The sequence below is a fragment of the Serratia sp. JKS000199 genome (assembly GCF_900215455.1).
In the GTDB taxonomy this organism is placed as follows: Bacteria; Pseudomonadota; Gammaproteobacteria; order Enterobacterales; family Enterobacteriaceae; genus Serratia; species Serratia ureilytica.
Map to the genome: position 1 here is coordinate 566,325 of NZ_LT907843.1, position 113,478 is coordinate 679,802.

The following is a 113,478-nucleotide window of genomic DNA, read 5'->3' on the forward strand; positions in this document are numbered from 1 at the left end:
GCGCCGGCGGTGCGCGGCATGAAGCGCAACCGCCTGAAAACGCTGTTGACCCACGACATCAATCTGTACGGCTACCACTTGCCGCTGGACGCGCATCCGGTGCTGGGCAACAACGCGCAGCTGGCGCAGGCGCTGGGCATTCGGGTGATTGGCGACGTCGAGCCGCTGGTGCCGCACGGGGAATTCGAACAGCCGCTGACCGGCGAAGCGCTGCAACAGCGCATCGAAAGCCGACTGGGGCGCGCGGTGCTGCACTGCGGCGATAACGCGCCTGAGCATATTCGCCGAGTGGCCTGGTGCACCGGCGGCGGCCAGGGCTTTATCGACAGCGCGGCGCGCTTCGGCGTCGATGCTTTCATCAGCGGTGAAGTGTCTGAGCAGACCATTCACAGCGCGCGCGAAATGGGCGTGCATTTCTTTGCCGCCGGCCACCACGCGACCGAGCGCGGCGGCGTGAAAGCGCTGGGGGAATGGCTGGCTCAGCACCACGGTTTTGATGTGACCTTTATCGATATCCCGAATCCCGCCTGATTTTTTTCTACGTCGGATCCAGCCCGGCCTGCGCGCCGGCTGAATCCTTTTACCGCGCTATTTCCTTATTTTCCTTATGGTTGCGTTCTATTGACAGCCGGGGCTGCGTCACGCATAACTGGTGTGTTTTTCAGCGCGATAATAATAAGGAGAATAAGGGTGCAACAAGCGCGTTATTACCTTTTAGGTGAAAGAGCGGTAGTGCTTGAACTGTCACCGCCGGTGACGTTGCCGAGCCAGCAGCGCATCTGGGCGCTGGCGGAAAAGCTGAATCATCATCCTGACGTGCGGGAAGTGGTGCCGGGAATGAACAACCTGACGCTGCTGTTGCATACGCCGCAGGCCGACGCCGAAGCGATGCTCGCGTTACTGCAGCAGGGGTGGGAAAGCAAAGAGCGCCTGACGCCGGAGTCGCGTCAGGTGGATATTCCGGTGGTCTACGGCGGGGAGCAAGGCCCCGATCTGGATGACGTGGCGCGCCATACCGGCATGACGCCGCGGCAGGTGGTGGAATGCCACGCGGCGGCGGCTTACGTGGTCTATTTTCTCGGCTTTCAGCCGGGCTTCTCCTATTTGGGCGGCATGCCGGAAAAACTGGCGACGCCGCGCCGCGCCGAACCGCGTCTGGCTGTGGCGGCCGGCTCTGTCGGTATCGGCGGCGGCCAGACCGGCATCTATCCGCTAGCGACGCCCGGCGGCTGGCAACTGATCGGCCGCACGCCGCTGGCGTTGTTCAATCCCCATGAAATGCCGCCGACGCTGCTGCGCCCGGGCGATAGCGTACGCTTTGTGCCGCAGAAGGAGGGCGTATGCTGATTATTCTGCGCGCCGGCATCTATACCACGGTGCAGGATTTGGGCCGTGAAGGATTTCGCCGTCTGGGCATCAGTACCGGCGGCGCGTTGGATCAACCGGCGCTGAAGATCGCCAACCTGCTGGTGGGCAACGCGCCGGAGGCCGCCGGGCTGGAGATCACGCTCGGCCAGTTCAGCGCCGAGTTTACCCGTCCCGGCTGGATCGCCCTGACCGGCGCCGGCTGCGACGCGCAGCTGGACGGTAAGCCGCTGTGGACCGGCTGGCGCTACCCGGTGAAAAAGGGGCAGCGGCTGGTGCTGGGCACGCCGAAGCGCGGCATGCGCAGTTATCTCGCGATCGCCGGCGGTATCGCCGTGCCGGAAATGCTGGGCTCGCGCAGCACCGACATGAAAGCCGCTTTTGGCGGGTGCGAGGGGCGTAATCTGAAGGACGGCGATCGGTTGCCGCTGGGCAAATCCACCGCGCTGCCGCAAACCCGCTGTGGCGTGAAGCAGTTGCTGTTCACCAATCGCATCCGTGCGTTGCCGGGGCCGGAGTACGCCGAATTCAGCGAAGAGGCGCAAGATGCGTTTTGGCGCGCCGCCTGGCAGCTCAGCCCGCAGAGCAACCGCATGGGCTACCGTCTGCACGGCGGCACGCCGCTGGCACGCACCACCGACAGAGAGATGCTGTCGCACGGCCTGATGCCCGGCGTGGTGCAGGTGCCGCACAACGGCCAGCCGATCGTGCTGATGGCCGATGCGCAAACCACCGGCGGTTACCCGCGCATCGCCTGCGTGATCGAAGCCGATCTTTACCATTTGGCGCAGATCCGTCTCGGCGAACCGATCCATTTCGTTCTCTGTTCACTGGCCGAGGCGCAGCGCGCCAAGGCCGAGCAGGATCTTTTCCTTCGACAGATTGCCTGGGGGTTACATGATCGTTGATTTGAACGCCGATCTCGGCGAAGGCTGCGCCAACGACCAGGCGCTGTTGCAATTGGTGAGCTCGGCCAACATCGCCTGCGGCTTCCACGCCGGCGATGCGCAGACCATGCGTCAGTCGGTGCGCTGGGCATTGCAGTACGGCGTGGCGATCGGCGCCCACCCGAGTTTTCCCGACCGGGAGAATTTCGGCCGCACTCGCATGCAGCTGCCGCCGGAAACGGTGTACGCGCAGGTGGTGTATCAGCTCGGGGCGCTGGCGGCCATCGCCCGCGCCGAGGGCGGGGTGATGGTGCACGTTAAGCCGCACGGCATGCTGTACAACCAGGCGGCGGTTGAGCCGGCGCTGGCGGAAGCCATCGCCCGGGCGGTGCAGGCGGTTGATCCGGCGCTGCGGCTGGTGGGGCTGGCCGGCAGCGAGCTGATCCGCGCCGGGCAACGGCTCGGTCTGACCACCCGGCAGGAGGTGTTCGCCGATCGCGGTTATCAGGCCGACGGCACGCTGGTGCCGCGCGGTTTGCCGGGGGCATTGATCGAGGATGACGAACAGGCGCTGGCGCAAACCCTGGAGATGGTGCGCCATCACCGGGTGCGCAGCGTCGATGGCGTTTGGACCGCCGTACAGGCGGAGACCGTCTGCCTGCACGGGGACGGCGAGCATGCGCTGGCGTATGCGCGCAAGCTGCGGGACAGTTTTGTTCAACAGGGCATCCGCGTCAGCGCAGAGCAGTAAAGCAAGACACAACATCACAAACAAAAAATTATTAGAAAATATCGAGGGAAGACTATGGAACAGGCCGTGAATCTCTGGCCACTGATCGGCATCGCCGCGATCGTGGTCGGGTTTGTATTGCGTTTCAATCCGGTGCTGGTGGTGATCGCCGCCGGCATCATCACCGGTCTGGCGGCGCTGATGCCGCTGGACGTCATTCTGGAAAAGCTCGGCGAGGGCTTTCTCAATACCCGAAACCTGCCGCTGATCCTGCTGCTGCCGCTGGCGGTGATCGGCCTGCTGGAACGTCACGGGCTGAAAGAGCGGGCGCAGGCGTGGATCGCCAAGATCAAAAGCGCCACCGCCGGCCGTTTGCTGATCGTGTACCTGTTCGTGCGCGAGATCACCGCGGCGATGGGGCTGACCAGCCTGGGCGGGCATCCGCAGATGGTGCGGCCGCTGCTGGCGCCGATGGCGGAAGGGGCGACGGAAAACCGCTACGGCGAGCTGCCGGAGCGTACCCGCCACCGCCTGCGCGCCATGTCGGCCGCTACCGACAACGTCGGGCTGTTCTTCGGCGAGGATATCTTCGTGGCCTTCGGTGCGATCATCTTCATGCATAACTTTATGCTGGAGTCCGGCGGCATTCAGACCGAGCCGCTGCATATCGCGCTGTGGGGCATTCCGACCGCCATTTTCGCTTTCCTGATCCACGCGTTCCGGCTGTATCGGATGGATAAACAGCTGAGCGCCGAGCTGGCGCAGCTGAATCAGGCGGCGCTGCAGGCGAAGGGGGAAGCGCGATGAACTTCCAGCAACAATACCTTTACTGGCTGGCCGGCGCGGTGCTGCTGATTGTGGCGGTGATGTCCTTGCGCGATCGCGCCAACCCGCGCCGCATCACCACCGGGCTGTTTTGGGGGCTGTACGGCCTGGTATTCCTGGTCGGCGACTGGACTTATCGCCTGCTGGGCGATGTACTGGGCGAGGGCAGTAACGAAAAACGCATGCTGCATATCATCGTTGGCGCGGTGGTGGTGGTGATGGCCCTGATTGCCGGCTTCGGCGGCGTGCGCCTCGGCAGCTATCACCAGCGGACGCCGCAGGAGCGCGAGGCGAGCGCCAAGCGCCTGGGCAACAAGCTGTTCATTCCCGCGCTGGCGATCCCGGTGGTGACGGTGGTCGGCGTGCTGCTGTTCAACAACGTGCCGGCGTTGCAAAACGCGGTATTCGGCAGCGGTAACCACGCGACGCTAATTACCCTGTTCTCGATGACCGTCGGCTGCCTGATCGGGTTGGCGATCGCGGTGACAATGACCCATGAGAAGGCGCTGCAGCCGATACAGGAAGCGCGGCGCCTGCTGGATTCGATCGGCTGGGCGTTCATTCTGCCGCAGATCCTCGCCACGCTGGGGCTGCTGTTTACCGTCGCCGGCGTCGGCACCGCGATCTCGCATTTGACCCAGGAATATCTGGCGGTCGATAACCGTTTTATCGCCGTGGCGGTCTACGCTATCGGTATGGCGGTGCTGACCATGGTGATGGGCAACGCCTTCGCCGCTTTCCCGATCGTTACCGCCGGCATCGGCATTCCGATCCTGGTGTTGCAGCACGGCGGCAACCCGGCGGTGATGGCGGCGATCGGCATGTTCTCCGGCTATTGCGGCACCCTGATGACGCCGATGGCGGCGAACTTCAACATTGTGCCGGCGGCGCTGCTGGAGTTGCCGGACAAGAATGCGGTGATCAAGGCGCAGGTGCCGACCGGCGTGCTGCTGCTGTTGGTTAACGTGTTCCTGCTGTATTTCCTGATGTTCCTGTAGGAGTAAGGATGCAAAAAGTATTGATTACCGGCTTCGAGCCGTTTGGCGGCGAGCGCCTCAATCCCTCCTGGGAAGTGGTGAAGCAGCTCAACGATATGGAACTGGTGGGCACGCGTATCGTGGCGCGCCAGTTGCCGTGCGTGTTCGGCGCCGCGCTGGAGGCGCTCAATGCGGCGATCGACGAGGTGCAGCCGGTGATGGTGCTGGCTATCGGCCAGGCCGGCGGCCGCACCGACATCACGATTGAACGGGTGGCGATCAACGTCGACGACGCGCGTATTCCCGACAATCAGGGGCAGCAGCCGGTGGATGAGCCGATCGTCGCCGGCGGTCCGGCGGCCTATTTCAGCACTTTGCCGATCAAAGCGATGGTGAGTTCGATGCGCGAGGCCGGCATTCCGGCCGCCGTTTCGCAGACTGCCGGCACCTACGTGTGCAACCATGTGATGTATGGGCTGCTGCACCGTTTGAGCGGCCAGCGCGAGGTGAAGGGCGGTTTTATCCATATCCCGTATCTGCCTGAGCAGGCGGCGGCGCACCCCGGCGCGCCGAGCATGGCGGCTTCGACGGTGCTGTTTGCGCTGGAGCTGGCCGTTTCCATCGCTTTGCAGGTGGAACACGATCTGAAAGTGGTGGGCGGCGCGACGCATTAATCAAGAGAATCCCCGGCGCATCGGGCTGCGCCGGGTCTACGCAAGGAGTGGTCTATGCCGGAAGGACCGGAGATCCGCCGGGCGGCGGACAAACTGGCGGCGGCGGTGATCGATCAGCCGCTGACCGCCGTCGATTTCGCTTTTCCCCAGTTGAAGCACTACCGCCAGCATTTGCTCGGCGAGCGCATCGTCGCCATCGAGCCGCGCGGCAAGGCGCTGTTGACCCACTTTTCCAATGGGCTGACGATGTACAGCCATAACCAGCTGTACGGCGTATGGAAAGTGGCGGCGGCAGGAGAGACGCCGGAGACCAAGCGCGATCTGCGGGTGCGGCTGGAAACCGCTCGCAGCGCAATATTGCTCTACAGCGCGTCCGACATCACCGTCGGGCCGCGCGAGGAGATAGAACAGCACCCGTTCCTGCAACGCATCGGCCCCGACGTGCTGGACATGTCGTTGACGGTGGATGAGGTGCAGGAGCGTTTGCTGACGCCGCGTTTTCGCCGCAGGCAGCTGGGCGGCATGCTGCTCGACCAGGCGTTTCTCGCCGGATTGGGCAATTATCTGCGCGCCGAAATTCTGTGGCAGGCCGAACTGGCGCCGCAGCACAAACCGCAGGATCTGGCGCCGGAAGCGCTTTGGCGTCTGGCGGAGGCGCTGCTGGCGGTGCCGCGTCTTTCCTATCAGACGCGCGGGCAGGCGGATGAGAACCGCCATCACGGCGCGCTGTTTCGCTTCAAGGTGTTTCATCGCAGCGGCGAGCCCTGTGAACGCTGCGGCGCGATGATTGTGCGCACCGACCTGTCGTCGCGGCCGTTTTATTGGTGCCCGGGCTGCCAGAAATAAGCAAAAAAAACGCCGCCCGAAGGGGCGGCGCTGTGCGGTTTCAGCCGGGGAAGCGGCTTACTTGGTTTTCAGCTGGGATTTGAAATCACGCTCGGCATAGCCGGTGTACAGCTGACGCGGACGGGCAATTTTGATGCCTTCGTCGTGCATTTCGTTCCAGTGCGCGATCCAGCCGATGGTGCGCGCGATGGCGAAGATCACGGTGAACATGGAAGAAGGAATGCCCATCGCCTTCAGGATGATGCCGGAGTAGAAGTCGACGTTCGGGTACAGTTTCTTCTCGATGAAGTACGGGTCGTTCAGCGCGATGTGCTCCAGCTCCATCGCCACCTGCAGCAGGTTGTCGTCCTTCTTGTTCAGCTCTTTCAGCACTTCGTGACAGGTCTCGCGCATCACGGTGGCGCGCGGATCGTAGTTCTTGTACACGCGGTGGCCGAAGCCCATCAGGCGGAAGGAGTCGTTCTTGTCCTTGGCGCGCTTGATGAATTCCGGAATGTGATCGACGGTCTTGATCTCTTCCAGCATTTTTAGCGCCGCTTCGTTGGCGCCGCCGTGCGCCGGCCCCCACAGGGAGGCGATGCCGGCCGCGATGCAGGCGAACGGGTTGGCGCCGGAAGAGCCGGCGGTGCGCACGGTCGAGGTAGAGGCGTTCTGCTCATGGTCGGCGTGCAGGATCAGGATGCGATCCATGGCGCGTTCCAATACCGGGTTCACCACGTACTCTTCGCACGGGGTGGCGAACATCATGTGCAGGAAGTTGCCGGCATAGGACAGATCGTTGCGCGGATAAACGAACGGCTGGCCCAGGGAGTATTTGTAGCACATCGCGGCCACGGTCGGCATTTTGGACAGCAGACGGAACGCGGTGATTTCACGGTGACGCTCGTTGTTGACGTCCAGCGCATCGTGGTAGAACGCCGCCAGCGCGCCGGTCACGCCGCACAGCACCGCCATCGGGTGCGAGTCGCGACGGAAGCCACGGAACAGATGGGTGATCTGGTCGTGGATCATGGTGTGACGGGTTACGGTCGTTTTGAAGGTCTCGAACTCTTCCGGCGTCGGGGTCTCGCCGTACAGCAGGATGTAGCACACTTCCAGGTAGGAAGATTCTTTCGCCAGCTGTTCGATAGGGAAGCCGCGGTGCAGCAGCACGCCTTTGTCGCCGTCGATGAAGGTAATCTTGGATTCGCAAGAAGCGGTGGAGGTAAAGCCGGGATCAAATGTGAAATAACCTTTGGAACCCAGAGCGCGGACATCGAGGACATCAGGGCCCAGTGTCGGTGTCAATACGCCCAGTTCGATCGGAGCTTCGCTGTCGTTAATGGTTAGCGTCGCTTTCTTATCAGTCATTTACTGTCTCCTTAGCGCCTTATTTTAAAAACCACTAACAACTGAAATACCTTAAATCTCTGCAGGTTGCCCGCAAAAAAATGGTGCGGACGCTAACTCTGTGAGCGACTGCGCAACTGTGCGCGGGTAGGGTACAGAGTGCTGACCAGGCGAACGAGACGGGTGACCAGTTGTTAACGATTCAGAGTAATTCGTTATAGTCTGTTAATCTTACCTATGAGCTGTTCGAAGAGATGTGAACCTATCCCAATAATCTGTTTTTATTTGCTTTATTTGCTTTTTGACGCCGGCAAAATCGAGCGGGAAACAACGGCTATTGGGATAGGTTCGTCAAATACACTGTTGCATAACTCGAACCCGGGGGGAAGTGTATCTGCTGACCCATAGCGCATCATAGGACCGTTTGTGCCCCTATATGTAATGGAAATGTTGATCTCTTGTCAAATCAGATAATTAATTTTGCACTAATTGTGAAATCCGTGATCTGAATCACTGTTCGGGGGAAATGTTATCAAAGCGGTTGTATGAGAATTGTAATCAGAATGTGATCCTCCTATACTGCCGCCAGGTCTCCGGATTACCCTGAAGTAGGAGCACCCAGCGTTATAAATGCGCGCCGTTTGAGCACAGAGGATGTTGATGTTTGAGCGCGTGACGTGTAAGGGTTTTAGGCTCTTAACGCTGTCTGATCCCCGCCCAGGCCCGGAGGAAGGAAAATAATAAGAGCTGTGTGGGCAAATACGTGAAAAAACAACGACCTGTCAACTTGGATCTGCAAACGATCCGGTTCCCCGTAACTGCGATAGCGTCTATCTTACACCGAGTCTCTGGCGTAATTACCTTCGTTGCCGTGGGTATCCTCCTCTGGCTGCTGGGCCTGTCACTCTCTTCCCAAGAGGGGTTCCTGCAGGCGGCCGCCATCATGAATAGCTTCATCGTCAAATTCATATTCTGGGGCATCCTCACGGCGCTGGCCTATCACATTTGCGGTGGCATCCGTCACTTGTTAATGGATTTTGGCTACATCGAAGAGAGTTTGGCCGCCGGTACCCGTTCCGCCCAGGTGGCGATCGGTCTGACCGTCGTGCTGTCAGTTCTGGCTGGAGTCCTCGTATGGTAAACAACGTTTCTGCATTAGGGCGCAACGGCGTGCACGATTGGCTGCTGCTGCGCGCTTCCGCTATCATCATCACCCTGTACGTCCTGTATATCCTGGGCTTCTTCGTCACGGCTCCGGAACTGACTTATGACATCTGGCGCGGTTTCTTCGCCACTTCCATTACGAAAGTGTTCACTCTGCTGACCTTGCTGTCGATTCTGGTGCACGCCTGGATCGGGCTGTGGCAGGTGCTGACGGACTACGTCAAGCCGCTGGCGGTTCGCCTGGTGTTGCAGCTGGCTGTCGTGGTCGCGTTGCTGGTCTATTTACTGTACGGAACAATCGTAGTGTGGGGTGCTTAAATGAAACTGCCAGTCAGAGAGTTTGATGCCGTCGTAATCGGCGCCGGCGGTGCGGGCATGCGTGCCGCGCTGCAAATTTCCCAAGCGGGCTCGACCTGTGCCCTGCTGTCCAAAGTTTTCCCGACCCGTTCCCATACCGTGTCCGCACAGGGCGGCATCACCGTCGCGCTGGGCAACAGCCACGAGGACAACTGGGAATGGCATATGTACGACACGGTGAAAGGTTCCGACTATATCGGTGACCAGGACGCCATCGAATATATGTGTAAAACCGGCCCGGAAGCGATTCTGGAACTGGAACACATGGGCCTGCCGTTCTCTCGTCTGGATGACGGCCGCATCTACCAGCGCCCGTTCGGCGGCCAGTCGCTGAACTTCGGCGGCGAGCAGGCGGCGCGTACCGCAGCCGCAGCCGACCGTACCGGCCACGCGCTGCTGCACACCCTGTACCAACAGAACCTGAAAAACCACACCACCATCTTCTCCGAGTGGTATGCGCTTGATCTGGTGAAAAACCAGGACGGCGCGGTGGTCGGCACCACGGCTATCTGCATCGAAACCGGTGAAGTGGTTTACTTCAAAGCCAAGGCCACCGTGCTGGCGACCGGCGGCGCAGGCCGTATTTATCAGTCCACCACCAACGCCCACATCAACACCGGCGACGGTGTCGGCATGGCGCTGCGCGCCGGCGTGCCGGTGCAGGACATGGAAATGTGGCAGTTCCACCCGACCGGCATCGCCGGCGCGGGCGTGCTGGTGACCGAAGGCTGCCGCGGCGAAGGCGGTTACCTGCTGAACAAGCACGGCGAGCGCTTCATGGAGCGTTATGCGCCGAACGCCAAAGATCTGGCGGGGCGCGACGTGGTTGCCCGTTCGATCATGATCGAAATCCGCGAAGGCCGCGGCTGCGACGGTCCTTGGGGCCCGCACGCCAAGCTGAAGCTGGATCACCTGGGCAAAGAGGTGCTGGAATCCCGTCTGCCGGGCATTCTGGAGCTGTCCCGCACCTTCGCGCACGTCGATCCGGTGAAAGAGCCGATCCCGGTTATCCCAACCTGTCACTATATGATGGGCGGCATTCCGACCAAGGTGACCGGTCAGGCGCTGACCGTGAACGAGAAAGGCGAAGACGTGATGATCCCGGGGCTGTTCGCCGTGGGCGAAATCGCCTGCGTATCGGTGCACGGCGCCAACCGTCTGGGCGGCAACTCGCTGCTGGACCTGGTGGTATTCGGCCGTTCCGCCGGCATGCACCTGCAGGAATCGTTGGAAGAGCAGGGCGTGAGCCGTGACGCCAGCGACTCCGACGTGGAAGCTTCGCTTGATCGTCTGAACCGTTGGAACAATACCCGTTCTGGCGAAGACCCGGTCGAGATTCGCAAAGCGCTGCAGTCTTGCATGCAGCACAACTTCTCGGTATTCCGCGAAGGCGATGCGATGGCCAAGGGCCTGGAAGAACTGAAAGTGATCCGTGAACGTCTGAAGAACGCACGCCTGGACGATACCTCCAGCGAGTTCAACACCCAGCGCATCGAGTGCCTGGAGTTGGATAACCTGATGGAGACCGCGTATTCCACCGCCGTGTCGGCCAACTTCCGTACCGAGAGCCGTGGCGCACACAGCCGCTTCGACTACCCGGAACGCGATGACGCCAACTGGCTGTGCCATTCGCTGTATCTGCCGCAATCGGAAAGCATGACGCGTCGTGAAGTGAACATGCAACCGAAGCTGCGCCCGGCATTCCCGCCGAAAGTGCGTTCTTACTAATTGCGGAGATCGACAGATGAAACTCGAATTTTCCATTTATCGCTACAATCCGGATGTCGACGACGCGCCGCACATGCAGGACTACACCCTGGAAGCGGAAGAAGGCCGTGACATGATGCTGCTGGATGCGTTGATCCAGCTGAAAGAAAAAGATCCGACCCTGTCGTTCCGTCGCTCATGCCGCGAAGGCGTGTGCGGTTCCGACGGCCTGAACATGAACGGTAAAAACGGCCTGGCGTGCATCACCCCGGTTTCGTCGCTGCGCAAAGGCAACGGCAAGATCGTGATCCGTCCGCTGCCGGGGCTGCCGGTGGTGCGCGATCTGGTGGTGGATATGGGGCAGTTCTACACCCAGTATGAAAAGATCAAGCCATACCTGCTGAACGACGGCAAGAATCCGCCGGCGCGTGAGCACCTGCAGTCGCCGGAACAGCGCGCCAAGCTGGACGGTCTGTACGAGTGCATCCTGTGCGCCTGCTGCTCGACTTCTTGCCCATCGTTCTGGTGGAACCCGGACAAGTTCATCGGGCCTGCCGGTCTGTTGGCGGCGTATCGCTTCCTGATCGACAGCCGTGACACGGAAACGCAAGAACGTTTAGATGATCTGGACGATGCTTTTAGTGTTTTCCGCTGCCATAGCATTATGAATTGTGTCAGTGTATGTCCTAAAGGCTTGAACCCGACGCGTGCGATCGGGCATATCAAGTCCATGCTGCTGCAACGCGGCGCATAAACGGAATGAGATGCTGCGCCGGGCTCTTTTCCGGCGCACATCCCATAGGGGAGGGAACCTCTAAAAACTGACCCGCGGCTGCGGCGCTATGCAGCCTGGTTCTTCCGCCGGTTTTTAGAGGTTCCTTGTAAGGGACCGCAAGGTCCATAACAGAACGTATCGGGCCGTCATGGCCGCAAGTACGTCGAGTGAACCGTTTTACGGCAAACCGTATTCATCACGGTAATTATGTTAACCACGGCGAAAACTAAAGCTTCAAAGCTTAAGGGATCATGATGCAGAACGGCGCAATGAAGGCCTGGCTGGATTCCTCCTATCTGGCGGGCGCGAACCAGTCTTACATAGAGCAGCTCTATGAAGATTTCTTAACCGATCCGGGTTCCGTTGAAGATAGCTGGCGTTCCATTTTTCAACAGCTACCAACCGCGGGTGTCAAACCCGATCAGCTCCACTCTCAAACGCGCGACTACTTCCGCCGCTTGGCGAAAGACTCCGCGCGCTACAACACCACCATCACCGATCCGGCAACCGATGCCAAACAGGTCAAGGTACTGCAGCTGATCAACGCCTTCCGCTTCCGCGGACATCAGCATGCCAACCTCGATCCGCTCGGCCTGTGGCAGCGTGAGCAAGTTCCTGACCTTGAGCCCGCTTACCACAACCTGACCGAAGCCGATTTCCAGGAAACCTTCAACGTGGGCTCTTTCGCCATCGGCAAAGAAACCATGAAGCTGGGCGATCTGTACGCCGCGCTGAAGCAGACCTACTGCGGTTCGATCGGCGCTGAATACATGCACATCACCAACACCGAAGAGAAACGCTGGATCCAGCAGCGCATCGAGTCGGTGGTGGGGCGCGCCAGCTTTACCGCCGACGAAAAACGCCGTTTCCTGAACGAGCTGACCGCTGCGGAAGGCCTGGAACGCTACCTGGGCGCCAAATTCCCGGGCGCCAAACGCTTCTCGCTGGAAGGCGGCGACGCGCTGGTGCCGATGCTGAAAGAGATGGTGCGCCACGCCGGCAAGAACGGCACGCGTGAAGTGGTGTTGGGCATGGCCCACCGCGGCCGTCTGAACGTGCTGATCAACGTGCTGGGCAAAAAACCGGCCGACCTGTTCGACGAATTCGCCGGCAAGCATAAAGAACACCTCGGCACCGGTGACGTGAAATATCACCAGGGCTTCTCCTCCGACGTGGAAACCGAAGGCGGCATGGTTCACCTGGCGCTGGCGTTCAACCCGTCGCACCTGGAGATCGTCAGCCCGGTGGTCATGGGGTCGGTTCGCGCCCGTCGCGATCGTCTGGACGAAGCGCGCAGCAACATGGTGCTGCCGATCACTATCCACGGCGACGCCGCCATTACCGGCCAGGGCGTGGTTCAGGAAACCCTGAACATGTCTCAGGCTCGCGGCTACGAAGTGGGCGGCACCGTGCGCATCGTCATCAACAACCAGGTTGGCTTCACCACCTCCAACCCGCTGGATGCGCGCTCTACCGAATATTGCACCGACATCGCCAAAATGGTTCAGGCGCCGATCTTCCACGTTAACGCGGACGATCCGGAAGCCGTGGCCTTCGTCACTCGCCTGGCGTTGGATTTCCGTAACACCTTTAAGCGTGACGTGATGATCGATCTGGTCTGCTACCGTCGCCATGGGCACAACGAGGCCGATGAGCCGAGCGCCACCCAGCCGGTGATGTATCAGAAGATCAAGAAACATCCTACGCCGCGCAAAATCTACGCTGACATTCTGACCGAACAGAAAGTGGCCAGCCTGGAAGATGCCACGGAAATGGTCAACCTGTATCGTGATGCGCTCGACCGCGGCGATTGTGTGGTTGAAGAATGGCGTCCGATGAATCTGCACTCCTTCACCTGGTCGCCGTACCTGAACCACGAGTGGGACGAAGAGTACCCGAGCAAGGTTGAGATGAAGCGTCTGCAGGAACTGGGCCGCCGCATCAGCACCGTGCCGGAAGCGATCGAAATGCAGTCGCGCGTGGCGAAAATCTACGCTGACCGCGCCGAGATGGCGGCGGGCAACAAGCCGTTCGACTGGGGCGCCGCCGAAACGCTGGCCTACGCCACCATGGCGGATGAAGGCATTCCAATCCGCATCTCCGGCGAAGACGCCGGCCGCGGCACCTTCTTCCACCGTCACGCGGTGGTGCACAACCAGAAAAACGGTTCGGTCTATGTTCCGCTGGCGAATATCCACAGCGGCCAGGGCGAATTCAAGGTCTGGGACTCCGTGCTGTCTGAAGAGGCGGTGCTGGCGTTCGAATACGGCTACGCCACGGCGGAACCGCGCACGCTGACCATCTGGGAAGCGCAGTTCGGCGACTTCGCCAACGGCGCGCAGGTTGTTATCGATCAGTTCATCAGCTCCGGCGAGCAAAAATGGGGCCGTATGTGCGGCCTGGTGATGCTGCTGCCGCACGGCTATGAAGGCCAGGGCCCAGAGCACTCCTCCGCGCGTCTGGAACGTTATCTGCAGCTGTGCGCTGAGCAGAACATGCAGGTGTGCGTCCCGTCCACGCCGGCGCAGGTTTACCACATGCTGCGTCGTCAGGCGCTGCGCGGTATGCGTCGTCCGCTGGTGGTGATGTCGCCGAAGTCGCTGCTGCGTCATCCGCTGGCGGTCTCTTCGCTGGACGAGCTGGCCAACGGCACCTTCCTGCCGGCGATCGGCGAGATCGACGATTTGGATCCGAAAGCGGTCAAGCGCGTCGTGTTGTGCTCCGGTAAGGTTTACTACGACCTGCTGGAACAGCGTCGCAAGAACGAGCAGAAAGACGTGGCCATCGTGCGCATCGAGCAGCTGTATCCGTTCCCGCATCAGGCCGTGCAGGCCGTGCTGGAGCAATACTCGCACGTGCATGACTTCGTCTGGTGTCAGGAAGAGCCGCTGAACCAGGGCGCCTGGTACTGCAGCCAACACAACTTCCGTGAAGTGGTGCCGTTCGGGGCTTCTTTACGTTACGCAGGACGTCCGGCCTCCGCCTCTCCGGCGGTGGGTTATATGTCCGTACACCAGAAGCAGCAGCAGGCTCTGGTGAATGATGCGCTGAATATTGACTAATGTTCGCTCGCTTGCCGGCCGAGGGGCCGGCAAGCAGATGATAAAAAACTTAAGGGAAAGCTAAATGAGTAGCGTAGATATTCTGGTTCCTGACCTTCCTGAATCGGTTGCCGATGCGACCGTAGCCACCTGGCACAAGAAACCGGGCGACAGCGTTCAGCGTGACGAAGTCCTGGTTGAAATCGAAACCGACAAAGTGGTGTTGGAAGTGCCGGCCAGTGAAGCGGGTATTCTCGATGCTATCGTGGAAGAAGAGGGCGCGACCGTACTGTCTCGCCAGCTGCTCGGCCGCATCCGTCCGGGCGACAGCTCCGGCAAGCCGACCGCTGAGAAGAGCCAGGAGAAAGAAGCCACGCCTGCACAGCGCGCGACCGCGAGCCTGGAAGAAGAAAGCAATGACGCGCTCAGCCCGGCGATTCGCCGCCTGATTGCTGAACACGATCTCGATGCCGGCGCCATCAAAGGCACCGGCGTGGGTGGCCGCATTACGCGTGAAGACGTGGAAGCGCACCTGGCTAAAGGCGGCGCCGCTGCCAAACCAGCCGCCGCTGAAGCCGCGCCGCAGCCTGCTCTGGCCGGCCGCAGCGAAAAACGCGTGCCGATGACCCGCCTGCGCAAACGCGTCGCCGAGCGTCTGCTGGAAGCGAAAAACAGCACCGCGATGTTGACCACCTTCAACGAAATCAACATGCAGCCGATCATGGATCTGCGCAAGCAGTACGGCGAAGCCTTCGAGAAACGCCACGGCGTGCGTCTGGGCTTCATGTCCTTCTACATCAAGGCGGTGGTTGAAGCGCTGAAGCGTTTCCCGGAAGTGAACGCGTCGATCGACGGTTCCGACGTGGTTTACCACAACTACTTCGACATCAGCATCGCGGTTTCTACTCCGCGCGGCCTGGTGACGCCGGTACTGCGCGATGTGGACGCCATGAGCATGGCTGACATCGAGAAGAAAATCAAAGAGCTGGCCGTTAAGGGCCGCGACGGCAAACTGACCGTGGAAGAGCTGACCGGCGGTAACTTCACCATTACCAACGGCGGCGTATTCGGCTCCCTGATGTCCACCCCGATCATCAACCCGCCGCAGAGCGCCATCCTGGGCATGCACGCCATCAAAGATCGCCCAATGGCGGTCAATGGTCAGGTGGTGATCCAGCCGATGATGTATCTGGCGCTGTCTTATGACCACCGCCTGATCGACGGTAAAGAATCCGTCGGTTATCTGGTGACGGTCAAAGAGATGCTGGAAGATCCGGCTCGTCTGCTGCTGGACGTCTAGTAACCCTTGCCGGGCGCGGCATGCCGCGCCCGCACTCTGTGCTATGTGGCCGGAAAACCATGCGGTTTACCGCGTAATAATGGTCCGGCTAAAAACCTTCAGAACTGAATGGATAGAACATCATGAATTTACACGAATATCAGGCAAAACAGCTGTTTGCTCGGTATGGCATGCCGGCACCAACCGGTTACGCCTGTACCACTCCGCGTGAAGCAGAAGAAGCCGCATCCAAAATCGGCTCCGGCCCGTGGGTGGTGAAATGTCAGGTTCATGCTGGCGGCCGCGGTAAAGCGGGCGGCGTTAAAGTCGTCAACAGCAAAGAAGATATCCGTGCCTTCGCGGAAGCCTGGTTGGGCAAACGTCTGGTGACTTACCAGACTGACGCGCTGGGCCAGCCGGTTAACCAGATCCTGGTAGAAGCGGCGACCGACATCGATAAAGAGCTGTACCTGGGCGCCGTTGTAGACCGCGCGACCCGTCGCATCGTATTCATGGCGTCTACCGAAGGCGGCGTGGAAATCGAGAAAGTGGCGGAAGAAACCCCGGAACTGATCCACAAAATAACCATCGATCCGCTGGCGGGTCCACAGCCTTATCAGGGCCGTGAGCTGGCCTTCAAACTGGGCCTGACCGGCAAGCAAGTCAGCCAGTTCGCCAAGATCTTCATGGGTCTGGCGACGCTGTTCCTGGAGCGCGACCTGGCGATGGTTGAGATCAACCCGCTGGTGATCACCAAGCAGGGCGATCTGGTGTGCCTGGACGGCAAACTGGGCGCCGACGGCAACGCCCTGTTCCGTCAGCCTGAACTGCGTGAAATGCGTGACCCTTCGCAGGAAGACGAGCGTGAATCCCGTGCGGCTCAGTGGGAGCTGAACTACGTTGCCCTCGACGGCAACATCGGCTGCATGGTGAACGGCGCCGGTCTGGCGATGGGCACCATGGACATCGTTAAACTGCACGGCGGCGAACCGGCCAACTTCCTGGACGTTGGCGGCGGCGCGACCAAAGAGCGCGTGACCGAAGCGTTCAAAATCATCCTGTCCGACGACAAGGTGAAAGCGGTTCTGGTTAACATCTTCGGTGGTATCGTACGTTGCGATCTGATCGCCGACGGCATCATCGGCGCAGTGGCTGAAGTGGGCGTTAACGTCCCGGTCGTTGTGCGCCTGGAAGGGAACAATGCCGAACTGGGCGCCAAGAAACTGGCGGACAGCGGCCTGAATATCATTGCTGCGACCAGCCTGACTGATGCGGCTCAGCAAGTTGTTGCAGCAGTGGAGGGTAAATAATGTCCATCTTAATCGATAAAAACACCAAAGTAATTTGCCAGGGCTTCACCGGTAGCCAGGGGACTTTCCACTCCGAACAAGCTATCGCTTACGGCACCAAAATGGTTGGCGGCGTCACCCCGGGCAAAGGCGGCACTCAGCACCTGGGTCTGCCGGTGTTCAACACCGTGCGTGAAGCGGTTGAAGCGACCGGCGCGACGGCCTCTGTCATCTACGTTCCAGCGCCGTTCTGCAAAGACTCCATTCTGGAAGCGATCGATGCCGGCATCAAATTGATCATCACCATCACCGAAGGCATCCCGACTCTGGACATGCTGACCGTGAAAGTGAAACTGGACGAAGCCGGCGTGCGCATGATCGGGCCGAACTGCCCAGGCGTGATCACCCCGGGCGAGTGCAAAATCGGCATCATGCCTGGCCATATCCACCTGCCGGGCAAAGTGGGCATCGTTTCCCGCTCCGGTACCCTGACCTATGAAGCGGTGAAACAAACCACCGATGCCGGTCTGGGCCAGTCCACCTGCGTGGGCATCGGCGGCGACCCGATCCCGGGCTCCAACTTCATCGATATCCTGAAGATGTTCCAGCAGGATCCGCAGACCGAAGCGATCGTGATGATCGGTGAGATCGGCGGCAGCGCTGAAGAAGAAGCGGCAGCTTACATCAAAGAACACGTCACCAAACCGGTCGTGGGTTACATCGCCGGCGTGACCGCGCCGAAAGGCAAGCGTATGGGCCACGCGGGCGCCATCATCGCAGGCGGCAAGGGCACGGCGGACGAGAAGTTTGCTGCGCTGGAAGCGGCGGGCGTGAAAACCGTTCGCAGCCTGGCGGACATCGGCGACGCGGTAAAAGCGGTGCTGAAGCGCTAAGCATTGAGTACGAAATAACACTATCTCGACATGTTTGGCCACCCATTGGGTGGCCTTTTTTATGGGTGAAGATCAGAAGTCGTTGAGCGCCTTGATCAGCGCGATCCGATCCTGCAGGCGGCTCTGCCGCACCGGATCCGCGGCGGTTTGCCGCTGTTGCTCCAGCGAGGTGAGGGCGGTGCGGTAATCGTCGGCATTGTTGAACAGCGCGTCTTTGACGTTGATCGAGGCGACGTTGGTATAGCGCCCGTCGTCGGTGGTCGGCACCTGGATAACGCCTTCATTGAGCAGCCGTTTGACGATCGCCCGCTGCGGTTCGTATCCCGCCATGCCGGCCAGCTTCCAGCGCTGCGGCGGCACGCTCTGATACTGGCCGTGTTTCACTTCCGTCAGGTAGCGCAGAGTCAGGTTGCGAATGGTGCCTTCTTCTTCACCGTATTGCGCTTTGCTGTCGAACAGCACCGGGAAGGATTGCCCCTCCAGCGCGCCGCCCTTCTGCGTCAGATGGCCCATACGGTAACTGTTCATGCCCAGGCGGATCGGCATGTCATCGGTGACCGGCGTGCCGTCTGCCAGGCGCAGACTGACGATGCGTGAACCGGCCGGTTGACGCAGATCGATAGTGTAAGTGACGCCGTCGAAGAAATCGTTGGTGGAATATTTGGACGAGCGCCGCGCCGGGTTAAAGCTGTAGGTGACGTCGCCCGGCTGCAGCTGATTGAAATAATCGGCAGACCACTCCATGTAGCGTTTAAGCGCTTTGCCGTTGAGCTGATAAACGGTGATCTCGCCGCCGGCGTATTGGTAGTTAAAGGCGATATCCTTGGCCTTGATGTCGCCGACATCCAGTTTGGCGCGATCGTTGTCGATCTGCAGGGCGATCACCTGCGCCAGCGGTGCATAGTGACGGGCGGCCTGCTGAAATAACTCACTGATGCCGGTATCCTGAACGTGTACCTGAGGAATGCCGCGGAACTCGTCGGCAGGCACCAGATCGCTGCCGCTCAGCTTCGCCACGACTCGGTTGGCGTTGGCGCGCAAAATGTCATGATACGGCTGGTAGAGAGCCTGCATGGCGCTGTCCGGCGCCAGCCCCTTGATGGAATAGGTGTAGCTGTTTTTGTCGATCAGCGTGAATTTGCCATCGCGGCGTTCAAATTGCAGGTCAATGCGTGACAGCGCGCGACCGTACTTATCCGGCTCCGTGATGATGACGCCGTTCACCACCGCTTTGTCGATTTTCACATGCATGTGGCCGGCGACGATCGCCGCCAGCTCCGGGTTGGCGTTGGCGATGTCCGCCACGCCGGTGCCGGGGCGCTGGTTCTCGTTGTCGATGCCCATATGCGCGACCAGCACGATCGCGTCGACCTGGCCGTCGATCTGCCTGATGACCTGTTTCACCGCCTGTACCGGATCGGTGAAGTTCAGCCCTTTGATGCGATCGGTGCCCTTGGCGAATTCCGCAGTCATCGGCGTGTCCATGCCGATGATGCCGATCTTCACGCCCTGGCGTTCGAGGATGGTATAGGCCGGCAGATAAGGTTTGCCGCTGTCCCAGACGATGTTGCCCGCCAGCGCCGCGCCTTTAAACTGTTTGAGCGGCGTGGCCAGCGCCGGCAGACCGAAGTCGAATTCGTGGTTGCCCATCACCCAAACGTCGTAGTCAAGCGCGTTGAGGCCCAGCATCATCGGGCTGACGGCCTCCTGTTTGAAGGTTTCGACGAAGTTGCCCTGGATGGTGTCGCCGGCGTCCACCAGAATCAGGTTGGGCTGTTCGGCGCGCACCTTTTTGACCTGGGTGGCTATCTGGCTCAGGCTGCCCGCCAGGTTTTCCGTGTCGCTGGCGTAGTCCCAGGGCACGAAAGTGCCGTGCAGATCGGAGGTGCCCAACAGGGTGATATTTACCGTTTCGGCGGCCATGGCGTTTCCCGAGAGTCCCAAGACAGAGGCAAAGATGATTTTTTTCATAAGTTATTGTCACTCAATGCAATTTTAACATAAGTGGTCATTTTGCTACAAAATCGCAACCTTTACGATCCCATTGCGAGAAATAGACTAATATTGGAGAGAGATTTGTTGTTTTGTGACTGCTATCACTGTCACGGCTTATTGGAAATAAAAGGTTAATTATGTCGCATAATAAGTGCGTAATAATACAATGGCGGCTCTTTTGAATTACATTTATTTAACACAAAAATATCATTAAAAAACAATTAAACCATTGCGCAACATGACCCTAAGAAAATTATGCGAAATGTGCTGATGAATATGGAAATAATATGCGGATAGGCTTAAATTGTCTCAGATCAAATTAGGCCGAAGTACCTCTTTCGGCTAAGATTTGACCTGTAACCAAAAGTCCAACCCACGTCACGTAAAAACCTATTTATTGTGTGGGATTGGGCGAGTATCATCCATGTTGTGATTATGGATGGTTGATCTTGTTGCATTTGTTACCCGTTGTCGGTTTTCAGTGGCGTGCTTGTCGACGGCCCGTGTGGGCTATTGGCCGAGTGTGCGGTTGAAAGCGGAGAAGCTGGATCAAATTTGTTGTGTTTAAGGGCATTCACTGCGGGGCGTTACTGGCGGCTTTGAAAGAAGCGTGCCGATAACCGCGTGTCGGAGTCTTCCTGCGAGGAGCAAGGAGTCAAGATGTTTGATATTGTCGAACTGTCGCGCTTACAGTTTGCTTTAACGGCGATGTACCATTTCTTATTTGTCCCATTAACGCTCGGTATGGCGTTCTTGCTGGCAATTATGGAAACGGTATATGTCCTGTCTGGCAAACAAATCTATAAAGACATGACCAAATTCTGGGGAAAGTTATTTGCGATTAACTTTGCTCTGGGTGTGGCCACCGGTTTGACCATGGAGTTCCAGTTCGGGACTAACTGGTCATATTTCTCTCATTACGTCGGCGATATCTTCGGGGCCCCTCTGGCTATCGAAGGTCTGATGGCGTTCTTCCTTGAATCGACGCTGGTCGGCCTGTTCTTCTTCGGCTGGGATCGTCTGAGCAAGGTGCAGCACATGGCGGTAACCTGGTTCGTGGCCCTCGGCTCCAACCTGTCCGCGCTGTGGATCCTGGTCGCCAACGGCTGGATGCAGAACCCGATCGCGTCGGATTTCAACTTCGAAACCATGCGCATGGAGATGGTCAGCTTCTCCGAGTTGGTGCTTAACCCGGTTGCGCAGGTGAAATTCGTTCACACCGTGGCTGCAGGCTACACCACCGGCGCCATGTTCGTGCTGGGCATCAGCGCTTACTACCTGCTGAAGGGCCGCGACATCGCTTTCGCCAAACGCTCCTTCGCCATCGCCGCCAGCTTCGGCATGGCAGCGGTGCTGTCGGTGATCGTGCTGGGTGACGAATCCGGTTACGAAATGGGCGACGTACAGAAAACCAAACTGGCCGCCATCGAAGCGGAGTGGGATACCCAGCCGGCGCCGGCGTCCTTCACCCTGTTCGGCATCCCCGATCAGGACAAGATGGAAAACTCCTTCTCTATTCAGATCCCGTATGCGCTTGGCCTGATCGCCACGCGTTCCACCGACACTCAGGTCACCGGCCTGAAAGATCTGCTGGCGCAACATGAAGTGCGCATCCGCAACGGCATGAAAGCCTACCAGCTGCTGGAAGAGCTGCGCGGCGGCAATACCGATCCTGCGGTGCGTGCGGAATTCAACAAAACCAAGCAAGACCTGGGCTACGGCATGCTGCTGAAGCGTTATACCCCGAACGTCAGCGACGCGACGGAAGCGCAGATCCAGCAGGCGACCAAGGACTCCATTCCACGCGTGGCGCCGCTGTACTTCGCCTTCCGCATCATGGTGGCCTGTGGCGTGCTGATGCTGCTGATTATCGGCCTGTCCTTCCTGAGCGTGGTGCGCGGCCGCATCGGCCAGAAAAAATGGCTGTTGCGTGCGGCGCTGTATGGCTTGCCGCTGCCGTGGATCGCGGTGGAAGCCGGCTGGTTCGTGGCGGAATACGGCCGTCAACCGTGGGCGATTGGTGAGGTGCTGCCGACCGCAGTCGCCAACTCTTCGCTGACCGCGGGCGACATTCTGTTCTCGATGGGGCTGATTTGCGGCTTGTACACCCTGTTCCTGGTGGCTGAAATGTACCTGATGTTCAAGTTTGCGCGTCTGGGGCCAAGCAGCCTGAAAACCGGCCGCTACCACTTTGAACAACCGACTGCCGCCGTGCAGGAAGCGCGCTAAACAGGAGTCCACGTATGTTTGACTATGAAGTACTGCGATTTATCTGGTGGGTGCTGGTTGGCGTACTGCTGATCGGCTTCGCCGTCACCGACGGTTTCGACATGGGCGTCGGCATCCTGGTGCGCATCATCGGTAAAACCGATACCGAGCGCCGGGTGATGATCAACTCCATCGCCCCTCACTGGGACGGTAACCAGGTGTGGCTGATCACCGCCGGCGGCGCGCTGTTCGCCGCCTGGCCGATGGTCTACGCAGCGGCCTTCTCGGGCTTCTACGTCGCCATGATCCTGGTGCTGGCGGCGTTGTTCTTCCGCCCGGTCGGTTTTGACTACCGTTCCAAGCTGGAGAGCAGCCGCTGGCGCAACATGTGGGACTGGGGCATCTTCATCGGTTCCTTCGTGCCTGCGTTGGTGTTCGGCGTGGCGTTCGGCAACCTGCTGCAGGGCGTGCCGTTCCATGTGGACGAGTACCTGCGTCTGTTCTACACCGGCAACTTCTTCCAACTGCTGAATCCGTTCGGTCTGTTGGCAGGCGTGGTCAGTCTGACCATGCTGGTCACTCAGGGCGCGACCTACCTGCAGATGCGCACCACCGGCGAGATCCACCTGCGGTCACGCGCCGCAGCGCAGATCGCGACGCTGATCATGGCGGTATGCTTCCTGCTGGCGGGTGTGTGGCTGGTTAAAGGCATCGACGGCTACGTGATCACTTCGGCGCTGGACACCATGGCGGAATCCAACCCGCTGCGTAAAGAAGTGGCGCATCAGGCCGGCGCATGGCTGATCAACTTCAACAAGTATCCGCTGCTGTGGGCCTTGCCTGCACTGGGCGTAGTGCTGCCGTTGTTCACAATCCTGTTCTCGCGTCTGGAGAAAGGCGCGCTGGCGTTCGTCACCTCGTCGCTGACCATCGCCTGCGTCATCCTCACTGCCGGGGTCACCATGTTCCCGTTCGTGATGCCGTCCAGCACCGTGCCTAACGTCAGCCTGACCATGTGGGACGCGACGTCGAGCCTGTTGACGCTGAAAGTGATGACCGTCGTGGCGGCGATCTTCGTGCCTATCGTTTTGGCGTACACCAGCTGGTCGTACTACAAAATGTTCGGTCGTCTCGACAAGAACTACATCGAAAACAACAAGCATTCGCTGTACTAAGGATAAGGAGCTAAACCATGTGGTATTTTGCCTGGATTCTCGGAACGCTTCTTGCCTGCGCCTTCGGCATCATCACGGCGCTGGCGCTTGAGCAGAGCGAAGCGACCAAAGCTCAGCAAGACGGTAAGTAATGAGCTCGTCCGTGATTGACAAGCTGTACGCTGTCACCGACAAGGGCCCGGTTCGGGCCCTTTCCCTGGTGCTGGCGTTGATTTTGGCGGGGTGCGTGTTCTGGGATCCGACGCGTTTCGCCGCCAAAACCAGCTCGCTGGAGATTTGGGAAGGGCTGTTGCTGATTTGGGCCGTATGCGCCGGAGTGATCCACGGCTTCGGATTCCGCCCGCAGCGCAGCGTCTGGCGCGCTTTTTTCGCGCCGCTTCCTGCAATTGTGATCTTGTGCGCAGGATTACTTTACGTTTCTTTATAATCTCCCCGATGTCCCCACGTTATGGGCCCTCACGGCCCATAATTATTTTCATTCCCATCTTGTAACCCATTCCCAACCCGATCTGTCTTGCGTATAGTAGCAGCGTTAAATTGCATTGCTGGGAAGTAGAGTGAGTAATACGTTGTTTCGATGGCCGGTTCGCGTTTACTACGAGGATACCGATGCCAGTGGTGTGGTCTATCACGCCCGCTACGTCGCCTTTTTTGAAAGAGCGCGCACAGAGATGCTGCGTCAGCACAACTTTCATCAACAGCAGCTGCTCAGTGAACAAGTCGCTTTTGTCGTCCGGCGCATGACGGTGGATTATCTGGCTCCGGCTCGTCTCGACGAGCAACTGGAGGTCCAGAGTGAAATCACCTCTCTGCGCGGGGCTTCTCTCACGTTTGCTCAACGCATTGTCAATTCTGACGGGGCCCTACTGAGCCAGGCAGATGTCCTGATTGCCTGTATTGATCCACACCAAATGAAGCCAAGAGCGCTTCCTAAGTCTATTGTCGCGGAGTTTAAGCAGTGACTGACATGAACATCCTAGATTTATTCTTGAAGGCGAGCCTGCTGGTTAAGCTTATCATGTTGATTTTGATATGCTTCTCGGTAGCCTCTTGGGCGATCATCATTCAGCGCACCCGCATCCTCAATGCGGCGACGCGTGACGCCGAAGCCTTTGAAGACAAATTCTGGTCCGGTATCGAGCTTTCCCGTCTGTACCAGGAAAGTCAGGCGCGTCGCGATAGCCTGACCGGTTCCGAGCAGATCTTCCATTCCGGCTTCAAAGAGTTCGCCCGCCTGCACCGCGCCAACAACCATGCGCCGGAGTCGGTGATCGAAGGAGCGTCGCGCGCGATGCGCATTTCGATGAACCGCGAGCTGGAAACGCTGGAAACCCATATTCCGTTCCTCGGCACCGTCGGTTCGATCAGCCCGTATATCGGCCTGTTCGGCACCGTGTGGGGGATCATGCACGCCTTTATCGCGCTGGGCGCGGTGAAGCAAGCCACGCTGCAGATGGTGGCGCCGGGTATCGCCGAAGCGCTGATCGCCACCGCGATCGGTCTGTTCGCCGCTATCCCGGCGGTAATGGCCTACAACCGTCTCAACCAGCGCGTCAACAAGCTTGAGCAGAATTACGACAACTTTATGGAAGAGTTCACCGCTATTCTGCATCGTCAGGCCTTCTCCAGCGACAGCAAATAAGTAGGAGGTAGCATGGCGAGAGTACGTGGACGTAGTCGGCGCGAGCTGAAGTCCGAAATTAACATCGTTCCGCTGCTCGACGTGTTGCTGGTGCTGCTGCTGATCTTTATGGCAACCGCGCCAATCATCACGCAGAGCGTGGAGGTTGACCTGCCGGACGCCACCGATTCCAAGACGGTGTCCAGCGATGACAATCCGCCGGTGATCCTCGAGGTTTCCGGCGTAGGTCAATACACCCTGGTGGTGGATCACAACCGTATGGAGCTGCTGCCGCCTGAACAAGTCGCGGCCGAAGCCAAGTCGCGTTTGGCGGCTAACCCGAAAACGGTCTTTTTGATCGGCGGTGCGAAGGAAGTCCCTTACGATGAGATTATCAAGGCATTGAATATTCTCCATCAGGCGGGCGTGGCTTCCGTGGGGCTGATGACCCAGCCGATCTGACCGTAAGGCCAACGGCAACCCGGTTCCTGCGCTGCGGCTCAGGAACCCCGTATAAGCAACACCAGTTTTTGGGAATCTATTTTGGTAAAGGCAACTGAGCAAAACGATAAGCTGAACCGCGCCGTTATTGTTTCGGTCGTTCTGCACTTCATATTGATTGCCCTGCTGATTTGGGGATCGCTGCAGGAAAAGGTCGACATGGGCGCCGGCGGTGGCGGTGATGGTACCGTGGTGGGCGCGGTGATGGTCGATCCCGGCGCGGTGGTGGAGCAGTACAACCGCCAGCAGCAGCAGAGCAACGATGCGCAGCGTGCCGAGAAGCAGCGCCAGAAAAAAGCGGAGCAACAGGCCGAAGAGCTTCAGCAGAAGCAGGCGGAGCAACAGCAGCGCCTGAAAGAGCTGGAGAAAGAGCGTTTGGCGGCGCAGGAGAAAGCCGCGCAGAACGCCAAGGCGCAGGCTGAGCAACAGCAGAAGGCGGCGGAGCAGCAGAAACAGGCCGCCGAGCAGCAAAAAGCGGCGGAAGCCGCCGCTGCGAAGGCCCAAGAGCAACAGAAGGTCGCCGAAGCCGCCGCCGCCAAGGCGAAGGCCGAAGCGGACAAGGTCGCCAAGGCGCAGGCGGACGCGCAGAAGAAAGCCGAAGCGGAAGCCAAGAAAGAAGCGGCCGCTGCCGCCGCCGCCAAGAAACAGGCGGAAGAGGCGAAGAAAGCCGCCGCCGCCGCGGCAGAAAAGAAAGCTGCAGAGGCCGCGGAGAAGAAAGCGGCTGCTGAAGCCGAGAAAAAAGCCGCAGCGGAAGCCGAGAAGAAGGCTGCTGCCGAGGCAGAGAAGAAAGCGGCGGCCGAGAAAGCCGCTGCCGCCAAAAAAGCCGCTGCGGACGCCAAGAAGAAGGCCGCCGCCGAGGCTGCGAAACAATCGGAGGAAGTTAGCGATCTGTTTGGCGGCCTGGCGGATGGCAAGAACGCGCCGAAAGGCGGCGGTGCCAAATCGAAGGGCGACGGTAAACCGGCCGGGCAGGGCAATGCCAAGACGGCTGGCGCCAGCGGGGCGGATATCAGCGGTTATATGGGGCAGATTCAAGGGGCGATTCAGAGCAAGTTCTATGACGCCAGTTCGTTCGCCGGCAAAACCTGCGACCTGCGTATCAAGCTGGCGCCGGACGGCCTGCTGATAAGCGTACAAGCAGCGGGGGGCGATCCTGCTCTGTGTCAAGCTGCGGTGTCTGCCGCCAAGTTGGCGCATATACCGAAGCCGCCGAGCGATGCCGTTTATCAGCACTTTAAGAATTCTATACTTGAATTCAAGCCGCAATAACGGTTGATTGAGTGAGTGTTATCACAGGGATGTACTAAGGTAACCAACAGGGATTATGTAGTTTTACGTAAGTTGGTTTGTTAAAATTCTGCTAATTTATCGCAGGCATCCCGCCTGGATAAGGGAGATGAGATGAAGCAGGCATTTCGAGTAGCGCTAGGTTTTTTAATTCTGTGGGCGTCCGTGTTGCACGCGGAAGTTCGCATTGAAATCACCCAAGGGGTCGACTCCGCTCGTCCGATTGGCGTGGTGCCGTTTAAATGGGCGGGCCCAGGCACGCCGCCGGAAGATATCGGCAAGATTGTCGGCGCGGATCTGCGCAACAGCGGCAAATTCAACCCGATCGACGTGGCGCGCATGCCGCAGCAACCTACCTCCGCGTCTGAAGTGACGCCGGCGGCCTGGACTGCATTGGGCATCGACGCCGTAGTGGTCGGTCAGGTTCAACCTGGCGCCGACGGCAGCTACCTGATTTCCTACCAGCTGGTGGACACCTCGGGTTCGCCGGGCACCGTATTGGCGCAGAACCAGTATAAAGTGACCAAACAATGGTTGCGTTATTCTGCCCATACCGCCAGCGACGAAGTGTTCGAGAAGCTGACCGGCATCAAGGGCGCGTTCCGTACCCGTATCGCCTACGTCGTGCAGACCAACGGCGGGAAATTCCCGTATGAGCTGCGCGTAGCGGATTACGACGGTTACAACCAGTTCACGGTGCACCGTTCGCCTGAGCCGCTGATGTCGCCGGCCTGGTCGCCGGACGGCAGCAAATTGGCTTACGTGACCTTCGAGAGCGGCCGTTCCGCGCTGGTGGTACAGACCCTGGCTAACGGCGCAATCCGCCAGATCGCCTCGTTCCCGCGCCACAACGGTGCGCCGGCGTTCTCGCCGGACGGCAGCAAGCTGGCCTTCGCGCTGTCCAAGAGCGGCAGCCTGAACCTGTACGTGATGAACCTCGGCTCCGGCCAGATCACGCAGCTGACCGATGGCCGCAACAACAACACCGAACCGACCTGGTTCCCGGATGGCCAGTCGCTGGCGTTTACCTCCGACCAGGGCGGGCGTCCGCAGATTTATAAAATCAGCGCCAGCGGCGGTGCCGCACAGCGTCTGACGTGGGAAGGATCTCAGAACCAGGATTCTGAAGTCAGCTCCGACGGTAAATTCCTGGTGATGGTGAGCACCAACAGTGGTGCACAACACATCGCCAAACAAGATCTTGGATCGGGCGCCGTTCAGGTTTTGACCGGCACCTTCCTGGATGAAACGCCTAGTATTGCGCCAAACGGCACCATGGTGATCTATAGCTCCACGCAAGGTATGGGCTCCGTGTTGCAGTTGGTGTCAACTGATGGGCGTTTCAAAGCGCGTCTTCCGGCAACTGATGGACAGGTCAAATTCCCTGCCTGGTCGCCGTATCTGTGATGCATGTGTAAATATGTATGGCAAACTATAAAAGGATCAAAGAAATGCAACTGAACAAAGTGCTGAAAGGGCTTCTGCTGGCACTGCCAGTTCTGGCTGTAGCAGCTTGTAGTTCTAACAAAAGCGCGAACAACGACCAATCTGGTATGGGCGCTGGCGCCGGCACTGGTATGGAAAACGGCAGCAGCAACCTGTCTTCCGAAGAACAAGCTCGTCTGCAGATGCAAGAACTGCAGAAGAACAACATCGTTTACTTCGGCCTGGACAAGTATGACGTAAGCTCCGAATTCGCTCAGATGCTGGACGCGCACGCTGCATTCCTGCGTAACAACCCGTCTTACAAAGTGACCGTTGAAGGCCACGCTGACGAACGCGGCACGCCGGAATACAACATCGCTCTGGGTGAGCGTCGTGCTAACGCCGTTAAAATGTACCTGCAGGGTAAAGGCGTTTCCGCTGACCAGATCTCTATCGTTTCTTACGGTAAAGAAAAACCAGCAGTACTGGGCCACGACGAAGCGGCTTATGCTAAAAACCGTCGTGCCGTTCTGGTTTACTAAGAGAATCGCATGAACAGTAACTTCAGACGTCACCTGTTGAGTCTGTCGTTACTGGTTGGCGTAGCGGCCCCTTGGGCCGCTACTGCCCAAGCGCCAATCAGTAATGTCGGCTCCGGCTCGGTCGAAGACCGCGTCACCTCGCTTGAGCGCATCAGCAATGCTCAAGGCCAGCTTTTAAACCAACTCCAGCAGCAACTCTCTGACAATCAACGCGACATTGATTCTCTCCGTGGACAAATCCAGGAAAGCCAGTATCAGTTGAATCAGGTCGTTGAACGCCAGAAGCAAATCTATCAACAGATGGATAGCCTCAGCCAGGGCGGCGCTCAGAGCGCCTCTGCGGCAGCAGGCGCTGCCGGCGGGGCAGCCGCAGGCGCATCTTCCGATGCGGGCAGCAGCGCGCCTGCAGCCGCTTCTGCAACGCCGAGCGGCGGTGATGAGAACAGCGACTACAACGCCGCTGTTTCTCTGGCGCTGGAAAAAAAACAGTATGACCAGGCGATTTCCGCCTTTCAGTCCTTCGTAAAACAGTACCCGAAGTCTACTTACCAGCCCAACGCCAACTATTGGCTGGGCCAGTTGTTCTACAACAAGGGTAAAAAAGACGATGCGGCCTATTATTTTGCGGTGGTGGTGAAGAATTACGCTAAATCACCGAAGGCGCCGGACGCCATGTACAAGGTGGGTATCATCATGCAGGAAAAAGGGCAGGCCGATAAAGCCAAGGCCGTGTTCCAGCAGGTGATTAAACAATACCCAACCAGTGCGGCGGCCAAGCAGGCGAAAAGTCGCGTAGGCGGTTAACGGTTAGAAAAATGAGCCCAGAAGTTAGTCGATTTGACCGATTTCTGGGCTCATTCGCGTGAAGAACAAGCAGTTGAACGCATCGGTAAAAAATTTAGGTTGCGCTGCCAAGATAAATTAGTAATATATGCCGCCGTTGCCAAGACATCTTGCAAGATGTTAAAGCGGCAGGGAAATTGGGTCGTTAGCTCAGTTGGTAGAGCAGTTGACTTTTAATCAATTGGTCGCAGGTTCGAATCCTGCACGACCCACCAATTTCTGAAGTAGCAGTAACCACAACAGTGGGTGATTAGCTCAGTTGGTAGAGCATCTCCTTTACACGGAGGGGGTCGGCGGTTCGAGCCCGTCATCACCCACCACTGTTATGGGTCGTTAGCTCAGTTGGTAGAGCAGTTGACTTTTAATCAATTGGTCGCAGGTTCGAATCCTGCACGACCCACCATTCTTTAAGAATGGCTGCGATAGAGAATCGTAAAGGATGAGAACCGTAAAGGTTCGAGTCTCGCGAAGCGAGACAACATCACTCCGGTGATGGCCCGCAAGGGCGAGGCCAAAGGCCGAGTTATCCTGCACGACCCACCATTCTTTAAGAATGGCAGCTTCAGAATCGGTTTGATGTGGCAAAGTAAAGGTCCGAGTCGAGTACCCGTCGAGTTGTCCTGAACATCCCCATCCTTGTTTTCCGCGAGTCGGTTCCAATAACCTATTCGCCATCAGCAGTAAACCACATCAGTGGGTCGTTAGCTCAGTTGGTAGAGCAGTTGACTTTTAATCAATTGGTCGCAGGTTCGAATCCTGCACGACCCACCACTCTTTAATAGAGCAAGGTGTTAAATCGTCAGGATGAGAACCGTAAAGGTTCGAGTCTCGCGAAGCGAGACAACATCACTCCGGTGGTGGCCCGAAGGGCGAGTTATCCTACACGACCCACCATTCTTTGAGTGGACAAGATGTGAAAAATAGCAGTACCACAGCAGTGGGTGATTAGCTCAGTTGGTAGAGCATCTCCTTTACACGGAGGGGGTCGGCGGTTCGAGCCCGTCATCACCCACCACACTGCGGGTCGTTAGCTCAGTTGGTAGAGCAGTTGACTTTTAATCAATTGGTCGCAGGTTCGAATCCTGCACGACCCACCAATTCAGAAAAAAGCGCCTTTTGGCGCTTTTTTCGTTTCTGTAACACCCAAACCTGACTTATCCTCTTGCCAACAGAGTTTACCGAGTTGTGCAGGATGAGAACCGTAGAGGTTCGAGCATCGCGCAGCGATACGACAACGCGCAGCGTTGCCCGCAGGGTGAGGCCACAGGCCGAATCAATCCTGCACGACCCACCCATTCAGAAAAAAGCGCCTTTTGGCGCTTTTTTCGCCTCTGCAGCACCCCAACCTGAATCCCTGCTTTCTCGTTTCAACTCTGCGCCAATCGGCATCCGGGTCTTCCCTGGGCGTTATGCGTCTTCGCCAGGCCATTATCCGCTGTGTTCTGCGCGGCTCACTCCAGTGTTTTTAATCTATTAAACACTAAGTGCGCAAATTTGAAAATATCAGCGGACTTTTCGCGCAATTTTAGGTATTTTGTTTAGTATATAAAACGAAGGGCGTTGCGGCAGGCGATATTCAAATGGCAGGCGCCCAGCCTAGCATGAGATTGCAGCGATGAGTGAAATGTTTGATGTCAACGCGGCGGTGTATCCTTTCCCGCCCAAACCGGTACCGCTGGACGTAGCGGAAAAAGCCTTTTATCGCGAAAAGATCAAAACCTTGCTCAAGCAGCGCAATGCGGTGATGGTCGCCCACTACTATACCGATCCGGAAATCCAGGCGCTGGCGGAAGAAACCGGTGGCTGCGTGGCGGATTCGCTGGAAATGGCGCGCTTCGGCAGCGCCCATCCGGCTTCCACGTTGTTGGTGGCCGGCGTGCGCTTCATGGGGGAGACCGCCAAGATCCTCAGCCCGGAAAAACAGGTGCTGATGCCGACGCTGTTTGCCGAATGTTCGCTGGATCTGGGCTGCCCGGAAGAGGAATTTCATGCGTTTTGCGACAGCCATCCCGATCGCACCGTGGTGGTCTATGCGAATACCTCGGCGGCGGTCAAAGCGCGCGCTGACTGGGTGGTGACCTCCAGCATCGCCGTCGAACTGATCGAGCATCTGGATAGCCTGGGCGAGAAAATTATCTGGGCGCCGGATCGTCATCTCGGCAGCTACGTGCAGAAGCAGACCGGCGCTGACGTGTTGTGTTGGCAAGGCGCCTGCATTGTCCATGACGAGTTTAAGACCCAGGCGCTGCGGCGCATGAAGGCGCTCTATCCGCAGGCGGCCATCCTGGTGCATCCCGAATCGCCTCAGGCGGTGGTCGAGTTGGCGGATGCGGTGGGATCGACCAGCCAACTGATTCAGGCGGCGAAAACATTGCCGCATCAACAGCTGATCGTCGCCACCGATCGCGGTATCTTTTACAAGATGCAGCAGGCTTGTCCGGACAAGGAGCTGTTCGAAGCGCCGACCGCCGGGGAAGGCGCGACCTGCCGCAGCTGCGCGCATTGCCCGTGGATGGCGATGAATGGCCTGAAGGCGATTGCCGAAGGGCTGGAGCAGGGGGGCGCGCAGCATGAGATCCACGTGGACGCCGCGCTGCGTGAAAAGGCGCTGGTGCCGCTGAACCGCATGCTGGATTTCGCCGCTCAGCTTAAGATGCAGGTTAAAGGCAACGCTTAACCGTTTAAAAGGATGACCTCATGAGCTTCTTCAGTACCAGCAATATTCTGGTGCATATTCCGCTTGGCGCGGGCGGTTACGATCTGTCGTGGATCGAAGCCATCGGCACACTGTTCGGGTTGCTGTGCATCTGGTACGCCAGCAAGGAAAAAATCATCAACTACCTGTTCGGCCTGATCAACGTCACGCTGTTCGCGGTGATTTTCTTCCAGATCCAGCTGTACGCCAGCCTGCTGCTGCAGCTGTTCTTCTTCGGCGCCAATATTTACGGTTGGTATGCCTGGAGCCGCCAGACCCAGGATAATCAGGCTGAGCTGCAGATCCGCTGGCTGCCGCTGCCGAAAGCGCTGGCTTGGGCGGCGGTGTGCGTCATCGGCATTGGCCTGATGACCTTTAACATCGACCGCGTGTTCGCCTGGCTGACGCAGATTGCGGTGGCGGTGATGCAAGGGCTGGGGCTGAACGTACAGATGCCGACGCTGCAGCCGGACGCCTTCCCGTTCTGGGATTCGGCGATGATGGTGCTGTCCATCGTGGCGATGATCCTGATGACGCGCAAGTACGTGGAAAACTGGCTGCTGTGGGTGGTGATCGATGTCATCAGCGTGGCGATCTTCGCTTACCAGGGCGTTTACGCGATGGCGCTGGAGTACGTCATTCTGACGTTGATCGCGCTGAACGGCTCCTGGCTGTGGATCAAGAGCGCCGGGCGCAACCATTCCAATCCGTTATCTTCCGCTCCGTAACAACGTAGAGGGCGCCGTGATGGCGCCCTCCTGGCTTAGTGGCGATGCCCCAGGTGCGAATGCGCTTCGGCATGTGAGTGTTCACTCGGCTCCGGCGCCCGATTGATACCGCAGTCCGGCGTCTCGCAGTGCCGGTACTCCATCTGAATGGTCACGTGGCCGATCTTGTAGTGTTGCAATAGATAAGCCTGGATGCGTTGCAACAGCCCATCGTGGTCATGTGGCGGGATCACCTGCGCATGCAGCGTCATCAGCTTCTGTTCGCCGATCTGCCAGACGTGTACGTGGTGGATATTGCGCACTTCCGGGATGTTCAGGCACAGGTCTTTTTGCAGCTTGGCGATATCGACCTCCTGCGGCGTGCCTTCCAGCAGCTCGTGGAAGCTCTCCTTCAGCAGCCGCCAGGCGCTGCGCAGCACCAGACAGGAGACCAGTACCGACAGGATCGGGTCAATCGGCGTCCAGCCGGTGGCGAGAATAACGATGGCCGCGACGATAGCGCCCACCGAGCCGAGCAGGTCGCCCAGCACATGCAGCGCGGCGGCGCGCACGTTGATATTTTTCTCTTCGCTGCCGCGATGCAGCAGCCAGAAGGCGAACAGGTTCGCCAGCAGCCCCGCTATGGCGATGATCAGCATCGGGGTACCCATCACCGGCTGCGGTTCGAAGAAACGCCGTATCGCCTCCCACAGGATGAATACCACGATCACCAGCAGCGCCGCGGCGTTGAGGAAGGCCGCCAGCGTGGTCAGGCGCAGGTAGCCGAAGGTGTGGCGCGCGTTGGGTTTGCGCTGGGAGAAGTGCACCGCCATCAGCGCCACCAGCAGCGCGGCGGCGTCGGTCAACATATGGCCGGCGTCGGCCAACAGTGCCAGCGAGCCGGACAACAGGCCGCCGACCACCTCGGCCACCATAAAGACGGCGGTGACTAAAAAAGCGGTCAGTAGGCGTTTACTATTACTGTCTTTCGGCAGGTGTACGTGTGGAGTGTCCGACATTATTCATCCTTATGCATAGCGAAAGAGGGGGCGGCGGCGAGCAGAGCGTCCAGCTCCGGTTCTATCTGCGCCACTAACGCCTTTAATTTAGTATAAGCGGCGGCGGCAAGCTCGCCCCGACGTGCGGTATCCACCAGCTGTTGGCATAGCTGTGCGGCTTCCGGCAACTGCAGCATCAGCAGGCTGCCCTTGATGCGGTGTGCCGCCTGCTCCAGGCGAGGCCAGTCGTTCGCGGCGACGGCGTCCGCGAGCCGCTGCCGGTCTTGCCGCAGCGTATCGCCGAGCGTCTGCGCCAGCCGCTGCAGCATGGCGCGATCGCCGCCCGCCATTTCGGCCAGCGTTTGCCGTAGGTCAGTAAGGACTGACTTTTCTTCCTGAGCCTGCGGTTGCTGAGCCAATACCTGGCCGATCGCCGTCAGCGAAATCGGCTTGGTCAGGAAGTGATCGATCGCCACCAGCCCCGGCGGGATGCGGGTAAACTCCTGCACGTCCGCCGAACAGAGCACGATGCGGCAAGGCGGGCGCTGCAGCCGCTGTTCGTCGCGCCGGATCAGCCTGGCCAGCGTCAGGCCGTCCGGGCGCGGCATGTTATAGTCGATAAACAGCAGGTCAAACGGCTGCCGTCGCTGGGCCTTCAGCAGCGCATAGCCTTGTTCGAAGCGGGCGGGTTGCTGCCCGAAGTGGCGCAGTTGGCGTTCCAGCAGCAACAAATTGGTGGGATGATCGTCGATCAGCGCGGTACGCAAGGCGGAAGACGGCAGAGCGAAGGTGTGCTCCTCCTGGGCGTCAGCCGGCGCGTCGCCGCTCAGCTCGACCGGTATCACTACCTCGACGCGGGTGCCGACGCCCGGCTGCGAGTGCAGCTCTATGCGGCCGCCCATCTGTTCGACGATTTCTTTGCAGATAGACAGGCCCAAACCGGTACCTTGCACCGAGATGCGTTGCGCGCCGCGCGCGCGGTAAAACGGTTGAAACAGCTTGCCCACCTCATCGGCGGCGATGCCGCAGCCGCTGTCGTTCACCGTCAGATGCAATTCCCCCTGCCGCTCATCCTGCGCGCGCCAGCCGACTTCGACCTGAATGGCGCCGCGCGGCGTGAACTTTATCGCGTTGTTTATCAAGTTGTTAGCCACCTGAAGTAAACGCTCACCATCAATGACCACCGCCTCCGGCAGCGCCGGATCTGCCGCCACTTTCAACGTCAACGGCCGTTCGCCGATAAGCGGCCGGTAAAGGGCGTCAATACGCGCGACCCAGGGGCGCAGCGCCACCGGTTTTGGCGCCAACGTCAACGACCCGGTTTCCAGTCGGGCGTGATCCTGCAGGTCGTTGAGCAGGTTGAGCAGCGATGAGGCCGAACTGTAAATCACCGGCAGGCCTTCCGGCGCCGGTTGGCGTTTGAGCTCCAGTTCCAGCAGGCCGAGGATGGCGTGCATCGGCGTGCGCAGTTCATGGCTGACGGTGGCGAGGAATTTGCTCTTCATGCGGTTTTCCGCTTCGGCGCGGCGGCGCGCCTGCTCGAGCTCCTCGCGTTCGCGTTTTTCACGGCGCTGCAGCATGAAACGGCGCAGCGTCAGCGCCAACAGCAACACGGTGGCGGCGGCCAACAGCGCCAGCAGCCAGGTGGTCTGCGGCGGCATGCGGTTGTCGTTCACCGCGTCGATAAGGTTGCTGCGGTCGACGATCCACTCGTCGCGCAGCGATTGCAGGGTATCCGCCGGGATCTGCATCAGGTTCTTATCGAGGATCGCCAGCAGCAGCGGCTGATCGCGGCGTACGCCGAACGCTACCGGATAGGGGATGTTGTTGGCGGCGAAGGCCAGTTTGATGGCGCCGGAATAGCGCGACAGCGCCAAAAAGTTGGCGGAAATGACGTTATCCACCAGCGCATCCAACTGGCCGTTGGCCAGCGCGTCGTACATCGACTTGCTGTCGGCGAAGCTGACGGTCTGTTCCTGTTCCGGCACCAGCCCCTGCGCCAAATCGCCCTGCAGCACGCCGATGCGCTTGCCGGCCAGATCGCTCCAGGTCGAGACGCCGTTGGCATACTGGCCGACGTAAACGCCCCACAGCGAACGGTGGATCGGCATGCTGGCGCCATAGCGCGCCTTGACGCCGCGCGCCAGCGGCAGGGCGGCGCGGAAGCTGGCCTGGCCGGATTGCACCAGCTGATCGGCCTGCTCGGCGTTGCGCGCCCACAGCGGCGCGAAACGCAGCCCGGTGTTTTGCGCGATGATGTTGAGAATATCGATGGCGTAGCCGCGCGGCTGGCCGTCGGAACCGCGGTAGGCGAACGGGAAGTTGTTCTCGATGGCGGCGTAGTAAACCACGCGGTGGCTCGCCACCCAATTCTTCTCCATCGTCGTCAGATCGGCATTGCCGGTATCGAGGTAGCTGGGGATCTTTTTGCTCCAGCGGCTCTGCAGGGCATTCATCAGTTCCATCGGCGCGTCGGCGATGGCGGTGTCCAGTGTGTCTATCAGGCGCGGATCGGCGGCGGCGAACACGAAGGACAGGTTGCCCAGGTTCTCGTTGCTTTCAATTTGATAGAGCTGGCCGAGCTGCAGCTGGTCGATGATAAAGCTGGCGCTGGCCTCGTCGGCGATAAAGTAGTCGCTGCTGCCGTTGAGCAGCGAATAGACCGCCTGCAGGTTGTTGTCGTAGCGCTGGATCTGCGACGCCACCGCCTGCAGGGCGCCGCCGGACTGCATGTCGGTCAGCGCGCCGATCGCGACGCGGGCGTTGGCGGAATTGAGCATCACCGGCCTATCGTTGCTGCGATCGCGCAATACGCGCAGGTTGCTGATGTAGTAAGGCTGGGAGATCTCCAGCCCGTGCAGCGCTTCGCTCTGCGGGATGCCGTACAGCAGGTCGACCTTGCCGTCGTGCAGCGCCTGTTCCAGCTGGGTCAGATCGGCGAAGCCGTAAATGGCGAAGCGGATGCCGGTCACCTGCTGGATATAGCCGAGGTAGTCGGCGTTCAGCCCATACAGATCGTCGTCCACGATGATGTTGTACGGGCTGGTGTTCTCACTGATGATACCGACGCGCAGCGTGCGATCGCGCCAGGGATTTTTCTCGCCGACGATCAGCATATTCTCGGGGGTATTCAGGTTGCTGACCAGCTGATAGCGCACCGGCTCCGCCGCCTGCGCCAGGCCGCACCACAGGATCAGCAGCAGCAGGGCGCGGCGCATCATGGCGCCAGCTCTTTAAACACCGCCACCAGTTCCAGCAGGTTGCCGGCGCCGGTTTTGCGCTGGATGTTTTTTTTGTGCGTGCTGACAGTCTTGTTGCTGATGTGCAGCCGGTCGGCGATCTGCAGGTTGGACAGCCCCTGGCTCAGCAAGCCCAGCACCTCGAGCTCCTTAGGGGTGAGCAGCCCGCCGTCCGCCGTCGGCGCCTCTTCGGCCAGCGCGGCGGCGGGGAAGCTGATTTCACCGTCCAGCACCTGTTCGATCGCCTGCACCAACTCCGCCAGCGAGCTGCCTTTATTGACGAAACCGTCGGCGCCGGCGGCATGCGCCATGCGCGCATAGACATCGGCTTCCTGCGCGGTATAGATCAGGATCTTTTGTTGCGGATAGCGGCGGCGGATTTTTTTCAACAGCTGCAGCCCGTCGACCTGCGGCAGGCCGATATCCAGGATCACCAGGCCGAAAGCGGCCTCGGCCAGCAGGGCCAGCGCCTGTACGTCATCCTGCGCCGCCTGCAGGCGGTAGGGGCGGGATGATTTCATTAGCGCCGCTTCCAGTGCGACATGAACCACCGGGTGGTCATCAACTAATAGCAGAGAGGGCATGTTCAACTCGGGTCACTTTATATTCTGATCGCTAGCATAGCGAAAAAGGAGGCTCTGCGCTCGCCAGATGAAACAGCACAATCTGCTGTTAATTTGGCGGTTCCAGCGGCGGGGGGCAAAGGTGATTTACAGCGCCATTCTCACAGGCTAGATTGTTGGGATCTACACCGTTACGCACTGCGAAATACCCCACGATACCGAATGGAAAAGCTATGAATTACCAAAACGACGATTTACGCATTAATGATATTAAGGAACTCCTGCCGCCGGTGGCTTTGCTGGAGAAATTCCCGGCCACTGAACGCGCGGCAAAGACGGTGTCCCAGGCCCGCAGCGCAATTCACAATATCCTCCGCGGCAGCGACGATCGCCTGCTGGTGGTGATTGGCCCTTGCTCCATCCATGATACCCAAGCCGCCAAAGAGTACGCGGGGCGCCTGCTGGCGCTGCGTGAAGAACTGAGCGGCGAGCTGGAAGTGGTGATGCGCGTGTACTTCGAAAAACCGCGCACCACCGTGGGCTGGAAAGGCCTGATCAACGATCCGCAAATGGACAACAGCTTCAACATCAACGACGGCCTGCGCCTGGCGCGCAAGCTGCTGGTGGAGATCAACGACAGCGGGTTGCCGGCCGCCGGCGAATTCCTCGACATGATCACGCCGCAGTACCTGGCGGATTTGATGAGCTGGGGCGCCATCGGCGCGCGCACCACGGAATCGCAGGTGCACCGTGAACTGGCCTCTGGTCTCTCGTGCCCGGTCGGCTTCAAGAACGGCACCGACGGCACCATCAAGGTGGCGATCGACGCCATCAACGCCGCCGGCGCGCCGCACTGCTTCCTGTCGGTGACCAAATGGGGCCACTCGGCGATCGTTAACACCAGCGGCAACGGTGACTGCCACATTATCCTGCGCGGCGGCAAAGAGCCAAACTACAGCGCGGCGCATGTGAAGGACGTCAAAGCTGGTCTGAGCAAAGCGGGGCTGCCGGCGCAGGTGATGATCGACTTCAGCCATGCCAACAGCAGCAAACAGTTCAAAAAACAGATGGACGTGAGCGCCGATGTTTGCGGGCAAATTGGCGGCGGTGAAAAAGCGATTATCGGTGTAATGATCGAAAGCCACCTGGTGGAAGGCAACCAGAGCCTCGAAAGCGGCGAGCCGCTGGTTTACGGCAAGAGCGTCACCGACGGCTGCATCGGCTGGCAGGATACCGAAACCGTGCTGCGCGATCTGGCGGCGGCGGTGAAAGCGCGCCGCGGTTAATCGCGTAAAGAGGGGCTCGCCAGCGGGCCCTTTTTCTATTTACCTTAAAATTTTATATCTCCTGTCAATTTAAGGCCTACAGTCAATAGGCTTATTAAATCTTTAAGCGGCCGTATTCGCATTATTCCTATTTAATAAAAGAATAATTGTCACCGCTCTCGGCATTGTGCTTATATAAGACGCTTTTTTATTCCATAAACCCCGCAGGCCTAATAAGTGGGGAGTGGTATGACCTTATTCCTTTCAGGATGAAAGAATTATGACAAACAATACCTCGCAGCCGCTGGGGCTGCACCGGATTAAATTCCATGGGAAAGGTGGTGAGTACTTCGCTATTTGGTTAGTCAACGCGTTATTGACCGCTCTGACCCTGGGCATCTATTCCGCCTGGGCGACGGTGCGTCGTCGTCGCTATTTTTACGGCAACACGGAATTGGACGGCGATCGTTTCGATTATCATGCGCAGCCGCTGCAAATTCTGAAAGGACGGCTGTTGGTGATCGGCGGCATCATCGTATTTTATTTCCTGCTGGCGGTGACGCCATTGCTGGGGCTGTTGGCGCTGCTGGTATTGCTTGCCCTGTTGCCGTGGATCGTTATCCGCAGCTGGCGCTACAATGCGATTATGTCGAGCTATCGCGGCGTGCGCTTTAATTATGTCTGCCGCACCGGGCGCGCCTATTGGGCTTTGCTATTCTGCCCGTTATTGCTGATTATCGGACTGTATGTCGGTCTGATCGTCTTGCTCGGCATTGGCAGCGGTCTTGGCAGCATCAACGCCATCGCATTTATGCTGGTGCTGACGCTGATTTTGGCCGTGCCGGCATTTGCGGCGGTAAACGGCATTATTAGCGCACTGCAGCATGATTTGTACGTTAATAACCTGTTTTTCGGGAACACGCCGTTTATTGCCGAACTGAAGAAATCGGCCTTTATCAAATTTGCCTTGATCGGCCTGCTCATATTCCTGCCGTTCATGTTGGTCGCGCTGGTGTGCATCGGTTCGTTCTTCTTTACCCTCTATCAGATGGTATTGATGGGCATGTTGACCAACGAAGCCATCGATGTGCTGGTGCTGGACAATATCAGCAGCCTTCTGCTGATGATGGTGGTGCTGCTGATCGGCGCCCTGGTGGCCAGCAGCTACCAGGTTGTCGCCCAACGCAACTACCTGTTTAACCAGGCAAGGCTGAACGGCGACATCAAGCTGCATTCCTCAATGAAAACGCTGCCGTACATGGGATTGTTGATCACCAATACCCTGATTACCCTGTTCTCGCTCGGTTTGGCGGCGCCGGTGGCGGAAGTGCGTCATGCCCGTTATCTGGCGGCGTGCACTGCGGTTGAAGGCGATCTGGCGCTGCTGGACATTACGGCGCATCAGGAAACCGCCAACAGCGCGGTGGCCGAAGAAGCGGTGCAGGCGCTGGATCTGGGCGGCAGCTTCTGAGGCGCCGATGATCCTTGAAGGCGCTTATCAGTTGCCGGGGCGGGCCGCACGTGAGGCGGCTCGTCTGCTGGTGAACGAAAGCGGCGAAGGCGTGACGTTGCAGCGGCAGGATGAACAGCGTTACATCCCGCTGACGGACATCACCGTTTCTGCCGCGCTGGGCAATATTCCGCTGACGCTTACCTTCAAGGGCGGCGGGCGTTTTGTGCCCGATGACGACGCGGCCTTTCGCCGCTGGTTCTATCAGCGCCGTTCGCCGGGTTGGGTGCATCGCCTGGAACGCCATAAACGCGGCGTCGCCCTGGCGCTGCTGATGACGCTGCTGGCGGTAGTGACTTACGTTTACGTGGTGCTGCCGTGGGCGAGCAGCGAGATCGCCATGCGCATCCCCACCTCGGTGGAACAGAAGCTGGGCGAACATACGCAGACGTTCTTGGAGCAGAGTGGCTTCGCGCCCTCGGCACTGCCGGCCGAACGGCAACGGGCGCTGCAGCAGCTGTTCCGGCAGGTGATGCCGGCCGACATGCGCCAAGAGCGCACGCCGCTCTCGCTGAAGTTGATGGCGGCGCCCGGCGCGCCGAACGCCTTTATGTTGCCGGACGGCACGCTGGTGCTCAGCGATAGCCTGGTCACCTTGTCGAAAAACGACGATGGCTTGGCGGCGGTGATGCTGCACGAAATGGGGCATCACGCTTATCGCCATCCGATGAGCATGTTGGTGCGCTCGTCACTGGTGGCATTGACGCTGATGTGGATGACGGGTGACGTCAGCGGCATCGGCGACACGTTGCTGCAGTCCGCATCCTTCGTAAATGAGATGCAGTTTTCTCGCGGGATGGAGCGTGAGGCGGATGCGTTTGCGATAGCGGAAATGCAGCGCCAGGGGCGTTCGCTGGCGGAAATGGCGGCGATCTACCGCGCGTTGGCGCAGGCGCCTGAACGAGAAAAGACCGATGACTGGGCGCTGCCTGCCTGGCTCAGCACTCATCCGGCGATGCAGGAACGGCTGGATGCGGTAAATGAGGCGATGGCGCAGCAGAAATAAAAAAGCCCCCGGTGAAAACCGGGGGCTTTTTCGTGAACCGGCGAAATTACTTCGCTTTACCCTGGTTCGCCACGGCCGCCGCTTTTGCAGCGATCTCATCGGCGTTACCCAGGTAGTAACGTTTGGTTGGCTTGAAGTTCTCGTCGAACTCATACACCAACGGCACGCCGGTTGGGATGTTCAGCTCGAGGATTTCGTCTTCGCTCAGGTTATCCAGGTATTTCACCAGCGCGCGCAGCGAGTTGCCGTGCGCCGCAACGATCACGCGTTCGCCGCTCTTGATGCGTGGCAGGATCTCTTCGTCCCAGTAAGGGATAACGCGATCGATGGTCAGCGCCAGGCTTTCGGTCAGCGGCAGCTCTTGCTCGCTCAGCGAGGCGTAGCGCGGATCGTGGCCAGGGTAACGTTCGTCTTCTTTGGTCAGCTCCGGCGGGGTCACCGCGAAGCCGCGACGCCATTGTTTCACTTGCTCGTCGCCGTATTTTTCAGCGGTTTCGGCTTTGTTCAGACCCTGCAGCGCGCCGTAGTGACGTTCGTTCAGCTTCCAGGATTTTTCGGTTGGCAACCAGGCCTGATCCAGCTCGTCGAGGATGTTCCACAGGGTGTGGATCGCGCGCTTCAGTACGGAGGTGTAAGCGAAGTCGAAAGTGAAACCTTCTTCTTTCAACAGCTTGCCTGCTGCTTTCGCTTCGGTGCGGCCCTTGTCGGACAGATCAACATCATACCAACCGGTGAAGCGGTTTTCTTGGTTCCACTGGCTTTCGCCGTGACGCACCAGAACCAGCTTAGTTACAGCCATAGCTTAACTCCTTAATAATCTGACATTTCAATGATAACGAAAATCATTATATTGCCGCGGGCCGGGGCTCGGCAATCGATAGTGTCTAACCATAGCCAATTTCTTGCCGCAAAGTAAGGGCTGGAGAAAGGAAAAAGCTGAATCGTTCAGGCTGGGGCGGAAGGGGGAGAAACGGCGCGTCGGAATCGCTTCGGACGCGCCGTGGCAGAGGGAAAATCAGGCCGATTTTTTCAGGCAGTTGCTCATGAAGGTTTTACGCGCGTCGCCCTTCAGATCCTTGGTTTTGGCGTCGGCGTTGCAGCTTTTCATCTTCTGCTGCTGCGGCGTCAGGGTTTTGCCCGTTGCAGCGGCGCCTTCGGATTTCAGACAGGTGCTCATAAAGGTGGAGCGGTCCGCGCCTTTCAGCGACTTGGTGGATGCCTGCTGGTTGCAATCGGTCATGCGTTTCTGTTGGGCCGCCTGCGCCGGCGAAGGCGTTTTCGTCGCCGTCGTCGCGTCGGCCGCCATCAGATTGGTGCTCAGCATTAAGCCCGCCAGCAATGGAAGTGCAGTAATCAGACGCATAGGTGTTCCTTCAGCTATTGATTGGCCGCCATCGGCCGAAAATGGTGACGTTGCACAAGGCGTTGTGCTTATCACGGTAGCCTGAGTGTAGTGCGCGTTTTGGAATAAGGGAAGGTGGGCGCCGGCGGGGGGATAGGGCTAAAAGGTAAGCATTTATAACAAATCGCCCCCGGCCTTACGGCGAGGGGCATGGCGGGTTAGATAGGATAAAACTGATAATGCGTGGCGCTGCGGTAGCGGCTCCCCGGCTGCAGCCAGCAATCCGGCTGCGGCCACTCGGGATGGTGCGGGCTGTCCGGCAAAAACTCGCTTTCCAGCGCCACGCCGGCATGGTTGGCATAGCTGCCGCCGTCGCGCGCCGGCGTGCCGGCCAGAAAATTGCCGCTGTAGAGTTGCAGCGCAGGTGCGTCGGTGAACACGCTCATTTGCACCTGCCCGTCGGCGGACCATAAATGGGCCGCCGGGCTTTCCAGCGCGCCGCAGATGCGGTGCAACAGAAAGGCGTGATCGTAGCCGTTGACCCGCTGTTGGTCGCGATCGCGCAGGAAATCCTGCAGCAGCGTTTTCGGTTGACGAAAATCCATACCGCTGCCGTCCACCGGCGTCAGCTCGGCGCAGGGAATGCCCTCGGCGTCGACGGGCAGATAGCGATCGGCGAACAGCTGCAGCCGTTGGGCGCGGGCGTCGGTGCCGGGGCCGTCCAGATTGAAATAGGCGTGGTTGGTCAGGTTGACCGGGCAGGGGCGATCGACCTGCGCCAGATAGCTGATTTCCAGACGATTATCGAGGGTCAGGCGGTAGCAAACCTGCACGTCGAGATTGCCGGGGAAGCCCTGATCGCCATCCGCTGAATGCAGCGCATAGCAGACCTGGTGCGCATCCTGCTGTACCCGGCGCCAGCGGCGGGCATGAAAACCGTCGGGGCCGCCGTGCAACTGGTGCGCGCCCTGATTGGCGAGCAGCGCATGGGATTTACCGTCGATAGGCAGGCTGGCATTGGCGATGCGGTTGGCGTAACGGCCAACGGTGGCGCCCAGATAGGCGCCCTGACGTTGATAGTCCGCCGGGCTGCGGCAGCCGAGCAGCAGCTCGCGTTTTTCGCCGGATGTGAGCGGCAATACCGCGGACAACCAGGTGGCGCCCCAGTCCATCAGGGTGACGGTCATGCCGCCGGCGTTTTGCAGCCGCGTCAGCTGGTAAGGCTGCCCATCGGGCGCCGCTTCCGTGCTCACCGTCAGCATGTGCCGGCCCCCTGCGAAGCCTGGCAGACGTAAAACGTTTCCCGCAATCCGCCGGTTTGCAGCGGATACTCGTGCGCCACGGCGGCGCGCACCGTTTCCACGAGGTCCTGCGGCATCAGCGCGACGATGCAGCCGCCAAAGCCGCCTCCGGTCATGCGCACGCCGCCGCGCGGGCCGAGGGTCGCTTTGACAATCTCGACCAACCGATCGATTGGCGGTACGGTGATTTCAAAGTCGTCACGCATCGAGGCGTGAGACTCCGCCATCAGCCGGCCCATGCGTTGCAGATTGCCGGCCGCCAGCGCATCGGCCGCCGCCAGCGTGCGGGCATTCTCGCTGATGACATGGCGCGCGCGTTTGGCCACCAACGGATCCAACTCATGTTGACGCGCTGCAAACTGTTCGGGGCTGACGTCGCGCAGCGCCTTGACGCCGAAGAAACGCGCCGCTTCTTCGCACTGTTTGCGGCGGGTGTTGTATTCGCTGTCCACCAGCCCGCGTTGCACATTGGAGTTGATGATCACCACCGCCACGTTGTCCGGCATCGGCACCGCGCGGGTCTCCAGCGAGCGGCAGTCGATCAGCAGAGCGCTGTCGCGCCGGCCGAGCGCGGAGATCAGCTGGTCCATGATGCCGCAGTTGCAACCGACGAATTGGTTCTCCGCCTCCTGGCCGTTCAGCGCCAGCGCCACGCCGTCCAGCGGCAGCTGATAGAGCGCCTGCAGCGCCTGGCCCACCGCCACTTCCAGCGCGGCGGAGGAGCTGAGCCCCGCGCCCTGCGGCACATTGCCGGCGATCACCAGATCCGCGCCGCCGAAATCGGCGTTACGGCGCTGAAGGTGCTTCACCACGCCGCGGACATAGTCGGACCAGCGCTGGTCGGGATGGCTGACGATCGGATCGTCGAGCGAGAATTGATCCTGCTGATTCTGATAATCGGCGGCCAGCACGCGGATCTGACGGTCGTCGCGCTTGGCGCAGGCGATAACGGTTTGGTAATCAATGGCGCAGGGCAGCACGAAGCCGTCATTGTAATCGGTATGCTCGCCGATCAGGTTCACCCGCCCCGGCGCCTGGATGGTCAACGCCGGCGCATAGCCGAAGTGTTCGGTAAACAGGGAATGGGTAAGCGGTTTCAGGCTCATGCTTGGGCTCCGGCTTCACGGTAATGAATATCGCTGACGGCGCGCAGACGCTCTGCGGCCTGTTCGGCGGTCAGGTCACGCTGGGTTTCCGCCAGCATCTCGTAACCGACCATAAATTTGCGCACGCTGGCTGAACGCAGCAGCGGCGGATAGAAATGGGCGTGCAGCTGCCAGTGCCGGTTGTCGGCGCCATTGAACGGCGCGCCGTGCCATCCCATCGAATAGGGGAACGAGCACTGGAACAGGTTGTCGTAGCGGCTGGTCAGCTTCTTCAGCGCCAGCGCCAGATCGCGGCTTTGCGCCGCGCTGAGATCGGTGATGCGCTGCACCGCCGTTTTCGGCAGCAGCAGCGTTTCAAACGGCCAGGCGGCCCAGTAGGGCACCACCGCCAGCCAGTGTTCGGTGTTCACCACGATGCGTTCGCCTGCGGCCAGCTCGCGCTGCGCATAGTCCAGCAGCAGCGGGGAGGCATGTTCCCGGAAATAGTCGTGTTGCAGGCGATCTTCGCGTTCGGCCTCGTTCGGCAGAAAACTGTTGGCCCAGACCTGCCCGTGCGGGTGCGGGTTGGAGCAGCCCATCGCCGCGCCTTTGTTTTCGAACAGTTGCACCCAGGGGTAGTGCTTGCCCAGCTCCTCGGTTTGCGCCTGCCAGGCGGTGACCACCTGCTCCAGCGCCGGCAGCGTCAGTTCGGGCAGGGTCTTGCTGTGATCGGGAGAGAAACAGATAACCCGGCTGACGCCGCGCGCGCTCTGGCTGCGCATCAGCGGATCGTGGCTGTCGGGCGCCGGCGGCGTATCGCTCATCAGCGCGGCGAAATCGTTGGTAAAGACATAGGTGCCGCGATATTCCGGATTGCGATCGCCGGTGACGCGCGCATTGCCCGGGCACAGGAAACAGTCGGGATCGTGCGCCGGCAGCGTTTCCGTGGGGACGGCCTCTTGTTGGCCCTGCCAGGGGCGCTTGGCGCGGTGCGGTGAGACCAGCACCCATTGGCCGCTCAGCGGGTTATAGCGGCGGTGTGGATGATCGATAGGGTTAAATGCCGTCATACGGTTCCTTTCTTGGCGTCGACGAGGTGTAATCGCTTTCAGCCGCCGTCTTGATACGCCCGTTGCTGAAAAGGGAGAGTACATTGCGCAAAAAGATAGCATGCCCGCGGCGATAAAAAGGTGATCTAACGCGAAAAATGGAATCGTTTACACTTGATTGAAAAGCGCCGGATGGGCGGAGATGAGCCGGTGGCTACGTGATTGAGGGGATTGCGGTGAGCTGCCGGTGATAGCGTTTTCACCTGGTCAACCGGCAGAGAGAGGCTCTCTGCCGGCGTCAGCCGTCAGGGGTGCTGATACAGCGGGTAGGTGAAGAACAGCAGATGGGTCAGATTAAGCCCGAAATGGAACAGAATCGGCACCCACAGACGGCCGCTCCACATCCACGCCAGGCCGTAGATCACCCCGGCGAGGGTCGCGAAGATCACCATCAGCGTACCGCCCGCCAGATGCGCGGCGCCGAACACCAGGGAGGCGACGATCAGCGCCGGCCAGGCCCCCAGCCACTGGCTGAGGCGCTGCTGCAGGTAGCCGCGAAACAGCGCTTCTTCGGCCATGCAGACGAAGAACAGGTTCGCCATAACGAAGGGCAGGATCCAGGCGGGCGCATGCAGCTCGATTTTTAAGCCGCCCAGCGACACCGCCAGCAGCAACAGCGCCGGCACGGCCAGCAGCAGCGCAATCCAGCCCGCCTTGCCGCCGTTGCCGCCGCGTTCGGCGGAAAACAATGTGGGCAAGCAGGCGAACAGCAGGAACGGCACCATCGACTTGTCGAAGTTGTAATACATGGTGAACGGCGCGCTGAGCGGGCCGGCCTTTTCGCCGTCGATCATCAGCTGGTTGTGGATGCCAGGCACCAGATGCAAGAACAGCGCCACGCAGCCGGCGATCACCAACCCTTCGAGCGCGATCGCCAGATTACGCTGCGCGCGAAAATAATGACGTAGACCCGCCAGCGCCACGATGGCCAACAGGCAACCCAGGCTGAGTGGCGTCAGCACCCCATGATAAAGCCCCATGCCCGCCGAGGCGGCCAGGATCACCCAGGCTATCAGCCGGTTAAACGGCAAGAAAAATAACGAAGCAGCCAGTACGCCCCACATAATATGTCCCTTTAAAATATGTACACGGCGCTCAGCGCCTTTGCGGCGTGCGATGATGGCGAAATTGAGCGCTAAAGCGGATAGTAGCACACCAGAATGACGCTAAAGGTCGGGGCAGTGATGCATTCGTGCATTATGCCGGCCGACACAACCGGCGGCGATGCAGGTTAACCTCTCATCCAGGCCTGCGAACGGGTGATTTCGGCCAGATTTTGCAGGGTATCCAGACTCTGCTGGTGGATCTCCTGCGTAGGGGCTGCGCACAGATCGTGCAATACGGTCACCTGAAAGCCGGCGTCGTGCGCCTGACGCGCGGTGCTTTCGATGGCGAGCGGCGTGCTGATGCCCGCCAGCAGCAAATGGTGGCACCGATGTTGCCGCAGCCAGGCTAACAAATTGTTACCGGAGAAGGCGCTAACCGCCGTTTTTTCAAACTGCAGATCGGTCTCTTCCCGGTGCAGTTCGGGCACCCAGCGGCATCCCGGGCCATTTAGCCGCAGCGCGCCGATCTGCTTGAGATGGTTGAACAGCGGCGAGTGAGGCGGGATGTCATGATAATCGTCGGCGAATCCCACCCGCACCCAAATTACCGGGATTTTTCGCACCCGCGCATAGGCCGCGGCGGCATTGACGTTGGCGAGCAGGTGGGTCGCCGCCACCTGTTCACGGCAGTGGTTGGCGCGGCCTTTGGGCCCGATAAGATCCTCGATCAGGTCGATGATAATCAACGCAGCGGACATGGCGTCTCCAGAAAATGGCTTTCTTTCTATGATAAAAGGCCAAATGTGATGTGCTGCGGTGAAGTGTTGCCGGATATGTTTACGCCGCGTTTCAGACGGAGGCCGCCTCCAGCCGCTGGTGTTGATAGCCGTAGCCGCCCTCGCCGTCGGGCACGAAGCTGAGGCGGTGGGTGATGCACTGCGGCGCATCTTCGGCATGGTGCGAAACGAACAGCAACTGCGTGGCGCCCTGGCCGATCAGCACGTCGATGAAGCGGCGCACCAACTGGCGATTGAGCGGATCCAACCCTTGCAGCGGCTCGTCGAGGATCAGCAGCGCCGGGTGCTTCACCAGCGCGCGGGCGATCAGCGCCAGCCGCTGTTGGCCCCAGGAAAGGCTGTGGAACGGGGCGTCACCGCGCGCGCCGTCGAGCCCGAGCAGCGCCAGCCATTGCTCGGTCAGCTGCCGCTGGCGATCCGAGACCGCCTGATAAATGCCGATCGAATCGAAGAACCCCGACAGCACCACGTTGCGCACGCTGGTGTTGACGCGATAATCCAGATGCAGGCTGCTGCTGACGTAGCCGATATGGCGTTTGATTTCCCAGATGGTTTCCCCGCTGCCGCGGCGGCGGCCGAACAGCGTCAGATCGTTGCTGTAGCCCTGCGGGTGATCGCCGGTGATTAAACTGAGCAGGGTGGATTTGCCGGCGCCGTTCGGACCGACGATCTGCCAGTGTTCACCGGGGTTAACCTGCCAGTCGAGATGATTGAGGATCGGCCGATCGTTATAACTGACCACGCCGTCACGCAGGACGATCAGCGGACGATCCGCCGGCAGGGCCTCTTTTTGCGTCGGATCCTCCGTTTCCGGCAGCGCCAGCCCGCTGAGATTTTCGCTGTGCGCCAGCTGCGCCACCAGCGCGTCCGCCATCACCTGGCTGCGCGGCCCGCGGTTGGTCAGGGTGCAGTCCGCCAGCACGCCCACCTGCCGGACAAAATCCGGTATTTCGTCGAAACGGTTGAGCACCAGCACCACGGTCTGCCCCTGGGCGGAAAGCTCGCTCAGCAGCGCGGCGAGCTGCGCGCGCGAGTGCACGTCCAGCCCGTCGAAAGGTTCATCGAGGATCAGCAGGTCGGGCTGCGGCATCAGCGCGCGGCACAGCAGGGTTTTGCGCGTTTCGCCGGTGGAGAGGTATTTGAAGCGGCGCGTCAGCAGGGCGGTAATGCCGAACTGCGCGGCCAGTCGCTCACAGCGCGCGGCGTCTTTCACCTCTTCCTGAATGATCTCCGCCGCGGTACGGCCGGTGTCGTCTTCGTCCGCGCTGAGCAGATCGGTATTGTTGCGTTGCCACTCGTCGCTGACCATCTTTTGCAACTGTTCGAAGGAGATGCGCACCGCATGCTGAAAGTCGCTGCGGCGTTCGCCGCGCAGCAGAACCAGTTCGTCGGCCAGCGCGCGCGCCAGGGCGGATTTGCCGCTGCCGTTGGCGCCGACGAAGGCCCAGCTTTCACCGGCCTGGATCGCCAGCGCTTCCAGCGTCAGGGTGCGGGTATCGCTCAAGCGGAATGAACCTTGCGAAATGTGCAACGACGACATCACCTGTTCCTTTTTTTGCAATTATTTTCCTTAGAAATAGGCGCATTGCAGGGTGATGTCAATCAACAAAAACGCAACATCACGTTGCGCTTAACACAACGTGGCGACAATCACCCGATCGGCGTTGAACAGGGCGTGTACGGCGGCGCCGACGCTCAGCTGCAGGCGCTGCAGCTCCGCCGTCGTCAGGGTGGCGCACAGGGTTTCGCCGCCCGCCAGCGTCACCAGCACCTCGCTGTGTTCGGCGCCCGGCTGAATGCCGGCCACCACGCCCGCCAGCGCATTCTCCGCGTCGGCGTTATCGGCCGCATCGACGCTCAGACGCACCCAGGGCGCCTTGATCAGCGCCAGCACCTCTTTGCCGGGCGTCAGCTGCAGCCGATCGGCGCTTTGCTGGGTAATGGCCGCCGTCAGGCGAGTGCTGCCGTCGTTCAGCAGGATCGCCAGATGCTGCTGTACCTGCTGGTGGTCGCGTTCGATCACGGTGCCGAAAAACTGATTGCGCGCGCTGGTTTGCAGCGAGAAGCGCGAGATGGCCGCCAGCAGGCTGTCGAGCGGCAGATCGTCCTGCTGCAGCACGTCGAAGGCTTTTTGCTGCACCTGGCCCAGCAGATCGTACAGCTGGATCAGCCGTTGGCCGTAGTGCGTCAAATGCGCGCCCCCGCCGCCTTTGCCGCCGGTGGCGCGTTCCACCACCGTTTGTTCCGCCAGTTGGTTCATCTCATTGATGGCGTCCCAGGCGCTTTTGTAGCTGATGCCCGCCAGTTTGGCGCCCTGGCTGATGGAGCCGGTGTGCTGCACCTGTTTCAGCAGCGCGATGCGGCGCGGATCGGCGAACAGCTTTTGCTGGAGTTTGAGAGTCAGAAGAATTTCGGCCTGCATAGCGCATCCTGTCGGCGGCAAAAATCGTATTGTCGCCGATTTGGCGGCAAAGCGCCAAACGCCGCGCGTGGGAGAGTGGGGCAATAAAGACTGGCATTGCAATATTGTAATAATATAACATAACAAAAACGATAAAGCTTTATTCCGGCTGCGGCCGATTTTTATTTCACCACAGGGATGCTCCACATGAGTACGACACGCCGGCGTCTTGTCACGCCCAGAAAATCTTTATGCCTTGCCGCTTGGGTCGGCGGCGCACTGACGGCGCCGCTGGCTTTCGCTGCCGACTGCGATAAAGCCCGCAATGCCACGGGGTGCGAAGAACAGCTCACCGTGGAGGCGGCGGCCCCCGCCGGGCGCTACGATGCGTTGAGCGCCGTGAGCCGCAGCGCTTCGCAGCTCGGGCTGACCGCTCGGGAAACGCCGCGCAGCGTCGATATCATCAGCGCAAGAGCGATCCAACAGCGGGGCGACCGCTCGCTGGCCGCCGCCGTCGAGCATGCCACCGGTCTGTCCGGCGTCGCTTCGCCAACGTTGTCCAATAACTTTTCCGCGCGCGGTTTCCGGCCTATCGCCTGGTTGTATAACGGCGTGGAGATGCCCGGCAGCACGCTGCAGCTGGGCGATCCGGCGCATTACGACAGCATCGAGGTACTGCGCGGGCCGGGATCGGCCTTGAACGGCCTGAGCGCCGCGGGCGGCAGCGTCAACCTGATCTCGCGGCGGCCGACCTTCAGCCGCCAGCCGCTCGAGCTCGATTATGGCTTCGGCAGCTACCGCAGCCAGCGTCTGCATCTGGGGGCCGGCGGCGCGCTGGTGGACGATGCGGTGGCGTACCGGTTGGACGTCAGCGGCAACGACAGCGGCAGCAACGTGCAGTATGAACGCGATCGGCAGAAGCGGGTTTCCGGCTCGCTGCTGTTTAAGCTGACGGACGATGCGCTGTTGACGCTTAGCCTGGACCGCATGCTCAACCGCACCAACAACCCTTACTACGGCACGCCGCTGCTGGACGGGCGCATTGCCGGCGAGCTGCGCGACATCAATTACAACAACCTGACCGACAGCCGCATCCAGAGCAACGCCACCGCATTTCAGGCCAGCCTGGACTGGTTTATGACGCCCGAAGTGGAATGGCATAACCAATTCTATTACTACAGCGGCTTTCGCGAATGGCGCAACGTCGAGCGCTTCCGCGTCGCGGCGGCGGCCCGGCCCGGCGACGTCAACCGCGACTCCTTCGGCGCCCTGGCGCACGACGACGATCTGATCGGCAACCGCAGTTCGCTGGTATTCGACCGCGCCATCGCCGGTTTTGATAACCGGTTGCTGGTCGGCCTCGATCTGAGCAAGCGGCATTTTCAGTATTATTCCAACGGTTTCCCCGGCTCGGAAGACGTACCGCTTGTCGCGCCGCCCAGAGAGCCGTTCGCCCAGGGTACCGACCGCCAACGCGCGCCGGTGCGCCACGTTACCCAGAACCAGTACGCCGCCTTTCTCGAGGATCGCTTCAGCCTGACCGAGCGTTTAGCGTTGCTGGGCCAGCTGCGCTACAACCATATGAACATGGACTGGCGCTTCCAGGGGCCGCAGGAAGAGAGCCGCGCGCACACCTACGTTTTCAGCACCTGGAGCCTGGGCCCCAGCTATGCATTGACCGACAACCTCACGCTCTACGCCAACTACACCACCGGCCAGGAGCCGGGCAACGATCTGTTCTTCCTCAGCCCAACGCAGACCGATCTGCCGCTGACGCGAGCGCGCCAGTGGGAGGCCGGCGCCAAAGGGCAGTTCTGGGGGAACAAGGGCGAGGCGACGCTGGCGCTGTACGAACTGCGCAAGGACAACCTGTTTGTGCCCGACGCGCAGCGGCCGGATGCGTTGAACGCGGTAGGCAGGCAGACGTCGCGCGGCATTGAGCTTGGCGTGGTGCTGCGTCCCGACGAACGCTGGGAGCTGGCCGGCAACGCCGCTTACACGCATGCCCGCTACGACGACTATCGCGGCGGTAGCCCGCTGCGCAGCTACAACGGCAATCGCCCGGCCTATATCCCGGACTGGACCGCCAACCTCAGCGTGCATTATCAGGCGACGGAGCGCCTGGGGCTGGCTTCTTCGCTGCGCTACGTCGGCAGCAGCTACAACGACGACGCCAACCGGCGCAAGATGCGCGCGTACACCACGCTCGATCTGGCGGCAGACTATCAGCTGACGCCGATCGTCGATGTTGGTTTTCGCATTCGCAACGCCACCAACCAGCTGTACGCCTATCAGCGTACTTACCCGGACCAGGCGCTGATCGCGCTGCCGCGCAGCTATGAAACCTTCGTGTCGGTCAGGTTCTGACGGCGTGAAAGGCTGGCTTGCCCTGCTGTTGTGCGCCCTGGAATTGGGCGGCAGCGCGCCGCTGCGTGCCGATGCCGTCAGCCTGCAAAATTGCGGGGTAACGCGCGATTACCCGCAGCCGCCGCAGCGGGTGCTGGTTTACGCCAACCCGGCGCTGGAAAACCTGATGGCGCTGGGGCTGGCTGGCCGCGCGATCGGCGTGGTCGGGTATGACCGCACGCGCGATCCCGTGCCAACGGCGTCGGCCGAGACATTGCAGGCGCCCACCAGCCCGGCGCCGCCCACGGCGGAAGCGTTGCTGCTGATGCGGCCGGATTTTGTCTATTCGGCTAGCTATTACTGGCTGCACAGCCCGGAAACGCCCGATCGGGCGCGGCTGGCAGAATGGGGCATCGGCACTTATCTCTCTCCCGGCGCCTGCAGCGGCCAGCAAAGCGCGATCGCCGCCGCGCTGACGTTCGAAGACATTTTCACCGAGCTGCGGGAGCTGGCGCGCATTTTCAACGTCAGCAGCGCCGGTGAAGCGCTGGTCGCGCGGCTGCGCGGGCAGCTGAGGGCGTTTGAGGCGCAGCGCGCGCCGCTGCCGCATTTACGTCTGCTGTGGTGGTATGCCGGCGCGCAAACGCCCTACGTGGCGGGCTGCTGCGGCGCGCCAGGTTTGCTGAGCCGCAGCGTCGGTAGCGAGAACCTGTTCGGCGATCGGCCCGAGCTGTGGCCGACGGTGTCTTGGGAGGTTATCGCCGCCCGCGATCCGGATGCGATCGTGCTTGGCGATCTGCCGCGCGGCGGCCTCGGCGACAGCGCGGCCGACAAAATCGCCTTTCTGGAACATCACCCGCTGACCGCGACGCTGTGCGCCGTGCGTCAGCGGCGCTACGTGATCCTCCCCGGTTACGACATGGACCCTTCCGCCCGCACCGTGGCGGCGCTGGGCCGTTTGATTCGGGGCCTGGCGGCCTTGCCGCCGCAGGCGCCGACTTTTTCCAACAAGGAACCTTGATATGACTGCCGTTTCATTCTCTTCGCTGCTGGACTCCTGGGATCGCCAGCAGGCGGCCTACATCGCCGAACGGGAAGCGCGTTTTAACGCCCAGCTGGAGGTGCTGGCGCTGGCCGCCGGCCAGGATTTTCACGTGGTGGATCTGGCCTGCGGCCCGGGATCGCTGAGCCTGCGCATTTTGCAGCGCTTTCCGCAGGCCAGGGTGACCGCCATCGATCTCGATCCGCTGTTGCTGGCGGTGGCGCGCGGTGCGCTGGCGGAGTACGGCGATCGGATCCGCATTCTGCAGGCCGATCTGGCGGATCCGGCCTGTTTTGCCGCGCTGTCCGGCCCCGCGCCGCAGGCGGCGGTGTCCAGCACGGCGCTGCACTGGCTGATGCCCGAGCAGCAGCTGGCGCTGTACCGCAACGTTGCCGGGCTGCTGGCCGACGGCGGCGTGTTCCTGAACGCCGATCATCAGCGCTATGACCAGCGTCAGCCGCGGCTGAAAGCGTTGGCGGAGCGGCACGACGAGCAGACCCAACAGCGCGCCTGGGACAACGGCGTCGAGGATTGGGATCGCTGGTTTGCGGGCGCGCTGCAATCGCCGGCGCTGGCCGCTTATCAGGCCGAGCGTGAAGCGCTGTTCGCCGGCCGCCCGGTGCCGCCGCCGACGCCGGTGGATTTCCAGCTCGCGGCGCTTAGACAAGCCGGTTTCAGCGAGGCGGGGACGGTGTGGCAGCTGTTGGACGACTATGTGATCGCAGGCTGGAAATAGCATGATCCGGGGGTTACTGCCCGGCCGTAAGGCCGGTTGGCTGCTGTTGCTGGCGGCGGCGCTGCCGCTGGCCCTGCTGGGCGCCACCCTGTCGGGGCCTGCGCCGATCGCGTGGCACGACGCCTGGCGCATCGTGTTCGGCGTCAGCGGCAGTGCGGCGACCGACGCCGAGGTGTATCAGCGCATCATCTGGTCGCTGCGGATGCCGCGCGCGCTGTTGGCGGCGCTGGCCGGCGCCGGGCTGGCGTTGGCGGGCACCGTGCTGCAGTCGCTGACCCGCAACCCGCTGGCCGATCCCTGGGTGCTGGGCATCTCCTCCGGCGCCGGCGTGGGGGCGGTAACGGTATTGGTATTGGGGCTGGGGGGCGGCCTGCTGTCGGTGTCCGGCGGCGCGTTTATCGGCGCGCTGGGAGCATTTGCGTTGGTGATGCTGCTGGCCGGGCGTTCGCTGCAGGGGGAGTCCACGCTGTTTATTCTGGCCGGGGTGGCGGTGACGCAGCTGCTTTCTGCGTTGACTTCGCTGATCACCCTCTGGCAGGCGGACGCCAACGTCACGCGCGGCGTGATGTTCTGGCTGCTGGGATCGTTCAGCGACGCGCGCTGGCCGCAGGTCGGGCTGTGCGGGCTGGCGCTGGCGGCGGCGCTGCTGCTTTGTTGGCTGCGGGCGGGTGAGCTGGACGCGCTGGCGTTCGGCGGCGTGACCGCCGCTTCGTTGGGGGTGGCGGTGGCTCCGCTGAAGCTGCTGCTGTATGTGGTGACTACCGCGCTGACGGCGGCGATCGTCGCGTTCAGCGGCGCGGTGGGATTTATCGGGCTGACGGTGCCGCATGTCGCCCGGCGGCTGGTCGGCTCGCGGCATCGGCTGCTGTTGCCGGCCAGCGCGCTGTGCGGCGCGCTGTTCGCCGTGGCGGCGGACACGCTGGCCAGAACGCTGTTTGCCCCGCGCGAGCTGCCGGTCGGCGTGCTGACGGCGCTGTTGGGGGTGCCGGTATTCCTGCTGTTGCTGTATCGGAAGGTCAATGCATGACGATTGAAAAAGCGCGATCCGGCCTGCGCGCCGAAGCGGTGAGCTGGCGAGCGGGCGAACGCACGGTGCTGGAAAATCTGGATTTCTGCGCCTTGCCCGGTGAGGTCACCGGCGTGCTCGGCGTCAACGGCAGCGGTAAATCCACGTTGCTCAAGCTGCTGGCCGGGTTGCAGCCTGCCGCCGGGGGCCACGTTTGGCTGGAAGGGCGCGAAATTACTGCGTTTTCCGGGCGGGAGCGCGCCAGGCGCATCGCCTTTCTCGAGCAATCCGCCCCCGGCGCCTTCGCGCTGCCGGTGAAGGAGGCGGTGCTGCTGGGGCGCCTGGCCCATATCGGCCGCTGGCGCGGTTTCGGCCCCGAAGATCGCCGCCTCGCCGGGCAGGCGATGGAGCAAGTGGGCATCAGCCACCTGGCCGATCGCGATTGGCAGCGGCTGTCCGGCGGCGAACGGCAGCGGGTGCACCTGGCGCGCGCGTTGGCGCAGCAAACGCCGTGGCTGCTGCTGGATGAGCCCGCCAACCATCTGGATATCGCCCATCAGCAGCAGTTTATGGCCTTGCTGCGGCGGCTGAAGCTCAGCGTGGTGGTAACGCTGCACGATCTGAATCTGGCCGCCTGCTATTGCGATCGGGTGGCGCTGCTGCAGCGGGGCAGGGTCTGTGCGGCAGGTGCGCCGCGGCAGGCGCTGACGCCGGAGAACATTCGCGCGGTGTACGGGGTGGAGGCCCGGCTGGCGGCGCCCGCCGGCTATGCGCCGCCGCTGATCTATTACCCCGCACCGGCATGAGCCCGGTGGAAAGGGCACGTTTGGCCGATCACAATTTCGCCTCGCTGGCTAAAATAACTCCGGTTTTAGCGATTTTTTGGGTTAGAATAACCCGATATGCGGTGAAAGGCATTTGCCGCTCAATGGGCAGTTAAGCGAGGCTATCATGTTGGAATTATTGAAAAGTCTGTTATTCGCCGTGGTGATGGTGCCGGTGGTCATGGCGCTGATCCTCGGCTTGATCTACGGTTTTGGCGAAGTGTTCAACGTCTTCTCCAAAGTGGGCCGTTCGAAAGAAAACCGTACCCAGCACTGACCGTTCCCCATCCCGATACCCGTCGGCATCGCCCGGCGGGCATTCCTCAAGTTATCTCACGCTTTGCCGATAAACCGCATGACAAGCTTTCGCGCAACGTTATATTATTTTTTATATAACGAAGAGTGATAATGCACGTTAACTTGCGGAGAAAAACAATGAAACAGCAATGGACCAAATGGGTTGGCGGGATCGTGTTGGCATCGGGTCTGGTGGCCCAGGCCTCGGCGGCGGAAAAGATCACCGTGTTTGCCGCCGCGTCGCTGACCAACGCGCTGCAGGACATCGCCACCCAGTATCAAAAAGGCAAGGACGTGCAGGTGGTTTCCTCCTTCGCGTCGTCTTCTACGCTGGCGCGCCAAATTGAGCAGGGCGCCCCCGCCGATCTGTTTATCTCCGCCGATCAGCAGTGGATGGATTACGCCATCGATAAGCAGCAGATGGTGAAAGACACCCGTTACACGCTGCTGGGCAACGAACTGGTGCTGATCGCCGCCAAGAACGATAAACAAGACAAGATCGCCATCGACAAGCAGACCGATTGGGCCAAACTGCTGAACGGCGGCCGCCTGGCGGTGGGCGATCCGGATCACGTGCCGGCCGGCATCTACGCCAAAGAGGCGCTGGAGCATCTGGGCGCCTGGCGCGCGCTGGAGCCTAAACTGGCGCGCGCCAACAATGTACGCAGCGCGATGGCGTTGGTGGAGCGCGGTGAAGCGCCGCTCGGCATCGTCTACGGTTCCGACGCGGTCGCCAGCGACAAGGTGAAAGTGGTGGGCGTGTTCCCGGAAGACAGCCACAAACCGGTTGAATATCCGATGGCGATGGTGAAAGATCGTCAAACTCCGGCGGTCAGCGCTTTCTATACCTATCTGAAGAGCCCGGAAGCCGCCGCTATTTTCGAACATTATGGATTCACCCCGCGTAAATGATTCTGAGCGAGTACGAGTGGCAGGCGGTTGAGCTGAGCCTGAAAGTCTCCGGCTTGGCGGTGGTCTGCAGCCTGCCGTTCGGCATTTTGATGGCCTGGGTGCTGGTGCGTTGCCGTTTTCCCGGCAAGGCGCTGCTGGATGGCGTCATTCACCTGCCGCTGGTGCTGCCGCCGGTGGTGGTGGGTTATTTGCTGCTGATCGCCATGGGGCGGCGCGGCGTCATCGGCGAGTGGCTGTACGACTGGTTCGGCTTCAGCTTCAGCTTTAGCTGGCGCGGCGCCGCGCTGGCGTCGGCGGTGGTGGCGTTTCCGCTGATGGTTCGCGCCATTCGGCTGGCGCTGGAGGCGGTGGATACCCGGCTGGAACAGGCGGCGCGCACGCTGGGCGCCAATCCGTGGCGGGTATTTTTCACCATCACGCTGCCGCTGTCGCTGCCCGGCGTCATTGTCGGCGTGGTGCTGGCCTTCGCCCGTTCGCTGGGGGAGTTTGGCGCCACCATCACCTTCGTCTCCAACATTCCCGGTGAAACCCGCACCATTCCGCTGGCGATGTATACGCTGATTGAAACACCGGGGGCGGAGGCCGCCGCCGCGCGTCTGTGCGTGATCGCCATCGTGCTGTCGCTGGCTTCGCTGATGGTGTCCGAATGGCTGGCCCGCTGGGGCCGAAAACGGATGGGGGTGTAAATGCTGGAGCTGGACTTCTCGCAGCAGCTGGGCGATCTCAATCTCAACGTCCGCGCCGATTTGCCGGCGCAGGGCATCACCGCGATTTTTGGCCTGTCCGGCGCGGGCAAAACCTCCCTGATCAACGCCATCGGCGGCCTGACCCGTTTGCAGCAGGGGCGCATCGCGCTCAATGGCCGCACGCTGGTGGATACCGCCGCGGGCCTTTGCCTGCCGCCGGAAAAGCGCCGTATCGGCTACGTGTTTCAGGATGCGCGCCTGTTCCCGCATTATCGGGTGCGCGGCAACCTGCAGTACGGCATGGCGGCCGGCATGCGCGCGCAGTTCAACACCATCGTTGAGCTGCTGGGCATCGGGCCGCTGCTTAATCGGCTGCCGCTGACGCTGTCGGGCGGTGAAAAACAGCGGGTGGCGATCGGCCGCGCGCTGCTGACCGCGCCGGAGCTGCTGCTGATGGACGAACCGCTGGCCTCGCTCGATCTGCCGCGCAAACGCGAGCTGCTGCCGTATCTGGAGCGGTTGGCGCAGGACGTCAACATCCCTATCCTCTACGTCAGCCATAGCCTGGACGAGATCCTGCGCCTGGCCGAGCAGGTGATGGTGCTGGATCGCGGCGAGGTGCGCGCGTTCGGCGGGCTGGAAGCCGTCTGGGCCAGCAGCGCGCTGCGGCCGTGGCTGCAGCGTGAAGATCAGAGCAGCGTGCTGCGCGTCAGCGTGATTGAGCATCATCAACGCTATGCCATGACCGCGCTGGCGCTCGGCGATCAAAGGCTGTGGGTCAGCGGTATCGACGCCGAACTGGGCACCCAGCTGCGCATTCGCATCAACGCCGCCGACGTCTCGCTGGTGCTGCAACCGCCGGTCAACAGCAGCATTCGCAACGTGTTGCCGGCCAAGGTGAGCGAATGTCTGGACGTGGACGGGCAGGTGGAAGTGAAGCTTGCGGTCGGGGAACACGTGCTGTGGGCGCGGATCACGCCGTGGGCGCGAGACGAACTGGCGATCCGCCCTGGGCAGTGGCTGTACGCGCAGGTGAAGAGCGTGTCGATCAGCCGCGAGAGCCGCTAAGACAGGCCCTCCCGGCGGGAGGGCGAAAAGATTACAGCACGCGGGTGCGGATCACCTCGGCGATGCCCGGCTGCAGATTATCGGCGATCACCAGATCGGCGCGTTCCTTGATCGCGTCATCGGCGTTGCCCATCGCCACGCCCAAACCGACCGCTTCCAGCATGCTGATGTCGTTGTAGTTGTCGCCGAACGCCACCACCTGATCCATGCTCAGCCCCTGCGACTCCACCCACTGGCGCAGGCGTTTGCCTTTGCTGTTGCCGCCTTTGGCGATATCCACCTGATCGTGCCAGGACCATTCGCACGCCAACCCCAGCTCTTTTTCCACCGTGTCGGCAAACTCGCGCAGCGCCGGAATATCGGCGTGCGAGGTGGCGAATTTCCAGATCGCCTGCGCGTCGTCGGCCGCCTGCGCCAGGCTGCCGACCTGCAGCAGCGTCGGGCGCTGCGCCGCAGGCAAAGTTTCGGCCCAGGCCAGCGAGCGAGTCACGTGGCCGCTCGGTTCCTGATACAACATGGCGTCGTCAACGTACATCAGCCCGTGAATGTCGGTCTGTTTGAGCATCTGCAGCACCTGTTTGGCCTGCTCCTTCGCCAAGGGATCGGCGGCCAGCACCTTTTTCTGCTGAAAATCATACAGGTAAGTGCCGTTGCAACAGATGGCCGGCGTGTCAATCTGCAGCGCCTGGTAGAATGGATGGATGGCGACGTGATGGCGGCCGGTGACCACCACCACCTGGACGCCGGCGGCGCGCGCCTGCGCCAGCGCTTCCAGCGACTGCGGTAAGATGCGTTTTTGATTGTCCAGCAGGGTGCCGTCAAGATCGAGGGCGATGACGCGGTAGCTCATAGGGTTCTCGTTATCGTTAGCCATAAAATTAATTCGATGGTACACCGGATAGCCAATGGAGAAAACCGCGTGAGCTTCCGGTGCTAAGCAGGGTTGCCATGCGGCGGATGTGCGGTAAGCTAGGGACAATCGAACGGCCTGAAACCGGTTCCTCTTTTACCCTTTGCAAGGAGAACACATGAAGCAAATCGTTTATGTCGCCAGCCCGGAGAGCCAGCAGATCCACGTCTGGCAGTTGGACGACGCTGGCGCGCTGACGCTGCTGCAAACCGTTGACGTGCCGGGCCAGGTGCAGCCGATGACCCTTCATCCGGACAAGACTCACCTGTACGTCGGCGTGCGTCCGGCGTTCGGCATCGTCAGTTACCGCATCGAGGCGGACGGCACGCTGCAGCAGGCCGGCATGGCGCCGCTGCCGGGCAGCCCGACCCATATCTCCACCGATTTGCAGGGGCGTTACCTGTTCTCCGCTTCCTACAGCGGCAACTGCGCCAGCATCAGCCCGATCGGCCACGACGGCGTGGTCACGGCGCCGATCCAACAGATCGACGGCCTGAGCGCGCCGCACTCCGCCAACATCGATCCGACCAACCAGCTGGTGCTGGTGCCGTGTCTGAAAGAAGACCGCATCCGTCTGTTCAACCTGAGCCTGGCGGGCCAGCTGACGCCGTACGCGCAGGACGCGGTGGATATCGCCGCCGGCGCCGGTCCGCGCCATATGGCGTTCCACCACAACGACAAGTTCGCTTATTGCGTCAATGAGCTGAACGGCACGGTGGACGTGCTGGCCATTTCGGAAAACGGCGGCAAATACACCGTGACGCAAACGCTGGATATCATGCCGGACGATTTCGACGGCACCCGCTGGGCGGCGGACATTCATATCACGCCGAACGGCCGCTTCCTGTACACCAGCGATCGCACCGCCAGCATTCTGACCCTCTTCAGCGTCTCCGAAGACGGCGGCACGTTGAGCGTGGTCGGCTATTATCCGACCGAAGCGCAACCGCGCGGTTTCAATATCGATCACAGCGGCCGCTTCGTGATTTCGTCCGGCCAGAAGTCCGATCACATCGCGGTGCATGAAATTGATCAGGCCAGCGGCCAGCTGACTATGTTGGCGCGTTATCCGGTGGGCAAAGGCCCGATGTGGGTAAGCGTGCTGGCGAAGTAATTCGGCGGGCAGAGCAGAAAAGCGCGGTTCGGTTGAGCCGCGCTTTTTTATGGGCGGAGATCAATCAGTTGAACATCACCGTCAGCGTGGCGCTGCCGAGGCTGTGGAAATGCACGTTAAAGCCCACCAACGCGCCGCTGGAACCTTCATCCACCTCAATGCTTTCCACGTCCAGCGCATGCACGGTGAACTGATAGCGGTGGCGTTCGCCATTCGGCGGCGCGGCGCCGCCGTAACCGGCCGAGCCGAAGTCGGTACGGGTTTGCAGCGCGGCGCTCGGCAGCGGCGCTTTGCCGGAGCCTGCGCCCTGCGGCAGCTCGCGCACGTCGGCCGGAATATTGGCCACCACCCAGTGCCACCAGCCGGAGCCGGTCGGGGCATCGGGATCGTACAGGGTGACGACGAAGCTTTTGGTGCCGGCGGGCACGCCGTCCCAGGCCAGGTGCGGCGACAGGTTATCGCCGCGGTAGCCCATGCCGTTGAAGACCTGCGTCTGCGGCATTGTGCCGCCGTCCTGCAGATCGTTGCTGTACAAACGAAAAGCCATAATGACTCCCAGTTGTCGATAAACGCGGACCCTTAAGCTAGATCTTTTCGGTGGAACAATACAACCCCTTGCGCCAGCGGCGGACGGTTGATCTCGACGGTGACATGCACCAGTTCGGGATGCGCGGCCAACAGTTGGCGCACCCGATCGGCGGTGAGGGTGCGATCGGCGCTGCTCAGGGCGAGGACGCAATGATATTTTCCTTTGCCGATGCGGCCTACATGCAAATCGGTCAGCGTGAGCGCGTGGCCGGAAGCGGCCAGGGCCTGGCGGATGTCTTGCGCCACCGGGGCGTCCATTTCGGCATCCAGCAAAATCTTTCCGCTATCGCGCATCAGGCTATAGGCCCAGGCGGCCACCATCGCCGCGCCGACGATGCCCATCAGCGGATCGAGCCAGGCAGCGCCCCAAAGCTTGCCGCCGAACAGCGCGACGAGCGCCAGCACCGAGGTGGCGGCGTCGGCGAGCACGTGAACATAGGCAGAACGCAGGTTGAGGTCATGATGAGTGTCGTCGTGGTCATCCCCGTGATGATGATGGTGGCCGCCACCGCGCAACAGCCAGGCGCAGAGCAGGTTGACGGCCAGCCCGATCGCGCCGATGGCGATGGCTTCGTTGTAATGAATCGGGCTGGGATTCAGCAGCCGCTGCCCAGACTGAAACAGCATCAGCGCCGCCACCAGCACCAACAACACCGCGCTGGTGTAACCGGCCAGCACCTCGATCTTCCAGGTGCCGAGGCTAAAGCGGCGATCCTTGGCCAGCCGGCGTGCGGCGCCGTAAGCCAGCACCGACAGGCCCAGGGCCAGCGCGTGCGAACTCATGTGCCAGCCGTCGGCCAGCAGCGCCATCGAGTTAAACAGCCAGCCGCCGGCGATCTCGATAGCCATCATACTGGCGGTGAGTATCACCGCCCATCTGGTGTTTCTTTCGGCCAATGGGTTACCATCGTCAAAAACGTGGCTGTGCTCGCGGTGCAAAACGGGCGCGTGAGACGTCATGGTGAAGTTCCTCAGCAAAAGATAGTGTGCTGAAATATACTATACCCCAGTATAGTAAATAACAATCAGGCGGAAATGATGAGCCATACCCACAGAGATCAAAAGAAGCTGTTGGCGCGGGTGCGCCGCATTAAAGGGCAGGCCGAAGCGCTGGAGCGCGCGCTGGAGAGCGGCGGCGAATGTTCGGCTGTTCTGCAGCAGATCGCGGCGGTGCGCGGCGCGGTCAACGGCCTGATGGCGCAGGTGCTGGAAGGGCATGTGCGCGAACATCTGGCTGCCGCGGACGCTACGCCGCAGCAGCGCGAGCAGGACATCGAGCAATTGATGACCGTTTTACGTTCTTATATGAAGTAATCATGATTTCACTGAAAAAACGCACGCCGTGGTTCGGCTGGCTGCGCCGTTGGGCCAAAGGCATCAAGCGCGATATCTACGCGCTGTGGCTGGCCGCCCGTGATAAGCGCACCCCGTGGTACGCCAAGCTGATCGCGCTGCTGGTCGCCGGCTATGCGATCTCACCGATCGATCTGATCCCGGATTTTATTCCGGTGCTGGGCTATCTGGACGATGTGATCATCGTGCCGTTGGGCATCATGTTGGCGGTGCGGCTGATCCCCAAACCGCTGATGGCCGAGCTGCGCGAGAAGGCGCAAAAGCGCGTCGATAATCCCACCGGCCGCATGGCGGCGGCGATGATCATTGTACTGTGGCTGCTGTGTTTGGGATTGCTGGCCCGCTATCTGGACCAGCATTGGTAAGGCATTAACGCGCGGCGGCGGCGACGGCGGCGGTCAGGCGGCTGAGCTGGTCCGCTTCGATGATGTAAGGCGGCATCAGGTAAATCAGCTTGCCGAACGGCCGGATCCATACCCCGCGCTCGACGAACCCGCGCTGCAGCTCGGCGACATCCACCGGTTCGCGCATCTCAAGCACCCCAATCGCGCCCAGCACCCGCACGTCGGCCACCTTCGGCAGCGCCGCCAACGGCAACAGTTCCCGCTTTAACTGGGTTTCGATGGCGCTCACCTGCGCCTGCCAGCGATTTTCCGCCAGCAGCGCCAGACTGGCGTCCGCCACGGCGCAGGCCAGCGGATTGCCCATAAAGGTTGGCCCGTGCATAAAGCAGCCGGCCGCGCCGTTGCTGATGGTCTCCGCCACATGGCGGGTAGTCAAGGTGGCGGAAAGGGTCATATAGCCGCCGGTCAGCGCCTTGCCCAGACAGAGAATGTCCGGCACCACCTGCGCGTGCTCGCAGGCGAACAGCTTGCCGGTGCGGCCGAAACCGGTGGCGATCTCGTCGGCGATCAGCAGCACCTGATGGCGATCGCACAGCTCGCGCACCCGCTTGAGATAGGTCGGATGGTAGATGCGCATGCCGCCGGCGCCTTGCACCACCGGTTCCAGAATCACCGCCGCCACTTCACCGGCGTGCTGCTCCAGCAGCGCGGCGAACGGCGCGATATCCTCTTCACGCCATTCCTCGTCGAAGCGGCACTGCGGCGCGGTGGCGAACAGGTGCGGCGCCAGATACCCCTGATAGAGGCTGTGCATCGAGTTGTCCGGATCGCAGACCGACATCGCGCCGAAGGTATCGCCGTGATAGCCGTGGCGCAGCGTCAGGATGCGCTGCCGGCGCTCGCCGCGCGCCTGCCAGTACTGCAGCGCCATTTTCAGCGACACTTCTACCGCCACCGAACCAGAGTCCGCCAGGAACACGCACTGCAGTGCTTCCGGCGTCATTTCCACCAGCCGACGGCACAACGAGATGGCGGCCGGATGGGTAATGCCGCCGAACATCACGTGCGACATCTTCTCCAACTGCTGGCTGGCGGCCTGATTCAGGCGCGGATGGTTGTAACCGTGGATCGCCGCCCACCAGGAGGACATGCCGTCCACCAGACTCCGGCCGTCCGCCAGCTGCAGTTCGACGCCGCTGGCCGATTCGATCGGGTAACAGGGTAACGGGCGGCTCATGGAGGTGTAGGGGTGCCAGATATGGCGTTGGTCAAACGCCAGGTCGGAAGCGGTGACAGACATTGTTGTAAACCAAATTGGATTAAGATTGGTTGACAGTATATCCACAATATTTAAACTGGCGACACTTTTTCGTTTTGGAGACGCCATGATGGCCGACCGCATTCACTGGACAGTAGGGCAAGCCCAGGCCCTGTTTGATAAACCGCTGCTGGAACTGCTGTTCGAAGCGCAAACCGTACACCGCCAGCACTTCGACCCGCGTCAGGTGCAGGTCAGCACGCTGCTGTCGATCAAGACCGGCGCTTGCCCGGAAGACTGCAAATACTGCCCGCAGAGCTCACGCTACAAGACCGGCCTGGAGTCGGAGCGGCTGATGCAGGTCGAGCAGGTGCTGGAATCGGCGCGCAAGGCCAAGGCGAACGGTTCGACCCGTTTTTGCATGGGCGCGGCGTGGAAGAACCCGCACGAGCGCGATATGCCTTATCTGCAGCAAATGGTGCAGGGCGTGAAAGCGATGGGCATGGAAACCTGCATGACGCTGGGCACATTGGATGGCACCCAGGCCGAGCGGCTGGCGGAGGCCGGGCTGGATTACTACAACCATAACCTCGACACCTCGCCGGAGTTCTACGGCAGCATCATCACCACCCGCAGCTACCAGGAGCGCCTGGATACGCTCGACAAGGTGCGCGACGCCGGCATCAAAGTGTGCTCCGGCGGCATCGTCGGGCTGGGTGAAACGGTGCGCGATCGCGCCGGGTTGCTGGTGCAGCTGGCCAACCTGCCAAAACCACCGGAGAGCGTGCCGATCAACATGTTGGTGAAGGTGAAAGGCACGCCGCTGGCGGATAACGATGACGTCGATCCGTTTGATTTCATCCGCACCATCGCGGTGGCGCGCATCATGATGCCATCTTCTTATGTCCGTCTCTCCGCAGGCCGCGAACAGATGAACGAACAGACGCAGGCGATGTGCTTCATGGCCGGCGCCAACTCGATCTTCTACGGTTGCAAGCTGCTGACCACGCCGAATCCGGAAGAAGACAAAGACCTGCAGCTGTTCCGCAAGCTGGGGCTCAACCCGCAGCAGACCGCAACCGAACACGGCGACAACCAGCAACAGCAGGTGCTGGCCAAGCAACTGCTGAACGCCGATACCGCCGAGTTTTACAACGCGGCGCCGTGATGAGCTGGCAGCAACGCATCGAGCAGGCGCTGGCTGAGCGGCGCCTGAACGCCGCCTACCGCCGGCGACAGACCACCGAGGGCGGCAACGGCCGCCAGATCCGGCTCGGCGATCGTCTCTATCTGAACTTCTCGGGCAACGACTACCTGGGCTTGAGCCAGGATGCGCGGGTGATCGCCGCCTGGCAGCAGGGCGCGCAGCGTTACGGCGTCGGCAGCGGCGGTTCGGGCCACGTGACCGGTTTTAGCGCAGCGCATCAGGTGCTGGAAGAGCAACTGGCGGCGTGGCTCGGCTATCCGCGCGCGCTGCTGTTCATCTCCGGCTACGCCGCCAACCAGGCGGTGCTGGCGGCGTTGATGCAAAAGGGCGATCGCATTTTGGCCGATCGTCTCAGCCATGCCTCGCTGCTGGAGGCGGCGGCGCAGTCGCCGGCCGAGCTGCGCCGGTTCCAGCACAATCAACCGCAGGCCTTGGCGGATCTGCTGGCCAAACCCTGCGACGGGCAGCGGCTGGCGGTCACCGAAGGGGTGTTCAGCATGGATGGCGACGGCGCGCCGTTGGCGGAGCTGCATCGCTTAACCCGTGCGGCGGGCGCCTGGCTGATGGTGGATGACGCCCACGGCATCGGCGTGCGCGGTGAGCAAGGCCGCGGCAGTTGCTGGCAGCAGGGTGTGCGCCCTGAACTGCTGGTGGCGACCTTCGGCAAGGCGTTCGGCATCAGCGGCGCGGCGGTGCTGTGCGATGAGGCGACCGCCGAGTATCTGCTGCAGTTCGCCCGCCATCTGATCTACAGCACCGCGATGCCGCCGGCGCAGGCCTGCGCGCTGCAGGCGGCGCTGGTCTGCATTCGAGAGGGCGATGACCTGCGCGCCCGGCTGCAGGACAACATTCGGCGTTTCCGCCAGGGCGCGGCGCCGCTGGCGCTGACCCTGACGGATTCCGACACCGCCATCCAGCCGCTGCTGGTGGGGGATAATCAGCGCGCGCTCGATCTGGCGACCCGCCTGCGCGAGTGCGGCCTGTGGGTGAGCGCCATCCGTCCGCCGACGGTGCCCCCGGGCGGCGCACGGCTGCGCATTACCCTGACGGCGGCGCATCAGCCGCAGGACATCGATCGCCTGCTGGAGGTGCTGAATGACGTCAGCCAATGACACAGTGAACAAACAGGCGGTCGCCTCGGCCTTCAGCCGCGCGGCCGGCAGCTACGACGCCGCCGCCGAGCTGCAGCGTGACGTTGGCGAGCGCTTACTGGGGATGGGGAGTTCCCACCCGGGCGAACAGCTGCTGGACGCCGGCTGCGGCACCGGCTATTTCAGCCGTATGTGGCGTGAGCGCGGCAAACGGGTGACCGCGCTCGATTTGGCGCCGGGCATGCTGGACGTCGCCCGCCAACGGCAGGCGGCGCATCATTATCTGCTGGGCGATATCGAACAGGTGCCGCTGCCCGATGCGGCGATGGACATCTGTTTCAGCAGCCTGGTGGTGCAGTGGTGCAGCGATCTACCTGCCGCGCTGGCGGAGCTGTATCGCGTGACCCGTCCCGGCGGCGTGATCCTGTTTTCCACGCTGGCGGCGGGCTCGCTGCAGGAATTGGGGGACGCCTGGCAACAGGTGGACGGCGAACGTCACGTGAACGCCTTTTTGCCGTTGACGCAGATCCGCACCGCCTGCGCCGCCTATCGACACGAGCTGGTGACGGAGTTGCGCACCCTGAACTACCCGGACGTGATGACGCTGATGCGTTCGCTCAAGGGCATCGGGGCGACGCATTTGCATCAGGGGCGTGAGGGCGGCCTGATGTCGCGTGGCCGCCTCGCCGCGCTGCAGGCGGCTTACCCGTGCCGGCAGGGGCAGTTCCCGCTCAGCTATCATCTGGCTTATGGAGTGATTTATCGTGAGTAAACGTTGGTTCGTGACCGGCACCGACACCGAAGTGGGGAAAACCGTCGCCAGCAGCGCCTTGCTGCAGGCCGCCAACCGGGCGGGCTACCGCAGCGCCGGCTATAAGCCGGTGGCCTCCGGCAGCGAGATGACCGCCGAGGGGCTGCGCAACGGCGACGCGCTGGCGCTGCAGGCCAACAGCGGTGTGGCGCTGGATTACGACGAAGTGAACCCTTACGTATTTGCCGAACCGACCTCGCCGCATATCGTCAGCGCCGATGAAGGCCGGCCGATCGACGCGGCGCGGCTGTCCGACGGCCTGCGCCGGCTGGAGCAGCGCGCCGACTGGGTGCTGGTCGAGGGGGCCGGCGGGTGGTTTACCCCGTTGTCGGCGGAGTACACCTTCGCCGACTGGGTGCGGCAAGAGCAACTGCCGGTGATCCTGGTGGTGGGCATCAAGCTGGGCTGCATCAACCACGCGGTGCTGACGGCCCAGGCGGTGCAACAGGCCGGGCTGACGCTGGCCGGTTGGATCGCCAACGACGTGGCGCCGCCGGGGCGGCGGCATCAGGAATACCTGGCTACGCTGCGCCGTATGCTGCCCGCGCCGCTGCTGGGCGAAATCCCGCACCTGCCGCAGGCCGAACGGGCGCCGCTGGGGCAGTATCTGGATATCAGCTTGCTGGCGCAGTGAGAGGTTCTGGCTGATGAATCACAACGCCGGGTCTTATGACCCGGCGTTGGCTTTTACATAGCGGTAATACAGGCGTTATCGAGATAAAGCACGCCATTTTTCGCCAGGGCAAACAGGTTGAACGTCAGGATGACATGGGTCGCCCAGACCGGGACTTTTCGTCGATTGGCGTTGAAACGATATTCGGTGTACTCGGCGTAAGCATCGGCTTTCAAGGCGGCGTCCCAGGCTGCCGGCGCGGCTTTGGCGACGAGCGAGACGCCGTTGTCCGCATGGTCCTGGATACAGGCATATTGCAGCGTCGCGAACAGATTGCCGGTACCGCCGTTGACCGTTTTCAGGGTAAAACAGGCGCCCAGCTGCTCATATTGCGCGGCGGGCACGATCACTCTCACTCCGGCGTTGGTATTGGCGTTGCCCAACTTGGTCACTTTCAGGGCATTGCTGCCGTTGACGCCCGCGCCGGCTTCGATACTGATAGTCACTGCGTCTGAGGTAAAGGGCTCGCTGATCGTGCCGCCTGTCACTTCCCAGCCAAACGGCTTAGCGGAAAAGGCGAACTCACCGTCTTTTAACTTGTTATTCACGGCGCCGACCAGCGTCTGGATCCCGGCGCCACCCCCACCGCCATCCAGTCGGCTATTGACGATGACAAAGTCGCCGGTACCGCTGAAATAGCGGCCGCTGGCGGTTCGTACGCCATAGAACTTCACGCTGTCGACGATAATCCCGCTACTGCCGGCCTCGGCGTAAAACAGCGACGCTTGCGCCAGTCGGCCGCCGGCGACGATGATTTCGCCGCCGTGAATCAACAGCGATGCATTTTGATTGGCGCTGCAACGGAAGGGAATTTCCGTGAGCGGACTATTACCGTTGTTGAATTCCATATGGCAGCCATGCAATTCAATGCTACCGGCCTCAACGTCGGCAATCGAGCCGGCATAGTCGATCGAAGTGCCGAACAGGCGGAAGGCGCCGTTGGGGTTAGCGTTGCGAACGGCCAGCCCCTGGGAATTGCCGAGGGTGCCACCGAAGAAGTTGATGCCTTCGCCGAAGTTTTGGGCGCCGCTGTTCGTTGAAGGCATATGCAGGCACTCAAAACAGCGAATGACTTCACAGGCGTAGTGGTGGGCGATATAGGCATTGGTACCGTAGTACAGGCCGTAGTAGAAGCCGGAAATATAGACGTTATTGACGGAAAAGTTGCCCTGCGGGCCTTCAGGCGAATCGAAACGGACGCCGTCGATATAGGTGTATTCGATCGTCGTTTCATCTTTGCTGTTGTTAATCCTGGCGCCGATGCCCTTTACGGTGAAATCTTTCATGATAGGCGCCGGGCGAATAGGAACGTTGTTATCCAGCGCGCCGTTGCTGGTATAGCAGCGCAGGAAATAGTTATGGTCGCTTTCCGTGCCGTTGGGGATCTCGGTAGTGACGTTGACGCCGTTGCCGTCGATATAGACGAATCCGACATTGATATCGGTTTTAGGCGCCGTCCAAAGGGCAAAAGGCGCGGCGAATCTGACAATCGCAGGGCGTTTTAACGTTTTGATGATAAAGTCTTGTGCGCCGACCAGTTCGTCGCGCGAACTGACGTAAATGCCTTCAATATTAAGACGTTCCTGCAGGCTCCAGTTTTTGTTGTGCAAATCCGCGTATTGAATAAATGCCGCGTTGTTGTCTGTCATGCTTACATCCCTCGATATTATGGTGTCGGTGTGACCCCTATCGAGTATGAAAAGATGGCCGGCCCATGCCTATTGGGCGCAGACCGGCCGTGACTGATACAACAGCAACCTAATCGCTAACCCGAGCACTCACTCCGCCAGCCCGGCGCCGATCAGCGCCTCATCCAGCTGCGCCAGCGCGCCGTGCGCCACGGTGCGCCCGCTATCGAGCAGACAAAAACGATCCGCCACCCGGCGCACGAACGGCAGCTGATGCTCTACCAGCAAAATGGTCATGCCCAACTCATAGTTGAGCCTGCGGATCACGTTGCCGATGTCGGCGGCGATCGAGGGCGGTACGCCCGTTGTCGGTTCGTCGAGGATCAGCAGCGCCGGCTCCTGCGCCAGCGCACGACCAATCGCCAACTGGCGCTGAGCGCCTTCGCACAGATCGCCGGCGCGGCGGGCGCGCATCTGGCGCAAATTGGGAAACAGGCTGTAGATCAGCGGCGGAATGCGGTAAGGGGCGCCGCGCACGGCCATCTGCGCCACTTGCAGATTCTCTTCCACGCTCAGCTGCGAGAAGAGTTGCCGCCCTTGCGGGACGTGGCTGATGCCGAGTGCGGCGCGGCGCTCCATCGGTTGCAGCAGCAGGTTTTGCGGCGGCTGATCCGCCGGCTGCCAGGTCATGCTGCCGCTCACCACCGGCAAATGCCCCATGATGCAGTTGACCAGCGTGGTCTTGCCCACGCCGTTGCGCCCGAGCAGCACGGTGCACTGGCCGCGCGGCAGCTCCAGGTTGATGTCCCACAGGGTATGATTTTGCCCGTAAAATTGATTGACCGATCTCAGACTCAGCATGTGGCATTCTCCTCATAGACATAGGCGCCCGTTCCACTCGTTGGTGGGGTGCTGCAAAGGCCGCATTGGCGGTTGATTTCCCGAGTGTGGCAATGTCCGGAACAAAATGCCGTCCCTCCGATTCACCTGAGCAATGTCTGCGGTGGACGGAAAGACAGTCAATATGTCGTGAAAAACGACGTTTATGACGACTTGGTGTCGTTCTCGCGCTTTTACGAGGCATAGCCAGGCGGCGGTTGCACGCCGCATTCGGCAGCGCATTATGCTGTCGCGCCTCGTTCGCACGCGGGAAGATAAAGCAACTCCCAGGCCAGTTTTGCCACTGGCCGAAAAGGGGGAGTGTTATCGCTTTGTTAACCGCCTGTCAGGCCCGACGCGCTCTGCCGCGGCGGCCTGAAAATACGCCGGGAAGTTAACCCGGACGTTTTTTGCACTCTTGTGGTGCTCTCCGGCGTGGGCGTGGTGCAAGGCGTTGCGCCGCCGTCAAGCGCGATCGGCGTGAAAGGGGGCAATGCGATTTTGGCAATGGGGATTTTTAGTATTAATCGGCATAAACAAAGCGATATTTTTATGAAAAAATAACTAAAAAAGCCATTTTGGCGAGTGTAAAGGGCGAAAAGCTTTCTTTCTGTAACTCCCGCCACGGGCGGGGCGGTGAGAGTTATCCACTATTCCTGTGGATAACCTTGTGCATTAGATTTAGAAAAACGCTGTAAAGCGAGAGCCGACGCGGGTTCTGTTCGCTTTGTCCGCAATCTCGTCTTTTTATTAAAACTATTAATTATCAATAAATTAACTAAAATCAAGACGCCAGGGCATTGATCGGGTTTCTATGTGTGATTTTTCGCCGCGGTGCTATCAATAAGTTAATTTTCGGCAAGTTCTGGGGATAAATCTGTTATTGACAATAAAAATGTCACCCCGCTGTAACCTCACGGTGCAACGGCGTTGCCGCGCTGCCGGGCGCAGCGACGAATCCGCTTGAAGCTGGTTTTATATCCAGTATCATGGGCACTGGCGCAAATCGCCGACACTTTCCATAATTAGGGGCCACGTCCGGCGTAGAGCCGGCTGGCCGCCTGAGCGCGCGCATCTCCACAGGGTAGCCGAGCAATGAGTAAACTTTTCAAACTGCATTCTGATTTCAAACCGGCCGGCGATCAGCCGGAAGCCATCCGCAAACTGGAAGAGGGGTTGGAAGACGGCCTGGCGCACCAGACGCTGCTGGGGGTAACCGGCTCGGGCAAAACGTTCACCATCGCCAACGTGATAGCCGATCTGAATCGGCCGACCATGGTGCTGGCGCCGAACAAGACGTTGGCGGCGCAGCTGTACGGCGAGATGAAAGAGTTTTTCCCGGAGAATGCGGTGGAGTACTTCGTCTCTTACTACGACTACTACCAGCCGGAAGCCTACGTGCCCAGCTCCGACACCTTCATTGAAAAAGACGCTTCGGTGAATGAGCACATCGAGCAGATGCGCCTTTCCGCCACCAAGGCGCTGCTGGAGCGGCGCGACGTGGTGGTGGTGGCGTCGGTGTCGGCGATCTACGGCCTGGGCGATCCGGATCTTTACCTGAAGATGATGCTGCATCTGACCAAGGGCATGATCATCGATCAGCGCTCCATTTTGCGCCGGCTGGCGGAGCTGCAGTATTCCCGCAACGATCAGGCTTTCCAGCGCGCCACCTTCCGCGTGCGCGGTGAGGTGATCGACATCTTCCCGGCGGAATCGGACGAGCTGGCGCTGCGCGTCGAGCTGTTCGACGACGAAGTGGAGCGGCTGTCGCTGTTCGATCCGCTGACCGGGCAGATTGAGCAGGTGGTGCCGCGTTTTACCATCTACCCGAAGTCGCACTACGTGACGCCGCGCGAGCGGATCATTCAGGCGATGGAAGAGATCAAGGTCGATCTGGCGGACCGCCGCAAGGTGCTGTTGGCCAACAACAAGCTGCTGGAAGAGCAGCGCCTGACGCAGCGCACCCAGTTCGATCTGGAGATGATGAACGAGCTGGGTTACTGCTCGGGCATCGAAAACTACTCGCGCTACCTTTCCGGGCGCGCCGAGGGCGAGCCGCCGCCGACGCTGTTCGATTACCTGCCGGCGGACGGCCTGCTGGTGGTCGACGAATCCCACGTCACCATTCCGCAAATCGGCGCGATGTTCAAGGGCGACCGCGCGCGCAAGGAAACGCTGGTGGAGTACGGTTTCCGCCTGCCGTCGGCGCTGGACAACCGCCCGCTGCGCTTCGAGGAGTTCGAGGCGCTGGCGCCGCAGACCATCTATGTCTCCGCCACGCCGGGCAAATATGAGCTGGAGAAATCCGGCGGCGATCTGATCGACCAGGTGGTGCGCCCGACCGGGCTGCTGGATCCGATCGTGGAAGTGCGGCCGGTCGCCACTCAGGTGGACGATCTGCTCTCCGAGATCCGCAAGCGTGCGGCGATCAACGAGCGCGTGCTGGTGACCACCCTGACCAAACGCATGGCGGAAGACTTGACCGAATACCTGGAAGAGCATGGTGAGCGCGTGCGCTACCTGCACTCGGATATCGACACCGTGGAACGCGTCGAAATCATTCGTGACCTGCGTCTGGGCGAGTTTGACGTGCTGGTGGGCATCAACCTGCTGCGTGAGGGGCTCGACATGCCTGAGGTGTCGCTGGTGGCGATTCTGGACGCCGACAAGGAAGGCTTCCTGCGTTCCGAACGTTCGCTGATCCAGACCATCGGCCGCGCGGCGCGTAATCTGAACGGCAAGGCGATCCTGTATGGCGATCGCATCACCGATTCGATGGCCAAAGCGATCGGTGAAACCGAGCGGCGGCGCGCCAAGCAGCAGGCTTACAACGAAGCCAACGGCATCGTGCCGCAGGGGCTGAACAAGAAGATCGGCGACATTCTGCAGATTGGCCAGCCGGTCAACCGCGCCAAGGGTAAAGGCAGGGGCAAGGCGGCGGACAGCGGCGCTCAGCTGCAGAACCTCACGCCGAAAGCGCTGGATCAGAAAATCCGCGATCTGGAAGCGCAGATGTATACCCATGCGCAAAATCTGGAGTTCGAGCAGGCGGCTGCGTTGCGCGACGAGATCCACCAGCTGCGCGAGCAGTTCATCGCGATTTCCTGACCGTTGGACGGCGCCCGCGCTGTGGGCGTCAAAATTCCTTGTCGGCCGCGTCAAAGCTGTTATGGTGTGCGGCCCGATTTGACCACGAAGAGTACCGAACATGAGCCAACACCAGTCTAAAGACCCGCTGCACGGCGTGACGCTGGAGCAACTGCTGAATAAACTGGTGGATCACTACGGTTGGTCCGAGCTGGGCGCGCGCATTCGCATCAACTGCTTCCGCAGCGATCCGAGCATCAAGTCCAGTCTGAAATTTTTGCGTCGCACGCCCTGGGCGCGTAAAGAGGTGGAAGATCTGTATATCGATATGGTCAGCCATCCCGCCCCAGCCAGCGATAATCCCTGGCTGCGCGGGCGAGACGGTTAAATTCGGTTAGCGGCGGTCGGCCAGCTCTACCAGCGCTTGATCCAGCGCCTGGCGCAGCAGCTGGCGATCGTGGCGATAAGGGATGTCGCTCGCTTCCAGCGGTTGCTGAATCACCACCCGATCCTGCACTTCACTGGCGTCCACCGCCGGGCCGACGATCAGCGCATCGATCATTCTGCGGCCGATCTTCTCTTCCATCAGCGTCAGCTTATCCTTTAACGACAGCGCCGCGGCGGCCACGCTCAGCTCGCGGCCGAGGTTGCCGATATAGATCATGCTGGCGCTGCTGCGGCGCAGCGCCTGGGTGAGATCGTCGAGCAGCAGCAGCGGCATCAGGCTGGTGAGAAAACTGCCCGGCCCAATCAGGATCACGTCGGCCTGCGCGATGGCGTCCAGCGCTTCGCGCGTGGCGTTGACCGGGGGAGACAGCATCAGCTCCTGCGGCATATGAGTCAGTTGGTCAACATTCACTTCACCGTAAACATGGTTGCCTTCGTGATCGTGCGCCATCAAATCCACCGGCTGTTCCGACATCGGGATCAACGCCGCGTCCACCTTCAACAGGCTGCGCACCAGGTTGATCGCTTCCAGCGGGCGCACGCTCAGGTGATCCAGCGCTTTCAACATCAGGTTGCCGAGGTTATGGCCGGCCAGTTCGCCGTTGCCGCTGAAGCGGTATTCGAACATCGCCGAGGCGACGCTCGGCTCGGTGATCAGCTGGTTGAGACAGTTGCGGGTATCGCCCCAGGCAATGCCGCCTTCCGAACGGCGGATGCGGCCGGTGGAACCGCCGTTGTCGGTGGTGGTAACGATGCCGGTCAGGCGGGAGCCTAAGGACGACAGGGCCGACATCACACGGCCCAGGCCGTGTCCGCCGCCCAACGCCACCACGCGGTCGAGATCGGCCAGGGTACGATTACGCATAAATTTCCTTACAAAGGGGCTGAACTGCCCGCATAAGGTAGCGGATCCGGCGTAAAAACGCGATATACCCGTTATCCTTGACGTTGCCTCTGGGGGGAGCGGGCTTGCCGTCGGGAGGCGACGCCCATTATTTAGGGGATAAAGAGTGCCATTTGCGTGATTCTGGTCAATTCGCCCGCGTAAGCGATGTTTATCATGGTTTACCCGATTACGCGGCGTCTAAAAACGCTGTATAGACAGTTATATAGCGAATTAACGCGTTGGCTATCGTTGCCGATTAGCGCTAGAATTCTGCTGAAAACCACGGTTTCATTCCGGCTACTCAAGGTAGCGGGAAGAGAAATCAAACTCCTAGCCCCTGCGCCTACGTTGTTCATCCGGAACGATATGGCGCCTGGGCCGTGGCGAAGTCAGCCACCAGGGTGCAGAGGGGAAACGCTCGCATCTCCCGACTTTGGAAAGGTGTTATGGTACCGCAACTCATTGATGCTTATGAGCGCAAGTTCTATTACCTGCGCTTGTCGATCACCGACGTGTGCAACTTTCGTTGCACCTACTGTCTGCCCGACGGCTACAAGCCGAGCGGCAGCCCGAAAAGCTTCCTGTCGCTGGATGAAATCCGCCGCGTCAGCCGCGCGTTCGCCGAACTGGGCACCGAAAAGGTGCGTCTGACCGGCGGCGAGCCTTCGCTGCGCCGCGACTTTACCGAGATCATCGCCGCCGTGCGGGAAAATCCGGCCATTCGCACGCTGGCGGTCACCACCAACGGCTACCGTCTGGCGCGCGACGTCGCCGCCTGGCGTGACGCCGGTCTGACGGCGATCAACGTCAGCATCGACAGTCTGGATCCCCGCCAGTTTCACGCCATTACCGGTCAGGACAAGTTCCGCCAGGTGATGGACGGCATCGACGCCGCCTTCAGCGCCGGTTTCAGCAAGGTCAAGGTCAACGCCGTGCTGATGCGCGACGTCAATCACCAGCAACTCGGCGCGTTTCTCGCCTGGATCAAGGATCGGCCGATCCAGTTGCGCTTTATCGAACTGATGGAAACCGGCGAGGGGGGCGAACTGTTTCGCAAACACCACGTTTCCGGCGAAGTGATTCGCCGGCAGTTGGAGCAGCAGGGTTGGCAGCGCCAGGCGCGTGGCCGCAGCGACGGCCCGGCGCAGGTGTTCAGCCACCCGGACTACCAGGGTGAGGTGGGTCTTATCATGCCGTATGAAAAAGACTTCTGCGCCAGCTGCAACCGGCTGCGCGTTTCTTCCATCGGCAATCTGCATCTGTGCCTGTTCGGCGAGCAGGGGGTGCCCCTGCGCGATCTGCTGGCGGACGACGGCCAGCTCGACGCGCTGAAGGCGCGCATTCAGAGCGGGCTGCTGAGCAAGAAGCAGACCCATTTCCTGCATCAGGGCAACAGCGGGATCACCCAGAACCTGTCGTTTATCGGCGGCTGACAGCCAATAGGAGCTTATTGAACCATGAGCCATGCGAGCAGCGAGTTTATTCCGGCGCATATCGCCATCCTGACCGTGTCCGACAGCCGCGGCGCGGCGGAAGACACCTCCGGCCAATATCTGCAGGAAGCGGCGCAGGAAGCCGGCCATCAGGTGGTGGATCGCGCCATCGTCAAAGATGACATTTACCAGATCCGCGCACGGGTTTCCGCGTGGATCGCCGATGACAACGTGCAGGCGGTGCTGATCACCGGCGGCACCGGTTTTACCGCGCGCGACAACACGCCGGAAGCGCTGTTGCCGCTGTTCGACAGAGAGGTGGAAGGGTTCGGCGAACTGTTCCGCATGGTGTCGTACGAAGAGATCGGCACCGCGACGATCCAGTCGCGCGCGCTGGCCGGCCTGGCCAACCGCACGGTGATTTTCGCCATGCCGGGCTCCACCCGCGCCTGCCGCACCGCCTGGGAGCGGATTATCGAAGAGCAGTTGGACGCGCGCCATCGCCCGTGCAACTTCCAGCCCCATTTGAAGAAGCCCTGAGTCATGACACAGCTAACCCACATTAACGCCGCCGGCGAAGCCCATATGGTCGACGTTTCCGCCAAGGCCGAAACGGTGCGTGAGGCGCGCGCCGAAGCCTTCGTCGACATGCTGCCCGCCACGCTGGCGATGATCGTCGACGGCAGCCATCACAAGGGCGACGTGTTCGCCACGGCGCGCATCGCCGGCATTCAGGCGGCCAAACGCACCTGGGAACTGATCCCGCTGTGCCACCCGCTGATGTTGAGCAAGGTCGAAGTGCAGCTGGAGGCGCAAACGGAGCACAGCCGGGTGCGCATTGAAACCTGCTGCCGGCTGACCGGCAAAACCGGCGTCGAGATGGAAGCGCTGACCGCCGCCTCGGTGGCGGCATTGACCATCTATGACATGTGCAAAGCGGTACAGAAAGACATGGTGATCGGCCCGGTGCGCCTGCTGGCGAAAAGCGGCGGCAAATCCGGCGATTTTAAGGTGAACGCATGATCGATATTCTTTTCTTCGCGCAGGTGCGCGAACTGGTGGGCACTGGCGCGCTGTCGATGCCGGCGGATTACCCGACCGTCGAGGCGCTGCGCCAGGCGCTGTGCGCGCGCGGCGATCGCTGGGCGCTGGCGCTGGAGTCCGGCAAACTGCTGGCGGCGGTCAATCAGTCGCTGGTGGCGGCGGATCACCCGCTGCGCGCCGGCGATGAAGTGGCCTTCTTCCCGCCGGTTACCGGGGGGTAAGCATGGAAAACACCCGCATTCGCGTGGGCGAAGCGCCGTTCAACGTCGGCGACGAGTATCAGTGGCTGGCGCAGTGCGACGCCGACGGCGCGGTGGTGACCTTCACCGGCAAGGTGCGCAACCATAACCTCGGGGACGACGTCAGCGCGCTGACGCTGGAACACTACCCCGGCATGACCGAGAAGGCGCTGGCGGAGATCGTGGCCGAGGCGCGCAGCCGTTGGCCGCTGCAGCGCGTGACGGTGATCCACCGCGTCGGCGCGCTGTATCCCGGCGACGAGATCGTGTTCGTCGGCGTGACCGGCGCGCACCGCGGCATGGCGTTCGCCGCCAGCGAGTTCATCATGGACTACCTGAAGACCCGCGCACCGTTCTGGAAGCGCGAAGCGACCGGCCAGGGCGATCGTTGGGTGGACGCTCGCGATAGCGATCGTCAGGCCGCGCAGCGCTGGCACGACGCGGCTAAATAACGCCTCAACAGCGGAAACAAATCAAGACCTTTGCCGCTTTCGCGCGGCCTATTCTGTGGTACGCTTATAGCAGGCGAAGCCCCGTTCGAGGGGCTTCGGAATCTTGTTTACTACGCAAAAGGTAACCGTCATGGACCGATATCCACGCTCTAATGGTTCAATCGTCGAACGTGCCAACAGCGGCATTCAGGCCTACATGGCGCAGGTTTACGGCTGGATGACCTGCGGTCTGCTGCTGACGGCGTTCGTTTCCTGGTATGCGGCCAATACGCCCGCGATCCTCAACTTCATCTTCTCCAGTCAGATCACCTTCTTCGGTCTGATCATCGCCCAGTTGGCGCTGGTGTTCGTGATTTCCGGCATGGTCAACCGCCTGAGCGGCGCGGTGGCCACCTCGCTGTTCATGCTGTACTCGGCGCTGACCGGGCTGACGCTGTCGAGCATCTTCATCGCGTACACCTACAGCTCGATCGCCAGCACTTTCGTCGTCACCGCCGGCATGTTCGGCGCGATGAGCCTGTACGGCTACACCACCAAGCGCGATCTGAGCGGCTTCGGCAGCATGTTGTTCATGGCGCTGATCGGCATCGTGCTGGCTTCGCTGGTGAACATCTGGCTGAAAAGCACCGCGCTGATGTGGGCGATTACCTACATCGGAGTGGTGGTGTTCGTCGGCCTGACCGCGTACGACACGCAGAAACTCAAGGCGATGGGCGAGCAGCTGAACGCCGATGATAAAGACGGCTTCCGCAAGTACGCCATCGTCGGCGCGCTGACGCTGTATCTCGACTTCATCAACCTGTTCCTGATGTTGCTGCGCATTTTCGGCAACCGCCGCTAAATCCGTCGTCTCTCATGCCTTAGGGTATCTGCGATCAAAAAGCTCTGCATGTGACATGCAGAGCTTTTTTTATGCGATTTTGCGGCGGAACAGCGCATAGGCGGCGCTGCCGGTGGTGGCGGTGATCACCAGCAGCGGCCACAGGCTGTGCCAGATGATGCTGAAACTGGCGTCCTTCAGGTAGATCTGCTTGGTGATGTCGGTGAAGTGGCGTATCGGGTTCACCCAGGTCAGATCCTGCAGCCACACCGGCATATTCTCCACCGGCGAGACGTAACCCGAGAGCAGGATCGCCGGCATCATGAACACGAACACGCCGATGAACGCCTGCTGCTGAGTGGCGCACAGCGACGAGATCAGCAGGCCGAAACCGACCAGCGACAGCCCGTAGATCAGCATGGTGGCGTAGAACAGCAGCAGCGATCCGGCGAACGGGATCTGGTACAGGAAGATGCCGATCAACAGCACGATGCTGGCCTGGAAGCTGGCGACGATCAGCGCCGGCACCGCCTTGCCGATAAAGATTTGCCAGGTGGTGAGCGGCGAGACCAGCAGCTGTTCCAGCGTGCCCTGTTCGCGCTCGCGCGCCACCGACAGCGAGGTGACGATCAGCACGCCGATGGTGGTGATCATGGCGATCAGCGACGGCACCACGAACCATTTGTAGTCCAGATTCGGGTTATACCAGTTGCGTACCACCAGTTCGCTGTTGTTGGGTTTCGCGCGGTTGCCGAGCAGCTCGTTCTGATATTCCTGCACGATCTGCTGCACGTAGTTGGCGGCGATCTGCGCGCTGTTGGAGTTGCGCCCGTCGAGCAGCAGCTGCAGCGGCGCGGTATTGCCGGTGGCGATATCGCGCGAGAACTGCGCCGGGAAGCGGATCAGCAGCAGCGCCCGCTGGTTGTCGATGGTGGTCTTTATCTCCTGCGGATTGCGCAGCAGCAGGACATGGGAGAAGGCTTTGGCCTTGGCGAAGCGTTGGGTCAGCTCTACCGAGGCCTGGCCGCTGTCCTCGCTGTAGACCGCGATGGTGGCGTTGGTGACTTCCAGCGTCGCGGCGAACGGGAACAGCAGCACCTGCAGGATCACTGGCATGATTAAAATGGCGCGGGTTTGCGGATCGCGCAGCAGCGCCTGCATTTCCTTGATGATGAGCGTCAACAGACGATGAAACATCGCTCTTTCTCCTCAATCCAGCCGGCGCTGGGTTTTCCAGGCCGTCAGGCCGATGAACACCACGGCGGAAGCGATCAGGAACAACAGATTGATCGCCAGCACGGTGCCGACGTTGCCCGCCAGGAACAGCGTTTGCAGCGTGCTGACGAAGTAGCGCGCCGGAATGATGTAGGTCACCGCGCGTACGATGGCCGGCATGCTGTCGATCTGGAAGATGAAGCCGGACAGCATGATCGACGGCAGGAAGGCGGCGTTCAGCGCCACCATCGCCGCGTTGAACTGGTTGCGGGTGAGGGTGGAGATCAGCAGGCCCATGCCGAGGGTGCTGGCGAGGAACAGGCTGCTGATCAGCAGCAGGATCGGCAGCGAACCGCGATAGGGCACGCCGAGCACCCAGACCGCCACCGCCATGCACAGCGCCATGGCGATCATGCCGAGGAAGTAATACGGGATCAGCTTGGAGAGCAGCAGCTCGCTGCGCGTCACCTGGGTGGAGAGCAGGGCTTCCATGGTGCCGCGCTCCCATTCGCGGGCGATCACCAGCGAGGTGAGAATGGCGCCGATCACCGTCATGATGATGGTGATGGCGCCGGGAATGATGTAGTGCCGGCTGATGGCCGCCGGGTTGAACCAGTAGCGCATCTGCACGTCAATCAGCGGCTTGTCGTTGCTCCCCCGATCGGCGGCGCGCTGCTGCTGCCAAACTTGCCATACGCCCTGGGCATAGCCCTGCACGAAGTTGGCGGTATTCGGCTCGCTGCCGTCGGTGATCACCTGGATGGGGGCGCTGTCGTGCGGGCGCGCCATGCGCTGGTCGAAATCCACCGGGATCACCACCAGGCCGCGGATCGTGCCGGCCTGCATCTGCTGGATCAACTGCTGGCGGTTGTCGCTGATGGTCGGTTCGATATAGGGCGAACCGGCGAACGCCTGGGCCAGATCGCGCGCGTCTTCGCTCTGTTGCTCCATCAGAATGCCCAGATGCAGCTTGCTGGAGTCCAGGTTGATGCCGTAGCCGAAGATAAACAGCAGCATCAGCGGGATAACGAAGGCGATCAGGCCGCTGCTGGGATCGCGCAGTATTTGCCGCGTCTCCTTCAGGCACAGCGCGCGCAGTCGGCGCCAGGAGAAGCCGCCGTCGTCGATTGGGGCTCGGTTGTCGCTCACCGCGGTTCCTCCTCGTCGTAGCCCTGCACCAGTTCGATAAACGCCTGTTCCATCGAGGGGTTGGGGTTGTCGTCGCGCGCTACCTGTTGTTTGAGATCGTCCGGCGTGCCGGCGGCGATGATCTTGCCGCGATACACCAGGCCGATGCGGTCGCAGTATTCCGCCTCGTCCATAAAGTGGGTGGTCACCATCACCGTGACGCCCTTGTCGACCATGCCGTTGATGTGCAGCCAGAACTCGCGCCGCGTCAGCGGATCGACACCGGAGGTCGGTTCGTCGAGGAACAGAATATCCGGTTCGTGCATCAGCGCGCAGGCCAGCGCCAGGCGTTGCTTGAAGCCGAGCGGCAGGGCATCCGGCGTCTGATCGAGGATCGGCGCGAAGTTGAAGGCGCGGGACATCTCGTCGATTTTGTCGCGCTGCGCCTTGCCGCTCAGGCCGTAGACGCCGGAGAAGAACTTCAGATTCTGCGCCACCGTCAGGTTGCCGTACAGCGAGAATTTTTGCGCCATGTAGCCGAGGCGTTGGCGCGCCTTGCCGGAACTGGTCTTCAGATCCATCCCCAGCACCAGCGCCTTGCCGCCGGACGGCACCAGCAGGCCGCACATCATTTTGAAGGTGGTGGACTTGCCGGCACCGTTCGGGCCGAGCAGGCCGAAGATTTCGCCGCGCCGCACCTGAAAATCGACGTGATCGGTGGCGGCGAAATCGCCGAATTTCTTGGTCAGCTGCACCGCTTCGATCACCGTTTCACCGCTTTCTCCGTCAACGGTCGGCATGATCTCCGCCAGCGCCGAGCGATGGTTGGGGCCGCCGCCGAGCAGATCGATAAACGCATCCTCGAAGCGCGGATCCGCTTCGTCCAGTTCGGCGTCCGGCAGATCCAGCGTCTGCAGCAGCTGCCGATGATCTTCGCCTTCTTTCAGGATCAGGCGCAGGTACTTGCCCTGGATCACGCCGTCGGTGACCGCCGGCAGGCAGATCGCCCGCTGCAGCAACGATCGATGGCTGCCGGGCGGCGCGGCGATCAATACCGTGCGTCCGGCCATGCGCTGGGTCAGATCCTGCGGCGCGCCGCTGAACAGCAGCTCGCCCTCGTTGAGCAGCAGCACTTCGCGACACTGCTCGGCCTCGTCGAGATAAGAGGTGCTCCACAGGATCAACATGCCGTCATTGGCCAGCTCGTGCACCATGCGCCACAGCTCGCGGCGCGAGATCGGATCGACGCCGACGCCCGGTTCGTCCAGCAGCAGCACCTGGGGTTCGCCCACCAGCGTGCAGGCCAGTCCCAGTTTTTGCTTCATGCCGCCGGACAGCTTGCCCGCCAGACGCCCGGTGAAGCGGGTCAGATCGGTGAATTTCAGCAGCCGTTCGAAGGTCTGGCGGCGAAGATCGCCGGTGACGCCGCGCAGATCGGCGTACAGCGTCAGGTTCTCTATCACCGTCAGATCCTCATACAGCCCGAATTTCTGCGGCATGTAGCCGAGGATCGCATGCAGTTGGCGATCCTGGCCGATCGGATCCAGCCCGGCGACCCGCAGTTTGCCGCTGCTTGGCTTCAGCAGCCCGGCCAGCATGCGCAGCAGGGTGGTTTTGCCGGCGCCGTCCGGGCCGACCAGCCCGATGACCGCGCCGCTGCGCAGGGTGGTGGTCAGGCTGGCGACCGCCGGTTTCTCAAGCGACGGGAAGCGCTTTTCCAGCCCTTCCAACTCGATGGTGTGCGCCTGTTCCATAGCCGGCCTCAGGGTTTGGCGAAGCGCAGGGTGACCGGCATGCCCTGACGCAGCGCATCGTCGGCGTCGGTGACGATCACCCGCAGGCGGTACACCAGATCGGTGCGCAGATCCGGCGTTTCAACGCTTTTCGGCGTGAATTCCGCGGTCGGCGAGACGAAACCGATCTTGCCGTGGTAGGGCTTGCCGGGGCGGCCGTCGGTGTAGATCTCCAGCTCGGTGCCGGGCACCGCCTGGTTCAGGCTGGTTTCGTTGACGTAGGCGCGCACCCACACCGGCCGGGTCAACGACAGGGTGAACACCGTGCCGCCGGCGCCGAGCATGGTGCCCGGCTCTACCGCACGGGTCAGCACCGTGCCGGCGGAAGGGGAGAGCAGCGTGGCGTCTTGCAGGTTCAATTGCGCCTGCGCCAACGCCGCTTCGCTTTGCGCCACCTCGGCCTTGGCCTGTTCAATCTCTTGCGGGCGGTTGCCGCTGCGGTATTGCGACAGTTTGTCTTTCGCCGCTTGCAGATTGGCCTGCGCCTGATTGCGGGCGGTGCGCGCATCCTCCAGCGCGTCGGCGGAGGTGGCGTTTTTCGCCCACAGCCCTTGCTGGCGCTTCAGGAAACTGTCGGCGTAGGCGAAAGCGGACTGGCGCTGCGCCATTTCTGACTGCACCTGGGCTATCTCTTCGCTGCGATAGCCGGCCTGCAGCAGCGACAGTTTGGCGCGCGCGCTGCCGACGTTGGCTTCGGCCTGTTGCAGCGCGTTGCGGTAGGGAGCATCGTCCAGCTTGCCGAGCAGCTGGCCCGGCTGAACGGTATCGCCTTCATCCACCGTCAGCGACGCCAGGCGGCCGTCGACGCGAAAGCCGAGGTTGACCGTGCGGATATCGACGTTTCCGTACAGCGTCAGCGGCCGCTCTTGCTGCTGTTGGTAATGCCATACCCCGTAAGCGACGGCCGCGATCAGCAGAATCAACAACACGATCAAGGCACTGCGTTTTTTGTTCATAACACTCCCTGCCTGAATTTACGCGCCGTGACGTTGGCGCAGCCCAATAACTAAAATCTCGATATGCTCGCTCAGCACCGCCGCGATTTGCGCCGCTTCGCCCTCACCAATCTCTTGCCAGCCGGCCTGACGGCGGATGGTCTCCCGCGCTACGCGGAACGACAACACCTCGCCAATCAGCGCATGGGTATGCAACACGAGGCGGGCGGCGCGTTCGTCGATGCCGGTGGCGGCCGACAGCAGGCGGCACAGCCGTTCGTGCATCGGCGCGATCACTTGGCGGTGGATCAGCGGATAGGCGTCGGTTGGGGCGAGCTGTTCGCGCGACATGATTTTGCTCAGATTCAGCGTGTGCGGCTGGGTCATCAGCTCGCTGAAGGCCAGTAGGCCACGCTGCAGCAAACGCAGCGCCGCGTCGGGCGATCGCTGTGCGGCAGGCTGCTGCCCAAAGCGATCGACCTCTTCGGCCAGCGGGGCGAATGCCTGCTGGATGAAATCGGCGAGCGACTGCGCCACGGCCAGATACAGCCCCTCTTTGGAGCTGAAGTAGTAGGTGATGGCGGCGATATTCTGGCCGGCGCGCTGGGCGATATCGCGGGTGGTGGCGCCCTGCAGGCCATATTCACCGAACAGGTCGGTCGCCGCGGCGAGCAGTTGCCGGCGCGTTTGCTCGCCGCGCGCCCGGCCGGCGGCCTGATGAGGGACGGAAGCTGGCATAGGTCACGCTCAAAGTTAATCAATCATATGATTAACTTTATGCCAGATTGTTTAAAACGCAACCGCTAACCACAATGAGTTATGTGACCGACTTCAGATAATGCTGAATTTACGGCAGATTGTGCTCTCTGCACGTAAAAGTGCTTTTTATTGCGCGACTTCTGTTACAATCGCCGCCTGGTGCACTGCAGTTTGTGCCAATCCCTCGTGGTCATGCTTAATGCCCCGTCTGATCATCCTCCCAGGAAACTGCACCGAACACTGTTAGGTTAGGGGGGATCTGGAGTTTTTCTCTTTATGTCATTTGAAACCCTCGGCTTAAGTGCTGAAATTGTGCGCGCTGTTGAAGAACAGGGCTATCGCGAACCGACGCCAATTCAGCGTCAGGCTATCCCTGTCGTGCTGGAAGGTCGTGACCTGATGGCCAGCGCCCAGACCGGCACCGGTAAAACCGCCGGTTTTACCCTGCCGCTGTTGCAGCTGCTGAGCAAGCATGACCATCCGGTCAAAGGCCGTCGCCCGGTGCGCGCGCTGATCCTGACGCCAACCCGTGAGCTGGCGGCGCAGATCGGCGAAAACGTCGATGCCTACAGCAAACACCTGCGCCTGCGTTCGCTGGTGGTGTTTGGCGGCGTGAGCATCAACCCGCAGATGATGAAGCTGCGCGGCGGCGTCGATATCCTGGTGGCGACGCCGGGGCGTCTGCTGGATCTGGAACATCAGAACGCGGTTGACCTGTCCAAAATCGAGATTCTGGTGCTGGACGAAGCGGACCGCATGTTGGACATGGGCTTTATCCATGACATCCGTCGCGTGCTGGCCAAGCTGCCGGCCAAGCGCCAGAACCTGCTGTTCTCCGCCACCTTCTCCGACGACATCAAGGCGCTGGCCAACAAACTGCTGCATAACCCGGCCTCGGTGGAAGTGGCTCGCCGCAATACCGCGTCCGAGCAGATCGAGCAGAGCGTGCACTTCGTCGACAAGAAGCGTAAGCGGGAACTGCTGTCGCAGATGATCGGCGAAGGCGACTGGAAACAGGTGCTGGTCTTTACCCGCACCAAGCACGGTGCCAACCACCTGGCGGAACAGCTGAACAAAGACGGCATCACCGCCGCGGCGATCCACGGCAACAAGAGCCAGGGCGCCCGTACCCGTGCGCTGGCCGATTTTAAAGACGGCCGCATCCGCGTGCTGGTGGCGACCGACATTGCGGCGCGCGGTCTGGATATCGACCAGTTGCCGCACGTGGTGAACTACGAGCTGCCTAACGTGCCGGAAGACTACGTGCACCGCATCGGCCGCACCGGCCGCGCGGAGCGTACCGGCGAAGCCATCTCGCTGGTGTGCGTGGATGAACACAAGCTGCTGCGCGACATCGAGCGTCTGCTGAAGCGTGAAATTCCGCGCATTGCGCTGCCGGGCTACGAGCCGGATCCGACCATCAAGGCCGAGCCGATCATCAACGGCCGCCAGGGTGGTGGACGCGGCGCGCCGCGCGGCAACGGCGGTGGCCAGCGTTCCGGTAACGGCGGCGGTCAGCGCAGCGGTAACGCCAACGGCGGCCAGCGTGAAAACCGTGGCAACGGTAACGGCAACGCTCGCCCGCAGGGTGACGGCCAGCGCCGTTCCGGCGCGCCGGCCTCGCGTCGCCCGCGCAACCGCAAACCGGCCGAATAAGCCCGATTGCGCAAAAGCAAGCCGCCTGTATGGGCGGCTTTTTTTTTGCCTGGCGGAACGGCATTTTCGTACTAGGCTGGACGGTGGCTATCCCTACATTCCAGGAGACGGAGATGAAATTGAAGTGCGCAATTCTTGATGATTACCAGCAGGTGGCGCTCAACATGGCGGATTGGTCAGCGCTGGCCGATCGGGTGGAGGTGTCCGCCATCAGCGCGCACTTTGCCGATGAGGCGGAGCTGGCGGTGCATCTGCAGGAATGCGACATTCTGGTCATCATGCGCGAGCGCACGCCGATAACCGCCTCGCTGCTGGCGAGGCTGCCGCAGCTGAAGCTGCTGATCACCTCCGGCATGCGCAATGCCGCTATCGATTTGGCCGCCGCCGCTGAGCGCGGCGTAGTGGTGTGCGGCACCCGCAGCGGGTCGGCGGCGCCGATGGAGTTGACCTGGGCGCTGCTGCTCGGGCTGGCCAAGCATATCGTGCCGGAAAGCGCCGGGCTGCGGAACAACGGCCCGTGGCAGCTGGGCTTGGGCGTCACGCTGCAGGGGAAGACGCTGGGGCTGCTGGGGCTGGGCAAGATCGGCGGCCAAATGGCCAAGGTGGCACAGGCGTTCGGCATGCGGGTGCTGGCCTGGAGCCAGAACCTGACGGCGGAACGGGCAGCGCAGGAGGGCGCCCTGCTGGCACCGTCCAAACGGGCGCTGTTCGAGCAGAGCGATTTTGTCTCCATTCACCTGGTGCTGAGCGATCGCAGCCGCGGGCTGGTAGGGCGGGACGAATTGACGGCGATGAAACCCACCGCTTACCTGATCAACACCTCGCGCGCGGGGATCGTCGATCGGGCGGCGCTGGTGGACGTGCTGCAACAGCGGAAGATTGCCGGCGCCGGGCTGGACGTGTTCGAGACGGAGCCGCTGCCGGCCGACGATGTGTTTCGTCAACTGCCCAACGTGCTGGCGACGCCGCATGTGGGTTACGTGGCGGACGATAACTACCGCGCCTACTTCACCGAGGCGGTCGAGGACATTGCGGCGTTTCTCGCCGGTCAACCGATCCGTCGGCTGGGCTGATGGCGTTTTTAATGCCCGCAGAGGCTTGTCTGGCGCGGGCATTCACCCGTATTATTGCGGGTCTTTTTTTAGCTGGGATTGGTCATGCGCGTATTATTGGCTCCGATGGAGGGCGTTCTCGACTCTTTGGTGCGTGAGTTACTCACCGAAGTGAACGACTACGATCTGTGCATCACCGAATTTTTGCGCGTGGTCGATCAGCTGCTGCCGGCCAAGTCGTTCTATCGGCTGTGCCCGGAGCTGCGTCACGCCAGCCGCACGCCGTCGGGCACGCTGGTGCGGGTACAGCTGCTGGGGCAGTACCCGCAGTGGCTGGCGGAGAACGCCGCGCGCGCGGTGGAATTGGGCTCTTACGGCGTCGATCTCAACTGCGGCTGCCCGTCCAAGCTGGTTAACGGCAGCGGCGGCGGGGCGACGCTGCTCAAAGATCCGGAATTGATCTACCAGGGCGCCAAAGCGATGCGCGCGGCGGTGCCGGCCCATCTGCCGGTCACGGTGAAGGTGCGCTTGGGCTGGGACTCTTCCAATCGCAGCTTTGAAATCGCCGATGCGGTGCAGCAGGCGGGCGCCAGCGAACTGACGGTGCACGGCCGCACCAAAGAGGACGGCTACAAGGCGGATCGCATCAACTGGGCGGCGATCGGCGAGATCCGTCAGCGGCTGAGCATCCCGGTTGTCGCCAACGGCGAGATCTGGGATTACCAGAGCGCGCAGGATTGCCTGCAGACGACCGGCTGCGACGCCATCATGCTGGGGCGCGGCGCGCTCAACGTGCCGAACCTGAGCCGGGTGGTGAAATATAACGAACCGCGCATGCCCTGGCCGCAGGTGGTTGAGCTGCTGCAAAAATACGTCCATCTGGAAAAGCAGGGCGACACCGGCCTGTATCACGTGGCGCGCATTAAACAGTGGCTGGGTTATTTGCGTAAAGAATATGATGAAGCAACTGAACTGTTCAGCGAAATACGCGCGCTGACGACGTCCGGGGATATTGCGCGCGTCATCTGCCGCAGCTGAAAATAAACCCGCGCGTGGCGGGTTTATTTAAATCGGCATTATCAGGCGGCTTTATCAAGACGGTTTAATTCTATCTCGATATCCTGAATGGTTTTTTCCAGTCCTTCCAGACAGGCGCCCTGTTTATTCAATAGGTCGTTAATGGCTTCGGCGAATGCCTTATTTTTGCATTCCCCCTGATCGAAGGCCAGCCAGTGTGCGGAGAGCGTCTCGATATTCGACTGCGCGTAGTGGCGCATTTCCTTCAGCTGGGAAGCGACATTGCGTAAATTATCCAGCTGCGCCTGTGCATTTGCATTGTTGCTCATGAATTTCTCCTTGAGTTGGCCGTTAAATAATTTCGACTGCGGGATCAAGCTTACCCTATTTAAATAAAAATATCACCCTGAGTGGTCTGGGTGGTTATTTTTGAGTGGGTGTGGCTATATTTATTTTTCGGCTGAACAAGGACTTGGGTGGAATTGTAAAAATAGATAAATACGGTGTTTTTGGCGATTATTTTCGGCCATCCCGTATGGGATGGCCGTTATTCTACCCCTTAAGCGTGAGGCCGACTATGCCGCGTCCGCCAGCATAAACATGCCGTAGGGGTGAATTTCCAGATAATACTGCTCGCCGACGTTCGGTTGCAGGCGGGTGGCGTTAACCTGCAGCAAAATCTGTTGCCCGTGCCACGCCACCGTCACCTCATACTGCGGCCCCATGTAGGCGACATGCTGGATCTCGCAGCGCTGGCTTTCATCGCCATGCTCGCTCAGCGTGATCGCTTCCGGCCGCACGCCCACCGTGCCGGCGCCCTGGGCGGCAAAATGCGCCGGGCGCGGCAGGCGATAGCCGCTGATATCGACATGATCGGCGCTGAAGCTGGCCGGGAACAGGTTGGCGTCCCCCATAAAGCTCGCCATAAAGCGCGAGGCGGGCTGCCGATAGAGATCCTGCGGCGAGCCCATCTGCATGATATGCCCCTTGTTCATCACCAGTACGGTGTCGGAGACTGCAAAAGCCTCGCTCTGATCGTGGGTGACGTACAGCGACGTGATATCAAACTGCTTTTGCAGCTCGCGGATCTTTTCGCGCATGCTGCGGCGCAGGTTGGCGTCGAGGTTGCTCAACGGCTCGTCGAACAGCAGCACTTTCGGCTTGAGGATCAGCGCGCGCGCCAGCGCCACGCGCTGCTGTTGGCCGCCGGAGATCTGATCGACATAGCGATCGTCGAACCCCGCCAAGTCCACCATCGCCAGCGCTTCCTGCACGCGCGCTTTCACTTCGGCGCGCGGAATGCCGAGCATCTTCAGGCCATAGCCGACGTTCTCCCCCAGCGACATGTGCGGGAACAGGGCATAAGACTGGAATACCATGCAGATGTCACGCTGCTGGATGGAACGATGGGTGACGTCTTCACCATCAATGAATATCTGCCCGTCGCTCGGTTTTTCCAGCCCGGCGACCAGGCGCAAAATGGTGGTCTTGCCGCAGCCGGAAGGGCCGAGCAGCGTCACCATTTGCCCCCGTGGGATGGTGAGCGTGATGTTATCGATTACCGTGTTGCTGCCGAACCGTTTGGAGACGTTACGCAGTTCAACGAAATTTTTCTGGCTCATCATGGGCTCCATTACGCCTGGTTTTTGGCTTTTGAACGGGAGATGCGTGCCTCGCCGATCAGCCAGTCAAAGAGGAAAATAATCGCCAGCATCACCACGATCAGAATTGAACCGTAGGCGATCGCCACGCCGTATTCGCCGTCTTCCACGCGGTTGAGGATGTAGGCGGTGGCCACGCGGGTATCGGGGGTGACCAGGAAGACGATGGCGCTGACGGTGGTGATGGCGCGCACGAAGCTGTAGATCAGCGCCGACAGGATCGCCGGGCGCAGCAGCGGCAGCAGGATGTGCGTGATGGTGCGCAGCGAGCCGGCGCGCAGGCTGAGCGAGGCTTCGTCCAGCGATTTGTCTATCTGGCCCAGCCCGGCGATCCCGGCGCGAATGCCCACCGGCACGTTGCGCATCACCATCGAAATAATCACGATGGCGGCCGTCCCGGTGAGGTACACCGGCGCGCCGTTAAAGGCGAGAATGTAAGAGACGCCGGCCACGGTACCCGGCACCGCAAAGCACAGCATGGTGGTGAACTCGATGGTCTTTTTGCCCTTGAACTGTTGGCGCACCACGATCCAGGCGATCAGCAGGCCGAACGCGGCGGTGATCGGCGCGGCGATCCCGGCGTACAGCAGCGTGTCGAGCAGCGAAGGCCACGCGCCGTCGCTCATGCCCTGGCCGAACAGTTTGATGAAGTTATCCAGCGTCAGCGTGTAATCCACTCCCCAGTTGACGGTGAAGCTGCCGTAGAAAATGCTGCCGTAAAGCAGGGCGTTAAAGGCTACCCACACCGCCAGCAGCGCGATCACGCCCCACACCAGCGTGACCGGCAGCGGCTGCACGTCGCCGCGATACGATTTGCCGGACACGGTGACGTAGGAACGTTTGCCGATCCACATATACTGGATGCAGAACACCAGCAGTGAGAACAGCAGCAGGAAGGCGCCGAGGGTGCTGGCGGCCTGATAATCGAGCTGCGAACCGGTGATGTAAAAATAGATTTGCGTCGCCAGCACGTCGAAGTTGCCGCCGAGCACCAGCGGGTTGCTGAAATCAGCCAGCGATTGCACCACCACGATCAAAAACGCGTTGGCCAGCGCCGGTTTCAGCAGCGGCACGAACACGCCGTTAAAGGTTTGCCAGCGGCTGGCGCGCAGGGTGTAGGAGGCCTCTTCCAGCGAAGGATGAATGGTCTTGATCGCGCCGTCGAGGATCATGAACGCCATCGGGGTGAACGCCAGCACCTGCGCCAGCCAGATGCCGGTAAAGCCGTACAGCCAGTTGGTGTTGGTCAAACCGAACCAGGCCACCATCCACTCGGTGACATAGCCGGAGCGCCCCATCATCAGCGTGACCCCCAGGCCGACGACGAACGGCGGCGTGACGATGGGCAAGATGGAGAAGATGCGGCCGATAATGGCGCTGCGCTTGGCGATGCGGGTAGTGTAAATTGCCAGCACCAGGCCGAAAAAGGTGCAGCCGGCGCCCACCGCGATCGACAGGGCGATGGAGTTGAGGATCACCTGAATGATATGCGCCTGCGACAGCACGTTCATAAAGGCCAGCGGCGCGAAAGCGCCCGTCTGGTCGGTGAACATCGGAATGAAAATCGCGATGCTCGGCCAGACGATGAAGACGCCGATCAGCGCCACGATGGTGACCAGCGCGCCGATAACGAAACGGTCGCCGCCCAGCCAGTCGAGGCGGGTCAGCGCCAGCGTCATGATGGCGCCCAGCGCGGTCAACTGCACCAGGGTGGCGTAGCCTAAACCGCGTCCCGCCACCGTGGCGCTGACAACGATAAAGGCCATGCACAGCAGCGCCCAGCCGGCATCGAACGCGTGGCGGCGCCGCTGCTCACGGCCTGCCGCAGCGTAAGGGCGCAACAGCAGCAGGCTTGGCAGCAGGCACCAAAGCCAGCTGATATTGCGGTGTGACCAGCCGTAGGCCGCGAGGATCTCTTCGCCGGTGGACTCCAGCAGGCCGTAATCCAGGCTCCAGCTCGGCAGCAGGGCGAACGCCAGCCAGCCAAGCAAAACCCAAAGGGATATCGCATCTCGTTTTTTCACGAGATGGAGTGCATGTGTATGTGACATAAGTTTCCCGGATGTTCAGGCCGGGCAAGCCGTGAGGCTTACCCGGCAACAGGCGCAGAATGTGGGCTTATTTACCCATCTTGACTTCGCTGACCCATTTATTGATCAGCGCCTTGCGGACGTCGGTCGAACCGTACTTGTCCATGTCGTAGTTGATCAGCTTCAGGTCGTCGAGCTTCAGCGAGTTCGGCGAGGTATCGGCGGTGGTGTTGGTCAGGATCTGATAGGACTTGCCTTGCTTCCACGCCAGCTCCTGCGCCTCTTTCGACAACACCCAATCCACGAACAGCTTGGCGTTGTCGAGGTTGCGCGCGCCTTTGAGGATGCTGACGCCGCCGATTTCGTAGCCGGTGCCTTCACACGGCGAGATAAGCTCAAGCGGCGCGCCCTGTTCCTTTTCGAGCGAGTAATCATGCAGGAAACCGATGCCGATCGCCGTTTCGCCGCGGGCGGCGTTGCGCGCCGGGGCAATGCCGGACTTGGTGTACTGCGAGACGTTGGCGTTCAGCTGTTTGAGGTAAGCGAACGCCTGATCGTCTCCCCACAGCTGGGCAAAGGTCGCCAGCGCGGTGTAGGCGGTGCCGGAGCTTTGCGGATCGGCGATTTGAATCTCGCCTTTGTATTCCGGCTTGGTCAGGTCTTTCCAGCACTTGGGCACCGGCAGATTTTTCTCTTTCAGGCGCTGGGTATTGACGCCAAAGCCGAGAATGCCGACGTAGACCGCCGAGGAGTAGTTGCCTTTCAGCTTGGCCGGATCGCGGAATTGCGTCATCACCTGGTCGAGATTCGGCGATTTGTACGGCTGCAGCAGCCCCATTTCACCGGCCTGGGATTGCGGATCGAGCGTACCGCCGTACCAGACGTCCGCCTGCGGGTTCTTCTTCTCGGCGTCCACTTTTGCCAGCGTGCTGCCGGATCCGTTGCGGATGAACGCGGTTTTCACGTCATATTTCTCGCCGAAAGCTTTGGTTTCCGCTTCGCACATTTCATTGGTGGCGCTGCAGTAGACCACCAGGCGGCCCTTGGCGTACGCGGCGCCGCTCAGGGTCGCCAGCGCGATGCCGGACGCTATCAGGGTAGTGACCCACGTTTTTTTCATTGTTTTATCCTTTTCTCGGTATAGGTGGTAACGCTCGCCATCAGCAGCGGCATCAGCAATAAACCCATAAGAACGGCGGCGATCGACAGCAAACTGAACATGCCTGACCAGCCGTAGCCTTCGATGACCCGCGACAGCGGCCAGCCCGCCAGCGCCGCCCCCAGATAGGCGAACAGGCCGAGAAAGCCGGTGATGGAGCCCGCGGCGCCTTTGTGCCCGCATTCCACGGCGGCGAGGCCAATCAGCATCTGTGGGCCGAAGACAAAAAAGCCCACCGCAAAGAAACAGCCCGCCAGCAGCGCGTAGTGGTGCACCGGCGCCAGCCACAGCGCGGCGACGGAAACCATCAGTCCGAGCGTGAACAGCAAAATCATCGGCGCGCGCTGCCCGCCGAACAGCACATCCGAGCCCCAGCCGGCAAACAGCGCGCCGAGCAGGCTGCCTATCTCGAACAGCATCACCGTCGCATTGGCGCTGAGCAGGTTGACGCCGTGGCTTTCCGTCAGCCACAGGTTGCCCCAGTCGTTCAACGCAATGCGGATCAGGTAGACCAGCACGTAAGAGACGCCGAGCAACCAGATCATCGGGTTCTTCAGCATCGTGGTGCGCAGCATCCGCCACAGCCCCATCGGCGGGCTTTGCTGTTCCTGGCGCAGCTCCAGCGGATCGTGGCGCCACTGGCCGACCGACGGCAGGCCTTCTTCCTGCGGCGTGCCTGTCAGCTGCCGCGTGAGCCAGATGCCCAGCACCATGCTGACGGCACCCGGGATCAACATCGCCGCCTGCCAGCCCCAGCGCTGGGCGGCGAAGGCGCTGATCAGCGGCACAATTGCGCCACCGAGGTTGATCGACATATTCCAGCAGCCCCACCAGAAGCCGCGCTCGTTGCGCGAATACCAGTGGGTCAGCAGCCGCGCGCAGGGCGGCCAGCCCCAGCCCTGAAAGAAGCCGTTCAGCGCCCAGACCGCCAGCAGCAGCGTCAGCGATTCACCGAAGGCGAACGCCACGTTCAGCAAACCGGTGGCGAACAGGCCGATCCCCATAAACCCGCGCTGCCCATGGCCGTCGTGCCACAACCCGGCGACGAATTTCGACAGGCCGTAGCTCAGATAAAACAGCGAGCCGAGCAGGCCGATGTCTCCTTTATCCAGCCCCAAATCCGTTTGCAGCGCCGGCAGCACGTAATTCACGCTTTTGCGCGTCAGGTAGAAGGCGGCGTACCCGATGACCATGTACAGCAGCAGCCGCGGGCGCAGCGCGCGGTAACGATGATCGATTTCAGATGCTGAGCGTGCTTGCATAGCCGCCTCCCTGGTGCTGACTATAAGAAGGTGAAAAGGAAAGGGGATGAGATAAAGTCCGGAGTGGCTAAGACTTTTTCCTAGTTAGTCGGCGGTTTGTTGCAAATTTGTGGGCAGGTTAACAATTACCCGGGTGCCGCGCTGCGTTTCCAGCGTCAGTTCGCCGCCGAGCGCGCTGACCCGTTCGCGCATTCCCTGAATGCCGAAGCCCGGCGCGTTGCCCGCATGGATGCCGACGCCGTTGTCCCGTACCTCGAGGTGCAACATGGCGCCTTGCTGATACAAAACGATGGCGACTTCGCTGGCCTCGGCGTGTTTGCACACGTTGTTGAGCAGCTCTTGCAGCAGCCGGTAGAGGGTGAAGCGCACCGTCTCGCCGGCGGGCGTGTCGGTCAGGCGGTAGTCGAAACGGCAACGGATGCCCCGCTCGCTAAAGGCGAATTCGCTCAGCAGGTGGTGAAGCGCGTCTTTGAACGCCAGCTCGTCCAGCGCGGGCGGGCGAAGTTGGCGCAGTAGCTGGCGCGTGGAGTGATGAATGCGCCGGGCGAGATCGCCTATCTGGTTCGCGGCGGCCTGGGTTTGCGCCGGATCGCGCGCCCGCTTGACCAGCTGCGACTGAATTTGAATGGCGGTGATGTTCTGGCCGATTTCATCGTGCAGCTCGCGCGCCAGGTTCTTTCGCGTGTCTTCTTCGGTGTGGATCAGTTTTTCGGTCAACGCCCGCCGCGCCGCCAACTCTTCTTCCAGGCGTCGGCGATAGTGGTGCAGGTTTTGCGCCAGGTGCTGCTGACGGCTGATGGCGATGCCCAGACCGATGCCGAGCAGCGCCTGGGTCGCCAGAAAGATTTCCAGCTCGACCAGATTGCCGAACCCCACGCCGACCTGCCGCGCGAGGGTGATCATCATGCTGCCGAGCAGGCCGGACAGCACGCCGCCCTGCCAACCGAACTTCCACGCCATCACCACGTTCGGCAAAAACACCACGATCAGCAGCAGGCGCTCGATTTCCGGCGACAGCACCATCTGCGTACCGATGCCGATAACGAAAAACAGGCTGCACCAGATGATTAAGGACGCGCGCAGCGGCGGGTTGGCGGTGTCCAGCCCCAGCAGATGGTAGCGGTGCTGCTGGCGCAGAAATTCAAAGATCAGGTAGACGAACGGGGTCAACAAAACACCGCCGGTAAACGACGCCAGGCCGAGCAGCATCGCCGGGCTCTGCGCGAAAGGCGACAGCAGGGCGGTATTGAGCAGCGAGGCGGCGGTCACTGCGGCCAGCAGCAGCGTCAGCCGTTGCCAGTAGAGCGGAAAACGGCGCCAGAATCGCTGCGCGAGCGCGGCCGGGAGCAGGGTGATGAACGGCGCGGCCAGCAGGCCATAGCCGCTCAGCAGGCGTTCGCCGTGCAGCCAGAACAGCAGCAGCACCGGCGGTATTATCAGGGCGAGCCAATAGCGGCGCGCCAGCAAGATCAGCAGCGCGAGATAGACACCGTGGGGCAGAAACAGCGCCGCCTGATTGCCGTTGTGGGTCAGATAGAAGCCGAGCGTCCACAGCATCAGCCAGCCGCTGCCCCAGGCCAACAGGATAAACAGCGAGATAACCCAGCGCCGTGAGCGGAGTGACATCAATGCCCCGCCAGCAGTTGATGATCGAGGGCGAAATGCACCAGCTCAATGGTGCTGTTGCACTGCAGCTTGCCCAGGACGTTGGCGCGATGTACGTGTACCGTTTTATGGCTGAGATCGAGCTTGAAAGCGATCTCCTTTACGCTGTCGCCTTTGACCAGCAGCTCGAAGATTTCACGCTCGCGCGGGGTCAGCACTTCCAGCGCCGTGGCCGGCTGCTCGCCGCCGCGCAGCGCCCGCAGCGCGTCGGCGCACAGGTAATGGCCGCCCATATCGACGGAGCGCACCGCCTGCACCAGCTCTTCCGGCCCGCAGCGTTTAGTCAGATAACCGCTGGCGCCGGCATCCAGCGCGCTCTGCACGAAGGTGGGGGAGTCATAAATGCTGAGTATGATCGCGCGAAACTGCGGCTTCTGCGCCCGCAGGCGTTTCAACAGGCTCAGGCCGTTTTCATCCGGCATGGCGATGTCCATCACCGCGACGCTGACGTCGTCGCGCAGCAGCGCCGGCCAGGCCGCCGCCGCGCTGCTGTATTGCCCCGCCACGTCGATGTCTGCTTCGAGGCTGAGCAATTGCGCAAAGCCGGAGCGCACCACCACATGGTCATCGACCAGTATCACACGGATCATTTTTCGCACTCTGTTGCCGAATCATGATCCTATGATGCCTGCCGCCGCGATGCTGGCAATCAGCCAAGCGCGGTTATGCAATCGATGTAACAGAATCGTAATAAAAGGGCGTCGCCCGCGCCGTCAACGATCCACATCGATGGCGAAATGCTGCCACAGCGCGGCGCGGCGTTCCTCTTCCGAATGCAGCGTCGTTTCGTGGCGCTGGTGATCTTCAGTCACGATCAGCTTCATGTCGCTGAGGGTCACCCGGCCGTGTTCCGTCGGCCGTGAGCACACCAGGCGTTGGGTGAAATGCGACTGCGGCGAAGTGCTGTGGAAGTGGCACATCTCGTCGAACTCATGCAATTCGCGCGGCTGAACGGTAAAGCGATACAGGGTTTTGGCATGCGAGCGTTGGTCGCCGTTGCGGCGCTCCAGCAGGTAATACTCGCCTTCCTGCTCCAGGTGGAAGGTGCCGCTGGCCTGCGGTTGCGGCTCGGCAACGACGATTTTGAGCGGCGTCAGGAAGGAATCGCCGAAACCGACGTCTACCAGCCATGCTTGATCTTCCAGATCCACCCGCAGCGCCAGGTGGTCGTAGGGCGGGCCGAAATGGCCGTCGCGCGCGCGGATCTCGCCGGAGATGAAGCTCACCTTGAAGCCGAGCTCTCGCAGCAGCAGGGCGAACAGCGTGTTCAGCTCATAACAGAAACCGCCGCTGTTACGCTCGACCACCTTGCTGAACAGCGCCTCCGGCGCCAGTTGAATGCCCTGATGATAAATAATGCTCAGGTTCTCGAACGGGACGCTCAGCATGTGGCGATGGTGCAGCTGTTGCAACGTGGGGAGGTCTGGGCGGGCGGCACCGGTAAAGCCGATATGCTGCAGGTAGCGTTGGGTATCCACAGGGAGTCTCGCATGAGAAAAAGTAGGCATAAAATAGCGGGCTTTGCGGCGTTTGTGAGCGCATTACGTGCTGCGCCACGGCAGCCGGATTACTTTCCCGACGGGCGTCTTAGGTAAAGCGCCGGGTTCAGTGAGCGCAGATGCATTTTCAGTACGGCACCCCGCTGAAAGAGATAGTTGAGTACGGTCAATGACAGCAGTTCGGTCAGCAAGGTGCTGTAAGCGGCGCCCATCATGCCGTATTGCCGAATCAGGCCGTATGACAGAGGAATGTTAATGATAAACACCAACAACATTTTGCGGGAAAGGAAGCCATAACCGGAAAACAGCACGATGTATTTATAGGCCACGGTCCCCAGGGCGGAGAGCAGGGTGGCGACGGCCAACACCCCCATGGCGGCATAGGCCGCCAGGTATTGCTCGCCGTACAACAGTGCGATGACCGGTTTGCCCAGCCAAACGATCCCGGCGACGATGGCTAAGGCGATGGCCAGCACCAACCCATTCAGTTTGGCCGCGGCGCGCATCGCGTCTTCGCGCCGATAGGCGAATATTTTCGCGAAGAACGAGGTGATGACGGCATCGGTAACGAACATCCAGGCGGTCGCCAGGGTAATGGCGACCGAGTAAATGCCCAGCACCGCGGCGGAAACGAACCACATCAAAAACAGCTGCGCCAGCCGGGTATAGATGGCGATGGAAACATTGGATACCGCCAACGGCAGGCCGCTGGCGAGTAGATAGCGCACATATTTGCGCCGAATACGGCCGGGGGCCGAAAAGCCCGGATGGCGGCGATGATAAAGGTGATGACGGATCAGATAGGGGATGAGGTACACCATCACGATAGGGATGGCCAGAAAGTACAGGTGCAGATCAAAAAACACGATCAGCCAGCGAGCCAACAAAGCGCTGGCTAAGCCGGCCACGTTGGCCAGGGTATTGAAACGCGATTCCAGCCGGGCGTCATGGTAAATGGCGAAGACGTCTTTGAGTGAAAAAAACGAGGCCAGGAATGTGGCGGCGCAAAAGTAAAAGGTCGTGAAGTCTTCCCGCAGCCCGGTATAAAGCAAGATGATCGCAGAAAAGGCCAGGAAACAGGCTTGCCTCAGCTGGTTGGTGGAGAACATCAGCGCTGCGCCGGAGCGCGGATTACGGCTAATGCGTTTGAAGAGGATGGTGTCCGACCCCAGCAGCGCCAACGTTTGGGTAATGGCGAAAATCGCCGTGGCAAAGGTAATCTTTCCGAAGCTTTCCGGCCCAATATATTTGGCCATGTAGGCGGTGATGAATATAACGCCGAGGATTGATACCGTCTTTTCCGCTATCATCCAGGAAGCGTTTCTTATTATGCTGAAGTCTATGATCTTTAGTTTCACTGACGCTTCCCTGAATACCTTATGATATAGGATTATTCCGTTTTTTATCCTTTAATAATCACCAAGGCTTTTTTATATTTTACAATTGAAGTCAATTGCATTTAAACTTTAGCTGGGTCTTTTGTTATGTTGGATTAATGGATGAATCAACGGAATGAGAAAATTCGTAAAATACCTCTATAAGGTTTCGCCTGACTTTATTTATTATCAGCTGTCGCATTATTTTGCTCACGGAAGCTTCGTCAACTTTTTGAATCCTAAAAGTTTTTCTGAAAGGATTTACCACAGAATGCGCTACCCGCGCGAAGAGTTCAGCCTGTTGGCGGACAAGGTGGCGGTGAGGGATTATATATCCAGTCGCGTTTCGGAAAAATACCTAACGCCGGTCATCATGATAACGGAGAACTTCACTGAGCAAGACTATTTGTCGTTGCCTCAATCTTTTGTTATCAAAACAAATAATGCCTCGCAGCAAGTTAAGATTGTCAGAGATAAAGCGCGAGTGAGTTATGATGAGATTGCAAGCACTCTCAAGAAATGGTCAAAAATAACGTATTGGAAGCGCTTTCGTGAGAAGCACTATGCGAAGATCCCACTGCAAATTGTGGTTGAAAACCTGTTGGACATCGAACGCGACGGTGAATTGATCGACTATAAAGTGCATGTTTTTAACGGCAGCCAGCCTTATCTGTTCGTGGAGTTGCTGCGGGGCGGCCCGGAGCCGACGTCGCTGGAGTTTTTGGACCGCCATGCGCATCACTGCTTTTTTACCCAGAAAGATATTCCCCAGATCAACACGTTGCACGCGAAGCCTGACTTTTGGGATGAGATGATTGAGGTCGCCCAAGCCGTTGCCGCCGATCTGGACTACTGCCGGGTCGATTTCTACCTGACGCAAGACAGGCTCTATATCGGCGAGCTGACGCTCACCCCCGGTGCAGGCAATGAAGTGTACCAACCGCGCGCCACGAACCTGCTGCTGGGCGAGCTGATGGCCAAAACCTGAACGCTATGCCGAGCGTTGAGCCAGTTCCCGCAGCCAGCCCAAAAACGCCGCGGCGTTCCTCTTCGAATGCAGTGTCGTTTCGTGGCGCAGGCGATCTTCAGTCATGAAGCGCATCCCAAGTTGGATGCGTTGAAAACAGGACAGGAAAGAAATAGCGGGAAAGCCACCGGCGCCTTCTACTGCATCGACGGCGGTTATTCCGCGCATTAACAAAAACAGGCCCCTGATGGGGCCTGTGCAGTTACCAGGATTTATGCGGGTTGCGGGAGACGATGTCGATCTTTTGACACAGCAGTTTGGTAATGTCCACCGAGGTTGGCTGAGCGGCGCTGCCGACAAAGTTTTTCAGCACGATGGCGATGCGGGCGTAATTAACGTAGCCCTCAGGCAGCGGCAAATACTCGGCAACGTCGAGCGCGGTAATGCGATCCGAGGTCATCGTTGCTGAAGTGGTCGGGGTGACTGTGCCGGTGCGGCCCCACTGACAGACTTTTTCCAGCAAGGTGGTGACGCCGGCATCGCCGTTCAGCACATACTTTCCTTGGTAGGTGCCGATTGTGACATCAAGGCTGTTCTGGCCTTTTAGGTTTGCCAACGTGGCGCGCCACAGCACCAGATCATTTTTCGCGATCGGGAAGTAGATCTCGATGCGCTTGTCGGCCGTTGTCGCCGTTTTGGTGGTGGCGGTGAGCACGCCGTTTTGCAGCGTTACTGCCAAATCGGCGGTTTCCGTTTGCGAAACGCGTGCGCCGCCGAAGGCGTAGACATTATTCAGCGCCAGCGCACTGCTCTCTTTCCAGGTGGGCTCCGGCAGATGGTTGACACCATCGCCCAGATAGAGCAGACGCCACATGTTGACATAGCCAGGCGCGACGATCTTTTTCATTTCGATGTGGTTGTTGGACCAGCCTTTTTTAATGTCGGCGTTCACCAGATCGAACCCATCGATATAACATTTTCCGCTCAGATCGCTGGATTTATCGAAGTAGAAATATTCAACGTATTGATAAGGCACCTTGCTGCCGGTATCGGTGTTGTTAGTCATCACGCTGTGCCATTGGCTGTCTTTGATTTTTACCGTGCCGCCGTTGTCGCTGGTAAATACCGGTCGATAGTTGCGGCAGTTGGCGTTGCCCCATTCGAAGTGGCAGTTTTTAAAGTCAAGCGTGCCGCCTTTGAGATCAAACAAGCCGTAATCGGTATTGGCCAACTGTTCGGTTTCATTGTTAAAGCCGCTGTAATCGAAAGAGCAATCTCGGAAGGCCAAAGTATGCACGCCCTGATAGTAGTTTCGGCTGTCGCCGAACAGGCATTTGTAGAAGACGATTTTTTCGCCGGCGTTGGCGGTGGTTTCCGACCAAATTGGCCACACACAACCGCGCACCATGATGCTGTGCCAGCTCTGAATATAGGCGTTGTTGCCGAAGACGATGCCCTTGTGCAGGTTAGTCAGCCAGACGTTTTGCACCAGCAGTTGGCAGGCCGGCAGGCCGTGCATGTTCGAGGCATCGCTGTAGACGCACAGGCCGCGCAGATTGGCCGCCGCGCCGGGCGCTCCGACGATGCGCAGGTTGTAAATCGCCGGCGCACCCAAAGAGTATTGCACGCGTACGCACTCGATATTGGCCGCGCTGCTGAAATCAAGAATGGTGCCCTTAAAATCGACGGCGTTTTTCCATAGCTTCAGGTTGGCGGTGGTTTTACAAGGGCGTACGCCGCCGGGGCCGACCAGAGTAATCCCCGCAGGGGTCGTCGGGATCGGCAGTTGCCACCACTCTTCGCCTTTGACCTGCAAGAAGTTGCAAGCGCGGGTGATGGTCAGAGAGTAATCCAGCTCATCGCCCGGCAGGTGCCACCAATCGATGCTGTAATCGCCGTCATTGATGATGCGCTTCCAGCGGCGGTTTTGCGCGTCGACGAGCAGGGTAACACCGTTATCCTGACTGGTGGAATCCGCGTCGTCTCGGGTAAATACGCCATGGTGGTAGCGGTTTTCGAGCATCACTGCGGTTTCGCTGCCGGCATAGTTGCGCAGATTGGCATAATCATTTAATGAAATCATGGAATAACCCTCATTTGGTACGATAAGAGGCCGATGCAATATGTGGCAGTTGCAGAGGCGGAGGCTTAAGTAAGTGGCATTGTGACCGAAGAGGGAGCCCGTTCATGATCCCGGTCGGCAGGAATAAATTAACAGGCTAAGGCGAGGGCATTAAGCGTCCAGGGTTGTGTCTGACGCCAGCAAACATCACGTTGCGGATTTTAGGTGCTGGCGGCGAGGGCGAGTGCTTGCAGCCAGCCCAAAAACGCTGCGGCGCCGGGTTTTTCCAGCGTGCGCGGCGGGTAAACTACGTAGTAGGGCTTGCTGAGCGGCAGCGCCGGTTCGGCCAGGGTGACCAGCTGGCCTTCCGCCAGTTCACGGGCGATCAGCCGCCGCTGGCCGAGCAGCACCCCGCGCCCTTGCACGGCGGCGTCGATAGCCAGCGAAGTCAGGTTATAGGTCAGCCCGCGCCGCGCCGGCGGCATTCGATCGGCGGCGGTGAACCACTCGTGCCAGCCCGGCAGAAACTGGCTCTCCTTGCCCCAGTCGACGTGGATCAGCGGTAGCTGCGTCCAGTCGCCGCGATCGCGCAGCGCCGGGCTGCACACCGGCTGCACCCGATCCTGAAACAGCCGCACCTTTTCCAGCAGCGGATAGTCCTGATCGCCGAAGCACAGCGCGAAGTCCGCCGCCGAATGGGCGAAATCGACCGCCGCATGGGTCGCGTGCAGCCGCAGATCGCCGTCGGGGCACTGCGCCAGCCAGTCGCCCAGCGCCGGGTTCAGCCACTTGGAGGCCAACGCCGGCAGGGCGAATACCGTCAGCGCCTGTTTGCCGCGCTGGCGCTCGACGTGCTGCTGCGCCACGCGCAGCGTTTCGAACGCCTCCTGCACGTAGGCCAGGTAGTCCGCGCCCTGTTCGGTCAGCGTGACGCCGCTTTTGGCGCGGATGAACAGCGTGATCCCCAGATGTTGCTCCAGCTGGCGGATCTGCTGGCTGACGGCGGCGGCGGTCAGCGCCAGCGTATCCGCCGCGCGGGCCAGGCTGCCGGTGCGGGCGGCGGTTTCGAACGCCAGAATGGCGCTCAGTTTGGGCAAGCGCGCACGGGACGGTGAGTGCATGAGCAGGGCTTATCGCTAAGAATTCGTTAGCTTATCCATAACGTATTTTTGTTATGGCGGCAATGCGGCATTCGCTACAGTGGGAGGCATCCGGCTTTCGCACACGAGGGGAACGTCATGCCGCAACTTGCCGATATTATCGATCTGTCCGCCCACCCCATCGACGACGCCGCGTTCCGCGTCCGCTGCCGGCAAACGCTGGCGCGCGCCGGCGCGCTGGTGCTGCCGGGATTTCTGCGCGAAGCCGCGCTGGCGACGGTGCGGCTGGAAGGCGCCGAACAGCACCATGCGGCGTTTTACGCCACCAGCAAACACAACGTGTATCTACGGCCACAGGACGACGCGCTGCCGGCCGACCATGCGCGCAACCGGCTGGTGGTGTCGTCCAAGGGCTGTATTACCGACGAGGATATTCCGCCGCAGTCGCCGCTGCGCGCGTTGTACGACGCTCCGGCGTTTCGCGCGTTCCTGTGCGCGGTGCTTGACGAGGCGCAGCTGTATCCCTACGCCGATCGGCTGTCGTCGATCAACCTGCATTACGCCCACACTGGCCAGGAGCTGGGCTGGCATTTTGACAACTCCTCGTTCGCCATCACGCTCCTGATCCAGAAACCGCAGGCGGGTGGGCGCTTCGAATACGTGGAGAACCTGCGCGACGCCGATCGCGGCGAGATGAACTATGCCGGGGTCACGCAGGTGCTGGACGGCGAGCGGGCGGTCAAACAGCTGGCGATGGAGGAGGGGGATTTGGTGCTGTTTCGCGGGCGCAACGCCATGCACCGGGTGACGCCGACCGAAGGCGACACCACGCGCATGCTGGTGGTGCTGGCCTACAATGCGCAGCCGGACGTGATGCTGTCGGAAAGCGCCAGAATGACGTTCTACGGGCGGTTATAGCGGATAAAAAAAACCGCCCCGGAGGGCGGTTTGTCGATTCAGTGCGGGTTCTGCTCTTCGTGAGCCTGCTGTTCCAGCTTCACTTCCTGCGCGCGTTTGCGCAGGCCGAACCAGCCCAGCGTCAGCAGCACCGCCAACACAGGAATGGTGGCGATGGTCCAGGTGCCGTTCGGGTAGTCGAAGGCCATCATCACCACCACGATCAGCAGGAACGCCAGCGTCAGCCACGAAGTGAACGGCGCGCCCGGCATTCTGAACGACACCGGCTGAGCGCGGCCTTCGCGCACGGCTTTGCGCAGGCGCATCTGGCAAACGATGATAAACGCCCAGGAGGCGATGATGCCCAGCGAGGCGATGTTCAGCACGATCTCGAACACCTGCGACGGCACCAGATAGTTGAGCACCACGCCGATTACGTAGATGCCGCAGGTGACCAGGATGCCGGCGTAAGGTACCTGCTGGCTGCTCATTTTGGCCATCAGCTTCGGCGCGGAGCCGCCCATCGCCAGCGAACGCAGGATGCGGCCGGTGGAGTAGAGGCCGGAGTTGAGGCTGGACAGCGCAGCGGTCAACACCACGATGTTCATGATGGTGCCGATGTAAGGCACGCCCAGCTTGCTGAAGAAGGTGACAAACGGGCTTTGGCCGGCCTGATAGGCGTTCCACGGCAGCAGCAGCACCAGCAGCACCACGGAGCCGACGTAGAACAGACCGATACGCCAGATCACGCTATTGATCGCTTTAGGCATCATTTTGGCCGGATCTTTACACTCGCCGGCGGCGGTGCCGATAAGCTCGATGCCGGCGAAGGCGAAGATCACCCCTTGCACCAACACCAGCGCAGGCAGCAGGCCGTGCGGGAACATGCCGCCGTTTTCGGTGATCAGGTGCATGCCGGTGGTGTGGCCGGCCACCGGCGTGCCGGTACCGAGGAAGACGACGCCGACAATCAGGAACAGCGCGATGGCGGCGACCTTGATCAGCGCGAACCAGAACTCCATCTCGGCGAACCACTTCACGCCGATCATGTTCATGGTGGCGACGATGCCGAGCGCGCCGAGGGCGAACAGCCACTGCGGCACGTCGGCGAAGGTGCCCCAATAGTGCATGTACAGCGCCACGGCGGTGATGTCGACGATGCCGGTCATCGCCCAGTTGAGGAAATACATCCAACCGGCGACGTAAGAGGCTTTTTCACCGAGGAACTCGCGAGCGTAAGAAACGAAGCTGCCGCTGGAAGGGCGATGCAGCACCAGTTCGCCCAGCGCGCGCAGGATGAAGAAAGAGAAGATCCCGCACACCAGATAGACCAGCGCCAGCGCCGGCCCGGCCAGTTCGAGACGGCCGCCGGTACCGAGGAACAAGCCGGTGCCGATGGAGCCGCCGATGGCGATCATTTGGATTTGCCGGTTGCCCATGCTTTTGTGATAACCGGATTCATGAGAGTCTAGCCAGCGTCTTCTGGCGGCGTGTTTTTCATCCGCAGACTGTTTTTGTGAGTGCATTATCCGTCCTGTTTACCTGTCTATGTTAACCCTGCTCTTACCGAGAGCAAACGATTGCTATGACCAATCGTCATGAGAATGAGGTCGTGGCATCATTCCGCTGTTTATTGTGTATACAGCCATCATTAAAATAACGGCGAAGCATGCTACCTTTTCTCCGTAATGGTGGCAAAAAATACTGTGCATAAAACGTGAACAAGTGTGTTTATTTTTTAATCCAAATATAAAAGGATATATTATTCAAAAAGATGTGATGTTTTATCAAGACGGAAATATCGAGGAATAAAAAGTGATTAAAATCACAAAATAATAATTACCGTGCAAATTACAGGGTGTTGTTCTTATATTTCGCGGTGAGAAATAAGGGGAAAGGAAATGGCGACCCGCGCAGAAAATGGCATCAGCAGCGGGTCGGTGGGCGCGTAACGAGTCTTAGGCCGATTCGCTGGCCGGCAGAGCCGATGCGGGCAGGCCGAACAGCTTGTCGAATGCCCAATTGAACACGAAGGTATAACAGGGAATGATGACGATCAACGCCATATCCAGCAGCAGCGCCTGCCACAGCGTGATGCCCATCCACCAGGCGATCAGCGGGATCAGATACACTACCAGCGTCAACTGAAAGCCGACGGCGTGCAAAATGCGGCGTTTGAGCGTGCGGGCGCGCGACACCTGGCGGCTTTCCCACCACTCGAATACATAGTTGTAAATAAAGTTCCAGCTTACCGCGATGGTGGTGATCACCACTGCCAGCGGCCCGGTGCTGCTTGGCGCATGGCCCGACAGCAGCGCCAGCCCCAGCGCCGAGATCGCCATGCCGATGATTTCATAAGCGGTGACATACACCAGTTTGCGTTTGACGCCTTGCATCGTTTTCTCCCGATCTGTTTTTAGTTGCCTCTGTGGCGACGGCGGCTAAGATAACGTCAATCACATTGATAGAAAAAGTCAGGAGTTGTCAGTTAATCTGACAGGTTGAACAATGAATTTTTCCAGCGACAACATCGAACTGTTTTTGGCGGTGCTCGATCGCGGCTCGTTTTCCGCCGCCGCCCGCGCGCTGCGGCGCGTGCCCTCCGCCGTCAGCATGGCCATCGCCAACATGGAGGCGGAACTCGGTTTCGTCTTGTTCGACCGTTCTCACCGTGAACCGACGCCGACCGCGCTGGCGTTGGCCCTGGCGCCGCACGCCCGCCTGATCGCCGGGCAGCTCAAGCAGCTGCAGGTGCATGCCATCGAACTGTCCCAGGGGCTGGAGAGCCGGCTTTCGATCGGCGTGGCGTCGGATATCAACGGCGCCGGCCTGCTGGCGGCGGTGAAAACGCTGTCGCAGCGTTATCCGCTGCTGAACATCGAAGTGCTCAGCGCGCCGCAGGACGACGTGTTGCACATGCTGCACGAGGGGCGCATCGGCGTTTGTCTGGCGTTCGGCGGGCTGAACGTCAACAGCGCGGAACAGTTCCACTTCGTGGGCGCGGAATCGCTGGTGGCGATGCTGTCGCCGCAGCACCCGGCGCTGGACGGCGCGGCGGGCGAGCTGTTTCTCGAGGATCTGGTCAACGTGCGGCAGATCATGGTGGCCAGCCGCGATCTGCCGATCGGCGATCTGCGTCCCCAGGTGGCGGAGGCTTACTGGCGCACCGACAGCCTGCCGATGGCGCTGAACATGGTGGAAGCGGGTCTGGGGTGGGGCAATTTTCCGCTGTCGTTGGCCGAGCCGCTGCTGGCGCAGGGGCGGTTGGTGCGGCTGAAGTTCAAAAACACCAAGAACGAGCTGCGCTTGCCGATGCATTTGATCTGGCTTAAGAATCGCCCGTTGGACAAAGCGGCGCGCGAACTGGTCGCGCTGATGCGCGAGGCGCCGCAGGAAAGCTGACGCCCGCTGCGTTTGCTTACTCCGGGTGGCGTTTACGCCACCAGAAACGCACCAGCAGGATGGCGGCGATCGCCAGCGCGACAAACAGCAGGCTGGAGAGCTTTTTGTCGAAGCCGGTAACGAAGCGTTCGATCGCCTGGCCGCCAAAATAACCGAGCATGACGAAGATCGTCGCCCATAAAATGGCGCCGAGGATGTTCAGCGGCACGAAGCGCGACGGCGGCAGGCGGCTGGCGCCGATCAACACCGGGCCGATGATGCGGAAACCGTACATGAAACGCACCCCGATAACGAACAGCATCGGGTGGCGGGCGATCAGCCTTCTGGCGCGCGCGATGCGCTTTTCCTGTCCCTTGAGCCGCGAGATGACGCGGCCTTCAAACCGGCGGCCGGCGAAGTACAGCAGCTGGTCTCCCATCATGCCGCCCAGCGCCACCACTGCGATCACCCACGGCCAGTGCAACAGCCCTTCATGAGCGGCGATGCCGCCCAGCAGCGTGATGGTTTCCCCTTCCGCCAGGCAGCCGATAAACAACGCCCAGTAACCGTAGTCCGTAATATAGTGGGCTAAATCGGTCATTCCTTACTCCTTATGTGGCTGACGCATAAGGGCAAGTATACGCCCGATTGCTAACCTTGGGCGATCTGGGCCACCAACGCTCTGCGCCGCTGCAGGCTCTCCGCCATCTGCGCCTGTACCCTGGCGTAAATGTGCGGCGGGGCCAATTCCGGCGTGCCGCCCTCGAACGGCGGCGCCGGGGCGTATTCCAGATAGAGCTGGATCATTTGGGCGGTCTCTTCGCCGTGCAGTTCGGCGATCAGCGCCAGCGCGAAATCGATGCCGGCGGTGACGCCGCCGCCGCTGATCACATTGCCGTCGCGCTCCACGCGCGCTGAGCTCGGCACGGCGCCGAACAGCTTCAGGCTGTCGCGCATCGACCAGTGGCAGGCGGCGCGTTTGCCTTGCAGCAGACCGGCGGCGGCCAGGATCAGCGAACCGGTGCACACCGAGGTCAGGTAGCGGGCATCGGCGCCCAGCCGACGGATCTGCTGCATGAAGGCCTCATCTTGCAGCGCCTGGGTGCAGCCGCTGCCGCCCGGCACGCACAGCACGTCGCAGCGCGCGATCTCCGGCAGCGGGCGCAGCTGGGTGAAGTGCAAGCCTTCCGACTCGACATCCGCGCCGTCTACCGAGGCGACGACGATTTCCGCGCCCGGCATGCGGCGCAGGAACTGCAAGGGGCCCGTGAAGTCGAGCTGGGTGACGCCTTGATAGATGGGAAATACAATCACGAGTGATTCAGACATGATATTCGCCTCATTTTTATCGTTGGACCTGGGTCATAATAGCCGCCCTGTTTTTGGCTGATATGACAGATAACCCTCAAAAAGCGCCATCATGAAAACGATCGGTTTTGTGGTTTTTCCCGGTTTTAACCTGCTGGACTTTGCCGGGCCGCTGGCGGCGTTCGATAACGTCAGCCAGTTCACCGACCCGCCGGCCTACCGCTGTGTGGCGATCTCGCCGCAGGGCGGCATGGTCGCCAGCTCGGCCGGGGTGGAAATCGCCACGCAGCCGTGCGGCGACGAGCGTTTCGATACGTTGGTGGTGGCCGGCGGCAGCGGCAACGTGATGGCGGCGCAATCACCGGCGCTGGCGGCGTTCCTGGCCAACCAAAGCCGACGAGCGCGGCGCATCGCCAGCGTATGTACCGGCGCGTTTATTCTGGCGGCCTGCGGGCTGCTGGACGGCAAGCGCGCCACCACTCACTGGTATCACGCGGCGCGGCTGCAGCAGAACTACCCGCGCATTCGCGTCGACAGCAACCGCATCTTCATTCGCGACGGGGATATCTGGACCTCGGCCGGCATCAGCGCCGGCATCGATCTGGCGTTGGCGCTGATCGAAGACGATCTGGGCGCCACCCTGGCGGCGGCCGTGGCGCGGCAGCTGGTGGTCTATCACCGCCGCCCCGGCGGGCAGTCGCAGTACTCGCTGCTGCTGGCGCTGAATCCGTCGTCGGATCGCATGCGCACCGCGCTGTCGTACGCGCGCGAGCATTTGCATCTGCCGCTGTCGGTGGCGGATCTGGCCGACGCCGCCTGCCTGAGCGAGCGGCAATTCGGCCGGCTGTTCCGCGCCGAAACCGGGCAGACGCCGGCCAAGGTGATCGAGCAGCTGCGGGTAGAGGCGGCCAGAGGGCGTATTGAAGAGAGCGCCGAACCGCTGGAGGCGATCGCCCGCTCGGTGGGGTTCAGCGATCCGGAGCGTATGAGGCGGGCGTTTATCCGCGTATTTGGCCTGTCTCCGCAGGCGATCCGCCGGCTTGGCCGCGCGGGATAACTTTTTTGCCACGCCTGGCGGCGGGGCGCATCAGAGGAGCAACGGATGTATCAGGATTTTGAGAGCGAATTGAGCTGGGCGATGCGTCATATGCCGCGCACCCGGGCGGCGGTGGCGGCGTTGCCGGACCTGCACGGGGTGCGGTTGGCGTGCAATATGCACCTGGATCTGAAAATGGCGCCGCTGGTGGCCGGCCTGCTGGACAAGGGCGCGGCGATCTTTCTGACCACCTGCAATCCCACCACGGTACAGAACGACGTGGTGGCCTGGCTGGAACGGCGGGGCGCGCAGGCTTACGCCTGGCGCGATATGAGCGCCGGCGAATGGTCGGAATCTTTCGATCGCGCGCTGGCCTGGCGGCCGACTCACCTGTGCGAAATGGGAGCGGATCTGACCACCCGTCTGCACCAATCGCCGAACGGCCCGCAGATCGTCGCCGGGCTGGAGGCCACCGGATCAGGCATCAGCCGGTTGAACGGCGTGGCGCCGCGCTACCCGATCTTCAACTGGGACGATCTGCCGGTGAAAGAAGGGCTGCATAACCGGCACATGGTTGGGCTGACCGCCTGGCATACCTTCTTCCAGACCACCCATTTGACGCTGCACGAGAAGCGCGTGCTGGTGATCGGTTACGGCCTGGTCGGGCAGGGCACGGCGGCCGCGGCCAGAGCCTACGGCGGCCAGGTGATGGTGGCGGAAATCGATCCGGCGCGGGCGCTGCAGGCGCGTTATGACGGCTGGCAGGTGGTGGATCTGGCGAGCGCGGTCGCGCAGGCGGACGTTATCGCCACCGCGACCGGCGCGAAAAACGTGCTCTCGGCGCAGCATCTGCAACAGGCGCAGGACGGCGTATTTATCCTCAACGTCGGCCACGTGGCCGAAGAGATCGATGTCGGCTTCCTCAAGAGCCTGCCGCACCACGAGCCGATGCCTTATGTGAATGCTTACCAACTGAATGAAAAGACGGTCTATTTGCTGGCCAATGGCTCGATGTTCAACCTGACCGCCGGCTATGGCGACAGCCTTAACGCTTTCGACGTCACGCTGGCGGTGATGGCGGCCGGCATCGGCCATATCGTCGGCGCGGGAGCGCGGCAAACGCCGGGGCTGTACCTGTTGCCGCAGTCGGCGTGGCAGCCGGCACTGTAACTTTTTCCCCGCGGGCGTTCATCCCAGAGCGCCCGCGGGCTGTACCGATTTTCGGCCGACAGAATTTGTCACAAATCCGCCATACAATCCCAGTGCCAAGCGCTGAACCCTCACATATAATTCGCTGAGTTCAAGCCCCCATTTCAGAGTAATGCCTGTGAAAATACGTGTTTTGGTTCTGACTCTGCTCGCTTTACAGACGGGCGCGGGCTTTGCGCCGCGCGCGCTGGCCAGCGATAACGCCGCCGCCCTGCACGCCGCCCAGCCGGAGCTGGCTTCCGGCAGCGCGATGGTCGTCGATATGCAAACCCATAAGGTGATGTACGCGCGCAACCCGGATGAGGTGGTGCCGATCGCCTCGATCACCAAGCTGATGACCGCTATGGTCACGCTGGACGCGCACCTGCCGCTCGACGAGATGCTGTCGGTGGACATCCACCAGACGCCGGAGATGAAAGGGGTGTATTCGCGGGTGCGGCTGAACAGCGAAATCAGCCGCAAGGATATGCTGCTGCTGGCGCTGATGTCGTCGGAAAACCGCGCGGCCGCCAGCCTGGCGCACCACTATCCGGGCGGCTACAGCGCCTTCATCAAAGCGATGAACGCCAAGGCCAGGGCGCTCGGCATGACCAATACCCATTATGTGGAACCGACCGGGCTCTCTATTCATAACGTGTCGACGGCGCGCGATCTGACCAAACTGCTGATCGCCACCAAGCAATATCCGTTGATCGGCCAGCTCAGTACCACCACCGAACGCATGGCCAGCTTCAAGGATCCCAACTACACGCTGCCGTTCCGCAACACCAACCACCTGGTGTACAACCCGAAATGGAACATTCAGCTGACCAAGACCGGCTTCACCAACCAGGCGGGGCACTGCCTGGCGATGCGTACCGTGATCGGCAACCGCTCGGTGTCGCTGGTGGTGCTGGACGCCTTCGGCAAATACACCCACTTCGCCGACGCCAACCGGCTGCGCAGCTGGATTGAAACCGGCAAGGTGACGCCGATCCCGGCTGCCGCCCGTGACTATCGCCGCCAAAAAGACGCCCGTCTGGCGAAGAACGACAGCGAATAACCCGCCTGGCGGTCCGCCCGTTTGCGGCGGGCCGCTATCGGCCCTCGGGCCGTCTGATGACAAATCCCCGCTCGCGATCGCCGTCGAAGCCCGCTTTCAGGTAGAGCTGGTGCGCGCCGGTGCGTTGCTGCCCCGACAACAGCATCACCTTGTAACAGCCTTTTCGCCAGGCCAGCTGCAGCGCGTATTCAATCATGGCGAGCGCCACGCCGTGGCCGCGGTAGGGCTCCGCCGTCACCACGTGTTCGATGACGCCGAACGGCTGCGCCTGATGCGCCAGCCCCGGGAT

General features: G+C 60.8%; 108 protein-coding genes, 6 tRNA genes, 3 other RNA genes and 1 riboswitch (2 of these 118 running past the window's edge). Of the genes, 75 read left to right on the top strand and 42 right to left on the bottom strand.

Translation table 11 applies throughout. The features are described from left to right. The 8 genes from CPH57_RS02755 to nei all read left to right on the top strand — a co-directional run. Positions 1-531, top strand: partial view of a type 2 GTP cyclohydrolase I gene (locus tag CPH57_RS02755; protein ID WP_016928738.1) — the 3' portion only. The gene continues 213 nt to the left of window position 1, outside the view; the window shows 531 of its 744 coding nt (coding positions 214-744); its start codon lies off the left edge, out of view; its stop codon occupies positions 529-531. Between the two features lie 159 nt (positions 532-690). Beyond that, positions 691-1,347, top strand: a complete 657-nt coding sequence (gene pxpB / locus CPH57_RS02760; RefSeq protein WP_096242011.1) for a 5-oxoprolinase subunit PxpB — start codon at positions 691-693, stop codon at positions 1,345-1,347. After that, entirely contained in the window at positions 1,341-2,273 is a 933-nt protein-coding gene (pxpC, locus tag CPH57_RS02765; protein ID WP_069100736.1) for a 5-oxoprolinase subunit PxpC, read from the top strand. The genes pxpB and pxpC overlap by 7 nt, the downstream gene beginning before the upstream one ends. Further along, positions 2,263-3,003: a 5-oxoprolinase subunit PxpA gene (gene pxpA / locus CPH57_RS02770; RefSeq protein ID WP_004939906.1), complete on the top strand. Its 741-nt coding sequence runs from the start codon at positions 2,263-2,265 to the stop codon at positions 3,001-3,003. The genes pxpC and pxpA overlap by 11 nt, the downstream gene beginning before the upstream one ends. A 54-nt stretch (positions 3,004-3,057) precedes the next feature. Continuing rightward, the gene (locus CPH57_RS02775) at positions 3,058-3,789 is read left to right on the top strand and encodes a DUF969 domain-containing protein (RefSeq protein WP_016928734.1); all 732 of its coding nucleotides are present in this window, start codon (positions 3,058-3,060) and stop codon (positions 3,787-3,789) included. Beyond that, positions 3,786-4,805, top strand: a complete 1,020-nt coding sequence (locus CPH57_RS02780; protein WP_033642193.1) for a DUF979 domain-containing protein — start codon at positions 3,786-3,788, stop codon at positions 4,803-4,805. Before CPH57_RS02775 ends, CPH57_RS02780 begins: the two co-directional genes overlap by 4 nt. 8 nt (positions 4,806-4,813) lie before the next feature. Further along, positions 4,814-5,458, top strand: coding sequence for a pyroglutamyl-peptidase I (gene pcp / locus CPH57_RS02785; protein ID WP_016928732.1), 645 nt, complete (start codon positions 4,814-4,816; stop codon positions 5,456-5,458). A 54-nt stretch (positions 5,459-5,512) separates the two neighbouring features. Then, complete coding sequence (gene nei, locus CPH57_RS02790) at positions 5,513-6,304, top strand: endonuclease VIII (RefSeq protein WP_033642195.1); 792 nt, start codon at positions 5,513-5,515, stop codon at positions 6,302-6,304. 57 nt (positions 6,305-6,361) lie between these two features. Here the strand turns inward: nei and CPH57_RS02795 are convergent, their stop codons facing one another. Further along, positions 6,362-7,654, bottom strand: coding sequence for a citrate synthase (locus CPH57_RS02795; protein WP_033642196.1), 1,293 nt, complete (start codon positions 7,652-7,654; stop codon positions 6,362-6,364). A 730-nt stretch (positions 7,655-8,384) separates the two neighbouring features. Here CPH57_RS02795 and sdhC point away from each other — a divergent pair. The 8 genes from sdhC (at position 8,385) to sucD (ending at position 18,138) form a co-directional block, all read left to right on the top strand. Then, a complete protein-coding gene (sdhC, locus tag CPH57_RS02800) occupies positions 8,385-8,774 on the top strand; it encodes a succinate dehydrogenase cytochrome b556 subunit (RefSeq protein ID WP_004939893.1) in 390 nt (129 codons plus the stop codon). Continuing rightward, positions 8,768-9,115, top strand: coding sequence for a succinate dehydrogenase membrane anchor subunit (gene sdhD / locus CPH57_RS02805; protein ID WP_004939891.1), 348 nt, complete (start codon positions 8,768-8,770; stop codon positions 9,113-9,115). Before sdhC ends, sdhD begins: the two co-directional genes overlap by 7 nt. Beyond that, entirely contained in the window at positions 9,116-10,882 is a 1,767-nt protein-coding gene (sdhA, locus tag CPH57_RS02810; RefSeq protein WP_096242012.1) for a succinate dehydrogenase flavoprotein subunit, read from the top strand. A gap of 16 nt (positions 10,883-10,898) precedes the next feature. Then, complete coding sequence (locus CPH57_RS02815; RefSeq protein WP_015376975.1) at positions 10,899-11,615, top strand: succinate dehydrogenase iron-sulfur subunit; 717 nt, start codon at positions 10,899-10,901, stop codon at positions 11,613-11,615. Positions 11,616-11,890: 275 nt separating this feature from the next. After that, entirely contained in the window at positions 11,891-14,698 is a 2,808-nt protein-coding gene (gene sucA / locus CPH57_RS02820; RefSeq protein WP_033644215.1) for a 2-oxoglutarate dehydrogenase E1 component, read from the top strand. Between the two features lie 64 nt (positions 14,699-14,762). Further along, positions 14,763-15,977 (top strand): 2-oxoglutarate dehydrogenase complex dihydrolipoyllysine-residue succinyltransferase, encoded by a 1,215-nt coding sequence (gene odhB / locus CPH57_RS02825; RefSeq protein ID WP_033642197.1) that lies wholly within the window; start codon positions 14,763-14,765, stop codon positions 15,975-15,977. Between the two features lie 122 nt (positions 15,978-16,099). After that, positions 16,100-17,266, top strand: a complete 1,167-nt coding sequence (gene sucC, locus CPH57_RS02830; RefSeq protein WP_096242013.1) for an ADP-forming succinate--CoA ligase subunit beta — start codon at positions 16,100-16,102, stop codon at positions 17,264-17,266. Further along, on the top strand, positions 17,266-18,138 hold the full coding sequence (sucD, locus tag CPH57_RS02835) for a succinate--CoA ligase subunit alpha (RefSeq protein WP_004939878.1): 873 nt from the start codon (positions 17,266-17,268) through the stop codon (positions 18,136-18,138). The genes sucC and sucD overlap by 1 nt, the downstream gene beginning before the upstream one ends. A gap of 72 nt (positions 18,139-18,210) precedes the next feature. On the opposite strand, the gene CPH57_RS02840 is transcribed toward sucD, so the two are convergent. Beyond that, positions 18,211-20,109 carry a bifunctional UDP-sugar hydrolase/5'-nucleotidase gene (locus CPH57_RS02840; RefSeq protein WP_096242014.1) on the bottom strand — a complete coding sequence of 633 codons (1,899 nt, stop codon included), beginning with the start codon at positions 20,107-20,109 and terminating at the stop codon, positions 18,211-18,213. Positions 20,110-20,793: 684 nt separating this feature from the next. On the opposite strand from CPH57_RS02840, the gene cydA reads away from it, so the two are divergent. The 22 genes from cydA to pnuC all read left to right on the top strand — a co-directional run bounded on the left by cydA (position 20,794) and on the right by pnuC (position 33,158). Then, entirely contained in the window at positions 20,794-22,362 is a 1,569-nt protein-coding gene (gene cydA, locus CPH57_RS02845) for a cytochrome ubiquinol oxidase subunit I (protein ID WP_004939873.1), read from the top strand. A 14-nt stretch (positions 22,363-22,376) separates the two neighbouring features. After that, the gene (cydB, locus tag CPH57_RS02850) at positions 22,377-23,516 is read left to right on the top strand and encodes a cytochrome d ubiquinol oxidase subunit II (RefSeq protein ID WP_015376980.1); all 1,140 of its coding nucleotides are present in this window, start codon (positions 22,377-22,379) and stop codon (positions 23,514-23,516) included. A 17-nt stretch (positions 23,517-23,533) separates the two neighbouring features. Beyond that, the gene (gene cydX, locus CPH57_RS02855; RefSeq protein WP_004939868.1) at positions 23,534-23,647 is read left to right on the top strand and encodes a cytochrome bd-I oxidase subunit CydX; all 114 of its coding nucleotides are present in this window, start codon (positions 23,534-23,536) and stop codon (positions 23,645-23,647) included. Further along, positions 23,647-23,943: a cyd operon protein YbgE gene (gene ybgE, locus CPH57_RS02860; RefSeq protein WP_004939866.1), complete on the top strand. Its 297-nt coding sequence runs from the start codon at positions 23,647-23,649 to the stop codon at positions 23,941-23,943. Before cydX ends, ybgE begins: the two co-directional genes overlap by 1 nt. Before the next feature lie 130 nt (positions 23,944-24,073). Further along, positions 24,074-24,478 carry a tol-pal system-associated acyl-CoA thioesterase gene (gene ybgC / locus CPH57_RS02865; protein ID WP_004939863.1) on the top strand — a complete coding sequence of 135 codons (405 nt, stop codon included), beginning with the start codon at positions 24,074-24,076 and terminating at the stop codon, positions 24,476-24,478. Beyond that, positions 24,475-25,158, top strand: coding sequence for a Tol-Pal system protein TolQ (gene tolQ, locus CPH57_RS02870; RefSeq protein WP_004939862.1), 684 nt, complete (start codon positions 24,475-24,477; stop codon positions 25,156-25,158). Before ybgC ends, tolQ begins: the two co-directional genes overlap by 4 nt. Positions 25,159-25,170: 12 nt before the next feature. After that, positions 25,171-25,599 (top strand): colicin uptake protein TolR, encoded by a 429-nt coding sequence (gene tolR / locus CPH57_RS02875; RefSeq protein ID WP_004939859.1) that lies wholly within the window; start codon positions 25,171-25,173, stop codon positions 25,597-25,599. Positions 25,600-25,680: 81 nt separating this feature from the next. Beyond that, a complete protein-coding gene (gene tolA, locus CPH57_RS02880) occupies positions 25,681-26,907 on the top strand; it encodes a cell envelope integrity protein TolA (RefSeq protein WP_046686581.1) in 1,227 nt (408 codons plus the stop codon). Between the two features lie 132 nt (positions 26,908-27,039). Beyond that, positions 27,040-28,332, top strand: a complete 1,293-nt coding sequence (tolB, locus tag CPH57_RS02885; protein ID WP_004939856.1) for a Tol-Pal system beta propeller repeat protein TolB — start codon at positions 27,040-27,042, stop codon at positions 28,330-28,332. A 44-nt stretch (positions 28,333-28,376) separates the two neighbouring features. After that, positions 28,377-28,892 carry a peptidoglycan-associated lipoprotein Pal gene (gene pal, locus CPH57_RS02890; protein ID WP_004939853.1) on the top strand — a complete coding sequence of 172 codons (516 nt, stop codon included), beginning with the start codon at positions 28,377-28,379 and terminating at the stop codon, positions 28,890-28,892. A 9-nt stretch (positions 28,893-28,901) separates the two neighbouring features. Continuing rightward, positions 28,902-29,696: a cell division protein CpoB gene (gene cpoB, locus CPH57_RS02895; protein WP_004939852.1), complete on the top strand. Its 795-nt coding sequence runs from the start codon at positions 28,902-28,904 to the stop codon at positions 29,694-29,696. Between the two features lie 178 nt (positions 29,697-29,874). Next, positions 29,875-29,950: transfer RNA gene (locus CPH57_RS02900), tRNA-Lys, on the top strand. Between the two features lie 29 nt (positions 29,951-29,979). Next, positions 29,980-30,055: transfer RNA gene (locus CPH57_RS02905), tRNA-Val, on the top strand. A 7-nt stretch (positions 30,056-30,062) separates the two neighbouring features. Beyond that, positions 30,063-30,138 (top strand) — tRNA-Lys (locus tag CPH57_RS02910). 15 nt (positions 30,139-30,153) lie between these two features. Next, positions 30,154-30,278: non-coding RNA, RtT sRNA (locus tag CPH57_RS02915), on the top strand. 152 nt (positions 30,279-30,430) lie between these two features. Beyond that, positions 30,431-30,506, top strand: a tRNA-Lys gene (locus tag CPH57_RS02920). A 13-nt stretch (positions 30,507-30,519) separates the two neighbouring features. Beyond that, a non-coding RNA gene (locus CPH57_RS02925) (RtT sRNA) lies at positions 30,520-30,629 on the top strand. 45 nt (positions 30,630-30,674) lie between these two features. After that, a tRNA-Val gene (locus CPH57_RS02930) sits at positions 30,675-30,750 on the top strand. Between the two features lie 6 nt (positions 30,751-30,756). Beyond that, positions 30,757-30,832 (top strand) — tRNA-Lys (locus tag CPH57_RS02935). Positions 30,833-30,906: 74 nt separating this feature from the next. Next, positions 30,907-31,029, top strand: a non-coding RNA gene (locus CPH57_RS02940) — RtT sRNA. Positions 31,030-31,350: 321 nt separating this feature from the next. Continuing rightward, entirely contained in the window at positions 31,351-32,412 is a 1,062-nt protein-coding gene (gene nadA, locus CPH57_RS02945) for a quinolinate synthase NadA (RefSeq protein WP_015376982.1), read from the top strand. A 20-nt stretch (positions 32,413-32,432) separates the two neighbouring features. Beyond that, positions 32,433-33,158 carry a nicotinamide riboside transporter PnuC gene (gene pnuC, locus CPH57_RS02950; RefSeq protein ID WP_021504601.1) on the top strand — a complete coding sequence of 242 codons (726 nt, stop codon included), beginning with the start codon at positions 32,433-32,435 and terminating at the stop codon, positions 33,156-33,158. A 35-nt stretch (positions 33,159-33,193) separates the two neighbouring features. On the opposite strand, the gene zitB is transcribed toward pnuC, so the two are convergent. From zitB to CPH57_RS02965, 3 genes are read right to left on the bottom strand one after another with little or no spacing between them, the layout of a single operon-like run. Then, on the bottom strand, positions 33,194-34,156 hold the full coding sequence (zitB, locus tag CPH57_RS02955; RefSeq protein ID WP_033652340.1) for a CDF family zinc transporter ZitB: 963 nt from the start codon (positions 34,154-34,156) through the stop codon (positions 33,194-33,196). Then, positions 34,156-37,356 (bottom strand): transporter substrate-binding domain-containing protein, encoded by a 3,201-nt coding sequence (locus tag CPH57_RS02960; protein WP_089194394.1) that lies wholly within the window; start codon positions 37,354-37,356, stop codon positions 34,156-34,158. Before CPH57_RS02960 ends, zitB begins: the two co-directional genes overlap by 1 nt. Continuing rightward, the gene (locus CPH57_RS02965; RefSeq protein WP_033642206.1) at positions 37,353-37,958 is read right to left on the bottom strand and encodes a response regulator transcription factor; all 606 of its coding nucleotides are present in this window, start codon (positions 37,956-37,958) and stop codon (positions 37,353-37,355) included. Before CPH57_RS02965 ends, CPH57_RS02960 begins: the two co-directional genes overlap by 4 nt. A gap of 212 nt (positions 37,959-38,170) precedes the next feature. Between CPH57_RS02965 and aroG the strand changes: the two genes are divergently transcribed. The 3 genes from aroG to CPH57_RS02980 all read left to right on the top strand — a co-directional run bounded on the left by aroG (position 38,171) and on the right by CPH57_RS02980 (position 41,718). Continuing rightward, a complete protein-coding gene (aroG, locus tag CPH57_RS02970) occupies positions 38,171-39,223 on the top strand; it encodes a 3-deoxy-7-phosphoheptulonate synthase AroG (protein ID WP_025301893.1) in 1,053 nt (350 codons plus the stop codon). 259 nt (positions 39,224-39,482) lie between these two features. Next, positions 39,483-40,673, top strand: coding sequence for a YjgN family protein (locus CPH57_RS02975; RefSeq protein ID WP_033642207.1), 1,191 nt, complete (start codon positions 39,483-39,485; stop codon positions 40,671-40,673). A 7-nt stretch (positions 40,674-40,680) separates the two neighbouring features. Further along, positions 40,681-41,718: a M48 family metallopeptidase gene (locus tag CPH57_RS02980; RefSeq protein ID WP_089196733.1), complete on the top strand. Its 1,038-nt coding sequence runs from the start codon at positions 40,681-40,683 to the stop codon at positions 41,716-41,718. Positions 41,719-41,764: 46 nt separating this feature from the next. Here the strand turns inward: CPH57_RS02980 and gpmA are convergent, their stop codons facing one another. The 9 genes from gpmA to modE all read right to left on the bottom strand — a co-directional run bounded on the left by gpmA (position 41,765) and on the right by modE (position 50,820). Then, complete coding sequence (gpmA, locus tag CPH57_RS02985; protein ID WP_016928714.1) at positions 41,765-42,517, bottom strand: 2,3-diphosphoglycerate-dependent phosphoglycerate mutase; 753 nt, start codon at positions 42,515-42,517, stop codon at positions 41,765-41,767. Between the two features lie 216 nt (positions 42,518-42,733). Then, positions 42,734-43,081: a PsiF family protein gene (locus CPH57_RS02990; RefSeq protein ID WP_033642211.1), complete on the bottom strand. Its 348-nt coding sequence runs from the start codon at positions 43,079-43,081 to the stop codon at positions 42,734-42,736. A 197-nt stretch (positions 43,082-43,278) separates the two neighbouring features. Further along, the gene (gene galM / locus CPH57_RS02995; RefSeq protein WP_046686586.1) at positions 43,279-44,322 is read right to left on the bottom strand and encodes a galactose-1-epimerase; all 1,044 of its coding nucleotides are present in this window, start codon (positions 44,320-44,322) and stop codon (positions 43,279-43,281) included. After that, positions 44,316-45,467 carry a galactokinase gene (gene galK / locus CPH57_RS03000; RefSeq protein ID WP_096242015.1) on the bottom strand — a complete coding sequence of 384 codons (1,152 nt, stop codon included), beginning with the start codon at positions 45,465-45,467 and terminating at the stop codon, positions 44,316-44,318. The genes galM and galK overlap by 7 nt, the downstream gene beginning before the upstream one ends. Continuing rightward, positions 45,464-46,516 carry a galactose-1-phosphate uridylyltransferase gene (galT, locus tag CPH57_RS03005; protein ID WP_096242016.1) on the bottom strand — a complete coding sequence of 351 codons (1,053 nt, stop codon included), beginning with the start codon at positions 46,514-46,516 and terminating at the stop codon, positions 45,464-45,466. Before galT ends, galK begins: the two co-directional genes overlap by 4 nt. A gap of 284 nt (positions 46,517-46,800) precedes the next feature. Further along, positions 46,801-47,619 (bottom strand): CPBP family intramembrane glutamic endopeptidase, encoded by an 819-nt coding sequence (locus tag CPH57_RS03010; protein WP_096242017.1) that lies wholly within the window; start codon positions 47,617-47,619, stop codon positions 46,801-46,803. Positions 47,620-47,786: 167 nt separating this feature from the next. Further along, entirely contained in the window at positions 47,787-48,359 is a 573-nt protein-coding gene (locus CPH57_RS03015; RefSeq protein WP_033642216.1) for a cysteine hydrolase family protein, read from the bottom strand. A gap of 91 nt (positions 48,360-48,450) precedes the next feature. After that, the gene (gene modF, locus CPH57_RS03020; protein WP_096242819.1) at positions 48,451-49,938 is read right to left on the bottom strand and encodes a molybdate ABC transporter ATP-binding protein ModF; all 1,488 of its coding nucleotides are present in this window, start codon (positions 49,936-49,938) and stop codon (positions 48,451-48,453) included. Positions 49,939-50,028: 90 nt separating this feature from the next. After that, positions 50,029-50,820, bottom strand: coding sequence for a molybdenum-dependent transcriptional regulator (gene modE / locus CPH57_RS03025; RefSeq protein WP_096242018.1), 792 nt, complete (start codon positions 50,818-50,820; stop codon positions 50,029-50,031). 186 nt (positions 50,821-51,006) lie between these two features. Between modE and CPH57_RS03030 the strand changes: the two genes are divergently transcribed. From CPH57_RS03030 to modC, 9 genes are all read left to right on the top strand, one after another. Further along, complete coding sequence (locus tag CPH57_RS03030; protein ID WP_096242019.1) at positions 51,007-53,166, top strand: TonB-dependent siderophore receptor; 2,160 nt, start codon at positions 51,007-51,009, stop codon at positions 53,164-53,166. 4 nt (positions 53,167-53,170) lie between these two features. After that, on the top strand, positions 53,171-54,166 hold the full coding sequence (locus CPH57_RS03035; protein WP_096242020.1) for an ABC transporter substrate-binding protein: 996 nt from the start codon (positions 53,171-53,173) through the stop codon (positions 54,164-54,166). 1 nt (position 54,167) lies between these two features. After that, the gene (locus tag CPH57_RS03040; RefSeq protein WP_033642220.1) at positions 54,168-54,923 is read left to right on the top strand and encodes a trans-aconitate 2-methyltransferase; all 756 of its coding nucleotides are present in this window, start codon (positions 54,168-54,170) and stop codon (positions 54,921-54,923) included. Between the two features lies 1 nt (position 54,924). Continuing rightward, a complete protein-coding gene (locus CPH57_RS03045) occupies positions 54,925-55,950 on the top strand; it encodes an iron ABC transporter permease (protein ID WP_033642221.1) in 1,026 nt (341 codons plus the stop codon). Continuing rightward, on the top strand, positions 55,947-56,735 hold the full coding sequence (locus CPH57_RS03050; RefSeq protein WP_033642222.1) for an ABC transporter ATP-binding protein: 789 nt from the start codon (positions 55,947-55,949) through the stop codon (positions 56,733-56,735). Before CPH57_RS03045 ends, CPH57_RS03050 begins: the two co-directional genes overlap by 4 nt. Positions 56,736-56,880: 145 nt before the next feature. Next, positions 56,881-57,030, top strand: coding sequence for an AcrZ family multidrug efflux pump-associated protein (locus CPH57_RS03055; RefSeq protein WP_004939813.1), 150 nt, complete (start codon positions 56,881-56,883; stop codon positions 57,028-57,030). A gap of 158 nt (positions 57,031-57,188) precedes the next feature. Then, on the top strand, positions 57,189-57,962 hold the full coding sequence (gene modA / locus CPH57_RS03060; protein ID WP_089194397.1) for a molybdate ABC transporter substrate-binding protein: 774 nt from the start codon (positions 57,189-57,191) through the stop codon (positions 57,960-57,962). Further along, positions 57,959-58,648, top strand: a complete 690-nt coding sequence (gene modB, locus CPH57_RS03065) for a molybdate ABC transporter permease subunit (protein ID WP_015377003.1) — start codon at positions 57,959-57,961, stop codon at positions 58,646-58,648. The genes modA and modB overlap by 4 nt, the downstream gene beginning before the upstream one ends. Continuing rightward, a complete protein-coding gene (modC, locus tag CPH57_RS03070) occupies positions 58,649-59,716 on the top strand; it encodes a molybdenum ABC transporter ATP-binding protein ModC (RefSeq protein WP_016928697.1) in 1,068 nt (355 codons plus the stop codon). A gap of 31 nt (positions 59,717-59,747) precedes the next feature. Here the strand turns inward: modC and CPH57_RS03075 are convergent, their stop codons facing one another. Further along, positions 59,748-60,566 (bottom strand): pyridoxal phosphatase, encoded by an 819-nt coding sequence (locus CPH57_RS03075; protein WP_033652412.1) that lies wholly within the window; start codon positions 60,564-60,566, stop codon positions 59,748-59,750. Positions 60,567-60,744: 178 nt separating this feature from the next. Here CPH57_RS03075 and pgl point away from each other — a divergent pair, with 178 nt between their 5' ends. Then, entirely contained in the window at positions 60,745-61,740 is a 996-nt protein-coding gene (gene pgl, locus CPH57_RS03080; protein ID WP_096242021.1) for a 6-phosphogluconolactonase, read from the top strand. 64 nt (positions 61,741-61,804) lie between these two features. Here the strand turns inward: pgl and CPH57_RS03085 are convergent, their stop codons facing one another. Beyond that, on the bottom strand, positions 61,805-62,287 hold the full coding sequence (locus tag CPH57_RS03085; protein ID WP_042783877.1) for a kinase inhibitor: 483 nt from the start codon (positions 62,285-62,287) through the stop codon (positions 61,805-61,807). Between the two features lie 32 nt (positions 62,288-62,319). After that, entirely contained in the window at positions 62,320-63,288 is a 969-nt protein-coding gene (gene dmeF, locus CPH57_RS03090; protein ID WP_072055813.1) for a CDF family Co(II)/Ni(II) efflux transporter DmeF, read from the bottom strand. A gap of 78 nt (positions 63,289-63,366) precedes the next feature. Here dmeF and CPH57_RS03095 point away from each other — a divergent pair, with 78 nt between their 5' ends. Then, positions 63,367-63,642 (top strand): metal/formaldehyde-sensitive transcriptional repressor, encoded by a 276-nt coding sequence (locus tag CPH57_RS03095; RefSeq protein ID WP_025301915.1) that lies wholly within the window; start codon positions 63,367-63,369, stop codon positions 63,640-63,642. A gap of 2 nt (positions 63,643-63,644) precedes the next feature. Further along, positions 63,645-64,046 carry a YkvA family protein gene (locus tag CPH57_RS03100; protein WP_047025679.1) on the top strand — a complete coding sequence of 134 codons (402 nt, stop codon included), beginning with the start codon at positions 63,645-63,647 and terminating at the stop codon, positions 64,044-64,046. A gap of 4 nt (positions 64,047-64,050) precedes the next feature. Here CPH57_RS03100 and bioA read toward each other — a convergent pair whose 3' ends face one another. Then, positions 64,051-65,325 carry an adenosylmethionine--8-amino-7-oxononanoate transaminase gene (gene bioA, locus CPH57_RS03105; protein WP_069100579.1) on the bottom strand — a complete coding sequence of 425 codons (1,275 nt, stop codon included), beginning with the start codon at positions 65,323-65,325 and terminating at the stop codon, positions 64,051-64,053. 88 nt (positions 65,326-65,413) lie between these two features. On the opposite strand from bioA, the gene bioB reads away from it, so the two are divergent. Genes bioB through bioD form a run of 4 tightly spaced genes read left to right on the top strand, consistent with a single transcriptional unit; the run spans position 65,414 to position 69,026 of the window. After that, a complete protein-coding gene (gene bioB / locus CPH57_RS03110) occupies positions 65,414-66,451 on the top strand; it encodes a biotin synthase BioB (protein WP_031299723.1) in 1,038 nt (345 codons plus the stop codon). Beyond that, the gene (gene bioF, locus CPH57_RS03115; protein WP_096242022.1) at positions 66,451-67,602 is read left to right on the top strand and encodes an 8-amino-7-oxononanoate synthase; all 1,152 of its coding nucleotides are present in this window, start codon (positions 66,451-66,453) and stop codon (positions 67,600-67,602) included. The genes bioB and bioF overlap by 1 nt, the downstream gene beginning before the upstream one ends. Continuing rightward, entirely contained in the window at positions 67,586-68,353 is a 768-nt protein-coding gene (bioC, locus tag CPH57_RS03120) for a malonyl-ACP O-methyltransferase BioC (RefSeq protein WP_089196738.1), read from the top strand. The genes bioF and bioC overlap by 17 nt, the downstream gene beginning before the upstream one ends. Beyond that, entirely contained in the window at positions 68,346-69,026 is a 681-nt protein-coding gene (gene bioD / locus CPH57_RS03125; RefSeq protein ID WP_033642233.1) for a dethiobiotin synthase, read from the top strand. Before bioC ends, bioD begins: the two co-directional genes overlap by 8 nt. 53 nt (positions 69,027-69,079) lie before the next feature. Here the strand turns inward: bioD and CPH57_RS03130 are convergent, their stop codons facing one another. Together CPH57_RS03130 and CPH57_RS03135 are read right to left on the bottom strand one after the other, a co-directional pair. Next, complete coding sequence (locus CPH57_RS03130) at positions 69,080-70,714, bottom strand: hypothetical protein (RefSeq protein WP_047572298.1); 1,635 nt, start codon at positions 70,712-70,714, stop codon at positions 69,080-69,082. Positions 70,715-70,843: 129 nt separating this feature from the next. After that, positions 70,844-71,554, bottom strand: a complete 711-nt coding sequence (locus tag CPH57_RS03135) for an ATP-binding cassette domain-containing protein (RefSeq protein ID WP_089196740.1) — start codon at positions 71,552-71,554, stop codon at positions 70,844-70,846. A 1,113-nt stretch (positions 71,555-72,667) separates the two neighbouring features. Here CPH57_RS03135 and uvrB point away from each other — a divergent pair. Together uvrB and CPH57_RS03145 are read left to right on the top strand one after the other, a co-directional pair. Then, positions 72,668-74,680: an excinuclease ABC subunit UvrB gene (gene uvrB, locus CPH57_RS03140; RefSeq protein ID WP_033642236.1), complete on the top strand. Its 2,013-nt coding sequence runs from the start codon at positions 72,668-72,670 to the stop codon at positions 74,678-74,680. Between the two features lie 100 nt (positions 74,681-74,780). Further along, a complete protein-coding gene (locus tag CPH57_RS03145) occupies positions 74,781-75,047 on the top strand; it encodes a VF530 family DNA-binding protein (protein ID WP_004939783.1) in 267 nt (88 codons plus the stop codon). Between the two features lie 6 nt (positions 75,048-75,053). Here CPH57_RS03145 and yvcK read toward each other — a convergent pair whose 3' ends face one another. Further along, entirely contained in the window at positions 75,054-75,971 is a 918-nt protein-coding gene (gene yvcK / locus CPH57_RS03150; RefSeq protein WP_033642237.1) for a uridine diphosphate-N-acetylglucosamine-binding protein YvcK, read from the bottom strand. Positions 75,972-76,307: 336 nt separating this feature from the next. Continuing rightward, a riboswitch (molybdenum cofactor riboswitch) is annotated at positions 76,308-76,452 on the top strand. On the opposite strand from yvcK, the gene moaA reads away from it, so the two are divergent. The 6 genes from moaA (at position 76,439) to CPH57_RS03180 (ending at position 80,001) form a co-directional block, all read left to right on the top strand. After that, on the top strand, positions 76,439-77,425 hold the full coding sequence (moaA, locus tag CPH57_RS03155; RefSeq protein ID WP_033641045.1) for a GTP 3',8-cyclase MoaA: 987 nt from the start codon (positions 76,439-76,441) through the stop codon (positions 77,423-77,425). Its footprint overlaps the riboswitch before it by 14 nt. 24 nt (positions 77,426-77,449) lie before the next feature. Beyond that, the gene (moaB, locus tag CPH57_RS03160) at positions 77,450-77,965 is read left to right on the top strand and encodes a molybdenum cofactor biosynthesis protein B (protein ID WP_033642238.1); all 516 of its coding nucleotides are present in this window, start codon (positions 77,450-77,452) and stop codon (positions 77,963-77,965) included. A gap of 3 nt (positions 77,966-77,968) precedes the next feature. Continuing rightward, on the top strand, positions 77,969-78,448 hold the full coding sequence (gene moaC / locus CPH57_RS03165; protein WP_025301929.1) for a cyclic pyranopterin monophosphate synthase MoaC: 480 nt from the start codon (positions 77,969-77,971) through the stop codon (positions 78,446-78,448). After that, positions 78,445-78,690: a molybdopterin synthase sulfur carrier subunit gene (moaD, locus tag CPH57_RS03170; RefSeq protein WP_004939768.1), complete on the top strand. Its 246-nt coding sequence runs from the start codon at positions 78,445-78,447 to the stop codon at positions 78,688-78,690. Before moaC ends, moaD begins: the two co-directional genes overlap by 4 nt. A 2-nt stretch (positions 78,691-78,692) precedes the next feature. After that, on the top strand, positions 78,693-79,160 hold the full coding sequence (moaE, locus tag CPH57_RS03175) for a molybdopterin synthase catalytic subunit MoaE (RefSeq protein ID WP_033642239.1): 468 nt from the start codon (positions 78,693-78,695) through the stop codon (positions 79,158-79,160). 130 nt (positions 79,161-79,290) lie between these two features. Continuing rightward, complete coding sequence (locus tag CPH57_RS03180) at positions 79,291-80,001, top strand: Bax inhibitor-1/YccA family protein (protein WP_004939761.1); 711 nt, start codon at positions 79,291-79,293, stop codon at positions 79,999-80,001. A 69-nt stretch (positions 80,002-80,070) separates the two neighbouring features. Here CPH57_RS03180 and CPH57_RS03185 read toward each other — a convergent pair whose 3' ends face one another. The 5 genes from CPH57_RS03185 to cecR are packed head-to-tail and all read right to left on the bottom strand — an operon-like array spanning position 80,071 to position 85,789. Next, on the bottom strand, positions 80,071-81,177 hold the full coding sequence (locus CPH57_RS03185) for an ABC transporter permease (protein ID WP_047572292.1): 1,107 nt from the start codon (positions 81,175-81,177) through the stop codon (positions 80,071-80,073). Between the two features lie 12 nt (positions 81,178-81,189). Beyond that, complete coding sequence (locus CPH57_RS03190; protein ID WP_042783887.1) at positions 81,190-82,344, bottom strand: ABC transporter permease; 1,155 nt, start codon at positions 82,342-82,344, stop codon at positions 81,190-81,192. Continuing rightward, complete coding sequence (locus CPH57_RS03195; RefSeq protein WP_096242023.1) at positions 82,341-84,077, bottom strand: ATP-binding cassette domain-containing protein; 1,737 nt, start codon at positions 84,075-84,077, stop codon at positions 82,341-82,343. Before CPH57_RS03195 ends, CPH57_RS03190 begins: the two co-directional genes overlap by 4 nt. An 8-nt stretch (positions 84,078-84,085) precedes the next feature. Further along, complete coding sequence (hlyD, locus tag CPH57_RS03200) at positions 84,086-85,072, bottom strand: secretion protein HlyD (RefSeq protein WP_033652365.1); 987 nt, start codon at positions 85,070-85,072, stop codon at positions 84,086-84,088. 18 nt (positions 85,073-85,090) lie between these two features. Then, positions 85,091-85,789 (bottom strand): transcriptional regulator CecR, encoded by a 699-nt coding sequence (gene cecR, locus CPH57_RS03205; RefSeq protein ID WP_033642245.1) that lies wholly within the window; start codon positions 85,787-85,789, stop codon positions 85,091-85,093. Positions 85,790-86,086: 297 nt separating this feature from the next. On the opposite strand from cecR, the gene rhlE reads away from it, so the two are divergent. The 3 genes from rhlE (at position 86,087) to dusC (ending at position 89,556) form a co-directional block, all read left to right on the top strand. Then, positions 86,087-87,466, top strand: coding sequence for an ATP-dependent RNA helicase RhlE (rhlE, locus tag CPH57_RS03210; RefSeq protein WP_042783890.1), 1,380 nt, complete (start codon positions 86,087-86,089; stop codon positions 87,464-87,466). 113 nt (positions 87,467-87,579) lie between these two features. Beyond that, entirely contained in the window at positions 87,580-88,539 is a 960-nt protein-coding gene (locus CPH57_RS03215) for a D-2-hydroxyacid dehydrogenase family protein (RefSeq protein ID WP_047572287.1), read from the top strand. An 84-nt stretch (positions 88,540-88,623) separates the two neighbouring features. Beyond that, positions 88,624-89,556 (top strand): tRNA dihydrouridine(16) synthase DusC, encoded by a 933-nt coding sequence (gene dusC / locus CPH57_RS03220; protein WP_033652368.1) that lies wholly within the window; start codon positions 88,624-88,626, stop codon positions 89,554-89,556. Between the two features lie 41 nt (positions 89,557-89,597). On the opposite strand, the gene CPH57_RS03225 is transcribed toward dusC, so the two are convergent. The 9 genes from CPH57_RS03225 to CPH57_RS03265 all read right to left on the bottom strand — a co-directional run bounded on the left by CPH57_RS03225 (position 89,598) and on the right by CPH57_RS03265 (position 100,169). Then, on the bottom strand, positions 89,598-89,864 hold the full coding sequence (locus CPH57_RS03225; protein ID WP_033642249.1) for a hypothetical protein: 267 nt from the start codon (positions 89,862-89,864) through the stop codon (positions 89,598-89,600). A 246-nt stretch (positions 89,865-90,110) separates the two neighbouring features. After that, positions 90,111-91,157 carry a ferric ABC transporter ATP-binding protein gene (gene fbpC / locus CPH57_RS03230; RefSeq protein WP_033642250.1) on the bottom strand — a complete coding sequence of 349 codons (1,047 nt, stop codon included), beginning with the start codon at positions 91,155-91,157 and terminating at the stop codon, positions 90,111-90,113. Positions 91,158-91,168: 11 nt separating this feature from the next. Then, positions 91,169-93,247 (bottom strand): iron ABC transporter permease, encoded by a 2,079-nt coding sequence (locus tag CPH57_RS03235; protein WP_033642251.1) that lies wholly within the window; start codon positions 93,245-93,247, stop codon positions 91,169-91,171. Positions 93,248-93,314: 67 nt separating this feature from the next. Next, on the bottom strand, positions 93,315-94,346 hold the full coding sequence (locus tag CPH57_RS03240; protein WP_096242024.1) for an ABC transporter substrate-binding protein: 1,032 nt from the start codon (positions 94,344-94,346) through the stop codon (positions 93,315-93,317). Then, positions 94,343-95,647, bottom strand: coding sequence for an MFS transporter family glucose-6-phosphate receptor UhpC (uhpC, locus tag CPH57_RS03245; RefSeq protein ID WP_096242025.1), 1,305 nt, complete (start codon positions 95,645-95,647; stop codon positions 94,343-94,345). The genes CPH57_RS03240 and uhpC overlap by 4 nt, the downstream gene beginning before the upstream one ends. Positions 95,648-95,731: 84 nt before the next feature. Beyond that, positions 95,732-97,273 (bottom strand): MASE1 domain-containing protein, encoded by a 1,542-nt coding sequence (locus CPH57_RS03250; RefSeq protein WP_033642254.1) that lies wholly within the window; start codon positions 97,271-97,273, stop codon positions 95,732-95,734. Then, positions 97,273-97,902 (bottom strand): response regulator transcription factor, encoded by a 630-nt coding sequence (locus tag CPH57_RS03255; RefSeq protein WP_033642255.1) that lies wholly within the window; start codon positions 97,900-97,902, stop codon positions 97,273-97,275. Before CPH57_RS03255 ends, CPH57_RS03250 begins: the two co-directional genes overlap by 1 nt. A gap of 123 nt (positions 97,903-98,025) precedes the next feature. Then, positions 98,026-98,790, bottom strand: a complete 765-nt coding sequence (locus CPH57_RS03260) for an arylamine N-acetyltransferase (protein ID WP_096242026.1) — start codon at positions 98,788-98,790, stop codon at positions 98,026-98,028. A gap of 89 nt (positions 98,791-98,879) precedes the next feature. Further along, positions 98,880-100,169 (bottom strand): oligosaccharide flippase family protein, encoded by a 1,290-nt coding sequence (locus CPH57_RS03265; RefSeq protein WP_096242027.1) that lies wholly within the window; start codon positions 100,167-100,169, stop codon positions 98,880-98,882. A 154-nt stretch (positions 100,170-100,323) separates the two neighbouring features. Between CPH57_RS03265 and CPH57_RS03270 the strand changes: the two genes are divergently transcribed. Both CPH57_RS03270 and CPH57_RS24525 read left to right on the top strand, forming a co-directional pair. Then, positions 100,324-101,175 carry an ATP-grasp fold amidoligase family protein gene (locus tag CPH57_RS03270; protein WP_046686608.1) on the top strand — a complete coding sequence of 284 codons (852 nt, stop codon included), beginning with the start codon at positions 100,324-100,326 and terminating at the stop codon, positions 101,173-101,175. A 66-nt stretch (positions 101,176-101,241) separates the two neighbouring features. Continuing rightward, positions 101,242-101,385, top strand: a complete 144-nt coding sequence (locus CPH57_RS24525; protein WP_157993241.1) for a hypothetical protein — start codon at positions 101,242-101,244, stop codon at positions 101,383-101,385. 31 nt (positions 101,386-101,416) lie between these two features. Here CPH57_RS24525 and CPH57_RS03275 read toward each other — a convergent pair whose 3' ends face one another. Together CPH57_RS03275 and CPH57_RS03280 are read right to left on the bottom strand one after the other, a co-directional pair. Further along, positions 101,417-103,237 (bottom strand): hypothetical protein, encoded by a 1,821-nt coding sequence (locus tag CPH57_RS03275; RefSeq protein WP_047572275.1) that lies wholly within the window; start codon positions 103,235-103,237, stop codon positions 101,417-101,419. A 200-nt stretch (positions 103,238-103,437) separates the two neighbouring features. Continuing rightward, the gene (locus CPH57_RS03280) at positions 103,438-104,337 is read right to left on the bottom strand and encodes a LysR substrate-binding domain-containing protein (RefSeq protein WP_096242028.1); all 900 of its coding nucleotides are present in this window, start codon (positions 104,335-104,337) and stop codon (positions 103,438-103,440) included. Between the two features lie 117 nt (positions 104,338-104,454). Between CPH57_RS03280 and CPH57_RS03285 the strand changes: the two genes are divergently transcribed. Then, entirely contained in the window at positions 104,455-105,234 is a 780-nt protein-coding gene (locus CPH57_RS03285; protein ID WP_046686611.1) for a 2OG-Fe(II) oxygenase, read from the top strand. Positions 105,235-105,272: 38 nt separating this feature from the next. Here the strand turns inward: CPH57_RS03285 and ansP are convergent, their stop codons facing one another. Together ansP and CPH57_RS03295 are read right to left on the bottom strand one after the other, a co-directional pair. Further along, entirely contained in the window at positions 105,273-106,739 is a 1,467-nt protein-coding gene (gene ansP / locus CPH57_RS03290; RefSeq protein ID WP_033642262.1) for an L-asparagine permease, read from the bottom strand. 432 nt (positions 106,740-107,171) lie between these two features. Next, positions 107,172-107,609 carry a PACE efflux transporter gene (locus tag CPH57_RS03295; protein WP_033642263.1) on the bottom strand — a complete coding sequence of 146 codons (438 nt, stop codon included), beginning with the start codon at positions 107,607-107,609 and terminating at the stop codon, positions 107,172-107,174. A 112-nt stretch (positions 107,610-107,721) separates the two neighbouring features. Between CPH57_RS03295 and CPH57_RS03300 the strand changes: the two genes are divergently transcribed. Further along, positions 107,722-108,615, top strand: coding sequence for a LysR family transcriptional regulator (locus CPH57_RS03300; protein WP_089191323.1), 894 nt, complete (start codon positions 107,722-107,724; stop codon positions 108,613-108,615). 16 nt (positions 108,616-108,631) lie between these two features. Here CPH57_RS03300 and CPH57_RS03305 read toward each other — a convergent pair whose 3' ends face one another. Together CPH57_RS03305 and CPH57_RS03310 are read right to left on the bottom strand one after the other, a co-directional pair. Then, on the bottom strand, positions 108,632-109,195 hold the full coding sequence (locus CPH57_RS03305; RefSeq protein ID WP_015377041.1) for a DedA family protein: 564 nt from the start codon (positions 109,193-109,195) through the stop codon (positions 108,632-108,634). A gap of 50 nt (positions 109,196-109,245) precedes the next feature. After that, positions 109,246-109,923 carry a DJ-1/PfpI family protein gene (locus tag CPH57_RS03310; RefSeq protein ID WP_033642265.1) on the bottom strand — a complete coding sequence of 226 codons (678 nt, stop codon included), beginning with the start codon at positions 109,921-109,923 and terminating at the stop codon, positions 109,246-109,248. Positions 109,924-110,014: 91 nt separating this feature from the next. Here CPH57_RS03310 and CPH57_RS03315 point away from each other — a divergent pair, with 91 nt between their 5' ends. The 3 genes from CPH57_RS03315 (at position 110,015) to pbpG (ending at position 113,189) form a co-directional block, all read left to right on the top strand. After that, complete coding sequence (locus CPH57_RS03315) at positions 110,015-110,959, top strand: GlxA family transcriptional regulator (protein ID WP_033642266.1); 945 nt, start codon at positions 110,015-110,017, stop codon at positions 110,957-110,959. A gap of 45 nt (positions 110,960-111,004) precedes the next feature. Beyond that, entirely contained in the window at positions 111,005-112,108 is a 1,104-nt protein-coding gene (locus CPH57_RS03320) for an adenosylhomocysteinase (RefSeq protein WP_072628133.1), read from the top strand. Between the two features lie 151 nt (positions 112,109-112,259). After that, positions 112,260-113,189, top strand: coding sequence for a D-alanyl-D-alanine endopeptidase (pbpG, locus tag CPH57_RS03325; RefSeq protein WP_047572272.1), 930 nt, complete (start codon positions 112,260-112,262; stop codon positions 113,187-113,189). Between the two features lie 34 nt (positions 113,190-113,223). On the opposite strand, the gene CPH57_RS03330 is transcribed toward pbpG, so the two are convergent. Then, on the bottom strand, positions 113,224-113,478 hold the 3' portion of the coding sequence (locus CPH57_RS03330) for a GNAT family N-acetyltransferase (protein WP_025301952.1). It continues 201 nt past the right edge of the window; 255 of the gene's 456 nt are visible here — the last part of the coding sequence; its start codon lies off the right edge, out of view; its stop codon occupies positions 113,224-113,226.

Coding starts and splice junctions, on each gene's coding strand:
- pxpC (WP_069100736.1), top strand. CDS start 1,341: ATGCTGATTATTCTGCGCGCCGGCATCTATACCACGGTGCAGGATTTG.
- pxpA (WP_004939906.1), top strand. CDS start 2,263: ATGATCGTTGATTTGAACGCCGATCTCGGCGAAGGCTGCGCCAACGAC.
- CPH57_RS02775 (WP_016928734.1), top strand. CDS start 3,058: ATGGAACAGGCCGTGAATCTCTGGCCACTGATCGGCATCGCCGCGATC.
- CPH57_RS02780 (WP_033642193.1), top strand. CDS start 3,786: ATGAACTTCCAGCAACAATACCTTTACTGGCTGGCCGGCGCGGTGCTG.
- pcp (WP_016928732.1), top strand. CDS start 4,814: ATGCAAAAAGTATTGATTACCGGCTTCGAGCCGTTTGGCGGCGAGCGC.
- nei (WP_033642195.1), top strand. CDS start 5,513: ATGCCGGAAGGACCGGAGATCCGCCGGGCGGCGGACAAACTGGCGGCG.
- CPH57_RS02795 (WP_033642196.1), bottom strand. CDS start 7,654: ATGACTGATAAGAAAGCGACGCTAACCATTAACGACAGCGAAGCTCCG.
- sdhD (WP_004939891.1), top strand. CDS start 8,768: ATGGTAAACAACGTTTCTGCATTAGGGCGCAACGGCGTGCACGATTGG.
- sdhA (WP_096242012.1), top strand. CDS start 9,116: ATGAAACTGCCAGTCAGAGAGTTTGATGCCGTCGTAATCGGCGCCGGC.
- CPH57_RS02815 (WP_015376975.1), top strand. CDS start 10,899: ATGAAACTCGAATTTTCCATTTATCGCTACAATCCGGATGTCGACGAC.
- sucA (WP_033644215.1), top strand. CDS start 11,891: ATGCAGAACGGCGCAATGAAGGCCTGGCTGGATTCCTCCTATCTGGCG.
- odhB (WP_033642197.1), top strand. CDS start 14,763: ATGAGTAGCGTAGATATTCTGGTTCCTGACCTTCCTGAATCGGTTGCC.
- sucC (WP_096242013.1), top strand. CDS start 16,100: ATGAATTTACACGAATATCAGGCAAAACAGCTGTTTGCTCGGTATGGC.
- sucD (WP_004939878.1), top strand. CDS start 17,266: ATGTCCATCTTAATCGATAAAAACACCAAAGTAATTTGCCAGGGCTTC.
- CPH57_RS02840 (WP_096242014.1), bottom strand. CDS start 20,109: ATGAAAAAAATCATCTTTGCCTCTGTCTTGGGACTCTCGGGAAACGCC.
- cydA (WP_004939873.1), top strand. CDS start 20,794: ATGTTTGATATTGTCGAACTGTCGCGCTTACAGTTTGCTTTAACGGCG.
- cydB (WP_015376980.1), top strand. CDS start 22,377: ATGTTTGACTATGAAGTACTGCGATTTATCTGGTGGGTGCTGGTTGGC.
- cydX (WP_004939868.1), top strand. CDS start 23,534: ATGTGGTATTTTGCCTGGATTCTCGGAACGCTTCTTGCCTGCGCCTTC.
- ybgE (WP_004939866.1), top strand. CDS start 23,647: ATGAGCTCGTCCGTGATTGACAAGCTGTACGCTGTCACCGACAAGGGC.
- tolR (WP_004939859.1), top strand. CDS start 25,171: ATGGCGAGAGTACGTGGACGTAGTCGGCGCGAGCTGAAGTCCGAAATT.
- tolB (WP_004939856.1), top strand. CDS start 27,040: ATGAAGCAGGCATTTCGAGTAGCGCTAGGTTTTTTAATTCTGTGGGCG.
- pal (WP_004939853.1), top strand. CDS start 28,377: ATGCAACTGAACAAAGTGCTGAAAGGGCTTCTGCTGGCACTGCCAGTT.
- cpoB (WP_004939852.1), top strand. CDS start 28,902: ATGAACAGTAACTTCAGACGTCACCTGTTGAGTCTGTCGTTACTGGTT.
- nadA (WP_015376982.1), top strand. CDS start 31,351: ATGAGTGAAATGTTTGATGTCAACGCGGCGGTGTATCCTTTCCCGCCC.
- pnuC (WP_021504601.1), top strand. CDS start 32,433: ATGAGCTTCTTCAGTACCAGCAATATTCTGGTGCATATTCCGCTTGGC.
- zitB (WP_033652340.1), bottom strand. CDS start 34,156: ATGTCGGACACTCCACACGTACACCTGCCGAAAGACAGTAATAGTAAA.
- CPH57_RS02960 (WP_089194394.1), bottom strand. CDS start 37,356: ATGATGCGCCGCGCCCTGCTGCTGCTGATCCTGTGGTGCGGCCTGGCG.
- CPH57_RS02965 (WP_033642206.1), bottom strand. CDS start 37,958: ATGCCCTCTCTGCTATTAGTTGATGACCACCCGGTGGTTCATGTCGCA.
- aroG (WP_025301893.1), top strand. CDS start 38,171: ATGAATTACCAAAACGACGATTTACGCATTAATGATATTAAGGAACTC.
- CPH57_RS02975 (WP_033642207.1), top strand. CDS start 39,483: ATGACAAACAATACCTCGCAGCCGCTGGGGCTGCACCGGATTAAATTC.
- CPH57_RS02980 (WP_089196733.1), top strand. CDS start 40,681: ATGATCCTTGAAGGCGCTTATCAGTTGCCGGGGCGGGCCGCACGTGAG.
- gpmA (WP_016928714.1), bottom strand. CDS start 42,517: ATGGCTGTAACTAAGCTGGTTCTGGTGCGTCACGGCGAAAGCCAGTGG.
- CPH57_RS02990 (WP_033642211.1), bottom strand. CDS start 43,081: ATGCGTCTGATTACTGCACTTCCATTGCTGGCGGGCTTAATGCTGAGC.
- galM (WP_046686586.1), bottom strand. CDS start 44,322: ATGCTGACGGTGAGCACGGAAGCGGCGCCCGATGGGCAGCCTTACCAG.
- galK (WP_096242015.1), bottom strand. CDS start 45,467: ATGAGCCTGAAACCGCTTACCCATTCCCTGTTTACCGAACACTTCGGC.
- galT (WP_096242016.1), bottom strand. CDS start 46,516: ATGACGGCATTTAACCCTATCGATCATCCACACCGCCGCTATAACCCG.
- CPH57_RS03010 (WP_096242017.1), bottom strand. CDS start 47,619: ATGTGGGGCGTACTGGCTGCTTCGTTATTTTTCTTGCCGTTTAACCGG.
- CPH57_RS03015 (WP_033642216.1), bottom strand. CDS start 48,359: ATGTCCGCTGCGTTGATTATCATCGACCTGATCGAGGATCTTATCGGG.
- modF (WP_096242819.1), bottom strand. CDS start 49,938: ATGTCGTCGTTGCACATTTCGCAAGGTTCATTCCGCTTGAGCGATACC.
- modE (WP_096242018.1), bottom strand. CDS start 50,820: ATGCAGGCCGAAATTCTTCTGACTCTCAAACTCCAGCAAAAGCTGTTC.
- CPH57_RS03030 (WP_096242019.1), top strand. CDS start 51,007: ATGAGTACGACACGCCGGCGTCTTGTCACGCCCAGAAAATCTTTATGC.
- CPH57_RS03040 (WP_033642220.1), top strand. CDS start 54,168: ATGACTGCCGTTTCATTCTCTTCGCTGCTGGACTCCTGGGATCGCCAG.
- CPH57_RS03045 (WP_033642221.1), top strand. CDS start 54,925: ATGATCCGGGGGTTACTGCCCGGCCGTAAGGCCGGTTGGCTGCTGTTG.
- CPH57_RS03050 (WP_033642222.1), top strand. CDS start 55,947: ATGACGATTGAAAAAGCGCGATCCGGCCTGCGCGCCGAAGCGGTGAGC.
- CPH57_RS03055 (WP_004939813.1), top strand. CDS start 56,881: ATGTTGGAATTATTGAAAAGTCTGTTATTCGCCGTGGTGATGGTGCCG.
- modA (WP_089194397.1), top strand. CDS start 57,189: ATGAAACAGCAATGGACCAAATGGGTTGGCGGGATCGTGTTGGCATCG.
- modB (WP_015377003.1), top strand. CDS start 57,959: ATGATTCTGAGCGAGTACGAGTGGCAGGCGGTTGAGCTGAGCCTGAAA.
- modC (WP_016928697.1), top strand. CDS start 58,649: ATGCTGGAGCTGGACTTCTCGCAGCAGCTGGGCGATCTCAATCTCAAC.
- CPH57_RS03075 (WP_033652412.1), bottom strand. CDS start 60,566: ATGAGCTACCGCGTCATCGCCCTCGATCTTGACGGCACCCTGCTGGAC.
- pgl (WP_096242021.1), top strand. CDS start 60,745: ATGAAGCAAATCGTTTATGTCGCCAGCCCGGAGAGCCAGCAGATCCAC.
- CPH57_RS03085 (WP_042783877.1), bottom strand. CDS start 62,287: ATGGCTTTTCGTTTGTACAGCAACGATCTGCAGGACGGCGGCACAATG.
- dmeF (WP_072055813.1), bottom strand. CDS start 63,288: ATGACGTCTCACGCGCCCGTTTTGCACCGCGAGCACAGCCACGTTTTT.
- CPH57_RS03095 (WP_025301915.1), top strand. CDS start 63,367: ATGAGCCATACCCACAGAGATCAAAAGAAGCTGTTGGCGCGGGTGCGC.
- CPH57_RS03100 (WP_047025679.1), top strand. CDS start 63,645: ATGATTTCACTGAAAAAACGCACGCCGTGGTTCGGCTGGCTGCGCCGT.
- bioA (WP_069100579.1), bottom strand. CDS start 65,325: ATGTCTGTCACCGCTTCCGACCTGGCGTTTGACCAACGCCATATCTGG.
- bioB (WP_031299723.1), top strand. CDS start 65,414: ATGGCCGACCGCATTCACTGGACAGTAGGGCAAGCCCAGGCCCTGTTT.
- bioF (WP_096242022.1), top strand. CDS start 66,451: ATGAGCTGGCAGCAACGCATCGAGCAGGCGCTGGCTGAGCGGCGCCTG.
- bioC (WP_089196738.1), top strand. CDS start 67,586: ATGACGTCAGCCAATGACACAGTGAACAAACAGGCGGTCGCCTCGGCC.
- CPH57_RS03130 (WP_047572298.1), bottom strand. CDS start 70,714: ATGACAGACAACAACGCGGCATTTATTCAATACGCGGATTTGCACAAC.
- CPH57_RS03135 (WP_089196740.1), bottom strand. CDS start 71,554: ATGCTGAGTCTGAGATCGGTCAATCAATTTTACGGGCAAAATCATACC.
- uvrB (WP_033642236.1), top strand. CDS start 72,668: ATGAGTAAACTTTTCAAACTGCATTCTGATTTCAAACCGGCCGGCGAT.
- CPH57_RS03145 (WP_004939783.1), top strand. CDS start 74,781: ATGAGCCAACACCAGTCTAAAGACCCGCTGCACGGCGTGACGCTGGAG.
- yvcK (WP_033642237.1), bottom strand. CDS start 75,971: ATGCGTAATCGTACCCTGGCCGATCTCGACCGCGTGGTGGCGTTGGGC.
- moaA (WP_033641045.1), top strand. CDS start 76,439: ATGGTACCGCAACTCATTGATGCTTATGAGCGCAAGTTCTATTACCTG.
- moaB (WP_033642238.1), top strand. CDS start 77,450: ATGAGCCATGCGAGCAGCGAGTTTATTCCGGCGCATATCGCCATCCTG.
- moaC (WP_025301929.1), top strand. CDS start 77,969: ATGACACAGCTAACCCACATTAACGCCGCCGGCGAAGCCCATATGGTC.
- moaD (WP_004939768.1), top strand. CDS start 78,445: ATGATCGATATTCTTTTCTTCGCGCAGGTGCGCGAACTGGTGGGCACT.
- moaE (WP_033642239.1), top strand. CDS start 78,693: ATGGAAAACACCCGCATTCGCGTGGGCGAAGCGCCGTTCAACGTCGGC.
- CPH57_RS03180 (WP_004939761.1), top strand. CDS start 79,291: ATGGACCGATATCCACGCTCTAATGGTTCAATCGTCGAACGTGCCAAC.
- CPH57_RS03185 (WP_047572292.1), bottom strand. CDS start 81,177: ATGTTTCATCGTCTGTTGACGCTCATCATCAAGGAAATGCAGGCGCTG.
- CPH57_RS03195 (WP_096242023.1), bottom strand. CDS start 84,077: ATGGAACAGGCGCACACCATCGAGTTGGAAGGGCTGGAAAAGCGCTTC.
- hlyD (WP_033652365.1), bottom strand. CDS start 85,072: ATGAACAAAAAACGCAGTGCCTTGATCGTGTTGTTGATTCTGCTGATC.
- cecR (WP_033642245.1), bottom strand. CDS start 85,789: ATGCCAGCTTCCGTCCCTCATCAGGCCGCCGGCCGGGCGCGCGGCGAG.
- rhlE (WP_042783890.1), top strand. CDS start 86,087: ATGTCATTTGAAACCCTCGGCTTAAGTGCTGAAATTGTGCGCGCTGTT.
- CPH57_RS03215 (WP_047572287.1), top strand. CDS start 87,580: ATGAAATTGAAGTGCGCAATTCTTGATGATTACCAGCAGGTGGCGCTC.
- dusC (WP_033652368.1), top strand. CDS start 88,624: ATGCGCGTATTATTGGCTCCGATGGAGGGCGTTCTCGACTCTTTGGTG.
- CPH57_RS03225 (WP_033642249.1), bottom strand. CDS start 89,864: ATGAGCAACAATGCAAATGCACAGGCGCAGCTGGATAATTTACGCAAT.
- fbpC (WP_033642250.1), bottom strand. CDS start 91,157: ATGAGCCAGAAAAATTTCGTTGAACTGCGTAACGTCTCCAAACGGTTC.
- CPH57_RS03235 (WP_033642251.1), bottom strand. CDS start 93,247: ATGTCACATACACATGCACTCCATCTCGTGAAAAAACGAGATGCGATA.
- CPH57_RS03240 (WP_096242024.1), bottom strand. CDS start 94,346: ATGAAAAAAACGTGGGTCACTACCCTGATAGCGTCCGGCATCGCGCTG.
- uhpC (WP_096242025.1), bottom strand. CDS start 95,647: ATGCAAGCACGCTCAGCATCTGAAATCGATCATCGTTACCGCGCGCTG.
- CPH57_RS03250 (WP_033642254.1), bottom strand. CDS start 97,273: ATGTCACTCCGCTCACGGCGCTGGGTTATCTCGCTGTTTATCCTGTTG.
- CPH57_RS03255 (WP_033642255.1), bottom strand. CDS start 97,902: ATGATCCGTGTGATACTGGTCGATGACCATGTGGTGGTGCGCTCCGGC.
- CPH57_RS03270 (WP_046686608.1), top strand. CDS start 100,324: ATGAGAAAATTCGTAAAATACCTCTATAAGGTTTCGCCTGACTTTATT.
- CPH57_RS24525 (WP_157993241.1), top strand. CDS start 101,242: ATGCAGTGTCGTTTCGTGGCGCAGGCGATCTTCAGTCATGAAGCGCAT.
- CPH57_RS03275 (WP_047572275.1), bottom strand. CDS start 103,237: ATGATTTCATTAAATGATTATGCCAATCTGCGCAACTATGCCGGCAGC.
- CPH57_RS03280 (WP_096242028.1), bottom strand. CDS start 104,337: ATGCACTCACCGTCCCGTGCGCGCTTGCCCAAACTGAGCGCCATTCTG.
- CPH57_RS03285 (WP_046686611.1), top strand. CDS start 104,455: ATGCCGCAACTTGCCGATATTATCGATCTGTCCGCCCACCCCATCGAC.
- ansP (WP_033642262.1), bottom strand. CDS start 106,739: ATGCACTCACAAAAACAGTCTGCGGATGAAAAACACGCCGCCAGAAGA.
- CPH57_RS03295 (WP_033642263.1), bottom strand. CDS start 107,609: ATGCAAGGCGTCAAACGCAAACTGGTGTATGTCACCGCTTATGAAATC.
- CPH57_RS03300 (WP_089191323.1), top strand. CDS start 107,722: ATGAATTTTTCCAGCGACAACATCGAACTGTTTTTGGCGGTGCTCGAT.
- CPH57_RS03305 (WP_015377041.1), bottom strand. CDS start 109,195: ATGACCGATTTAGCCCACTATATTACGGACTACGGTTACTGGGCGTTG.
- CPH57_RS03310 (WP_033642265.1), bottom strand. CDS start 109,923: ATGTCTGAATCACTCGTGATTGTATTTCCCATCTATCAAGGCGTCACC.
- CPH57_RS03315 (WP_033642266.1), top strand. CDS start 110,015: ATGAAAACGATCGGTTTTGTGGTTTTTCCCGGTTTTAACCTGCTGGAC.
- CPH57_RS03320 (WP_072628133.1), top strand. CDS start 111,005: ATGTATCAGGATTTTGAGAGCGAATTGAGCTGGGCGATGCGTCATATG.
- pbpG (WP_047572272.1), top strand. CDS start 112,260: ATGCCTGTGAAAATACGTGTTTTGGTTCTGACTCTGCTCGCTTTACAG.